General features: G+C 63.3%; 103 protein-coding genes, 3 tRNA genes and 1 pseudogene (2 of these 107 only partly in view). 47 read left to right on the forward strand and 60 right to left on the reverse strand.

The features are described 5' to 3' along the window. From M2334_RS08280 to M2334_RS08295, 4 genes are all read left to right on the forward strand, one after another. Positions 1-1,412 carry the 3' portion of a hypothetical protein gene (locus M2334_RS08280; protein WP_264606057.1) on the forward strand. The gene continues 394 nt to the left of window position 1, outside the view, so the window shows 1,412 of its 1,806 coding nt (coding positions 395-1,806); its start codon lies beyond the left edge, outside the window; its stop codon occupies positions 1,410-1,412. Continuing rightward, complete coding sequence (locus M2334_RS08285; RefSeq protein WP_264594444.1) at positions 1,412-2,341, forward strand: tyrosine recombinase; 930 nt, start codon at positions 1,412-1,414, stop codon at positions 2,339-2,341. The genes M2334_RS08280 and M2334_RS08285 overlap by 1 nt, the downstream gene beginning before the upstream one ends. 9 nt (positions 2,342-2,350) lie before the next feature. Further along, positions 2,351-3,295 (forward strand): acetyl-CoA carboxylase carboxyltransferase subunit alpha, encoded by a 945-nt coding sequence (locus M2334_RS08290; protein ID WP_181559711.1) that lies wholly within the window; start codon positions 2,351-2,353, stop codon positions 3,293-3,295. Positions 3,296-3,386: 91 nt separating this feature from the next. Then, positions 3,387-4,868, forward strand: a complete 1,482-nt coding sequence (locus M2334_RS08295; protein WP_264594445.1) for a M48 family metalloprotease — start codon at positions 3,387-3,389, stop codon at positions 4,866-4,868. Between the two features lie 98 nt (positions 4,869-4,966). Here the strand turns inward: M2334_RS08295 and M2334_RS08300 are convergent, their stop codons facing one another. Together M2334_RS08300 and M2334_RS08305 are read right to left on the reverse strand one after the other, a co-directional pair. Further along, positions 4,967-5,143, reverse strand: coding sequence for a Flp family type IVb pilin (locus tag M2334_RS08300; RefSeq protein WP_181559709.1), 177 nt, complete (start codon positions 5,141-5,143; stop codon positions 4,967-4,969). 128 nt (positions 5,144-5,271) lie between these two features. Continuing rightward, complete coding sequence (locus tag M2334_RS08305) at positions 5,272-5,472, reverse strand: Flp family type IVb pilin (protein WP_264605192.1); 201 nt, start codon at positions 5,470-5,472, stop codon at positions 5,272-5,274. A 59-nt stretch (positions 5,473-5,531) separates the two neighbouring features. Here M2334_RS08305 and M2334_RS08310 point away from each other — a divergent pair, with 59 nt between their 5' ends. After that, a complete protein-coding gene (locus M2334_RS08310) occupies positions 5,532-5,942 on the forward strand; it encodes a (deoxy)nucleoside triphosphate pyrophosphohydrolase (RefSeq protein WP_264575742.1) in 411 nt (136 codons plus the stop codon). A gap of 3 nt (positions 5,943-5,945) precedes the next feature. Here M2334_RS08310 and M2334_RS08315 read toward each other — a convergent pair whose 3' ends face one another. Then, positions 5,946-6,806, reverse strand: coding sequence for a class I SAM-dependent methyltransferase (locus tag M2334_RS08315; protein WP_264594446.1), 861 nt, complete (start codon positions 6,804-6,806; stop codon positions 5,946-5,948). 43 nt (positions 6,807-6,849) lie between these two features. Here M2334_RS08315 and M2334_RS08320 point away from each other — a divergent pair, with 43 nt between their 5' ends. The 4 genes from M2334_RS08320 to M2334_RS08335 all read left to right on the forward strand — a co-directional run bounded on the left by M2334_RS08320 (position 6,850) and on the right by M2334_RS08335 (position 9,248). Further along, positions 6,850-7,608, forward strand: coding sequence for a ComF family protein (locus tag M2334_RS08320; RefSeq protein WP_264594447.1), 759 nt, complete (start codon positions 6,850-6,852; stop codon positions 7,606-7,608). 61 nt (positions 7,609-7,669) lie between these two features. Further along, complete coding sequence (gene grxC, locus M2334_RS08325) at positions 7,670-7,927, forward strand: glutaredoxin 3 (RefSeq protein ID WP_264575745.1); 258 nt, start codon at positions 7,670-7,672, stop codon at positions 7,925-7,927. 14 nt (positions 7,928-7,941) lie between these two features. Beyond that, a complete protein-coding gene (locus M2334_RS08330; RefSeq protein ID WP_264605193.1) occupies positions 7,942-8,766 on the forward strand; it encodes a carbon-nitrogen hydrolase family protein in 825 nt (274 codons plus the stop codon). Further along, on the forward strand, positions 8,763-9,248 hold the full coding sequence (locus tag M2334_RS08335) for a DUF1178 family protein (protein WP_264594449.1): 486 nt from the start codon (positions 8,763-8,765) through the stop codon (positions 9,246-9,248). The genes M2334_RS08330 and M2334_RS08335 overlap by 4 nt, the downstream gene beginning before the upstream one ends. A gap of 14 nt (positions 9,249-9,262) precedes the next feature. On the opposite strand, the gene M2334_RS08340 is transcribed toward M2334_RS08335, so the two are convergent. Then, positions 9,263-9,339 (reverse strand) — tRNA-Arg (locus M2334_RS08340). 317 nt (positions 9,340-9,656) lie between these two features. Between M2334_RS08340 and M2334_RS08345 the strand changes: the two genes are divergently transcribed. Genes M2334_RS08345 through M2334_RS08355 form a run of 3 tightly spaced genes read left to right on the forward strand, consistent with a single transcriptional unit; the run spans position 9,657 to position 12,505 of the window. Continuing rightward, complete coding sequence (locus M2334_RS08345) at positions 9,657-10,751, forward strand: Gfo/Idh/MocA family protein (protein ID WP_264605194.1); 1,095 nt, start codon at positions 9,657-9,659, stop codon at positions 10,749-10,751. Beyond that, a complete protein-coding gene (locus tag M2334_RS08350; RefSeq protein ID WP_264605195.1) occupies positions 10,748-11,602 on the forward strand; it encodes a WecB/TagA/CpsF family glycosyltransferase in 855 nt (284 codons plus the stop codon). The genes M2334_RS08345 and M2334_RS08350 overlap by 4 nt, the downstream gene beginning before the upstream one ends. Positions 11,603-11,629: 27 nt before the next feature. Continuing rightward, a complete protein-coding gene (locus M2334_RS08355) occupies positions 11,630-12,505 on the forward strand; it encodes a hypothetical protein (protein ID WP_264605196.1) in 876 nt (291 codons plus the stop codon). A gap of 225 nt (positions 12,506-12,730) precedes the next feature. On the opposite strand, the gene M2334_RS08360 is transcribed toward M2334_RS08355, so the two are convergent. The 4 genes from M2334_RS08360 to M2334_RS08375 form a co-directional block, all read right to left on the reverse strand. Beyond that, a complete protein-coding gene (locus M2334_RS08360; RefSeq protein WP_264605197.1) occupies positions 12,731-14,311 on the reverse strand; it encodes a sulfatase in 1,581 nt (526 codons plus the stop codon). A 69-nt stretch (positions 14,312-14,380) separates the two neighbouring features. Continuing rightward, the gene (locus M2334_RS08365) at positions 14,381-16,681 is read right to left on the reverse strand and encodes an arylsulfatase (RefSeq protein WP_264605198.1); all 2,301 of its coding nucleotides are present in this window, start codon (positions 16,679-16,681) and stop codon (positions 14,381-14,383) included. Positions 16,682-16,697: 16 nt separating this feature from the next. Beyond that, entirely contained in the window at positions 16,698-18,983 is a 2,286-nt protein-coding gene (locus M2334_RS08370) for an arylsulfatase (protein WP_264605199.1), read from the reverse strand. A gap of 184 nt (positions 18,984-19,167) precedes the next feature. Continuing rightward, positions 19,168-21,528 (reverse strand): TonB-dependent receptor, encoded by a 2,361-nt coding sequence (locus M2334_RS08375; RefSeq protein ID WP_264605200.1) that lies wholly within the window; start codon positions 21,526-21,528, stop codon positions 19,168-19,170. 138 nt (positions 21,529-21,666) lie between these two features. Here M2334_RS08375 and M2334_RS08380 point away from each other — a divergent pair, with 138 nt between their 5' ends. Beyond that, on the forward strand, positions 21,667-22,554 hold the full coding sequence (locus tag M2334_RS08380; RefSeq protein WP_264587240.1) for a LysR family transcriptional regulator: 888 nt from the start codon (positions 21,667-21,669) through the stop codon (positions 22,552-22,554). Between the two features lie 21 nt (positions 22,555-22,575). Here M2334_RS08380 and M2334_RS08385 read toward each other — a convergent pair whose 3' ends face one another. From M2334_RS08385 to M2334_RS08405, 5 genes are all read right to left on the reverse strand, one after another. Next, positions 22,576-23,490: a cation diffusion facilitator family transporter gene (locus M2334_RS08385; RefSeq protein WP_264605201.1), complete on the reverse strand. Its 915-nt coding sequence runs from the start codon at positions 23,488-23,490 to the stop codon at positions 22,576-22,578. A 205-nt stretch (positions 23,491-23,695) separates the two neighbouring features. After that, positions 23,696-24,775, reverse strand: a complete 1,080-nt coding sequence (locus tag M2334_RS08390; protein ID WP_264575756.1) for an amidohydrolase family protein — start codon at positions 24,773-24,775, stop codon at positions 23,696-23,698. A 14-nt stretch (positions 24,776-24,789) separates the two neighbouring features. Further along, on the reverse strand, positions 24,790-27,915 hold the full coding sequence (locus M2334_RS08395) for a TonB-dependent receptor domain-containing protein (RefSeq protein ID WP_264605202.1): 3,126 nt from the start codon (positions 27,913-27,915) through the stop codon (positions 24,790-24,792). A gap of 56 nt (positions 27,916-27,971) precedes the next feature. Next, complete coding sequence (locus tag M2334_RS08400) at positions 27,972-29,015, reverse strand: FecR family protein (RefSeq protein ID WP_264605203.1); 1,044 nt, start codon at positions 29,013-29,015, stop codon at positions 27,972-27,974. Then, positions 29,012-29,497: an RNA polymerase sigma factor gene (locus M2334_RS08405; RefSeq protein ID WP_264572854.1), complete on the reverse strand. Its 486-nt coding sequence runs from the start codon at positions 29,495-29,497 to the stop codon at positions 29,012-29,014. Before M2334_RS08405 ends, M2334_RS08400 begins: the two co-directional genes overlap by 4 nt. A gap of 223 nt (positions 29,498-29,720) precedes the next feature. Here M2334_RS08405 and mazG point away from each other — a divergent pair, with 223 nt between their 5' ends. Beyond that, entirely contained in the window at positions 29,721-30,485 is a 765-nt protein-coding gene (gene mazG, locus M2334_RS08410; protein WP_264594461.1) for a nucleoside triphosphate pyrophosphohydrolase, read from the forward strand. Between the two features lie 9 nt (positions 30,486-30,494). Here the strand turns inward: mazG and hflX are convergent, their stop codons facing one another. The 7 genes from hflX to dusB form a co-directional block, all read right to left on the reverse strand. After that, positions 30,495-31,823: a GTPase HflX gene (hflX, locus tag M2334_RS08415; RefSeq protein WP_264594462.1), complete on the reverse strand. Its 1,329-nt coding sequence runs from the start codon at positions 31,821-31,823 to the stop codon at positions 30,495-30,497. Between the two features lie 44 nt (positions 31,824-31,867). Continuing rightward, complete coding sequence (hfq, locus tag M2334_RS08420; RefSeq protein ID WP_264570320.1) at positions 31,868-32,356, reverse strand: RNA chaperone Hfq; 489 nt, start codon at positions 32,354-32,356, stop codon at positions 31,868-31,870. A gap of 150 nt (positions 32,357-32,506) precedes the next feature. Then, the gene (locus M2334_RS08425) at positions 32,507-33,877 is read right to left on the reverse strand and encodes a sigma-54-dependent transcriptional regulator (protein WP_264585063.1); all 1,371 of its coding nucleotides are present in this window, start codon (positions 33,875-33,877) and stop codon (positions 32,507-32,509) included. A 12-nt stretch (positions 33,878-33,889) separates the two neighbouring features. Further along, complete coding sequence (locus M2334_RS08430; protein WP_264594463.1) at positions 33,890-36,142, reverse strand: ATP-binding protein; 2,253 nt, start codon at positions 36,140-36,142, stop codon at positions 33,890-33,892. A gap of 98 nt (positions 36,143-36,240) precedes the next feature. After that, positions 36,241-37,695, reverse strand: coding sequence for a nitrogen regulation protein NR(I) (gene ntrC, locus M2334_RS08435; RefSeq protein ID WP_264585061.1), 1,455 nt, complete (start codon positions 37,693-37,695; stop codon positions 36,241-36,243). Continuing rightward, a complete protein-coding gene (locus tag M2334_RS08440; RefSeq protein WP_264578904.1) occupies positions 37,692-38,813 on the reverse strand; it encodes a two-component system sensor histidine kinase NtrB in 1,122 nt (373 codons plus the stop codon). The genes ntrC and M2334_RS08440 overlap by 4 nt, the downstream gene beginning before the upstream one ends. Continuing rightward, positions 38,803-39,837 (reverse strand): tRNA dihydrouridine synthase DusB, encoded by a 1,035-nt coding sequence (dusB, locus tag M2334_RS08445; RefSeq protein WP_264594464.1) that lies wholly within the window; start codon positions 39,835-39,837, stop codon positions 38,803-38,805. Before dusB ends, M2334_RS08440 begins: the two co-directional genes overlap by 11 nt. A gap of 84 nt (positions 39,838-39,921) precedes the next feature. Between dusB and M2334_RS08450 the strand changes: the two genes are divergently transcribed. Both M2334_RS08450 and M2334_RS08455 read left to right on the forward strand, forming a co-directional pair. Continuing rightward, on the forward strand, positions 39,922-41,130 hold the full coding sequence (locus M2334_RS08450) for a bifunctional 2-C-methyl-D-erythritol 4-phosphate cytidylyltransferase/2-C-methyl-D-erythritol 2,4-cyclodiphosphate synthase (protein ID WP_264605204.1): 1,209 nt from the start codon (positions 39,922-39,924) through the stop codon (positions 41,128-41,130). Between the two features lie 105 nt (positions 41,131-41,235). Continuing rightward, on the forward strand, positions 41,236-41,775 hold the full coding sequence (locus M2334_RS08455) for a CinA family protein (RefSeq protein WP_181559681.1): 540 nt from the start codon (positions 41,236-41,238) through the stop codon (positions 41,773-41,775). Here M2334_RS08455 and M2334_RS08460 read toward each other — a convergent pair. Then, positions 41,721-42,197 carry a type II toxin-antitoxin system RatA family toxin gene (locus tag M2334_RS08460; protein WP_264605205.1) on the reverse strand — a complete coding sequence of 159 codons (477 nt, stop codon included), beginning with the start codon at positions 42,195-42,197 and terminating at the stop codon, positions 41,721-41,723. The two genes, M2334_RS08455 and M2334_RS08460, sit on opposite strands and share 55 nt — an antisense overlap. A 6-nt stretch (positions 42,198-42,203) precedes the next feature. Next, complete coding sequence (gene lipA / locus M2334_RS08465; protein ID WP_264572844.1) at positions 42,204-43,142, reverse strand: lipoyl synthase; 939 nt, start codon at positions 43,140-43,142, stop codon at positions 42,204-42,206. 65 nt (positions 43,143-43,207) lie between these two features. Here lipA and M2334_RS08470 point away from each other — a divergent pair, with 65 nt between their 5' ends. Together M2334_RS08470 and M2334_RS08475 are read left to right on the forward strand one after the other, a co-directional pair. Beyond that, a complete protein-coding gene (locus M2334_RS08470) occupies positions 43,208-43,849 on the forward strand; it encodes a carbonic anhydrase (RefSeq protein WP_181559678.1) in 642 nt (213 codons plus the stop codon). A 3-nt stretch (positions 43,850-43,852) separates the two neighbouring features. Continuing rightward, a complete protein-coding gene (locus M2334_RS08475) occupies positions 43,853-44,236 on the forward strand; it encodes a gamma-glutamylcyclotransferase (RefSeq protein ID WP_264605206.1) in 384 nt (127 codons plus the stop codon). Positions 44,237-44,478: 242 nt separating this feature from the next. Here the strand turns inward: M2334_RS08475 and ettA are convergent, their stop codons facing one another. After that, positions 44,479-46,158, reverse strand: a complete 1,680-nt coding sequence (gene ettA, locus M2334_RS08480; RefSeq protein ID WP_264572842.1) for an energy-dependent translational throttle protein EttA — start codon at positions 46,156-46,158, stop codon at positions 44,479-44,481. 262 nt (positions 46,159-46,420) lie between these two features. Between ettA and M2334_RS08485 the strand changes: the two genes are divergently transcribed. Together M2334_RS08485 and M2334_RS08490 are read left to right on the forward strand one after the other, a co-directional pair. Next, positions 46,421-46,627, forward strand: a complete 207-nt coding sequence (locus M2334_RS08485; protein ID WP_181559675.1) for a hypothetical protein — start codon at positions 46,421-46,423, stop codon at positions 46,625-46,627. A 228-nt stretch (positions 46,628-46,855) separates the two neighbouring features. Next, positions 46,856-46,932 (forward strand) — tRNA-Pro (locus M2334_RS08490). A gap of 110 nt (positions 46,933-47,042) precedes the next feature. On the opposite strand, the gene M2334_RS08495 is transcribed toward M2334_RS08490, so the two are convergent. Both M2334_RS08495 and M2334_RS08500 read right to left on the reverse strand, forming a co-directional pair. Beyond that, positions 47,043-47,118, reverse strand: a tRNA-Ile gene (locus tag M2334_RS08495). 107 nt (positions 47,119-47,225) lie between these two features. After that, positions 47,226-48,950 carry a histidine kinase dimerization/phospho-acceptor domain-containing protein gene (locus tag M2334_RS08500; RefSeq protein WP_264605207.1) on the reverse strand — a complete coding sequence of 575 codons (1,725 nt, stop codon included), beginning with the start codon at positions 48,948-48,950 and terminating at the stop codon, positions 47,226-47,228. A gap of 148 nt (positions 48,951-49,098) precedes the next feature. On the opposite strand from M2334_RS08500, the gene M2334_RS08505 reads away from it, so the two are divergent. After that, the gene (locus M2334_RS08505) at positions 49,099-49,572 is read left to right on the forward strand and encodes an Lrp/AsnC family transcriptional regulator (protein ID WP_181559673.1); all 474 of its coding nucleotides are present in this window, start codon (positions 49,099-49,101) and stop codon (positions 49,570-49,572) included. Between the two features lie 104 nt (positions 49,573-49,676). On the opposite strand, the gene M2334_RS08510 is transcribed toward M2334_RS08505, so the two are convergent. After that, a complete protein-coding gene (locus M2334_RS08510; protein ID WP_264605208.1) occupies positions 49,677-50,981 on the reverse strand; it encodes a hypothetical protein in 1,305 nt (434 codons plus the stop codon). 306 nt (positions 50,982-51,287) lie between these two features. Between M2334_RS08510 and gyrA the strand changes: the two genes are divergently transcribed. Next, entirely contained in the window at positions 51,288-53,999 is a 2,712-nt protein-coding gene (gyrA, locus tag M2334_RS08515; protein WP_264605209.1) for a DNA gyrase subunit A, read from the forward strand. Positions 54,000-54,049: 50 nt separating this feature from the next. Here gyrA and alr read toward each other — a convergent pair whose 3' ends face one another. The 14 genes from alr to M2334_RS08585 form a co-directional block, all read right to left on the reverse strand. Further along, positions 54,050-55,096 carry an alanine racemase gene (alr, locus tag M2334_RS08520; RefSeq protein ID WP_264605210.1) on the reverse strand — a complete coding sequence of 349 codons (1,047 nt, stop codon included), beginning with the start codon at positions 55,094-55,096 and terminating at the stop codon, positions 54,050-54,052. An 84-nt stretch (positions 55,097-55,180) separates the two neighbouring features. Further along, a complete protein-coding gene (locus M2334_RS08525; RefSeq protein ID WP_264605211.1) occupies positions 55,181-57,868 on the reverse strand; it encodes a TonB-dependent receptor plug domain-containing protein in 2,688 nt (895 codons plus the stop codon). A 309-nt stretch (positions 57,869-58,177) separates the two neighbouring features. Continuing rightward, positions 58,178-59,854: a formate--tetrahydrofolate ligase gene (locus M2334_RS08530; protein ID WP_181559667.1), complete on the reverse strand. Its 1,677-nt coding sequence runs from the start codon at positions 59,852-59,854 to the stop codon at positions 58,178-58,180. Between the two features lie 87 nt (positions 59,855-59,941). Next, positions 59,942-60,808, reverse strand: coding sequence for a methylenetetrahydrofolate reductase (locus M2334_RS08535; protein WP_264570305.1), 867 nt, complete (start codon positions 60,806-60,808; stop codon positions 59,942-59,944). 92 nt (positions 60,809-60,900) lie between these two features. Continuing rightward, a complete protein-coding gene (ligM, locus tag M2334_RS08540) occupies positions 60,901-62,316 on the reverse strand; it encodes a vanillate/3-O-methylgallate O-demethylase (RefSeq protein WP_181559665.1) in 1,416 nt (471 codons plus the stop codon). Positions 62,317-62,661: 345 nt separating this feature from the next. After that, entirely contained in the window at positions 62,662-63,204 is a 543-nt protein-coding gene (locus tag M2334_RS08545; RefSeq protein WP_264570304.1) for a VOC family protein, read from the reverse strand. Positions 63,205-63,217: 13 nt separating this feature from the next. After that, on the reverse strand, positions 63,218-63,934 hold the full coding sequence (locus M2334_RS08550; protein WP_264605212.1) for an alpha/beta fold hydrolase: 717 nt from the start codon (positions 63,932-63,934) through the stop codon (positions 63,218-63,220). Between the two features lie 18 nt (positions 63,935-63,952). After that, positions 63,953-64,966, reverse strand: a complete 1,014-nt coding sequence (locus M2334_RS08555; protein WP_264605213.1) for a zinc-dependent alcohol dehydrogenase family protein — start codon at positions 64,964-64,966, stop codon at positions 63,953-63,955. Between the two features lie 50 nt (positions 64,967-65,016). Beyond that, the gene (locus tag M2334_RS08560; protein WP_264605214.1) at positions 65,017-65,775 is read right to left on the reverse strand and encodes a glutathione S-transferase family protein; all 759 of its coding nucleotides are present in this window, start codon (positions 65,773-65,775) and stop codon (positions 65,017-65,019) included. Between the two features lie 12 nt (positions 65,776-65,787). After that, on the reverse strand, positions 65,788-66,537 hold the full coding sequence (locus M2334_RS08565; RefSeq protein ID WP_264605215.1) for an SDR family NAD(P)-dependent oxidoreductase: 750 nt from the start codon (positions 66,535-66,537) through the stop codon (positions 65,788-65,790). 27 nt (positions 66,538-66,564) lie between these two features. Then, on the reverse strand, positions 66,565-67,032 hold the full coding sequence (locus M2334_RS08570) for a protein tyrosine phosphatase family protein (RefSeq protein WP_264605216.1): 468 nt from the start codon (positions 67,030-67,032) through the stop codon (positions 66,565-66,567). Positions 67,033-67,088: 56 nt separating this feature from the next. Beyond that, positions 67,089-68,603, reverse strand: a complete 1,515-nt coding sequence (locus M2334_RS08575; protein ID WP_181559658.1) for an aldehyde dehydrogenase family protein — start codon at positions 68,601-68,603, stop codon at positions 67,089-67,091. A gap of 268 nt (positions 68,604-68,871) precedes the next feature. After that, positions 68,872-70,518, reverse strand: a complete 1,647-nt coding sequence (locus tag M2334_RS08580; protein WP_264570298.1) for a GMC family oxidoreductase — start codon at positions 70,516-70,518, stop codon at positions 68,872-68,874. A gap of 12 nt (positions 70,519-70,530) precedes the next feature. Next, positions 70,531-71,160 carry a gluconate 2-dehydrogenase subunit 3 family protein gene (locus tag M2334_RS08585; protein WP_264570297.1) on the reverse strand — a complete coding sequence of 210 codons (630 nt, stop codon included), beginning with the start codon at positions 71,158-71,160 and terminating at the stop codon, positions 70,531-70,533. 178 nt (positions 71,161-71,338) lie between these two features. Between M2334_RS08585 and M2334_RS08590 the strand changes: the two genes are divergently transcribed. Continuing rightward, positions 71,339-71,680, forward strand: coding sequence for a YdeI/OmpD-associated family protein (locus M2334_RS08590; RefSeq protein ID WP_264570296.1), 342 nt, complete (start codon positions 71,339-71,341; stop codon positions 71,678-71,680). A gap of 51 nt (positions 71,681-71,731) precedes the next feature. On the opposite strand, the gene M2334_RS08595 is transcribed toward M2334_RS08590, so the two are convergent. The 8 genes from M2334_RS08595 to M2334_RS08630 all read right to left on the reverse strand — a co-directional run bounded on the left by M2334_RS08595 (position 71,732) and on the right by M2334_RS08630 (position 79,531). Continuing rightward, entirely contained in the window at positions 71,732-72,208 is a 477-nt protein-coding gene (locus M2334_RS08595; protein WP_264570295.1) for a DUF892 family protein, read from the reverse strand. A gap of 78 nt (positions 72,209-72,286) precedes the next feature. Beyond that, the gene (locus M2334_RS08600) at positions 72,287-73,066 is read right to left on the reverse strand and encodes a glutathione S-transferase family protein (RefSeq protein WP_264605217.1); all 780 of its coding nucleotides are present in this window, start codon (positions 73,064-73,066) and stop codon (positions 72,287-72,289) included. Next, complete coding sequence (locus M2334_RS08605; protein ID WP_264605218.1) at positions 73,066-73,845, reverse strand: glutathione S-transferase family protein; 780 nt, start codon at positions 73,843-73,845, stop codon at positions 73,066-73,068. The genes M2334_RS08600 and M2334_RS08605 overlap by 1 nt, the downstream gene beginning before the upstream one ends. Positions 73,846-73,882: 37 nt before the next feature. Further along, positions 73,883-74,260 carry a twin-arginine translocation signal domain-containing protein gene (locus tag M2334_RS08610; RefSeq protein WP_264605219.1) on the reverse strand — a complete coding sequence of 126 codons (378 nt, stop codon included), beginning with the start codon at positions 74,258-74,260 and terminating at the stop codon, positions 73,883-73,885. Further along, positions 74,257-74,709, reverse strand: coding sequence for a c-type cytochrome (locus M2334_RS08615; protein ID WP_264570291.1), 453 nt, complete (start codon positions 74,707-74,709; stop codon positions 74,257-74,259). The genes M2334_RS08610 and M2334_RS08615 overlap by 4 nt, the downstream gene beginning before the upstream one ends. Then, complete coding sequence (locus tag M2334_RS08620) at positions 74,706-76,283, reverse strand: FAD-binding oxidoreductase (RefSeq protein ID WP_264605220.1); 1,578 nt, start codon at positions 76,281-76,283, stop codon at positions 74,706-74,708. Before M2334_RS08620 ends, M2334_RS08615 begins: the two co-directional genes overlap by 4 nt. A gap of 134 nt (positions 76,284-76,417) precedes the next feature. Further along, the gene (locus tag M2334_RS08625) at positions 76,418-78,742 is read right to left on the reverse strand and encodes a TonB-dependent receptor (RefSeq protein ID WP_181559648.1); all 2,325 of its coding nucleotides are present in this window, start codon (positions 78,740-78,742) and stop codon (positions 76,418-76,420) included. 375 nt (positions 78,743-79,117) lie between these two features. Continuing rightward, a complete protein-coding gene (locus M2334_RS08630) occupies positions 79,118-79,531 on the reverse strand; it encodes a winged helix-turn-helix transcriptional regulator (RefSeq protein ID WP_264605221.1) in 414 nt (137 codons plus the stop codon). Positions 79,532-79,638: 107 nt separating this feature from the next. Here M2334_RS08630 and M2334_RS08635 point away from each other — a divergent pair, with 107 nt between their 5' ends. Beyond that, complete coding sequence (locus M2334_RS08635; protein WP_264605222.1) at positions 79,639-80,382, forward strand: SDR family oxidoreductase; 744 nt, start codon at positions 79,639-79,641, stop codon at positions 80,380-80,382. Between the two features lie 81 nt (positions 80,383-80,463). On the opposite strand, the gene M2334_RS08640 is transcribed toward M2334_RS08635, so the two are convergent. The 4 genes from M2334_RS08640 to ligK form a co-directional block, all read right to left on the reverse strand. Next, positions 80,464-81,939: a carotenoid oxygenase family protein gene (locus tag M2334_RS08640; RefSeq protein ID WP_264605223.1), complete on the reverse strand. Its 1,476-nt coding sequence runs from the start codon at positions 81,937-81,939 to the stop codon at positions 80,464-80,466. A gap of 58 nt (positions 81,940-81,997) precedes the next feature. Then, a complete protein-coding gene (locus M2334_RS08645) occupies positions 81,998-82,885 on the reverse strand; it encodes an amidohydrolase family protein (protein WP_264605224.1) in 888 nt (295 codons plus the stop codon). A gap of 146 nt (positions 82,886-83,031) precedes the next feature. Further along, a complete protein-coding gene (locus M2334_RS08650) occupies positions 83,032-84,084 on the reverse strand; it encodes a 4-oxalomesaconate tautomerase (RefSeq protein ID WP_264594487.1) in 1,053 nt (350 codons plus the stop codon). 99 nt (positions 84,085-84,183) lie between these two features. Next, positions 84,184-84,858, reverse strand: coding sequence for a 4-carboxy-4-hydroxy-2-oxoadipate aldolase/oxaloacetate decarboxylase (ligK, locus tag M2334_RS08655; protein WP_319799422.1), 675 nt, complete (start codon positions 84,856-84,858; stop codon positions 84,184-84,186). A gap of 122 nt (positions 84,859-84,980) precedes the next feature. Here ligK and M2334_RS08660 point away from each other — a divergent pair, with 122 nt between their 5' ends. The 11 genes from M2334_RS08660 (at position 84,981) to M2334_RS08710 (ending at position 94,523) form a co-directional block, all read left to right on the forward strand. Continuing rightward, positions 84,981-86,198: a LysR family transcriptional regulator gene (locus M2334_RS08660; RefSeq protein ID WP_264605225.1), complete on the forward strand. Its 1,218-nt coding sequence runs from the start codon at positions 84,981-84,983 to the stop codon at positions 86,196-86,198. Between the two features lie 17 nt (positions 86,199-86,215). Then, entirely contained in the window at positions 86,216-87,139 is a 924-nt protein-coding gene (locus tag M2334_RS08665) for an NAD(P)-dependent oxidoreductase (RefSeq protein WP_264594489.1), read from the forward strand. 4 nt (positions 87,140-87,143) lie between these two features. Then, on the forward strand, positions 87,144-88,169 hold the full coding sequence (locus M2334_RS08670; RefSeq protein WP_181559641.1) for an amidohydrolase family protein: 1,026 nt from the start codon (positions 87,144-87,146) through the stop codon (positions 88,167-88,169). 11 nt (positions 88,170-88,180) lie between these two features. After that, positions 88,181-88,600 (forward strand): protocatechuate 4,5-dioxygenase subunit alpha, encoded by a 420-nt coding sequence (gene ligA / locus M2334_RS08675; protein WP_181559640.1) that lies wholly within the window; start codon positions 88,181-88,183, stop codon positions 88,598-88,600. Positions 88,601-88,602: 2 nt separating this feature from the next. Beyond that, positions 88,603-89,511 carry a class III extradiol dioxygenase subunit beta gene (locus M2334_RS08680; RefSeq protein ID WP_264594490.1) on the forward strand — a complete coding sequence of 303 codons (909 nt, stop codon included), beginning with the start codon at positions 88,603-88,605 and terminating at the stop codon, positions 89,509-89,511. Positions 89,512-89,683: 172 nt separating this feature from the next. Further along, positions 89,684-90,631 carry a Gfo/Idh/MocA family oxidoreductase gene (locus M2334_RS08685; protein ID WP_264594491.1) on the forward strand — a complete coding sequence of 316 codons (948 nt, stop codon included), beginning with the start codon at positions 89,684-89,686 and terminating at the stop codon, positions 90,629-90,631. Positions 90,632-90,782: 151 nt separating this feature from the next. Further along, positions 90,783-91,175, forward strand: coding sequence for a hypothetical protein (locus tag M2334_RS08690; protein ID WP_264594492.1), 393 nt, complete (start codon positions 90,783-90,785; stop codon positions 91,173-91,175). Between the two features lie 68 nt (positions 91,176-91,243). Further along, positions 91,244-92,269, forward strand: coding sequence for an aldo/keto reductase (locus M2334_RS08695; RefSeq protein ID WP_264594493.1), 1,026 nt, complete (start codon positions 91,244-91,246; stop codon positions 92,267-92,269). Beyond that, complete coding sequence (locus M2334_RS08700; RefSeq protein WP_264594494.1) at positions 92,266-92,709, forward strand: nuclear transport factor 2 family protein; 444 nt, start codon at positions 92,266-92,268, stop codon at positions 92,707-92,709. Before M2334_RS08695 ends, M2334_RS08700 begins: the two co-directional genes overlap by 4 nt. After that, a complete protein-coding gene (locus M2334_RS08705) occupies positions 92,706-93,170 on the forward strand; it encodes an acyl-CoA thioesterase (protein ID WP_264594495.1) in 465 nt (154 codons plus the stop codon). The genes M2334_RS08700 and M2334_RS08705 overlap by 4 nt, the downstream gene beginning before the upstream one ends. Before the next feature lie 105 nt (positions 93,171-93,275). Next, the gene (locus M2334_RS08710; protein ID WP_264605226.1) at positions 93,276-94,523 is read left to right on the forward strand and encodes an MFS transporter; all 1,248 of its coding nucleotides are present in this window, start codon (positions 93,276-93,278) and stop codon (positions 94,521-94,523) included. A gap of 60 nt (positions 94,524-94,583) precedes the next feature. On the opposite strand, the gene M2334_RS08715 is transcribed toward M2334_RS08710, so the two are convergent. Beyond that, positions 94,584-95,723 carry a cobalamin-independent methionine synthase II family protein gene (locus M2334_RS08715; RefSeq protein ID WP_264587197.1) on the reverse strand — a complete coding sequence of 380 codons (1,140 nt, stop codon included), beginning with the start codon at positions 95,721-95,723 and terminating at the stop codon, positions 94,584-94,586. 303 nt (positions 95,724-96,026) lie between these two features. Here M2334_RS08715 and M2334_RS08720 point away from each other — a divergent pair, with 303 nt between their 5' ends. The 8 genes from M2334_RS08720 (at position 96,027) to M2334_RS08755 (ending at position 105,148) form a co-directional block, all read left to right on the forward strand. Further along, positions 96,027-98,603: a TonB-dependent receptor gene (locus M2334_RS08720; protein ID WP_264587196.1), complete on the forward strand. Its 2,577-nt coding sequence runs from the start codon at positions 96,027-96,029 to the stop codon at positions 98,601-98,603. A 163-nt stretch (positions 98,604-98,766) separates the two neighbouring features. Then, positions 98,767-99,177: a VOC family protein gene (locus tag M2334_RS08725; RefSeq protein WP_264570272.1), complete on the forward strand. Its 411-nt coding sequence runs from the start codon at positions 98,767-98,769 to the stop codon at positions 99,175-99,177. Positions 99,178-99,206: 29 nt separating this feature from the next. Further along, positions 99,207-100,055 (forward strand): SDR family NAD(P)-dependent oxidoreductase, encoded by an 849-nt coding sequence (locus tag M2334_RS08730; protein WP_264594496.1) that lies wholly within the window; start codon positions 99,207-99,209, stop codon positions 100,053-100,055. A gap of 47 nt (positions 100,056-100,102) precedes the next feature. Continuing rightward, positions 100,103-101,221, forward strand: a complete 1,119-nt coding sequence (locus tag M2334_RS08735; protein WP_264587194.1) for an NAD(P)-dependent alcohol dehydrogenase — start codon at positions 100,103-100,105, stop codon at positions 101,219-101,221. A gap of 230 nt (positions 101,222-101,451) precedes the next feature. Then, a complete protein-coding gene (mdlC, locus tag M2334_RS08740) occupies positions 101,452-103,065 on the forward strand; it encodes a benzoylformate decarboxylase (RefSeq protein ID WP_264594497.1) in 1,614 nt (537 codons plus the stop codon). Between the two features lie 56 nt (positions 103,066-103,121). Beyond that, positions 103,122-104,000, forward strand: coding sequence for a 3-keto-5-aminohexanoate cleavage protein (locus M2334_RS08745; RefSeq protein ID WP_264594498.1), 879 nt, complete (start codon positions 103,122-103,124; stop codon positions 103,998-104,000). Between the two features lie 49 nt (positions 104,001-104,049). Further along, positions 104,050-104,799: an IclR family transcriptional regulator gene (locus M2334_RS08750; protein ID WP_264605227.1), complete on the forward strand. Its 750-nt coding sequence runs from the start codon at positions 104,050-104,052 to the stop codon at positions 104,797-104,799. Further along, complete coding sequence (locus M2334_RS08755; RefSeq protein WP_264594500.1) at positions 104,786-105,148, forward strand: cupin domain-containing protein; 363 nt, start codon at positions 104,786-104,788, stop codon at positions 105,146-105,148. The genes M2334_RS08750 and M2334_RS08755 overlap by 14 nt, the downstream gene beginning before the upstream one ends. 23 nt (positions 105,149-105,171) lie before the next feature. Here the strand turns inward: M2334_RS08755 and M2334_RS08760 are convergent, their stop codons facing one another. Further along, positions 105,172-105,900 carry a nuclear transport factor 2 family protein gene (locus M2334_RS08760; protein ID WP_264605228.1) on the reverse strand — a complete coding sequence of 243 codons (729 nt, stop codon included), beginning with the start codon at positions 105,898-105,900 and terminating at the stop codon, positions 105,172-105,174. A gap of 73 nt (positions 105,901-105,973) precedes the next feature. On the opposite strand from M2334_RS08760, the gene M2334_RS08765 reads away from it, so the two are divergent. The 4 genes and pseudogenes from M2334_RS08765 (at position 105,974) to M2334_RS08775 (ending at position 109,060) form a co-directional block, all read left to right on the forward strand. Then, the gene (locus M2334_RS08765) at positions 105,974-106,897 is read left to right on the forward strand and encodes an SDR family oxidoreductase (protein ID WP_264605229.1); all 924 of its coding nucleotides are present in this window, start codon (positions 105,974-105,976) and stop codon (positions 106,895-106,897) included. A gap of 214 nt (positions 106,898-107,111) precedes the next feature. Next, a pseudogene (locus tag M2334_RS16730) lies at positions 107,112-108,020 on the forward strand (tannase/feruloyl esterase family alpha/beta hydrolase); the annotation flags it as partial. A gap of 90 nt (positions 108,021-108,110) precedes the next feature. Next, positions 108,111-108,551: a tannase/feruloyl esterase family alpha/beta hydrolase gene (locus tag M2334_RS16735; protein WP_413714893.1), complete on the forward strand. Its 441-nt coding sequence runs from the start codon at positions 108,111-108,113 to the stop codon at positions 108,549-108,551. Next, complete coding sequence (locus M2334_RS08775; RefSeq protein WP_264587188.1) at positions 108,548-109,060, forward strand: DUF3237 domain-containing protein; 513 nt, start codon at positions 108,548-108,550, stop codon at positions 109,058-109,060. The genes M2334_RS16735 and M2334_RS08775 overlap by 4 nt, the downstream gene beginning before the upstream one ends. Before the next feature lie 19 nt (positions 109,061-109,079). On the opposite strand, the gene M2334_RS08780 is transcribed toward M2334_RS08775, so the two are convergent. The 6 genes from M2334_RS08780 to M2334_RS08805 all read right to left on the reverse strand — a co-directional run. Next, positions 109,080-109,577 (reverse strand): aromatic-ring-hydroxylating dioxygenase subunit beta, encoded by a 498-nt coding sequence (locus M2334_RS08780; RefSeq protein WP_264587187.1) that lies wholly within the window; start codon positions 109,575-109,577, stop codon positions 109,080-109,082. Then, positions 109,574-110,917: an aromatic ring-hydroxylating oxygenase subunit alpha gene (locus M2334_RS08785; RefSeq protein ID WP_264572791.1), complete on the reverse strand. Its 1,344-nt coding sequence runs from the start codon at positions 110,915-110,917 to the stop codon at positions 109,574-109,576. The genes M2334_RS08780 and M2334_RS08785 overlap by 4 nt, the downstream gene beginning before the upstream one ends. A gap of 129 nt (positions 110,918-111,046) precedes the next feature. Then, the gene (locus tag M2334_RS08790; protein WP_264594505.1) at positions 111,047-111,493 is read right to left on the reverse strand and encodes a MarR family winged helix-turn-helix transcriptional regulator; all 447 of its coding nucleotides are present in this window, start codon (positions 111,491-111,493) and stop codon (positions 111,047-111,049) included. Between the two features lie 151 nt (positions 111,494-111,644). Continuing rightward, complete coding sequence (gene desA / locus M2334_RS08795) at positions 111,645-113,033, reverse strand: syringate O-demethylase (RefSeq protein ID WP_264570260.1); 1,389 nt, start codon at positions 113,031-113,033, stop codon at positions 111,645-111,647. Positions 113,034-113,077: 44 nt separating this feature from the next. Further along, positions 113,078-113,830, reverse strand: coding sequence for an alpha/beta fold hydrolase (locus M2334_RS08800; RefSeq protein ID WP_264594506.1), 753 nt, complete (start codon positions 113,828-113,830; stop codon positions 113,078-113,080). 201 nt (positions 113,831-114,031) lie between these two features. Continuing rightward, positions 114,032-115,343, reverse strand: the 3' portion of a protein-coding gene (locus tag M2334_RS08805) for an acetate--CoA ligase family protein (RefSeq protein WP_264594507.1). 818 nt of this gene lie beyond the right edge of the window; only the last 1,312 of its 2,130 coding nucleotides appear in the window; its start codon lies off the right edge, out of view; the stop codon is at positions 114,032-114,034.

Consider the following 115,343-nt stretch of genomic DNA (forward strand, 5'->3'; position numbering starts at 1 on the left):
CGGTCATGTCTCGCTGGGCGAGCATTTTGATGCGCCGGGCGTTGCTTTCTCAGGTCTCCACGCCGTCAGACATCGGTGGTGCGGACTGGGCAGCCGAGCGCGCATGGCTGCTGCTGCGCATGGGTGAGGCGGATAATGCGCGCCTGCTGATCCAGCAGGTCGATGCCGATCAGTATAGCCGCCGGCTCTATTCCGTGGCGATGCAGGTGCAACTTGCTACCGCTGATCCCGCCGGCTTCTGCCCGCTGCTACCGCGCGCGCGGGATATGAGCGACGAGCCGGGCTGGTTCATGGCGCAGGCCATCTGCGCGTCGTTCTCGGCAGATCAGGGCACGGCGAGCGCGTTGCTCAGCCAGGCGCAGCGGCGCGGCATCGCCCGGGGCATCGATTACCGGCTTGCCGAAAAGGTGGTCGGCGCCGGGCCGAACAGCCGCCGCTCGGTGAAGATCGAGTGGGATGGCGTGAGCCAGCTTACGACATGGCGCTATGGTCTGGCCACGGCAACCAATGTCGCCATTCCGCCAGCGCTGTTCCAGACAGCCGGGCCGCAGGTGCTCGCCTGGCAGGCTCGCGCGGCCAATCTGTCGCCGATGGATCGTTTGGCCGGCGTAGGAGTCGCCTCACAGCTGGGCGTTTTCTCAGGCGCCGCAACATTGGGCTTCTTCGCTGCCTTGGCAGAGGACGAGTCCGCCGAGGCTACCGCGAATGATCGCGTCGACTGGTTGCGGACGGCCTATGGCTCGGGCGATACTGGCACGCGAATTTCCGCGATGCGCGATTTCTGGCAGGCCCAGCCGTCAGGTGGCTGGAGTGCCGGGCCGGGTGGCGTTTACTATGGCGCGTTGCCCGCTGTCGCGCGCGCGGCGGCGGCGCTGCCGGTCTACGCCGAAGCAGGCGAGGATACGCCCTGGCTGATCGCTGCCATGCTCGCAGGCGGCTATGATCGGAGTGCCGCGCGCTGGCGCAGCGTGATCGAGGGGCTGGATGGCGATGCGCAGCAGCGCAGCTGGGCCCTGTTGGCGACCGGCCTGCCCAATGCGGCGGTAGACCTGTCCGCAAATCGTATCGCCGCTTTTGTCGACGCCGATGAGGCAGAAGACAAGTTGCGTGGTCATAGTCTCGTCGCCGTGCTGGGCGGGCTCAATCGTCTGCCTGCTGGCGAGCGGGCGCAGCTTTTGCAGGATGCCGGGGTCAACCTGTCTTCGCGGCGTCCATGGGTCCGGGCAATCGTTGCGGCGGCGGCACGCCGGGAGCAGGGCACGGTAGCGCTGCTGGCGGGCGTCGGGATGCAGAGCCTCAACTGGCGCAACATGACGCCCGAGCAACTCTATTACATCATATCGAGCCTGAACGCTGTCGGTCTTGAGGCTTATGCGCGGATGATCGGCGCCGAGGCGATGGCCCGGCTCTGATGACCGGTGCGGACGAGCGCGAGTCGATCGTCGGTTCGCGCGATGCCACGCTGATCAGCCGCTATCTCACCATGATGGCGGCCGAGCGTGGCGCCTCGCGCAACACATTGCTTGCCTATCGAACCGATCTCGAAGACGCTGCGGTGCGCTGCCAGGGGTTGGCACATGCGGACGCTACCCGGCTCACCTCGCTGGCTGCATCATGGCGAGATCTCGCGACATCGACGGTCGCGCGCAAACTTTCGGCGCTACGAGGTTTCTTCGCTTTTCTGGAGGCAGAGGCGGTCCGGGCTGACAATCCCGCCGCGAGTCTGGCAAGGCCCAGCCTGCAGCGTCCGCTCCCCAAAATACTGTCTCATCAGGATGTCGATGCGATTTTTGCGGTCATCGCCGAACGGATTGCGCGCGTGCCGGTCAATCCGCTCGACCTACGGCTCGCGGCGCTGATCGAGTTGCTCTACGGTTCCGGGCTGCGTGCGACCGAACTGGTTTCGTTGCCCGCCAAGGCCATGGCGACCGATCGCCCCTTTCTCATCCTGCGGGGTAAGGGCGGGCGCGAGCGGCTCGTGCCGATCTCCGACCGGGCGCGCGCGGCCGTGGCCGCTTGGCGGGCGCATGTGCCGGAGGACAGTGCCTGGCTCTTCCCATCAGGCAAATCCTATTTGAGCCGGGTGCGCCTCTTCCAGCTGGTGCGCGCTTTGGCCGCCGAGGCGGGCATCGATCCGGGGCGAGTCAGCCCGCATGTCCTGCGTCATGCCTTCGCGACCCATCTGCTGGAAGGAGGCGCGGACCTGCGCGCATTGCAGGCGATGCTGGGCCATGCCGACATCGCCACGACGCAGATTTACACCCATGTCGACGCGGCTCGACTGGTCGCCCTCGTTAACGCACGCCATCCGCTCGTTGACCTCAAGCGACGCGGCGTATAGCGCGCGAGCATGATCAGTTATCTCGACTTTGAGAAGCCGGTAGCGGCACTCCAGGCCCGGATCGACGAATTGCGCGAGACGGCGGACAATGATTCCATCGATATCGATGCGGAGGTCGAAAAGCTGCAGCAGCGCTCGACGGCGATGCTCGGGGACCTCTACGCGCGGTTGACGCCCTGGCAGAAGACGCAGGTCGCGCGCCATGCCCAGCGGCCGCACTTCCGCGATTTCGTCGAGGGCATGTGCAGCGACTTTATGCCGCTGGCTGGCGACCGCGCCTTTGCCGACGATCAGGCCATTCAGGGCGGCTTTGCGACCATCGAGGGCCGCAAGGTGATGCTGATCGGCCATGAGAAGGGCAATGATACCGCTAGCCGGGTAAAGCATAATTTCGGCATGGGCATGCCGGATGGTTATCGCAAGGCGATCCGGCTGATGCAGCTGGCCGATCGTTTTGGCCTGCCCGTGGTAACGCTGGTCGACACCTCAGGCGCCTTCCCCGGCGTGCAGGCCGAAGAGCGGGGCCAGGCGGAGGCGATCGCGCGTGCGACCGAGGCTTGCCTCACCCTCGGCGTGCCGCTGGTCGCGGCCGTGGTGGGCGAAGGCGGATCGGGCGGCGCCGTGGCGCTGGCGTCTGCCAATCGCGTGCTGATGTTCGAACATGCGATCTATTCTGTGATCTCGCCTGAGGGTTGTGCCTCCATCCTCTGGCGGACTGCCGACAAGGCGGCGGACGCGGCGCAAGCCATGCAGGTCACCGCGCAGCAGCTCGCCAGCCTGGGGGTGATCGACCGGATCGTTCCGGAGCCGGTGGGCGGTGCTCATCGGGCGCCCGACTCGGCCATCGGGAGCCTCAAGGGCGCAATTCTGGAAGAGCTTGGTGCCCTCGCCAGCGAAGATTCGAATGCGCTGCGCACGCAGCGAGCGCAGAAGTTTCTGGCCATGGGTGCCTGACAACGGGAACAGCCCAAGGCGATTTGCATTCCCTCAACGTCTGTCTATTTTCGGTTCGTCGCAAAATAGACCTGAATGAGAAGGGGAGGCCATGGGCCGCAAATATCTGATGCTGTGGTTGAGCGGCGCCCTCGTGGCAGGCTGCGCAACCACGCAATCGAGCGAGGCACAGCAGGGGGGTATCCGCACGGCGACCTCGATGAGCCAGTCCGAGCGCCAGCAGGGCGCCAAGGCACACCCGGAGCTTCTGGCGGAATTCGGCGGCGTCTATAATGGTCCGCAGGCCACCTATGTGACCAGCGTCGGCAAACGCATCGCAGTGCAGTCGAGCCTGTCGAACCAGCAGAATGATTTCACGATTAGCCTGCTCAATTCATCAGTGAACAACGCGTTCGCGATCCCCGGCGGCTATGTCTATGTAACTCGCCAGTTGCTGGCACTCATGAATGACGAAGCCGAGCTGGCGGGCGTCCTTGGCCACGAAGTCGGCCACGTCGCAGCCCAGCACGGCCAGCGCCGCCAAAGCGCAGCCACCCGCAACTCGATCCTCGGCGTGCTGGGGCAGGTGCTGGTTGGCGCTGTCGCGGGCGACTCCGGGCTGGGCCAGCTCCTGCAACGCGGCATCGGTACGGGCACGCAATTGCTGACCCTCAAATTCTCCCGCTCGCAGGAATATGAAGCGGACGATCTGGGAATCCGATATCTCGCGAGCGCGGGCTACGACCCCAAGGCGCTGTCCTCCATGCTCGCCTCGCTGGCCGCGCAGAACACGCTCGATGGGCAGGTGCGCGGTCAGGGCACGGCGGTGCCCGAATGGGCCAGCACACACCCCGATCCCGCCTCCCGCGTTCGCCGCGCGCTCACCAATGCGCAGGCGACCCGCTCCACCAACACGCTGCGCAACCGCGACGTATTCCTCAATCAGCTGGGCGGCATGATCTACGGCGACGATCCCAAGGATGGGATTGTGCAGGGCAATCAGTTCCTGCATCCGGTGATGAAGCTCAAGTTCACGGCGCCGCAGGGCTTCTCGATCCAGAACGGCGCCAGCGCCGTGGCCGTAGTCGGCCAATCCGGTCAGGCGCAATTCTCGATGGTGCAGTTCAATGGCAATCTCGACGGCTACGTCCAGTCGGTCTTCAATCAGCTGGCAGGGCAGGGACAGGCGCCGGACATCCGCGTCCAGCGCACCACCATCAACGGCCTGCCGGTCGCGTCGGGCTCGGCCAGCATGGCCAACAGCCAGGGGACACGGCTCGACGTGACGGTGGTTGCCTATCAGTTCGGCCCGTCCACGGCCTATCATTTCATCACGGTCACGCCGGCCGGCCGCGGCCTTGGATCGCTCTCCACGCTGATCAACTCCGTGACGCGCATGACGGACAAGGAGGCGGCGGCGATCAAACCGCGTCGCTTGCAACTGGTGACGGTGCGTCAGGGCGATACCGTCCAGGCACTCTCCAGCCGCATGGAGTTCGACGATTACAGGGTCGAGCGGTTCCTGGTGCTGAACGGATTGTCGTCCAACACCGCTTTGGCCGCAGGCAGTCGGGTCAAGATCGTGACCTACTGAGCGCTCGTTTGAATAAACAAAAACGGGTGGCAACCGCGAGGTCGCCACCCGTTCTTATGAGGGAGTCGTCGAAACAGCCTCAGTAAACTGATAACTCGTCAGGATGCGGCTGGCGTCTCAAGCTCGTCCGACACGTTGTTGAACGTGTTGCCGAGGCTTCCGCCAATGGCGCTCATGCCGGCGATGGCGGCGACGGCGATCAGGGCTGCGATCAGGCCATATTCGATGGCGGTCGCGCCCTTGTCGTTCTTGAACAACTTGCGAAGGGTCTTCATAGGATGTCTCCTCAATTCCTTGGTATCAATCACACCCGGCCACTGAATGGGGTCAGCAAGCAGGCTATCGATACGGCCGATTGATTTCCAAATTCCTAATCTGGGGCCGAGTTGTAAAAAAATGGTGGTTAATGGCTGGTCACTTCGTTCGACACTTCATTCCAGGTGCGGGTCGTCGATGAACCAAGGTGCGATACCCCTGTGACGAGCGCCAGCACGATCAGGGAGAGGATCAAACCATATTCGACGGCGGTGGCGCCTTTTTGGGATGCGAGAAGGCTGTGGATGAAGGCCCGCACGAGGGTTTCCTGAAGCAGATGTCGGTCCAACGCGGTGTAAAGCGCAAGCCGTTAACAATTTGCAGGATGATCGCCCGAGCATGACCGGAATGAACCAAAGCAAACCGCCGCTGGTCGTCGTCGCCGCGGCGCTGGTGGATGCGCAAGGCCGGGTGTTCGTGCAGCAGCGTCCGCACGACAAGGCGATGGGCGGCTTGTGGGAGTTTCCCGGCGGCAAGGTCGAGCCCGATGAAACCCCCGAAGCAGCGCTGATCCGCGAGCTGCGCGAAGAACTCACGATCGAGACCGAAACCGCTTGCCTCGCGCCGGCGAGCTTCGCGACAGGCATGATCGGGGAGCGACCGCTACTGCTTCTGCTGTACGTCTGCCGCAAATGGCAGGGCGTCGTTCAGCCGACAGAAGCGCCGGACAGCCGCTGGCTCCACACCCACCAGTTGTTCGCGCTCGACATGCCCCCCGCCGACGCCCCGCTCGTAGCGATGCTGGACGCGCTGCTCTAGCGCCTAAGTCTCGGTGGCGCGGGAGGGGCGCAAAGCCTCCGCCAGCGACACCGTGGCGCTGCCACGCCTTGCAGGGCGAGGCTGGTCGGGATCGGGCGCCCATCCGCTGCCATGCAGGACTACGAAGCGTTCCCGCGTCCGCCCATCCGGGTCAGCGGCCTGCGCGAAGTGCGCCGCTGCCAGCGATAGCCCTGCGCGCGTCAGCGGCGGCGGCGGCGAGGCGAGGCACTGCGCCGCGCCCATGCCGCGCAGATCTGCCATAAGGCTGAAGATCGAGCCATAGCGCACGTCCAGACTGTCGCCATCCGCCACCGGCATGGTGAAGCCGGCACGGGCGAGCAGATCGCCGAGCGCGCGGACGTCGATCTGCGGATGAATGCGCTGGGCGGGCCGCTCCCCGTCGGCCGCCAGCAGGGCCGCCTTGAGCCGCGCCAGCGATCCCGCGCCGATCATCGTCAGGAGGAGCAAACCGTCGGGCCGCAACGCGCGGCGCAGGGCAATCAGGGCGCCCGGCAGGTCGTTGATCGTATCGAGCGTGCCGCAGCACAGGATGAGGTCGAAGCTTTCCGGCGGGTAGGGGAGGGCATCCTCTCGAATAATGTCGCCGCCGCAGGCCTGCGCGAACCGCGCGCCGGGATCGGCCGCCGTTACCGAGCAACCCCGGGCGGCGAGGGCATCGATCAGGCGGCGATCCGGGCATCCGATGACGAGTGCGTCCCCAAAGGCACGCGTCACGTCATCCAGTCGTTCCAGCATGGCGTCGGCCATCGCGGCGTACAAAAAGTCATGCGCTGCGAAATTGCCAGCGGCGCGGTCGCGGCGCTGGGCCCGCAAAGCCTCGTTGAAGATCACCGGGACAGTCATGGCCGGGCTTGTGCCGACTCCCGCTGCGTGGAACAAGCCGCTTATGGCCGTTCGGACGATTTTGCAGGCCGCACTCGCGCCTCTGCTCGATTATGCGCTGCCGCCGCGATGCCCCGGCTGCGGCGTCGTGGTCGGCGCGGTGGGGACGTTCTGCACGGACTGTTGGCTGTCCATCGATTTTATCGGCGAGCCGATCTGCGCGACATGCGGCGTCGACCTACCAAGCCCGCTCGGCGGGGATATGACGTGCGGGGCCTGCCTATCCGAGCCGCCGCCCTATGATCGCGCGCGCGCCGTCATGACCTATGGCGAGATTGCACGAACCGTGGCCCATCGCCTGAAATACGGGCGGCGGCTCAGCCTCGCGCGGGTCATGGCAGAGCATATGACGCGACTGGTCGTGCTGGAAGAAGCCGCAGGATCAGCCGATCCCCCTCTTTTCCTGCCGGTCCCGCTGCATCGCTGGCGACTCTGGTCCCGTGGGTTCAATCAGTCCGCGCTGATTGGCCGCCATATTGCCCGCCGGACTGGCGGCGTGCTGGAGCCGGAGCTTTTGCGCCGCGTGAAGGCGACGCCGCCACTCCATATGCTGAGCCGGCGGGAGCGACAAAAGATCGTGAAGGGCGCCTTCGCGCTCGCCCCCGGAGCGGCCGCGCGTTTGGCGGGCCGCCATGTGATCCTGATCGACGATATCTGGACGACCGGCGCCACCGCGAGCGCCTGCGCGCGCGTGCTGCGGTCTGCGGGCGCGCGGCGGATTGAGGTGCTGTGCTGGACCCGGGTGGGCATGGGCGAACATTGACATTCGTTTCCATGCGCACGACATCCGGTCTTGAGACTTATCACAAGGGAAACAGCCACGCATGGCGCATGTCGAGATCTACACGCGGGCCTTTTGCGGATATTGCGCACGAGCCACGGCGCTGCTGCGAGAGAAAGGCGTCGACTTCGAGGAATATGATCTGACCATGGGCGGCGAGAAGCGCGCCGAGATGATCGAGCGCGCCAATGGCCGCGCCACTTTTCCGCAAATCTTCATCGACGGCCAGCATATTGGCGGCAGCGACGATCTGATGGCGCTCGAACGGAGCGGCAAGCTCGACTCGTTGCTGAACGCCTGACCCAGGCTATCGCCGTGCGCGTTGCCATTTTGCAGATGAATGCCGGCATCGATCCGGTCCGCAATCGGGAGACGCTGGTCACGGCGGTGCAGGACGCTGCGGCTGATGGCGCTGCGATGCTTTTCACACCTGAAATGAGTGGCCTGCTTGATCAGGATCGCGCCCGATCAGAAGCCGCGCTGGCGACTGAGGATGAGGATGAGACGCTCCGCGCCGTCCGTGAGGCCGCGCAGGCTTCGGGCTTGTGGGTGCATCTCGGATCGCTGGCTCTGCGCGATCCGGAAACCGGCAAACGTTTCAACCGCGGCTTTGTCATCGACGCCGCCGGCGAGATCCGCGCGCGCTATGACAAGATCCACCTGTTCGACGTTGATCTGCCGAGCGGCGAGCGCTGGCGCGAGTCCAGAGTGTACCAGAGCGGCCACGAGGCGGTTCTGGTGCAAACGCCGTGGGGCGGGATCGGCCTCACGATCTGTTACGACCTGCGCTTTCCTGACCTTTTCCGTGCGCTGAGCAATGCCGGGGCGGACATCATCTCCGTGCCCGCCGCCTTCACCGTGCCGACGGGCGAGGCGCACTGGCATGTGCTGCTGCGTGCCCGCGCTATAGAATCCGCCGCCTTCGTAATTGCGAGCGCCCAATGCGGGCTGCATGAGGATGGTCGGCGGACCTACGGGCACAGTCTGGTCATCGACCCTTGGGGCACAGTACTGCTCGATGCGGGGGAGGCGCCGGGGCTGTATTTCGCGGACCTTGACCTTGATCGCATTGCCGAGGTCCGCTCGAAAATCCCGGTACTGGCTCATAGAAAGTCTATTCAGGACGTTGTTTTGTCGTGATTTCCTTCGATCTCAAATGCGGCCACCATCATGTCTTCGAAGTGTGGTTCCGGTCATCCGCAGACTACGAAACCCAGCGGGGAGGGGGGCTGTTGCTGTGTCCCACCTGCGGGGATGACAGGATCGAAAAAGCGGTGATGGCTCCCGCCGTGGCGGCCAAGGGTAACCAGAGAACATCGAGTCGCACCGATCTCGCCATGCCGGGGGGCGCGGGTGCCATTCCAGTTATGTCCAAGGCGGATGCCGAGCGGATCGGTGCGTTGATGACAGAGCTGGCTCAAGCTCAATCAGAAATGATCGGCCAATCTGAATGGGTTGGCGAACGTTTTGCGGACAAGGCCCGCGCGATGCATTATGGCGAAACGGAGAGCCGCTTGATCCATGGGACGGCCAACGTCAGGGAAACCCGCGAGATGCTGGAAGAGGGGCTGCCCGTCGCCCCCTTGCTGATTCCGATCGCCCCGCCCGATCAGGTCAACTGATCGGCGCTGGAGGGTGGTGCGCCCGACAGGATTCGAACCTGTGGCCCCCAGATTAGGAATCTGATGCTCTATCCTGCTGAGCTACGGGCGCGCAGGCATGGCTTTATTGCGCGGAAGCATATGGGTCAATCACGGCAGGCAGACGCGCACGCCCAGCACAAAACTTCTTGTCGTGGTGGGCACCGTTATCTTTATCGCGCGTTCACGAGCGAAATGCAGCGGCTTTAACTGGATGTAAGCACGCATCGACTAATCGGAGAGGACAAGCAGCGCTCCATTTGTGTCGCCAAAGCGGCGCAAAACGGGGCGTTTATAGCCTTCGGCTGCAGTTTTCTCCTGCCGGGCTGTTGAATTGACTAGCGTTATGCCCGGATGCCATAGGCCCGGCGCACAGTTCGGAGGTAGGTCTTGGCAATTCGTGTTGCGGTCGTTGGTTTGGGCAAGATGGGCATATCGCATCTTGGCATCGTCAATGCGTTGGAGGATTTCGAGGTCGCCGCAATCTGCGATTCCACCGCTCTGGTTGGGCAGGTTATCGAGAAGTACGGCAAGCTCTCCTATGTGGCCAGTTATGACGACGTGATTTCGCAACCCGGCTTGGACGCGGTGATCATTGCCACTCCCACGACCACGCATGCCCCCATGGTCCGGGCCGCCTTGGAGAAGGGGCTGCATGTCTTTTGCGAGAAGCCTTTGACGCTTTCTGCGGTAGAGAGCGAAGCTCTCGCCCAGCTTGCTCAATCTCGCGGGCTCGTCGCGCAGGTCGGCTATCACAATCGCTTCATCGGCACTTTCAATCAGATCAAATCACTGCTTGAAGCCGGGGCCTTGGGCCGCGTGAGCCATGTCCAAGCGGAGGCCTATGGCCCGGTAGTGCTCAAGCCGTCAAAGCCGACTTGGCGTGGCAAGGCCGGGCAGGGCGGCGGCTGCCTCTATGATTATGCTGCGCATCCGCTCAATTTGGTCAACTGGTACTTTGGGCGTCCAACCGGCTGCACGGGGGCCATGCTGAAGAGTGGCTTTTCGGCGGAAGTCGATGATGAAGTCTATGCAGGCCTGACCTTTGGCGACGGCCCTACCGCCCAGCTCTCCGTCAATTGGTCCGATCCCTCGGTGCGCAAGATGACGACGCGCATCTCGATCTGGGGCGAGGGTGGGAAGATCTATGCCGACCGACAGGAACTCCAGGTGTTCCTCACGGGTGGCGCGCCCATTCCGGACGGCTATCAGGAAGGATGGACCGTCAAATATATCACCGATTTGCAGGCGCCGGTCAGCTTCTACCTGCGCGGCGAGGAGTATAGCGCGCAACTTGAAGCGTTCGGCAAGGCGATCAAGGCTGGCGGCGTCGACGTCCAGAACGATCTCGCTGCCGCCGCTGAAACGGATGCCACGATCGAGATGATCCGCACCGCCGCGCTCGGCGGGATCAGCAGTGGCGTATCGATGTCGGCACGTCCGCAACGCTCCAGCGGGGTGTTCGGCAGGTTACTCGGCCGATGAGCGATAAGATTCGGCTGGCCTCGCGCCCTGGCTTTGGGACGTGGCAACAATCACGCCTTCTCAACGCCTGGGTGGATTCCCTGACGATCCCCGAGATCATCGATCGACTGGATGAGGGCATGCTTTTCACCCTCAATCCCGATCATCTCTATCACCTTCAGCGCAATCCGGCATTTGCCGCGGCATATTCTGATGCTGTGATGGTCTCGTCTGACAGCAAATATGTCTACTGGGCGCTTGGTCTTATTGGCCGGAAAATCAAATGTAAGACCTCAGGCTCCGATATCGTTCCGGCTTACTACAAGCACCACGCCAATAATCCTGATGTTCGCATCTTCTTTCTCGGCGCGCGGCCGGGGGTTGCACAGCAAGCACTTACACGGGTCAATGGAATCGTGGGACGAGATATTGTTGTCGGCGCTCACGGCCCCTCGTTCAATTTCGTCAATGACGAGGCGGAGAGCGCTGCGGTGATCGATATGATCAACGCTTCCGGCGCGACCTGTCTGATTGTGGGGCTCGGCGCTCCCAAGCAAGAGGTATGGATGCATCGGCACCGTCACCTCATGCCCGGCGTGAAGGTCTATATGGGGGTCGGCGCGGTCATCGATTATGAAGCGGACGCAGTAAAGCGGGCGCCAGCTTGGATGAACCGCAATGGACTGGAATGGGTCTATCGCATGGTCACCGAACCCAGGCGCTACTGGCGGCGTTATGCACGAACGATGGAGTTCTTCTGGCTGGTTCTGGCCGATTGGCTGGGCCTGTATCGCCCTCCTGGATTCCCCTCGCCAATGACGGCGACCCCGCGCTCCGGTCCCCAAACAGATTCTACCCCTGAGCGGGCCTGACGAAGATTATCGAGGTTTTACAAAACTATGGAACGTATCCTTTTCGGCGATAATCAGTTCTTCGGCATCAATCATATGTCGGAGGAGAAAGCGCGTCAGCAGGCCATGCGGTTTCAGAGTATCGACGCTATCGTAGATGTTCTGCAGATTGCGCTGCATGCCGGGGCGGGGGGCTTCATGTGCACCACCCATGACAAGATCGAGAAGATCGCCGATGACGTCCGGGCCAATCCGGAGAAATGGAGCGGGTTCACTTTCTACCCAGGCATGCCTTATGCTCACAAATATGCCAATGCGGTCACCGAGCTTGGTTATTTCGATGCCGTGCGCAAATTTCTTCCCAAGGAAGGCCTGGTCGACACGATCATGCGCGGCTCCAAGGCCGTGTTGAATAAGGACATCGAGAGCATGATGACATTGCTCGTCGATGCCGAGATGAAGATGTTCCGTGGTCTGCACACGCCGGTCGTTTTCCTCCAGAACGTTGTCACGGATCTCGTCCAGGGCTTGGGCTTCGCCGATGCGTTCCGTGTTTTCTCGGATCACATCAAAAGCCGCTACAATGCAGAGGCCGGCTTCATCACCATGAACGTGCCGAAGCTTTTGCCGATGCTGAAAAGCGTGGGCATTGAGAATCCGATTGTCTGCGCGAACTATAACAAGATCGGATTCCGCATGTCCGGCGGAATTGATGGCTATCGTGAGGTGCTGGAGAAGCATCCGGCCCGAATGATTGCGATGTCCGTGTTGGGATCAGGCGCCATTCGTCCGCGAGAGGCCATAGAGTGGATTTGTGCCGAGCCGCATGTGGAATCGATTTTGTTCGGGGCATCCAGTCGCGCCAACATCGAGCAGACTGTTGGGCTTATCAAGGAATTCGATAGCGCACGCGTCCCTGTCTGAGGGCCTAATTTAACATAATATATATTATCGAACTTGTGTCAGGGCGGCGGGGTTCGCTTCACGAGCTGGTACGCTCTGCCCCCACACGCGCCGGGATGATTTGAACCGATCCGCTCCATTCCGGCATGCCCGCGTGTCGGGCGTCCGCTCGCTCAAAGCGGTTTCGGACAAGTGCGGTAACGTGCAGGACAAAAACTCTGTCATCCTGCACGCCTGCCAAAATTATCAAGATCCGCCCTCACAGGATATGTTCAGTCCCTTCATGCTCCCGTCGAACAGGCTGCCGACCTCGGCTTTGGATATCGGAAACTCTTCCAGCGGGTCTTTCGCGAGGTCGTAATAAGCGCAGGAGGGATTGCCCGTTTCTGACTTGATATACAGCAGCTTATAGCGCTTGTTGCGGATGGCGACCTGCCGCTCCCTGTCTTTCAGAGGGATTACGGTTTCGGATATGATGAAGTCTTTCTCCTCGTCACGGACGCTGTCCTTTCCGTCAAAGAGGACAGGCGCGAGAGACACCGAATCCAGCGGGATCATGTTTCCGGCGCGATTGGGAACCTGCTGAGGCGTGGCCACATGCGCCAGATCGAGGACGGTCGAGTAGATATCGACAACGTGCGTCAGCGCATCGCTATAGCCCGGCTTGATGTCCGGCCCCAGCATCACCAGCGGAACCCGCATGCCACTTTCATAGCCGGTGCCCTTGGCCCTACCCTTCGCCGTCAGATACATATTGTCGATGAAATCGACCGCCGGGCGGCCATACATGGGCGTGCCATTGTCGCCCAGAATGATCACATAGGTGTCCGGGCTGAGCTTCTTGAGCTCCTTGAGGAATATCCCGAGGACCGTATCGGTCGAATTGACCCAGGATCGGTTCAGGGCCGGCGGGGAGCAGTTGCCGAGCTCGGTGGTGCCGAACTTTCCGCCACAAGCCTCGATCTCGGCGCGGGACTTCGCATCGAGCGTATCTGCGTTCGGCACGAAGGACGGCTGCGGTCCTGCCGTGATATGGACCATGTTGAAGGCGAGCCAGGCGAACCACGGCTTGTCGGGCGCTTCAGCCTGGTTGCGCCTGATCCAGTTGAGCGTATCGGCGGCCCGCACGACCGGCTCGAAACTGGTCGGCGCGATGCCTGGCAGTGAGCGGACCGGCGCCGGCTCGGTTCGCCATTCCGAGTCAGGGCTGGCAGAATCCTGCACTTGATAATCATGATGCCAGTAATCGGTGATCGCCCCGTTCAAATTGCCTTCGAACAGCGCGAAACCGGCTTCCTTGGGCTTCATGCCGGGATATTGGTTAAGGCCAGCCATGTGCCATTTGCCGAACACCGCGGACGTGTAGCCGGCGGCCTGCAGATCCTCCACGAAGGAATGCTGCTTTTGCGACAGCCAATCCTCATAATCGCGCAGTCCCGTATTATGGGCGTACAGGCCGGTGAGCATGGATGCGCGGGTCGGTGAGCAGAAGGGCTGTGCCCAGGCGTTGGTGAAGGTGCGCCCCTCCCCCGCCAGACGATCCATTACGGGGGTGGAGGCCGGACGCCCCTTGATCGCGCGGTAATTCGGATGATTGAGCCCCAAGGGTCCGTACTGCTCCACGAGACGATCGATCATGCCAGGATACATGTCGGACACCGCGTCAACGCCCACATCGTCCAGGATGACGAGGACGATGTTCGGCCGAGCCTTAGGCGCATCTTCGGTTCGCGCGACGCCGGGTTGTGCCCACAGCATCAGCGAGAGGCCCAGCGCGCTTGTGGTGGCCCTGAAAGCGGCTGCCGAGACTTTGACGAATTTTTTCATGCGCTTGTTACCCTAAGTTCGGCCCGGACGAAGGACGCAGCAGTTGGCTGCGCGCCCCTCCCTCTCAGTTCAGTTGGCTGATTTCTCGAAGGTGACTCGGTCGATCGCGAGTTCGGACATAGCCGGCTCGGCCATGTTCTCCAGCAGGGTGCGGACATTGTACCGGCCGATCACACCGCTGCCCCGTAGCGGATAATAGACTGCGACATCCTGCGACTGCACCACCTTGCCATCCACGATCATGGCGATCGTCGCAGCGCGCGGGCCGACCTTGGGCGCGGCCGTGACGGAGATGCTGACATCATGCCGCCCGACGGAGACTGGCTCGCCCTCTAGCCGCACGCGTTCGGCTTCCCGCCCGCTCGGGTTGTAGAGATAGGTGGGGCGACCATCCTGCATGATCAGGCCCCCGCCCCCGGCCTCATCGCCAATGATCACGATCGGCCCTTTCGCGTTCGTGCTCGCGGTGGTGATCGCGGCGCGCATGGTCCAGTCCATGGCGAGGGCCGGGAACGTCCCCTGCGGATAACGGGTTGGCCCAGGATAATAAGTGAACTGGTTGCGACCATCGACGAGCGAGGGCCGCTTCCCCGCCCCCACACGCCCGATCAGGTCAGCCTGGATCGGATTGACCTGATAGCGCCGTGCTGCCTCCTCAAAATCCTTCTGCAATTCGGCCAGCTTCTGGGGATGCTGAGCGGCCAAATCGCGCGACTGCGAGTAATCCTGCGTGAGGTTGTAGAGCTCCCACTTGAACGTCGACGGGTCCAGCGGGGTGGTAGACCGGTCGAAGGGCGCGCGGGGCGGCGTGGTCGAGGCCAGCCAGCCATCCTTGTAATAGGAGCGATTGCCCAGCATCTCGAAATATTGCGCGCGGCGGGTGGAGGGCGCGGTCGCATTGCCAAAGCTATAGACCATGCTGACGCCGTCGATCGGCTGCTGCTGCACGCCATCAACCTCCGCCGGCGGCACGACGCCGGCTGCCTCATAGATCGTCGGCGCGATATCGATCACATGGTGGAACTGGCTACGGACCTGCCCGGTCGCCTTGATGCGCTGGGGCCAGCTGATGACCAGCCCATCGCGCAAGCCGCCGAGATGCGAGGCGATCTGCTTGCCCCAGGGAAAGGGGGCGTTCTGCGCCCATGCCCAGCCGGCATTGTAGTTCGAGTAGCTATGCGGGGTTCCGTTCTGGTCCGATGTTTCGATCAGTTCCGCTTCGGTCGGCTCGATCCCGATCAGGCTCTGCAACTCCTGCACCGCGCCACGCCGGCTATCCATGCTGGCGCCATTGTCGCCCTGCAGATAGATGATCATGGTGTTGTCGAGCTGGCCATTAGCCTCGATCTCGCGGATCACCCGGCCAAGCTGGTCATCGAAATATGCGAGCTGCGCGGCCGCCACCTCCATCTGATGGGCATAGGTCCGCTTGGCTTCCGGACTGAGGCTGTCCCAGGCCGGCACCGCATCGGGCCGAGGCGTCAGAACCGCATTGGCCGGGATCGTGCCTGACTGCTTCTGCCGGTCGAAGATCTGCTGGCGCATGACATCCCAGCCCATGTCGAACCGCCCCTTGAAACGCGCGATCCATTCTGCCGGCGCCTGATGCGGCGAGTGCATGGTGCCGGGGGAAAGATAGACGAAGAAAGGATTGTCGGGCTTCTGGCTCCACTTCACCCGCAACCAGTCCACCAGATGGTTGGTCATGTCCTTGTCGAAAATGTAATCGCCATCCTTGGGAGGTTCGATGGCGTTGCGGTTCTCGATCAGCTCAGGGCGAAACTGGTCGCTGGCGGCGGCATTGAAGCCGTAGAAATAGTCGAAGCCCATCCCATTGGGCCAGCGATCGAAGGGGCCCATGGGCCCGGTTTCCCAGACCGGCGTATTGTGGTTCTTGCCGAAGAACGCCGTGTCATAGCCGTTGTCACGCAGCACCCGTGCGATCGTCGCCGCACTTTTGGGCATGACAGAGGTATAGCCCGGCTCATCGATGGCGACATTGGTGATCGAGCCCGACGCGACGGCATGGGCATTGCGGCCGGTGAGGAGAGCCGCGCGGGTGGGCGAGCACATCGCGGTCGTGTGGAACTCATTGTACCGCAGGCCCCGCTTGGCAAGGGCGTCGAAGGTCGGCGTCGGGATCAGGCCGCCGAAGGTGCTCGCCGACCCGAAGCCTACATCGTCGGTCATGATCAGCAGCACATTCGGCGCGCCCTTGGGGGCGCTCGGTGCCTTGGGATAATAGCGCCATTCCGGCGCTTGCGTGCGATCTGCCGGCTCTTTAGCCATCGCTGCGCCGGCCTGGGCCAGGACCAGGAGCGAGAGCGCCGTCGATCCAACGATGCGGGCGATACGGGATTTCATGGGCATGATCGGTCTTTCCTGGTTACCGGGCGTTCTTGCTGATCGTGACGGATGCGATGTCGCAGGTGCAGCGGCTTGCGACTGGCGCCACGGACGGGGTGTAGGAGAGCGGCGCCGTACCGGCGCGCCCGATGTAGGCGTCGCCGCGGCCGCGGAGAGCTTGGCTTACCGCCGTGGACGCGACCTCGGCGCCGTCGACCCTAAGCCGTACGGTGGTCCCGCCCGCAGGAACGGGTTCGAAATCTACCGCAATCTTGTAACGCCCCGCTGGCAGCGCATCTCGCGGAGAAATCTTCACCGGCGTCCCGGCACTGCCGGGATTCACGATGAAGGTGGGGCGCCCTGCGTTCAGCACCAGCGCCATACCGCCAAAATGGTCCCCCTGCACGTAGATCGGCCCACTGGAGCTTGGGCCCGCAGTCGATACGTCGGCAGTCACGGTCCACCCGGCCGCGATCGTCGGGAAGGCGTAGTTCGTATACCGCGTATCGCCGGGGTAGTAAGTGAAGCTGGTCCGCTGCCCGAGCAAGGATGGCCGGAACTGCGGCGCCATCCGCGTATGAAGATCGGCGTTCAGGGGGTAGACCGCGTATCGACGCGCGGCGGCGTCGAAATCCGCTTTGAGCTCTTCCAGTTTAGCGGGATGTTGGGAGGAGACATCCTCCGTCTGAGACCAGTCCCTCCGAAGGTTGTAGAGCGCCCATTTGAAATCGGCCGGCTGCGTCTTGGCTGCCCCATCCCACGGGGCCCGGCCCGGCAGGGTCGATGCCATCCAGCCATCCTTGTAATAGGCCCGGTTGCCCAGCATCTCGAAATATTGCTCGCGATGCCGTTCTGGCGCCGCCGCATCCTGGAACGTGTAGAGAAAGCTCGTCCCATCGATCGGCTGCTGCTGCACGCCGTTCACGACGTCGGGCGCGGAAACGCCTGCGGCCTCGAAAATGGTCGGCGCGACATCGATGACATGGGTGAATTGCTGGCGGATCGCGCCGCCCTTCTTGATCCCCGCCGGCCAGCTGACCACCATCCCATCGCGCAGGCCGCCCAGATGCGATGCGACGCGCTTGCCCCACTGGAACGGCGCGTTGGTCGCCCAGGCCCAGCCGGCCGGATAAGTGCCGAAGGATTTGGGGCCGCCATAGTCGCCCATCGCGGCAATCAGGTCTTGGTCCGTTGTCGGATTGCCGGCGATGACCCGGAGCAGGTCCGCGCTGCCGCGCAGGTCTTCCTCGCTCGCGCCGTTATCGCCCTGAATGTAGACGATCATGGTATTGTCGAGCTGGCCGTTCCGTCGCAGCGTATCGAGCACGCGCCCGATCTGGAAATCGAAGAAAGCGAGCTGCGCGGCCGCTACTTCCATCTGCTTCGCGTAAGCGCGCTGAACCTCGGGGCTGACCTGATCCCACGCCGGAATCTGCTCCGGGCGCGGCGAGAGCTGGGCGTTGGCCGGAATGATGCCTTGCCGTTTCTGCCGCTCGAAGGTCTGCTGGCGCAGCACGTCCCATCCCTGATCGAACTGGCCTCTGAAGCGCGCGATCCACTCGGGCGGCGCCTGATGCGGCGCATGCGTCGAGCCAGAGGCGAAATAGGCGAAGAAGGGATGCTCCGGCCGCAGGTTGTGCTGCACGTCAATCCAGTGGATCAGCTTGTCGGCAAGATCCCGATCCAGAATGTAATCGGGGTCCTCTGGCGCCCGCACGGTGTTGCGATTCTCGATCAGCGCGGGATTAAACTGATCAGCATAGGGCGCGTTAAACCCGTAGAAATAATCGAAGCCCATGCCGTTCGGCCAGTTGTCGAACGGTCCGACTGGTGTGTTTTCCCACACGGGCGTATTGTGATTTTTGCCGACGAAGCTGGTGTCATACCCGTTCATCTTGAGCACCTGGGCGATGGTCGCCGCGCTCTTCGGAATGACGGACGTATAACCGGGCGCATCGAGCGACACATCGGCAATCGATCCGCTCCCCACCGCATGATGATTGCGCCCGGTCAGCAGTGCGGCGCGGGTCGGGGAACACATCGCCGTCGTGTGGAAGGCATTGTAGCGCAGTCCGCTCTGCGCCAGGGCATCGAAGGCCGGCGTGGGGACAGGTCCGCCAAAGGTCGAGGCTGCGCCGAAGCCGACATCGTCGGTCATGATTAGCAGCACATTGGGTGCGTCCTTGGGAGCGACCGGCTCCTTGGGATAGGCCTGCCATGTTTGCGCCGGCTCATCGGCCGCGACGGCCGGCACCGGTTGCATGGTCAGGACCGGCAATGAGGCGACAAGGAGAGAGAGGCGGAGCTTGGCAGAGCGGGGTGACATTGGGGCAGTCCTCTTATTCTGGCTCACACATCCCGCGCGCAGCGAACTCTCACTTTCCGGGCCGGCGCTTCTTCCGGATCGTGATCGTCAGACCCCATTGTGAATGTTCCGCCTGCGATCAGTTGCATCAGAGAAAACCTCACATGCCCTGCCGCCCGGCGCGTGTCCGGGCGGCAGGAACGGATCAGAACGCCCGCCTGACAATGAGCGACCATTCACGCGGCGCGCCGGGCGTCCCGATGACGAGGCCGATCGGCAGGCGTGTCTTGTTCTGGTAGTAGAACTTGTCGGTGAGATTGGTCACGGCGAGCGAGACCTTCCAATCCTCATCGGCGGACTGCCAGGTCAGTCGACCATTCAGCATCGTATAGGCCGGCACCAGGGACGCCGGGTTATTGTCCGAGTTGGTGTAGAAGGACGACTGATAGGCGAGATCGAGGCGCGGGGTCAGCGTGCCCGCGTTCCCGACGAGGATCTCATATTGCGCACCGGCGCTGACTTTCCACTCGGTTACGAAAGGCGCGATCGAATTGAGGGTAATGCCAGCAATCGTGGCGCCCGCCGCGCCCAGCTTCGTGAGCTGGAAATCGAGGTAGCTGACACTGCCGTCGAACGACAGGCCACGGAGCGGATTGACGGTCAGTTCCGCCTCGAACCCCTTGAACCGGGCGTCGCCGGCATTGGTGGGGGTCGCGTTTTGCGGTGTCAGGACAACCCCGTTCACAACGGTTGGCGCCGTGTTCGAGAAGATGATGTCCTTGTAATTGTTGATGAAGGCAGACGCATTCAACCGGACAGCGCGATTGAGCAGATCGCTCTTGAAGCCGATTTCATAGGCTTCCAGCGATTCGGGATTGAACGGCACAACTTGCTCGATGACGAACGGCCGCGGATTGACGCCACCACCGCGGAAGCCCGTGGAATATTGCGCGAACACCATCAGATCGTCGGTCAGGCGATAATCAATATTGGCGCGATAATCCCAGCGCTTCCCGCTGTAATTGCCCACCGCACCGTCAATGAGGCGCTGTGCGGTATAGCTCACCTGGCTCGTGTTGAACGGGTTGAAGCGGCGGAAGTTGTAGTCCTTCTTGTCGTCGGTATAGCGAATGCCGCCGGTCAGATTGAGGCGATCCGTGAGGTGCGCCGTGACATGGGCAAATCCGGAAACGCTGCGGGCCGGAATGGTGTCATCCGAATAGAAAACGGAAGAGGTCGCAGCCCCCGGCGCGATGATGCTGCCGCCTTCAATATAGCTGGTCGCCTTGTAATAATAGCCGCCCAGCGTCCAATCCAGCAGCCCGGAAATGCTCGTGCCATTGAGGCGCAGTTCCTGGGTGAACTGGTGGTGGGTATTGGTGATGTTGTTGGTGTTGATGCCATAGGGCGTCGTGTCAAAATCCGTGCCATAGCGGCCGGATATGCTTTGATACGAGGTGATCGACTTCAGAGCCAGATCAGGGCCTAGCTTCCAGTCAATCGAGCCAGAGACTTCCCAAGTGCGAAGACGCGTATTGGGCTGCCACACGATCGTATTGTGGCTACCGCCAGCATCGGTGAACGCGGGCGTCGTGTAATTGGCGTAGTTTGTGTACGATTCCGGCCCGGTGATGAAGACGTTGCGGTTGGTGATGCCGGGCGTCAGCGTCGGCGCAACCGTAATCGCGAGCAGCTTGGTTGCGCTCGGCTCTGAATCGTCCACCAAACGGCTGGCCGCCACATTGACCTCGATGTCGTCACTGGCGATCCAGCGCATAGCGACACGCCCGGCGGTGTACTTCGTGCCGCCTTCCTGTCCGATCACGCAATCTTTGCCAACCGCGGCAGAGGCCGTGAATACCCCGTTATTCGGGTAGACGCAGCCGAAATCCAGCCGGTCGAGATAACCCTTCTTGCTGCGCGTGGCGCCCGATACACGCACGAAGAGCCGGTCCGGCACGAGCGCGAAATCGCCTGCACCGCGCAAGTCGAGGCGGTCGAAGCTCCCCGTCGTGGCCTCGATGAAGCCGCCTTCGCCCGAGGGCTTCTTGGTGAAGAGCTTGACCGCGCCGCCGATGGAGTTCTTGCCCGCCAGCGTTCCCTGCGGCCCGCGCAGGATCTCCACGCGCTCGAGATCGAGCAGGTCCAGCTGAGAACCAAAGACCGTGCCATGATAGACATCGTCGACATACAGGCCGACGCCGGGCTCATAAGCGAAGTTGGTATCCGCCTGTCCGACACCGCGCACATAGATCGCCGCGCCAGGGCCGAAGGCCGAGGTGGTCGGCTTCAAGACGACGTTGGGTGCGCTGTTCGTGAGGTCGGTGACGGTATTGTAGCTGCGCGACTCCATCATCGCGCTATCCATCGCGGTAATAGCGATCGGCGTGTCCTGAAGACGCTGCGAGCGGAATTGGGCGGTCACCACGATGTCGCCGACGCCCCCATCGGCCTCCTGCGCGCTATTGTCGGTTGTGGCTTGTCCTTGTGCCATGACAGGCGTGACGGCAGATAATGCGACGGCCACGACGCTGGCCCGTACGAGTAAAGTGCGAATCTTGGACACGATTCCTCCCCCTTATAAACATTGATCCGTCCCCTCTCGCGGGCCGGTTGATCGTCAGTTCGGAGGAAAGCGCTTGAGAAGCAATGTACCGGCGGGCTATCACCGTGATAACCAATTGGTTATCGGTATGGTGTGGGTATGGCGACGACGAGGCAACTCGAGATTTTTCTGGCGGTGGTGGAAGCAGGCGGATTCCGCCGGGCTGCGGATAAGCTCGACATCAGTGAAGCCTCTGTCAGCAAGCAGATAAAAGCTCTGGAACGCGCGTGCGGCACCGCCCTCTTCGACCGCGCGGCTGGAAAATCGCCGGAACTAACCAGCGGCGGTCAGCGCACGCTGAAACTCGCGAACGAAACCCTTCAGCTTAAAAAGCAAATACAATCGCCAAAATTGAACGCAGGTATCGAAGAGGATTTGGAGTTTATAACGAGGCCATATTTCTTCGAAACATTCGTGAAGCCTAAAATAAAAATTATAAATGAAGCCGTTTATCCGAGTAAATTGCGGTTGACGATCCTTGAATCAACATCGGAGATCGTGAGCCGTCTTTCCACAAATCACAGTGCATTCTGCATCGCGAGATTATATGTGCAGCAGAATGATCAAGTGAATTTTCATTATCTCAAAAAGTCTCTGGCCTCGGTCTATGTTCCTACGAACGTTTATAAAATGTGCGTAGATGGAAAAATAAACATCGACGATTTGCCTTATGTGACTCCGAGCTCCAATCATGGGGTCAACGAGATTTGCATCAAGGAAATTCAATCCCGTGAATTTAATCACAACATAATCCAGTCTCAGGTTTTTTCAGATCAGATTATTGCGGAAGCCATTGAGAGGGGCGCCAAGACGTTCCTGCTCGATCATCACGCCCGCTCTGCCGTTGAGAGTGGTGACATCGTGAAATTATCTCATGACGAAACGACCTTCTGGATTACGTTCGTCTGCAGCAAGAAAAGCTCAGATGATATTCAAAAGAGAGTTTTGAGCTCGATCAGGAAAGTCTTTGATCAGGAGATGTTCTAAGTCGGTCGGGGCTTCGCCTTCTCATCCGTGCCGATGCTCTTCCGCACAGGCGAGATCGGCCGCTTCGGTCTGCACCGTCACATGGTGAATGGCGAAGCGCGATGCTATGGCGTTTGTCACCGCCATGCGGACGGCATCTGCCCGCCCCTCCCCGCTCAGGGTGACATGACAGGTACAGCTGATGTCATCGTTCGACATCGACCAGACATGGAGATCATGGACACCGGCAACCCCGGGCACATCAGCGATAACGCGGCGGACCTCGCCCAGATCGAGCCCTTGGGGCGTGCCTTCCAGTAGGATGTTGGTCGTATCGCGCAGGAGGACCCAGGTCCGCGGCAGGACCCACAGGCCGATCGCGATCGCCACGGCGGGGTCAATCCATGTCGCCCCGGTGAGGCGAATGGCAATGGCACCCGCGATCACGCCGATCGAGCCGATCATGTCGGCCCAGACCTCCAGATAAGCCCCTTTCACGTTGAGGCTCTTGTCCTTGCCGGCCGAGAGCAGCCGCATCGAGACGAGGTTCACCACCAGCCCGATCGCCGCCACGATCATCATGCCCAGGGACTGCGTCTCCTGCGGCGCGTTGAAGCGCGAGATCGCTTCGGCGAAGACGTAGATCGCGATCATGAAGAGCAGAACCGCGTTGAAGGCGGCCGCCAGAATCTCGAACCTTCGATAGCCGAACGTCCGCCTGTCATCGGCGGGCCTGCGGCCGATGCGGATGGCTAACAGCGCGATCCCCAGCGCTGCCACGTCCGTCAACATGTGCGCTGCGTCGGACAGCAGGGCGAGGCTGTTGAAGACGAACGCGCCCACCACCTCCGCGACGAGATAGATCGAGGTGAGGATGAGTGCCAGGACCAGCATCCGGGCGCTGGCCCCTGCGGTATGATCATGGGCGTGCCCACCACCGTGATGATCATGCGCCATGTCGGACTCCTTCCATCGCCAGCTTGTGGGCATTCTCTGCCTACGCCATCCGTGCGCCGTAGCGCGCGTATAATGTCGACAGAACGAACAAGCTCAGCAAGGTTGCCGATATGGCGCCGCCAGGCCGGCCCGCCTCAACCCAAAAGAAACAGGCCGCACCAACCCAATGGTGCGGCCTGCGCTGTTTTGCTTTCGCCGCGGTGGCTCAGATCTTGAAAAGCTGCTGCGCGTTGGTGCCCAGGATCTTGTCCCGCTGCACCGGCGGCAGCGCGCTGACCCTTGCCTTCACGCCGACCATGTCCTGGATGGAGAAGGGATAGTCCGAGCCGTAGAGCACCCGGTCCTCGCCCACTTGCTTCACAAGAAATTCGAGCGTGGGCTGGTCGTAGACGATCGCGTCATACCAGAACTTGCGGAAATAGGCGCTCGGTGGCTTGTTGACGAGCCGGCGGCTGGTGGTGTTCTCCCACATCTTGTCCATCCGCGCGATGAGATAGGGCAGCGTGCCGCCGCCGTGGCAGGCGATCAGCTTCAACCCTTCGAACTTGTCCATGAAGCCTGTGAGGATGAAGCGGGCATACACCAGCGCGGTGTCGCTGGTGAAGCCGATGGTGTTGGCGAGGCCGAAGGACTCGACGCCCCACTTCTTGATGTCGACCATCGGCACAGTCGGGTGGATGAACGCCGGCAGGCCGGATTCCTCCACCGCCTTCCAGACCGGATGGAAATGCTCATTGTCCGGCAACATGCCGACCATGTTGGTGATCAGGCAGAGGCCAGCGGCTCCCATGCCGCGCACGCGCGCGAGTTCCTCGATGGCGGCATCGGGATATTGCCAGGGCAGCGAGGCCATCCATTTGATGCGGCCGGGATATTTCTTCTCCGCCGCCGCGAAGTCGTCATTCACCTCGCGCGCGGTCTGGATCGCAACCTCGCGCGTGCTCCAGAACACATTCGGCGCCGTAAGGCTGATGATCGCGATATCGACCCCTGCCTTGTCCATGGCGGCAATGCGCATGTCGAGATCGGTCATATCCGGCGCCAGCCGCACGATCGGCGCGCCACGATAGGAGATCGTTTCGTCCGGCTTGGTCGGGAGGAGGCTCGTGTCCGCATCCGGGTGCTTGCGCAGCATTTCCACCCAGCGCGGGGTGAAATTGTGGGTGTGAACGTCGATGACAGGCACTTTCGCGCCGCCGCGTCGCTGCGCGCCGGCACTGCCGGCCATAGCAGCAAGGCCGAGGCCCGCCGCGCCGGTCAGAATATCTCTGCGTTCCAGGGTCATCTCTTTCTCTCCTCTTAAAATTTCAGACGCACGCCGGCGCGGTAGCTGCGGCCGGTCTGGTCAAAGAAAACAGGGTTGGTCACCGAGTTGCCCGGCGCGATGGGCGGGTCCGTATCGAACAGATTATTGATCGCGGCATAGATCTGCATCGTGGAATCCCCTGCCCCACCGATGGTGTAGCGCAGCGAGAGATTGAAGGTCAGCATGTCGTCCACGACATTATTGTCGATGCTGTTGGCCAGGGTGTTGCTGTAATTGGGATCGTCCGGACCGATCAGGCTCGCGTCGTAGCTGCCCTTGGGAATGTAGTGCCCCTGCACCGTGGCACCGAACGGTCCCTTCTCGAAGGTGAAGGTCCCATCCAGCGTGTATTTCGGCACGCCGATCGGGCCGCCGACCTGACGGCCGGTCTGCCCGGCGCGGTCCAAAGAGCCGGTGGCATCCACCTGGATCAGATCGAACACGCGGGTCGCCAGCAGGTTGATGGCGATGCGATTGTCGGCCCCGAAGCGCTTCGAGAAATCCAGCTCGAAGTCGATTCCGCGCGTCTTGATCTGGTTGACGTTGAGATACTGGTCCACCACGTCCGTGATCAGGCCGCTGGGGCCGGTGTCGCGCGTGATCAGCGCGCAATAGCTGGCCCCGCCCGCGTTACAGCGATCCGTGATGACCTGCGCGCCGACGAGATCGATCGCGTCGCGGATCTTGATGTCGTAATAATCCGCAGAGAAGCGCAGGCCCGGGATCATCCGCGGCTGAAGCACGACGCCGGCGGTGGTGGTATCCGCAATTTCCGGTCGCAGTGCCTGGTTGCCGCCGCGAAACACGCGGGCAAGCACCTGACTGCTGTTGGATATGTCGAAGATGGAGCCTTGGGAGGCGACCAGCGGCGTATAGAGTTCGGCGGCGTTGGGCGCCCGGATGTCACGCGACCGCGTGCCACGAAAGCGCACGCCCTCGACCGGCTCATATATGCCGCCTAGCTTCCACGTCGTCACAGAACCGCTGGTGCTGTAATTCGTGCGGCGGATCGCGCCGTTGAACTCGAGCAGTTCTATGCCGGACATGTCGCGGAGCAGCGGAACGACGGTTTCCGCATAGCCTTCCACGATGTTGATCGTTTCCGGCCCGAAGGACGAGGCATTGGCGATGTAGAAGCCGTTGGTCAGCGAGATCGGGTCTGCCGTGCCGCTCACACGCTCGCTGCGATACTCGCCGCCCACCGCGATGGAGACGGGGCCGGAGCCGAAGTCGAACAGATCGCCCCGCAGGTTGGCGGCGACCACATGCTGCTGAAAGCGCGTGCGCTGTTCGGAGGTGCCGAAGCTGTAGGCGCGCGCCGCCTCCGAGAAGCGATACTGGCCGAACAGGTTGAGGGGCTGACAGCCCGTCGCGGCCGCCCGGACCGCAGCATTGGGGCTGAGGGTCGCACGGCACACGATATTGCCATTGTCCACCCCGGTGCGGAACCGGCCTTCGTCCACGGCATCCAGCGCCCGCGTGAAGTTGGCGGTGATGCGGTTGTTCTCGACGATCTGGCTCGCGTCGGTCTGGCCGAATTGATAATAAGCATCCGCCTTCCAGCCATTGCCCAGATCGGCATCGAAACCGCCGACGATGCGGAAGGTCTTGGTGACATTGTCGCCGACGGCCACGCCAAGGTCCTGCCCGACGCGCCCGAAAGTGAGCGTCTGCGCGCCAAGCGTTGTCATCTGATTGACGATCGACCGCGGCAGATAGGGGTTGTCGCGATTGATGGTCAGATTGGTGTCGCGGGTCTGCGCGCCCGGCGTGATGACTCGCACCCGGCCGTAGGACACATCGATGAAGGGCGTCACCGCGCCCAGCTCATATTCGGTGCGTCCGTAGAGGGCATAGCGCTCCACAGGCACTTTGAGCACGCCGGCGGACCGGAAGGCGTTTTGCCCCTGCCCGCTCCCGCCCTGCATGAACAGCGTCGCATATTGGCCCCGCACGAACGGAACCGGGTTGCCTGCATCGTCGAACTGGATCGTCGCGAGCGCGGTCGGGGCGTTGATCTTGCCGGCGTAGGTCTGTGTCGCCGTGCGCACGTTCGGGCTGATGATCCGCGCCGCCTGGCCGTTGGTGCGGTAGGCGGTGTTGGTCAGAACCTGCCATTCCTGCGCACACAGATCATAGCTGTAGCAGCCGCCCATGCCGCGATTATTGTTATACTCGCCGCCGATGATGATGTGGCCGCGTCCACCGGCAAAGCTGGTGCCCGCTGCGGCGGCGATCAGTTGATCGCTATCCTCGCCTCGCTCGGAGATGCCAGCCTGCACATTGACCCGGAAGCCCTGCAGCTTCTTGTCGAGGATGAAGTTCACGACGCCGGCGACGGCATCCGAGCCATAGGCCGCCGAGGCACCGCCCGTCACGAGCTCGACGCGATTGATGAGGATGCCGGGAATGAGATTGGTGTCGACAGCGCCGGCAATCGTGCTGGGCACGAACCGGCGCCCGTCGACCAGAACCAGCGAGCGCTGCGCGCCCAGACCGCGAAGATCGACCGTGCGGGCACCACCGGCGCCGATGGTCACGCCGGACGTGGTTGGCGAAGTGGTGGCGCGAAAGGCGGGAAGCTGGGCAAGCGCCTCACCCACGCTGGCCGCCGAGGTATTCGCCAGACGCTCGCTGCCGAGCTGCGTGACAGGCGTCGGCGCGGTGAAGCCGGAACGGGCGATCCGTGAGCCCGTGACGACAATCGCATCGCCCTCCTCGGCCTCCGGCGCCGGCTCTGCCTGAGCCATGGCTTGCGGCGCAGGCGCAGCGGGCGCTGGTGCGGCCATGGCGGCGGCAGGCCGCGGCTCCATGCGCACGACGGTGAAGCCGCTGCCGCGCTCCAGCGGCTGCAGTGGCGCGCTTCCTAGCAGCCGGGCCAGCGCTTCCTTGGGCTCATACTGCCCCTTGATCGGCACCGACGGCCCATAGCCGGTGGACGAGGCGGAAAAGACGATCGACGTGCCGCTCTGCAGCCCGAACGTCCGCAGGGCTGATGGCAGAGGCTGCGATGGAATATCGAAATCGACCGGCTTGGCCTGCGCCGCCGAAGCGACCAGCGCGGTCGCCGCCGCGCCGAGCATCAAGGCGCCGCGCGTGTTGAAACCAGACATGAACATGAAAATCCCCTCACCTGTTTTTAGACTTCTCTACCTGATGAGGCGGTTCGCGCGATTTACCTCAGTCGTGCGTTCAGATTTCTTTCACGGGCGATATCCAGCAACCGATATTCCCCGTCGGAAACCCGCGTCCACCGGGCCACGCCCATGGCATCGATGGCCGAAAGAAATGTGGAGACGTCGCCGGCGCGGAGCACGGCACTCATCCGCCGCTCGGCAATGGCGGGCGTGCCAATGAGGATCTTGGCCGGGAGATAGCGATTCATCTCGGCCACGATGTCGCCGAGCCGGGCCTCGTCGAAAATCAGGACACCCTCCCGCCAGCGCGAGACGTTGCGCAGATCGACCGGGGCGAGTGTCCAATTGCCGTCCCCCGCGACGAGGCGGTAGCCCGGGCGCATAAAGACGGTCGACGCCGTGTCCGACTTTGTCTTGAGGCCCTGCACGACGACATGGCCCTCCATGAGCGTCAGCTCGACACTGCGCTCGACGAGATTGACGTCGAACTGGGTGCCGAGCGCCTTGATCCGCTCACCACCGGCCATCACGACGAAGGGCCGCTCGCGATCTTTCGCCACCGCGAAATTGGCGCGGCCGCTGAGCAGTTCGATGCGCCGGGTCGTTTCGCCCATGCTCGCCTTGAGCGCGCTGCTCGCATCGAGGAAGACCTTGCTGCCATCGGGCAGGACGATCGCCGACGTCTTGCCCTCCGGCGTTTCGTAATAGGCTGTGACGACGGACGCTCGCTGTTCGCTGCTGGTGGGGAGCAGATCGAGCGCAACGACTGCTGTCACGGCACCAGTGAGCAGCAGGCCAAGAGCCGCGGCAATGGCGAGCCGGCGCTTGCCGCGCTGTGCCTGGCGCGCCTCTTCGCGCAAGGCCATAATTTCCGGATGGGAGCGGAGGCGGTCGAGTTCCAGAAACTGGGCGACCAGCGCGTCATAGTCGCGTCGGTTCTCGTCGCGTTCGGCCAGCCAGCGCTCGAACTGGCGAACCTCTTGCGGAGGCAATGTCCCTGAGCGCACACGGGCGACCCATCCGGGGGCATCCACCGGCGTCGGCCGGTCGGCGGGTCGCACGAGGCGAGGCAGAAACTTCATTCCGTCCCCCTGGCATTGTCGTGCAATGCTTTCAAAGCCTGCATGATGTGCTTTTCGACCGCGCTCGCCGAGATGCCCAGATGCGCTGCGATCCGGGCGTAGGTCATCTCCTCGAAGCGATGAAGGACGAACACCTGCTGGGTGCGCGGAGGCAGTGTGCGGATCACCTCCAGAGCGGCGGTGAGGCTTTGCTGCCCGATCAGGATGCGTTCTGGCGAGAAGGGATCGATCTGATCCGGCACCTCTTCGTCGGCATAGCGCAACTGGGCATTTTTGTGGTGCCGCCGCGCCAGCACATGGGAGGCGATGGTGAAGAGATAGCCCTGCACATTCTCGATTTCCGCGCTTTTCTGGCGGCTGTGCAGATTGGCCAGCACTTCCTGCACGAGATCCTCAACCTCGCCGATGGGCACCCGTTTGCTGAAATAGCGATGCAAAGCGCGCCGGTGCAGCGACACGCGTTCGTCATCCAAAACGGGCACGGATTTATCCTGCACCTATGCCATCTCCGTGAGAGGTCCATTTGTTCTGTTTTCTATGAGCGTCGTTACCCGGAATTCCTCAGCGCATTCATAAAAAAAGAAAAATCGGGTCCACTTTTAAGGTGGCTCCCTGCCCGATGGGGGCTCTTTCCGGTCCACTCTGGAGTTTGGACATCGACCTGTCTACCGTCTGGCGAGCTATCCTATCGTGACGGAACCTTCATTGAGCAAGACACCCGCAGACATCGCACCGCTTCAGGACATCATGGCTCGGCTTCGCAATCCGGATGATGGCTGTCCGTGGGATGTCGCCCAGACCTTCGCCACCATCGCGCCTTACACGATCGAGGAGGCCTATGAGGTCGCCGACGCCATCGAGTCCGGCGATATGGCGGCGCTCAAGGATGAGCTGGGCGATCTGCTGTTTCAGGTCGTGTTTCACAGCCAGATGGCTTCGGAGCAAAAGGCCTTCGATCTTTCCGATGTCATCTCCGCGATTTGCGAGAAGATGTTGCGGCGCCATCCGCATGTTTTTGCGGCGCCGGGGTCGGTCTCGCCCGGTTGGGATGAGATCAAGGCTGCAGAGCGCGCCGGCAAGCCCTCGGAGGACCGCTCGGCCTTGTCAGGGGTTGCCCTCTCCCTGCCCGCGCTCTCGCGGGCGGAGAAAATCCAGAACCGTGCCGCGCGCGTCGGGTTCGATTGGGATGACATCGCAGATGTGCGCGCCAAGGTGCTGGAAGAGCTGGAGGAGGTCGAACAGGCCACCGATCAGGCAGAGTTAGATGACGAGATCGGCGACCTGTTGTTCGCCGCCGTCAATCTCGCGCGGCATCATCATGTCGATCCCGAGACGGCGCTCCGCCGGGCGAGCGGGAAGTTCGAGCGGCGGTTCCGCGCCATGGAAGCCGATGCGGGCAAGGCATTTCCCGGCTTGTCTCTGGATGAAAAGGAAGCGCTCTGGCAGAAGATCAAGCGCGCCGAGCGTTGAAAGCGACCCTCAGGCGATCAGCCCGGCCTGGTCGCCATGCACGCGCACGAAGCGATCATAATCGGCCGGCTCCATTCGCACAGAAACGTGGATGGTGACCTCGGCCCCGTCGGCCTCCGCCGCTTCCGACAGCACTTCGCCATGGGCATGAAGCCAGGCAAGCGCCGCGCCTTCACGTCCGCTCAGATCGAACTCGTAGCGCCGGTGACTCTTGCCGAGGATATCGGAAAGGCGTCGGCGTAGCGCCTCGATCCCCTCGCCCGTCAGCGCGGAAACAAGGGCGACATCGGGCTCATGCTCAGCCCGGTTGCGGATCGCGGCCTGATGGTCGGGATCGTCGATCAGATCGACCTTGTTCCAGACTTCCAGCACCGGCACGGCGCTATCCACGGGCGCATCGTCGTCCTCACCGGCGACCGCGCCCAGATCGGCCAGCACGTCCAGCACATCGGCTTTCTGCGCGTCGCTGTCGGGATGCGCGATATCACGCACATGGAGGATGAGATCGGCGGACAGCACCTCTTCCAGCGTTGCGCGGAACGCTGCGACGAGCTGGTGCGGCAGATCCGACACGAAGCCCACCGTATCCGACAGAATAGCCTTGTCGATGCCCGGCAGGCTAATCTGCCGCATCGTGGGGTCGAGCGTGGCGAAAAGCATGTCCTGCGCGACCACCGCCGATCCGGTCAGGCGATTGAACAAGGTCGATTTGCCCGCATTGGTATAGCCGGCGAGCGCGATCACCGGCCAAGGCGCGCGCTGGCGCCGGGCACGATGGAGCCCACGGGTTCGCGTGACCTGCTCAAGCTCGCGCCGGATGCGGGCCATGCGATCGCGGATCATCCGCCGGTCGGCCTCGATCTGCGTTTCGCCGGGGCCGCCAAGAAAGCCAAAGCCGCCCCGCTGCCGTTCAAGGTGCGTCCAGCTGCGCACCAGCCGGCCGGCCTGATAATCGAGATGCGCCAGCTCGACCTGCAACCGTCCCTCGGCCGTGGCGGCGCGCTCGCCGAAAATCTCGAGGATAAGGCCGGTGCGGTCGATGACCTTGGCGGCGCAATTCTTCTCTAGATTGCTCTGCTGGACCGGCGTCAGATTATTATCGACGACGATGAGCTCGGCCTGCTCGCGCGCGGCCAGTGCGGCGATTTCTTCCACCTGCCCGGAGCCGAACAGCGTGGCAGGGCGGGACTGTCGCACGCGGAACGCCGCGGTCCCGCACACGTCCAGTCCGATGGCGAGCGCGAGGCCTTTGGCTTCTTCCAGCCGGGCCGACACATCCCGCCGCTGGCGTCGCCCGAGATCGGCGTGGACCACGATGGCCCGCGTTCCACGCGTCACTTCTTCCTGATCGAGATGAAAACTAATGGGTCATCCCCATCTGTTCAGTCCTCATCTTCATCATTTTCGCCCGAGAGATCGAGCGGATGGGTGGGCTGAACGGTCGAGATGGCATGCTTGTAGACGAGCTGCACGAGGCCATCGCGCTGGAGCAACATGCAGAACAGGTCATAAGCCGCGATCTCACCCTGAAGCATCACGCCGTTGACCAGGAACATGGTCACCGGGTCACCGGACTTATGGACCGCCGACAGGAAAATTTCCTGCAGAAGCTTCGGCTTGCGCTCATTTGATGAGAAAGCGGATTCAATCTTGGCGAGATCCATCGGATGCGCTGGCATGACCGTGGAAATGGCGTGCTTGTAGACCAGTTGGGTTTGACCGTCGCGCCGAAGCAGGACCGAGAAATTATCAAACCAGGTGACGATGCCCTGAAGCTTGACGCCCTTGACCAGAAACATGGTCACCGGGGTCTTGCTCTTGCGAAGGCTGTTGAGAAATATGTCCTGTAAGTTATTGAGTTTTTCGGCCATTTTCTACTCCATTATTGGCGGCTCGCTGTCCGCGTCGCGCTCTGTCAGAGCGTCGATATGCCCCATGAGTGGGGTGACTGGTGCACGCTATGTGATTCCCAGGGAGAAATCCAGCCCCGGTTTGTTGCGCTGCACAAAGGTTCTGAGTGCTCAACTATCGCGTTCATCTCCCAAGCCAAGCGACTTCAGCTTGCGGTGCAAGGCCGACCGCTCCATGCCAATAAACGCAGCGGTCCGCGAAATGTTGCCGGAAAAGCGCTTGATTTGGATGCGCAGATACTCCCGCTCGAAATTCTCGCGCGCTTCCCGCAGCGGCGCCCCCATGATCGCGGTGGACATGCCGCTGTCGTCGCCGCCGCCAGTGGCCTCCGCCGGCAGCATCTCCAGCTCGATGACGCCGCCCGAATTCATCGGCGCCAGAATGACGGTGCGCTCCACGACATTGCGGAGCTGGCGGACATTGCCCGGCCAATCAGCCGATTGCAGGGCGGCCATCGCATTGGGCGCCATGTTCGGCGAGGCCATGCCGCGCTCGGCGGCAAAGCGCGCCAGATAATGCTCGACCAGCCCAGGAATGTCGTCCCGCCGTTCTGCCAGCGGTGGCAGGGTGAGCGGCACGACGTTGAGCCGGTAATAGAGATCTTCCCGGAACCGCCGCTCGGCAATCTCTTCCTTGAGATCACGGGCCGTGGATGAGATGACCCGGATGTCGACCTTCACCTGCCGCTGGCCGCCGATGCGCGTAAAGCTTTGGTCGGTCAGCACCCGCAGGATCTTGCCCTGCGTGGTGAGGGGCATGTCCGCGATTTCGTCGAGGAACAATGTGCCGCCATGGGCCTGCTCCAGCAGGCCGGGCCGGATCACCCCGTCCGAACCCTCAACGCCGAACAGCGCTTCTTCGGCGCGCTCCGGCTCGATCCGCGCCGCCGTGACGATCACGAACGGACCGCTCGCCCGGGTCGACCAATTGTGGAGCATCCGCGCCGCCACTTCCTTGCCGACGCCGGCCGGTCCGGTAATCAGCACCCGGCTGCCGGTGCCGGCGACCTTCTTGATCGTGGCACGCACCGTGTTGATCGCATTGCTGGTGCCGGTCAGTTCCTCTTCCTGTCCGAAGCGCGCGCGCAGCACCTGATTTTCCCGGCGCAGGCGCTCGGTTTCCGTCGCCCGGTTGACGATGTGAAGAAGCTGGTCGGATTCAAACGGCTTCTCGATGAAATCGACCGCCCCGCGGCGGATCGCCGCGACGGCCGTATCGATATTGCCATGGCCCGAGATCATCAGCACCGGAATGCTGGGGTCTCGCTCCTTGATGATGTCGAGCAGTTCGAGGCCATCCAGCTTTGACCCCTGCAGCCACACGTCCAGCAACACCAGCGATGGGCGCCGCGCGGCAAGCGCTTCCAACGTCTCGTCACTATTGGCGGCTAGGCGCGTCTCGAACCCCTCATCCTCGAGGACACCCGCGACCAGTTCCCGGATATCGGCTTCGTCATCGACGATCAGAACATCAAGCGCCATTCAACGTCTCTTTCATATTGTCTCGGCCCTCTCGTCGCCCTCTGCGAGGCGCGACAGCCGTTCCACGTCGAAGCGGAGAGTCACGACCGTGCCTCCGCTTTCGGCATCGCCGAAGGTGATGGAGCCGAAATGCTCCTCGACGATCTTCTTCACGATCGCGAGCCCGAGGCCGGTGCCCTTGGCGCGCGTCGTCATATAGGGTTCGATGATCCGCTCGCGCTGCTCGGGCAGGCCGATGCCGTCGTCGGTCACGGAGATGGCGAGCTGCCCTTCCTCACGCAGCACGAGCATCGTCACATGGCCATGCGGGGCATTGGCGGGCGGTTGATCGCCTTCCCCCTTCGGCGTGTCGGCAAGATGCCGCTGCTCGATGGCCTCGACCGCGTTCTTGACGATATTGGTCAGCGCCTGGCCGATCTGCCGGCGGTCGCAGACCAAGGCCGGATCGGCTTCCTCGCTAGCGAAGGTGAAAGTAATCTCGGGGTGCGCGACCTCATGCAGGAACATCGCATGGCGAGCGATGTCGATCACCGCTTCCTCGCGGAAGACGGGCTTGGGCATGCGTGCGAAGGAGGTAAACTCATCGACAATACGGCGCAGATCGCCGACCTGCCGCACGATCGTCTCGGTCAGGCGGCGGAAGGTGCTGGGGTCGGACTCGATCTCCTTGCCATAGCGCCGCTGTAGCCGCTCGGCGGCGAGCTGGATCGGGGTCAGCGGATTCTTGATTTCGTGGGCGATGCGGCGGGCGACATCCGACCAGGCGGCGCGGCGCTGGTCGAGCAGTTGCTCGGTGATATCATCGAAGGTCAGTACCTGATTGCCGTCCTCGACGACCACCCGAACCGCGAGGGTCCGCACTTCGCCCCGGGCGCGGATTTGGATAATGTCGGCGCCGGTGCCAGCCTCCATCAGCGCTGCTAGCTCTTCGGACACATCAGCAAGCCTTTGGCCGACCGCCTGTTCGCCGGGGCGCACGAGCAGACCCGCTGCCGAGCTGTTCAGGATCTGGATGGTGCCATCGCGGTCGACAGACACCACGCCCGCGCTGACACCGGATAGCACGGCCTCGATCAGCGCCCGCCGATCGGCGAGCTGATTATTGGCCGAAACGAGCGCGCCGGTCTGCGCCTCCAACCGCTGGGTCATCCGGTTGAATGCGCTTGCCAGCGTGCCCAGCTCATCGCGGGAGTGGGAATCGGTGACCCGCGCGGAGAGATCGCCTGCCGTCACGCGCCGGGCAGCATCCACCAGCTCTCCCACCGGTCTAACGAGTCGATCCGCCACGGCCAGCGCAATCCAAACTGCTGTGCCCACCAGCATCAAGGTGCCGATGAACAACGCGATGTTGAAGCGCAGCTGCAACTGCCGGGACCGCGCGGCAAACTCATCATAATCGGCGAGCACGGCCTGTGCGCGCTCCATCTCGCTGAAAGCGGAAACGGCCGAATCGCGGGTGGCGTAGAGGAAGGTGTTGGACTCTGGATAGAGCAGCACAAAGGCTTCGATCTGGTTGGGCTTGGCCTGCACCACGACGGGCTGGCCATTGCGCAGATCGCGGATGATCTCCGGCGTCAGCATATCCGTGGCCGTCTGCCGTTCCGGATCGACCGTCGCTGCCGTCCGCGCGACGCCGTCCTTGCCGATCTCGATGATCGCTGAGCGGTTCAGTTTCCGCGTGACCACCTGATAGATATAACCCTCCGCGAAGGACGGGCTGGAAATGCTTGATTGGGAGAGATAATTGCGCAGGTCTCCCGCCATCGTCACGGTCTCGTCGCTCAACTCCTTGAGGTTGGACTGATAATAGCCGCGCGCGAGATCAGAGGCGTTCTGGAGCATGCCGCGCGCGTCGGCCGAGAACCAGAACTGCACACCATATTGGAAGAGCAGCGAGGCAAAGATCACCACCAGCAGGAGCGGAAGGCTCGCGATCACCGAGAACAGGGCGACGAGGCGGACGTGCAGACGCCCGTTGCCGCCCACGAGACTGCGATTGGCGCGCCGACGGGCGATCCTTTGCCCAAGCAGAACGAGCAGCAGAATAGCGGGGAGAAGATTGAGGACCAGCAGCAGCGCCACCACGGCGGCGCTGAGCAATGTATCATCATCCTGCGGACGCGTGAGCAACCACCAGGTGAACCCCGCCGTGGCGACAAAGACCCCCGCTGTGAGCGGAACAGCCAGACGACTGAGCCGCTGCCAGATGCGCAACGGCCGCGACGGATCGCTTACATTGTCCAGCACGGTCGATCTTTGATCCATCGTGGCACCGATACAACATCAGCGTGGCGGAGCAAACACGCTTAACGCGCCACGGTGGAAGTTACGGCGCTGGCCGGCCCCGGTCTATCGCACCGCAATCAGCGATGGCGCAGCGGCATGGTGGGGTCGATATCATAGTGGTTAAGCTTCTTGCGCAAGGTGTTGCGATTGAGCCCCAGTGTGGCCGCCGCCCTGATTTGATTGCCATCCATTGCGGCGAGAACTTCACTCAGGAGCACAGGTTCGATGACGTCGAGCAGCCGGTCGTAAAGCTCGCAAGGACTCGCATTGCCGCCGACCGCGAGGTGATCCCGCGCCCAGCGCCGCGCCGCTTCCGCCAGATCGGCGGCGCTGCTGTCGGCCGGGTCGCCCACGCTGTCCTGCACGCGCAGCACTTGGCGGACATGCTGGACCTGAATTTCCTGATCGCGCGTGAGCACGGTCAGACGCTTCATCAGGTTCTGGAGTTCGCGCACATTGCCCGGCCAGTCATAGCGCTCGAGCAGCGCGGCGGCTTGCTCGGAGAGCAGCTTGCTCGGCAACCCCTCGAAGACCGCCTGATCGAGGAAATGCCGCGCGAGGATTGCGACATCACCCGTTCGCTCGCGCAGCGCCGGCAGGCGAATCGGCACGACGTTGAGCCGGTAGAACAGGTCTTCGCGGAACCGGCCTTCGCTAATCAGGGTTGGCAGATCCTGATTGGTGGCGGCAATGATGCGCACGTTCACCCGCACCGGCCTCGTGCCGCCCACCGTCGTGATTTCGCCGGACTGGAGCACCCGCAGCAGCCGCGTTTGCGCATCCATCGGCATGTCGCCGATTTCGTCGAGAAACAGCGTGCCGCGCTCGGCCTGCTCGAACCGGCCCGCCGTTCGGGCGAAGGCACCCGTAAACGCGCCCTTTTCGTATCCGAACAGTTCGGCCTCGATCAGCTCACGGGGAATGGCAGCCATGTTGATGGCCACAAAGGGTTCATTGCGGCGCGGCCCCAGGCTGTGGATCGCCTCGGCCACCAGTTCTTTGCCGGTGCCGGATTCGCCTAAAACCAGAATGTTGAGATCATTGCCCACCACCCGCGCGATCGTGCGATAGACCTCCTGCATCTGCGGCGAGCGCCCGATGAGGGGCAGGCCGTCGTCCGTGCCCTCACCAGCCGCGGGTTCCGCCAGCTTGCCCTTGGCCCGAACACTGAGGGCTTCGGCTACCGCGCGGCTAAGCTCATTCAGATCGAACGGCTTGGGCAGATATTCAAATGCCCCCTGCCCCGTGGCGCGTACGGCCGTGTTGAGCGTGTTCTGCGCCGAGAGGATGATGACCTTGAGGTCAGGCTCGGAAGCCAGAATATTGCCGACATCATCGAGACCATCGCCGTCCGGCAGGATCACGTCGGTAATCAGCACATCGGGCGTGAAGCTCGCCAGCGCCTCATGGCGCTCGGCTATCGAGCCGGCGGTGCGGATGATGTGGCCTTGCCGCTTGAGCGCCTCGCTGACGACCATGCAGATCGCCGGATCGTCATCGACCACCAGAACCTTGCCGGTCAGGCGCGTCATAGGCTCCCTCCCATGGGCAGGAGAACCCGGAAGATCGACCGCCCGGCCACCTTGTCGCGCTCATATTGCACAAGGCCGTTCATATCGCGCACCAGCTTGTCGACCAGCGCTAGGCCAAGGCCCTGTCCGCTGCGCTTGTTGGAAATGAAGGGGTTAAACAGCACATCGCGAATATTGTCCGGCACGCCGGGGCCATTGTCGATCACCTGAATCTCGATCTGCAGCGGTGCGGCGCCCTTGCCGCGCGCGCCCATCACCGACAGGCCATGGCGATAAGCGGTCGCGACCTGAACCGCGCCATCCGCCATGCCATCCACGGCCTCCACCGCATTCTTGACCAGATTGAGCATGATCTGCACCAGCGCGTCGCCATTCACCTGTGCGAATGGGAGAGACGGGTCATAGGTGCGGGTGATCGTGCAATTGCGGGCGAACCCGGCGCACGCCAGTTCCACGGCCCGGTCGAGCAGCGGATAGATATTCTCCGGTCGGCATTCGAGCGGCTGATTGCTGGTGAAATGCTGCATCCGGTCGATCAGGGCGGCGATCCTGTCCACCTCGTCGCAGATCAGCTTGGTGAGCGGCCGGGTTGCCTCCCCGGCATCGCCCTCCAGCAATTGCGCCGCGCCGCGAATGCCCGAAAGCGGGTTCTTGATCTCATGAGCGAGCATCGCTGCCGCGCCGGTCGCCGAGCGCACGCCCATCGACGTGCGGCGGGTGCCGAGCGCCTGCGATTGGCCATGGACATGCAGGGCGACGATCCGCCAGCGATCGTCCTCCAGCAGCGGATGAATGAGAATATCCATCTCCAGCGCTTCATTCCGCCCGGCATGGACCTGAATATCATAGGCAGACAGCGGCTTGTCCGTCATCCAGATCGCCGCATCGACGCGTGGATCGGCAATGCGCAGCACACGCCCGATGGCGCTGCCGACCAGTGCCGAGCGGGCCATATTGAGCAGATTCTCTGCGCGGGCATTAGCCAGGACGATCCGGCCGTCCGGATCGATCATCAATGTCGCGACGGGATGCGCGGAGACGATTTCGGCAGCGGCAGGCAGGGATCGGGTCGGTGCATTCGCATCCGCCCCAGCCCTGAAATCGGCCTCAGGCTGCATTCCTGGCCTGTTCCGGTTCCTGATCGAGCCGTTCAGGGTGCGTCACGAACGGGGCGTAGAAGCGCTCCAGCATATCGAGCACGGTCGCCGCATCCGGCACCTGATTGACCATGTTGCGGAACTCGGCCGAGCCGGGCAGGCCCTTGGTGTACCAGCCGAGATGCTTGCGGGCCATATTGACGCCGGTCGTCTCACCATAGTGATCCAGCATCGCGCGATAATGCTCGACGATCACGGCATATTGCTCGGCAATGTCGGGGTTCTCAACGGTCCGGCCGCTCACCAGCCCCTGCATAACCTGCCCCAGTAGCCAGGGCCTGCCATAGGCGCCGCGCCCGATCATCACGCCATCGGCACCGCTCTGCGCCAGCGCGGTGCGCGCGTCGTCGAGCGAGCAGATGTCGCCATTCACGATGACGGGCAACCTCACCGCATCCTTGACGCGGCGCACGAACGCCCAGTCCGCGCTGCCCTTGTACATCTGGTTGCGGGTCCGCCCGTGAACCGTGATCAGCTTGGCCCCGAGATCCTCGGCGATGTGCGCAAGCTCCGGCGCGTTCAGGCTGTCATGGCACCAGCCCATCCGCATCTTGACGGTCACCGGCACATCGACCGCCTTCACGGTCGCTTCGATCAGTCGGGCAGCGAGCGGCAGGTCGCGCATCAGCGCTGAGCCGGCATCGCCATTCACCACTTTCTTGACCGGGCAACCCATGTTGATGTCGATGATGGCCGCGCCTCGATCGGCATTGAGCTTGGCTGCCTCAGCCATTTCAGCGGGCTGGCAGCCGGCGAGCTGAAGCGACACCGGTTCCTCGACCGGGTGCCAGGCGGCCTTCTGCAGCGATTGCCGCGTCTCGCGGATCATCGCGGGCGAGGCGATCATTTCGGTGACGTTAAGGCCCGATCCATAGCGCCGCACGAGCGTGCGGAACGGCATGTCAGTCACGCCCGTCATGGGCGCAAGAACGACCGGTGTCTCGATCCGCACGGGACCGATCTGGATGGGTTTGAGCAGCGTCATGACCGGAATGTTGCCTAAAAAACAGGCAGCCCTTACCGCGAATGACGCTGGCGGGCAAGCAAGCCGTGCGCTAAGCGCGCCTCCATGCCCGATCAAGCCCCTCGCGCAGGCCTGTCAGCCGCGATTTTGCTCGCTGCCGGTGCCGGCTTGCGCACCGGTCACGAGACACCCAAGCAGGTGCGAACGCTCGCCGGCAAGCCGGTTGTGGCCCATGCGCTGGATGCGTTGCGCGCCCATCCCGGCGTTGGCCCTATGGCGCTCGTCGTGCCGCCAGGCAGCGAGGATGCGATGCGCAGCCTGCTCGGTCCCCGCGCGGAAGGTCTGACGATCGTCGCAGGGGGCAGCAGCCGGCGCCTATCGGTTCGCGCAGGTCTTGAGGCGTTGGCCGGCAGCGAGCCCGGTGCAGCCCATGTGCTCGTTCATGACAGCGCCCGACCGCTGCTTCCGGTTGCCGTCATCGACCGCGTGCTCGGCGCACTCGCCGATGGCGCGCGATGCGTGGTTCCGGTACTCCCGGTGGTCGACACGCTGGTGCGCTCCGGTGGCGACGAGGCCGGCCAGGTGGTCGATCGGTTGACCCTCGCGCGCGTGCAGACTCCGCAGGGCTTCGATTTTGCTGCGCTCATGGCCGCCCATCAGCAGTGGACGGGCCCCGAAGAACCGACCGACGACGCGCAGATGTTGCGGCGCGCGGGCATCGACGTGGCATTGGTGCCAGGCGACAGCGCGCTTGAGAAGATCACGGGACCGGGCGATCACGAACGGATGGAGCGAATATTGACGGCCGGCATGAGCACGCGCGTGGGCATGGGTTTCGATGTGCATCGCCTTGTGGAAGGCGAAGATCTCTGGCTGTGCGGCGTGCAGATCCCCCACAGTCATGGCCTCTCCGGCCATAGCGATGCCGACGTGGCGATCCATGCGCTGGTCGATGCGATACTTGGCGCGCTGGCGGAGGGGGATATCGGGAGCCATTTTCCACCCAGCGACCCGCAATGGAAGGGCGCGGCTTCGGATCGGTTCCTGGCCTTCGCCTGCGATCGCGTGTCGGCGCGCGGCGGTCGGATCGATCATGTCGACGTGACGATCATTTGCGAGGCACCCAAGATCGGGCCGCGTCGCGGGACGATGCGCGCCCGCTTGGCGGAGATCATGATGTTGCAGGAAGCGCGGATCAGCGTGAAGGCCACCACGACCGAGCGACTGGGGCTGACCGGCCGCGGCGAGGGCATCGCGGCGCAGGCGGTGGTCACCCTGCGCCTGCCGGACGACGATGCTGAAGCGGCATCGTGACGCGGCCCCAAGGCAACCAACTGCGGCCCGCCACCGTTCCCGCTCATCGAGGCCATCATTATTGGCGTTGGCTTTTCCACTCGATGCGATCATGCGTGGACGATCATGAGTGAGTCGACCCTGAACAAAGCCGATGGCGTGCTGCCGCCCGAACTCGTTGCTCTGGCCCGCCGCGTTATCGCGGAAAATCGCGCCATTGGCCGCACTGTGGCGGTAGCGGAGAGCTGCACCGGGGGACTCGTCGCGGCTGCATTGACCGAAATTCCGGGCTCGTCCGCCGTGTTCGAGGCAGGCTTCGTGACCTACTCCAACGCGCAGAAGGTCAAGCTGCTCGGTGTGAGCGAAGATGTGATCGATGCCTTCGGGGCGGTCTCCATCGCCACCGCTTGGGCGATGGCGCATGGTGCCCTCAACCGGACGGGCGCCGATGTCGCCGTCTCGATCACCGGCGTGGCCGGTCCCGATGGGGGAACGGAGCTGAAGCCGGTGGGGACGGTCGTGTTCGCCCGCGCGGAAAAAGGCATGCAGGATGCCGATGCCGTCGCTGACTTGCGGAAATTTGAGGATGAAGGCCGCGCGAAAGTGCGGCTTCAGGCGGCGCTATGTGCGCTCGAACTGCTGCTGCCCGAGGCATCGGCGCCGTAAAGGGCCACCGCCCGCTCTTCAAAAGCGCCGATCATCTTGCGCAGCGCCCGGTCGAACACCTGGCCGGCCAGCATTTCGAACATGCGGCTCTTGAACGCGAAATCGACTTCGAAGTCGATCAGCACCCCGCCCTCCCCGTCCGGCCGGAAACGCCAGTCGTTGGAGAGATGGCGCAACGGCCCGTCGACATAATCGACATGCACATGGTGCGGCCGCTCCTTCACGACGCGCGAGGTGAAGGTCTCCCGCAGCCCCTTGAAGCCCACGACCATGTCCGCCAGCATCTCCGTGTCGCTGTTCGAGCGGACCCGCATGGCGCTGACCCAGGGCAGGAACTCCGGATAAGACGCGACGTCAGCCACCAGATCGAACATCTGTTCGGGCGAGTAAGGCAGATGGCGGGTTTCGTTATGCTTGGGCATGGGGGTTCACAGGCTGCTTTTCATCGCGGCTTTGGCGAGCGCGGTTTCGCGCGCGGCGCGCATCTGGGCAAAGTCGTCGCCGGCATGATAGCTTGAGCGGGTCAGCGGGCTGGAAGCGACCTGCAGGAAGCCCTTCGCACGCGCGATGGCGGCATAAGCCTTGAACGCCTGCGGGGTCACGAACTCCGCGACGGCAGCGTGCTTTGGCGTCGGGCGCAGATACTGGCCCATGGTCAGGAAATCGATATCCGCCGAACGCATGTCGTCCATCACCTGATGGACCTCAAGCCGCTGCTCGCCAAGGCCGAGCATGATGCCGGACTTTGTGAAGATCGAGGGATCGAGGCGCTTCACCGTCTCCAGCAGCCGAAGCGAGGCATAGTAGCGCGCGCCGGGGCGGATCGTGGGATACAGCCGGGGCACCGTCTCGAGATTGTGATTATACACATCCGGCCGCGCCGCGACGATGGCCTCCACGGCGGCCTCATGCTTGTTGCGGAAATCCGGCGTCAGAATTTCGATCGTCGTTTCCGGCGTGGTGCGGCGCAACGCCTCGATCACCTTCACGAACTGCCCTGCCCCGCCATCGGCCAGATCATCGCGGTCCACCGACGTCACGACGATGTGCTCAAGGCCCATTTCGGCGCAGGCATCGGCCAGATTCTGCGGCTCGCGCGGATCGACGGGCCGGGGCATCCCGGTCTTCACATTGCAGAAGGCGCAGGCCCGCGTGCAGGTGTCGCCCAGGATCATCACCGTGGCATGCTTCTTGGTCCAGCACTCACCGATGTTCGGGCAGGCCGCTTCTTCACAGACCGTCGCCAGCCCCTTGTCGCGCATCAGCTTGCGTGTGGCTTCGTAACCGGCGCTCACCGGCGCCTTGACGCGGATCCAGTCGGGCTTGCGCGGGCGGAAGCCTGCGGGATCGGACGAGAGATCGTTCATGCCGCCCAGATAGCGACCGCAAAGCCCGCTTGCCAGCCCCCACGATCATCGGCAAAGAAATTGCCATGGTACAGTTTTCAGACATGCTCGAAGGATATCGCCGGTTTCGCGGTCAGGACTGGTCTGAACAGCGCACGCGCTGGGCGGAACTGAGCGAGGGCCAGAGCCCGCGCGTTATGGTGATCGCCTGTTCGGATAGCCGCGTCGATCCGACCCAGATTTTCGACACCAGTCCCGGGGAAATCTTCGTCGTCCGCAACGTGGCGGCGCTAGTCCCGCCGTTCGAGACCAATCCCGGGCGGCACGGCGTCTCCGCTGCCGTCGAGTTCGCCGTGCAGTTCCTCGGCGTGGGGGAAATTCTTGTGATGGGCCACGGCATGTGCGGCGGCTGCAACGCGGCGCTCACCCGGGCCATGCACGATGCGGCGCCCGGCGAGGGCGGGTTCATCGCGAACTGGATATCCCTGCTCGATGATGCGCGGGCAGAGGTCGTCGCGACGCATGGCAGCGACCATGGCGGCGCGGCGGGCCGGGCGATGGAACTGGCGGCCGTCAAGGTCAGCCTCGCTAATCTGCGCACGTTCCCGTGGATCGCGGAAAAGGAAGCCAGCGGTGCGCTGGCCCTGCGAGGCGCATTCTTCGCCATATCCGATGGCGTCCTGCATGTGCTCGATGAGCAGAGCGGCGACTTCGCTCCGTTCGAATAGGCAATGGACACAGAATTCGCCTTCTTCGTCTACGGACTATTGATGACAGGCGGACCGGGCTTCGCGGCGCTCGGCATGGAGGGCGGCGTTCGCCGCCTCGGGCCGGACCGGGTGGTCGGCCGGCTCTATCATCTGGGTGATTATCCCGGGTTGGTAACGGGCGAGTCCGGCGTGGTGCATGGCGAATTGATCGGCATCCGCGATCCGCTGCTGCTCGAGAAAATGGATGTCTACGAGTTGTACGATCCCGATAAGCCCGGCGCGTCAGAGTATCGCCGCATCGAGGTCGACCTCCTGGACAGCGGGCGTCGGGTCTGGACCTATGAGTATAATCGCAGTGTCGAGGGTCTGCCGGTGATTGCCACCGGCCAGTGGCGCAACGCGTAGCCCGGCGTCGCGCTGACATCCCGCGCCCTCGCCACATTGGGTCGATCCGCGCCGAGTCGGCGGACGCTGGTGGAGCTGTTGGTCTAAATTGCCAGCATGGTGGCGACCCCTTGTCCGTCAAAAGCAATCCGCCGGAGCACCAGACCGGGTCCGATTCTGCAGTGAGGGGCAGCCGAGCGGCCTGACGGGAGCGGCGATGAGTCTTTGACCCACCGAGCCCCTGCCCTCCCTGCAAGCCTCCGTTAGCGGGTCAGCTTCTTGTAAGCGAGGCGCGTCGGCCGATCCGCCGCGTCGCCCATGCGGCGGCGCTTGTCTTCCTCATAGGCCTCGAAATTGCCTTCGAACCATTCGACATGGCTGTTGCCCTCGAAAGCGAGGATGTGAGTCGCCAGGCGGTCGAGGAAGAAGCGGTCGTGGCTGATGACCACGGCGCAGCCGGCGAAGTTCTCAAGCGCGTCTTCCAGAGCGCGCAGCGTCTCGACGTCGAGATCGTTGGTCGGTTCGTCGAGCAGGAGGACGTTGCCACCCTCCTTGAGCATCTTGGCCATGTGGACGCGGTTGCGCTCACCGCCTGAGAGCTGGCCGACCTTCTTCTGCTGGTCGGGGCCCTTGAAGTTGAAGGCCCCGACATAGGCGCGCGTCTGCAACTCATGCTTGCCGATGGTCATCAGATCATGGCCACCGGAGATTTCTTCCCAGACGTTATGATTCGGATCGAGCGCATCGCGGCTCTGGTCGACATAGCCCAGGCGCACGGTCGGCCCGACTTCGATGCTGCCCGAATCGGGCTGTTCCTGCCCGGTGATGAGCCGGAACAGCGTAGATTTACCCGCGCCGTTCGGGCCGATCACGCCCACAATGCCGCCCGGCGGCAGCGTGAAGGAGAGATCATCGAACAGCAGCTTGTCGCCATAGGATTTGGTGAGGTTCTTGGCCTCGATCACCTTGCCGCCAAGGCGCTCGGGCGTCTGGATGACGATCTGGGCCTTGCCGGGTGCGCGATTCTCCTGCTTCTCGACCAGCTCGTCGAACGCCCGGATACGCGCCTTGCTCTTGGTCTGGCGCGCCTTGGGCGACTGCCGGATCCACTCCAGCTCCTCCTTGATCGCCTTCTGCCGACCGGCATCCTCGCGCTCTTCCTGCGCCATGCGCTTTGCCTTGGCGTCCAGCCAGCTCGAATAATTGCCCTCGAACGGGATGCCCCGACCGCGGTCCAGCTCCAGCACCCAGCCGACGACGTTGTCCAGGAAGTAGCGGTCGTGGGTAACGAGAATCACGTTGCCGGTGTAATTGATCAGGTGCTGCTCCAGCCACTGGACGCTCTCGGCATCGAGGTGGTTGGTCGGTTCGTCGAGCAGCAGGATGTCCGGCTTTTCCAGCAGCAGACGGCACAGAGCGATACGGCGCTTTTCACCGCCCGAGAGATTGTCGACGCTCCAGTCGCCCGGCGGGCAGCGCAACGCCTCCATGGCGATCTCCAGCTGATTGTCGAGCGTCCAGCCGTCGACCGCGTCGATCTTTTCCTGAAGCTCGCCCATCTCCGTCATCAGCGCGTCGAAATCGCAGTCTTCCGGCGGATCGCCCATGATCGCGCTGATCTCGTTGAACCGGTCGACTAGATCGGCGACAGGCCGCACGCCGTCCTTCACATTTTCGATCACCGTCTTGTCGGGATCGAGCTGCGGCTCCTGCGGCAGATAGCCGACGCGAATCCCCTCGGCGGCCCACGCCTCGCCCGTGTAATCATTGTCGATGCCGGCCATCACCTTCATCAGCGTCGATTTACCGGCGCCGTTGACGCCGATGATCGCGATCTTCGTTCCCGGCAGGAACTGAAGGTGGATGTTATTGAAAAGCGGCTTGTTTGCGCCGGGGAAGGTCTTGGTCAGACCCTTCATGACAAAGCTGTACTGGACGGCCATCGGGAAACGGTCCTCTTGAGCGGAATGGAGTGTCTTTGAATTGGCGCCCGGTTAGCTTACGGCGGGTCCATTGGCAAATCCCGGGTTGTCCCGCTCCGCCGCTCTTCGCGCCATCATTATCAAAGCGCTGTCCCACACGAAAAACCGTCCCTTATTGCCAAGCACTTTGGTTGATAAGGCTATTGATTTCCCTGCGGCATGCGTTAATTGGGCCGCTCGTGCCCTTTGCTGTGCACGACCTTTGCTATGGGAGCCTAATAATATGAAGAAGTTTGCTGTGGCCGGCGCCGCGATCGCGCTCATGAGCCTTGCAGCGTGCGGCGAGAAGCCGGCTGCTGAGACCAACAACGTCTCCAACGAGCTGGTTGTGAACGAGCTGGACGCCGCTGCCAACGCTGCTGACAATGCTGCGAACGCGATGGACAACCTCGCCAACGTCTCGAACAACGCGGCGAACGCAGCAGAGTAATCTGCGACTGCGCTTCTGCGCATTGTTCAAGGGCGGCGTCGATCATCGGCGCCGCCTTTACATTTGGTGGTACGGTCGCCGGCTCTGCCGTTTGGATCGTGCCTGCCAGTTACAGGCACCGGTGATCTTCGTTCGATCATCCTTGCGCCTCCACCCGGCACATCCGGGATCGGCGCGGCCTTTGTGCTTGCATCAAGGGCAAAGCGAAAGCTAAGGCCCGCCCTGGATCGGGGAGTAGCGCAGCCTGGTAGCGCATCTGCTTTGGGAGCAGAGGGTCGCAGGTTCGAATCCTGTCTCCCCGACCACTTTTCCCTTATTTTCTGAATAGTGTGATCGGCATTGCCACGGCCGAGCCGGGCGGTCGCTCTGCCTTTGCGGCAAGCGCAAGGCGCAGCAACGTCCGCTCTTCGATGGATGGTGGGCCCGGCAGGACTCGAACCCGCAACCTAGCCGTTATGAGCGGCCAGCTCTAACCATTGAGCTACAGGCCCCATTCTCCACCGCAGCGCATGGCGCCGGCTCTGGGCGCGTTAGCTTGCGGCGCTCCCGCTTGGCAAGTCTTGATGCATGGTGGCGAGCGGAGCGAACAGGAGTCGGATCAACCGTTATGGCCCTGCTCGCGATAGGCCTCGGGCGCGGTCGGCAGCACGATGCCGAACGCCTGTGCCGTGATGGCGAACTCCCCGCCGAGATGGCGGACGATTCCCCGCACCAGTTTGAGGGCGAACGCAAGCCCGAGTGGCGGCGTGTCGCCATAGAGGCGCTGCTCCACCACATAACCCTGTTCGAGAAAGGCGCGCGCCTCGATGCCGCGCAAAGCGGTCGGGCGACTCATCGTCAGGCTCACGGAGGCCCGCTCTGGCGCCGGGCAGACGCACAGGACAAGCTGTTCGCCCGCAGCCAGTCCGGCATGGCCGATGCGGATCAGGTGATTCAACATGCGTTCGATCTGGTTGCGGTCGCCATGCACAAGGCTGGAACCGCTCTCGACCGAGAGATTGACGGCCTGGCCAAAGCCGGCCGCGTCCACCACCCTGTGAAGGGCAGCGGTCAGATCGACATCATCCTGCTGGGCAGAGAGGTCTCCCCGCTCCAGTCGGCTCGCCGCGTCGAGATCGTCGAAGGTCGTCAACAATGCGCGCGCATCCGCCAGGATGGCGCGGGCGATGTCGCGATAGACCTCGGGGACCGGACCGAGGATCTGCGCCTCGATCATTTCGCCATAGCCCTGCACGGCGTTCAACGGCGTGCGCAACTCATGGATCAGTTGCCGCGTGCTGGTGGCGGAGAGCGTGGTGCCCTCGTCGCTCGACTGCGTCTCGAGGGGGCGCACCGGCGCCTCGAACCGCCGCTCACGCCGGGCAATGCCGGTATAGCCTCGGAAGCGACCGCTCTGCCGGTCAAAATGCGGTTCGCCGGAGATGCGCCATTCGCCCGCCAGCGCACCGTCCTGCAAGGTCAGGCGGCTATTCTCGAATGCGGCGCGGTGCCGAAATGCCCCAAGCGTGGCGCCATCCACTCCATGGCTGACATCCACGCCCGGCGTCGCAATGCTCAGGCCAATGATCGCCTCGGGAAATGCGCCGTCGGTCAGGCGGACGAGGCCCGAAGCATCGGTCTCGAACTGAAAGCTGTCGACATCGGCGTCCGGCGTATTCTGGACCCGAGACTCTGCCTGGACCGCATCCGGCACCGGGTCAGCGGCGCCGGCCGCCTTGAACGGGTTCGCCTTCTTAAACCGCTCGATCTGCGCAACGAGACGGCCGATCTGGCTTGCCTCGTCTGTGCTGCCCGATCGATCAAGCTCGTCGGTCCCAGCGACCCGGTCCGCACTCAACGTCTCTGCTTCCGCCTGCCGAACCTCGGCCGCCGGCAGCGACAGATCGACTTCGCCGAAGCGTCGTAACGCGGCCATTGCGGCATCCGGCAGATCCGGACGGCGACGCAGAACGCTGCGCGCCAACGGACCCAGATGGGGTATGATCGCGGCCCAGTCTTCGCCGGTTAGCCGGACCGACTTCATCATTGCCACGACAACCGAAGGATGGTCGCCCGCCAGCCATTGCACCAGCGTGGGCGAGCGGAGTCTGGACCCAAGCTCCACGACGGACGCGATGCGGCCTTCCAGGCTCACCTTCGGCCGGGCCTCCTGCAGGATGGTCAGGATGGTGTGCGCCTCGTCCGGTGAAAGCTTCTGGGTTTCCGCGCCGGAGACATCATATTGGGCAAGCAGATCCATGCACTGGCGCCAGCGCGTCACGGCGGCACCTGTGCCCTCGCCGCCATTGGCCAGCACCGTCCGCAGAAGATCGTTGAAACGCATTCAGTTGGCCCCTGTAACGGAACCGCGTGTACTGATGGTAAACCGACCCGCCTAGCGTTAAAAAATGGGACGTTGCATTGTGGGACAATTACGTTGCAGCGACATTATATGTCTGCAAGAACATCTACCGTGAAAGGAAATGTCCTCTATGCCCGGTAGTTCGCTGGATGAGACCGACGTCAAATTGCTCGACCTGCTTCAGGAGGATGGCCGCCTGACCAATGTCGAGCTGGCACGGCGCGTCGGTCTGACCGCCCCGCCCTGTCTGCGCCGGGTGAAAAGCCTGGAGGATCGCGGCTTCATCGCCTCCTACCACGCCCATCTCGATCCGGTCGCCTTGGGCTACACGACGACAGTGTTCGCCATGGTCAGCCTGAAAAGTCAGGCGGAAGAGGATTTGCAGGCATTCGAGGCCCATGTCGCGGCGCTGCCGGAGGTCCGCGAATGCCACATGCTGAACGGCGAGATCGATTTCATCCTCAAGGTGGTGGCGCAGGACCTGCGCAGCTTTCAGCAGTTCCTCACCTCGCAGCTGACGCAAGCGCCCAATGTGGCCAGCGTGAAGACGTCGTTGACGATCCGCACGTCCAAGAACCTGCCAGGGGTGCCGGTCGGCCGCTGAGCCCGGGCGTGGCTGAGGGCTGAGGCAGTCCGTCCAACGCCCAATAAAAATGCCGGCGACAGAGCCGCCGGCATTCTAACTTTTTTCAATCGAACCGCAGGGGTTCAGGCGTTGGAGCTGTTCAGCCAAACCGTCCAGAGGTCGGCGGTCCGCTTGCGCACGCCGGTGCCGCTGACCTTGCCGAATGCCTCCAGAGCACCGGCCTTGTCGCCCGACCGAGCGAGCGCGATGCCGAGGCGTGTGTTCACCTCGTCCGCGTCCACGCCGCCCTTCTGCAGCGCGAGGCGATACAGGGTCACGGCCTTGGCATTGTCGCCATAGCTCATGAAGGCGCTGGCGGTGTTGGCGGCGGGCTTGCCAGTAGCGGCGGACGCGGCGCTCTTCTCAGAGGTTGCAAGCGACGCGCGATCCTGCGTGATCCCGCTGGTCGCGACCTGATAGAGGTCGGACAGCGTGGTGCCGCTCAGAACGCCGCTGGAGCGACCCTGATCGATCACTGCCTTGACCTCGCCGGGCAGGCCGAGGCGATTGGCCGCCTCTGCATATTCATTGTAGTTATAGGCGCTCTTGAGCGACTTGGTGGCCGCCATCAGACGCATGATGTCGATGCTCTCGTCGCGGGTCGCATTGGGATATTCGTCCTGCAACATCCGCAGCACCAGCGCCCAGTTGTCCGGGGTGCCGCTGACCGGCAGTGCCAGCTTGGTCCAGTCGGAGAGGGTCGGCGACTTGGCGAACACCGCCATGCTCAGGCCCTTGTTGTACCAGCTTGCATCGACAGGCTGGCCGGATGCCTTCTGCAGTTCGATCGCGCGCTTGAGGTGCGGCAGGCCCTGCTCCACCTTCGCCTTGCCGGCATCGGTGAACTGGTTGTTGACGATCTGGTCCTGCGCCTCGTTGAAATAGGTGTTGGCGATCAGCACGTCGGGCGTGGGGCCGCCGTAACCGCCGTCGATGGCCGACTGGAAGTGAGTGCGGGCCTGATCATATTGCTTGGCGTTGAAGGCGAACTGGCCGACGAAATAGTGGAACTTCGCCACTTCGGTCGCCGGCGTCATGCCGGAGTCGATCATCGTCTCCAGAGCCTGGCGCTGGATGGCCTCATCCTTCTGGTTGATGCCGACCTGTAGCAGCAGGCTGCCGAAGAAGTAGCGATCGTCGGGCTTGGTCGCCGTGGACTGGATCTCGTCCAGTTTCGCCTTTGCGCCCGCAAAATCCTGCTTCTTGACCAGCTCCTGGGCTTCGACCGCTCCCTTCTGGAAGCCGCGGCTCAGCGAAATCTTGGGTGCCGAACTCTGTTCGGCCTGCTTGCCATCCCGGTTCTGCGCCGATGCGGGAGCCGTTGCAAAGGCGCCCGCCGCAAACGCGGCCAGGGTGATCGTAAGAGCAGTGGTATTGAACAGACGCATCAAATATTCCTCCAGAACTAAGATCTCGGCCCCCAAGTCGCGGATCCCGCTGACTTCATGGCCCTGCACTGCAGGATCACGCGTGAACGGGAATTGAATGTCGCTATAACCACCGTTCCCGGGCTTGTCATGAGGGCGCGACGCCGGTTGGCACGGGAAATCCGCAAGCCGTCGCGCTCCCGCCCCCATTCGGCTTCGACCGGTTCGAGACAGCGTGCAATTTTGCCCTTTTCTCTGGCCTTTTCTGCAGTCGCGGGCTAGTCACACCGCTTCGAGTTCCCACCACGTAATCATAAGAGAAAACGCTTGAGCGACGAGACAATCCTCGCCGAACCCTCGGATATCAGCCCGATCAACATCGTCGATGAGATGAAGTCGAGCTATCTCGACTACGCCATGTCGGTGATCGTGTCCCGCGCGCTGCCGGATGTGCGCGACGGGCTGAAGCCCGTGCATCGCCGCATCCTGTTCGGCGCCCACGAAATGGGCTTCACTTATAACAAGCCCTACCGCAAATCGGCCCGCATCGTCGGCGACGTGATGGGTAAATATCACCCGCACGGTGACAGCTCGATCTACGACGCATTGGCGCGCATGACGCAGGACTGGTCGATGCGCGTGCCGCTCATCGACGGTCAGGGCAACTTCGGCTCGATGGACCCGGATTCGCCGGCGGCCATGCGCTACACCGAGGCGCGCCTCGCCAAGGTCGCCAACGCACTGCTCGACGATCTCGACAAGAATACGGTCGATTTCCTGCCGAACTATGATGGCAGCGAGAGCGAGCCGCAGGTGCTTCCTGCCCGCTTCCCGAACCTGCTGGTCAACGGTGCCGGCGGCATCGCGGTCGGCATGGCCACCAATATTCCGCCGCACAATCTCGGCGAAGTGCTGCGCGCCTGCAAGGCGTACATGGATAACGGGGCGATCTCTGCCGAGGAGCTGATGGAAATCGTGCCGGGCCCGGACTTCCCGACCGGCGCGCTCATCCTGGGCCAGTCTGGCGCCCGCTCGGCCTATACGACCGGGCGCGGATCGATCATCATGCGCTCGCGCCATATCATCGAGACTCTGCGCGGGGACCGCCAACAGATCGTCCTCACCGAAATTCCGTTCCAGGTCGGCAAGGCCGGTCTCGTCGAAAAGATCGCCGAGGCGGCCAAGGACAAGCGGATTGAGGGCATCTCGGACATTCGCGATGAATCCAACCGCGAGGGCGTTCGCGTCGTCATCGAGCTGAAGCGCGATGCCACGGCGGATGTGGTGCTCAATCAGCTGTGGCGGCACACGCCCGCCCAGTCGAGCTTCCCCGCCAATATGCTCGCCATCCGTGGCGGGCGGCCCGAGTTGCTGACGCTGCGCGACATCATCGAGGCCTTCGTGCGCTTCCGTGAGGAAGTGATCACCCGCCGGACCAAGTTCGAGCTGGCGAAGGCACGGGACCGCGCGCACATCTTGCTCGGCCTCGTCATTGCAGTCAGCAATCTCGATGAAGTCGTGCGCATGATCCGCGGGGCGAGCAGCCCGGCGGCGGCCCGCGAGGCGCTGCTGGCGCGCGCTTGGCCGATCGGGGACATCGCGCCCTATCTCAAGCTGGTCGAGGCCGCGGATGATGAGCCCTCGGGCAGCGTCTATCATCTGTCGGACGCGCAGGTTCGCGCCATTCTCGATCTGCGCCTGCACCGGCTGACGGCGCTTGGCCGCGACGAGATCGGCAACGAGCTCAAGGGGCTGGCCGATGCGATTGCTGGCTATCTCGAGATCCTCGCCAGCCGCGTTCGCCTGTTCGAGGTGATGCGCGCAGAGTTCGACGCGATCGAAGCTGAATTCGCCACGCCGCGCCGCTCCACCCTCGCCCCCGCTGCCGACGGCATCGAGGATGAGGATTTGATCGAGCGCGAAGACATGGTCGTGACCGTGACCATGTCCGGTTACATCAAGCGCACGCCGCTCGATACCTTCCGCGCCCAGAACCGCGGCGGCAAGGGCCGCGCCGGCATGGCGACGAAGGAAGAGGATGTCGTCACCGAGCTGTTCGTGACCTCCACGCACACGCCGGTGCTGTTCTTCTCGACGCTGGGCAAGGTCTATCGCCTCAAGGTCTGGCGCTTGCCGGAAGGCGGGCCGGCCACACGCGGACGTCCGATGGTCAACCTCCTGCCGCTGGCCGAGGGCGAGACCATCCAGACGGTGCTGCCGCTGCCGGAAGACGAGAATGAATGGGCGCAGCTCCATGTCATGTTCGCCACCGCCAAGGGTAGTGTGCGCCGCAACAGCATGGATGCGTTCGCGAATATCCCCTCGAACGGCAAGATCGCGATGAAGTTTGAGGGTGAGGACGCCGACGACCGCCTGATCGGCGTCGCGCTCCTCAGCGAAGAAGATGACGTGCTACTGGCCTCCCGCCAGGGCAAGGCGATCCGCTTCCGCGGCGATGATGTGCGCGAGTTCCAGAGCCGCAACTCCACCGGTGTGCGCGGCATGACGCTGAAGGAAGGCGACGAGGTCATCTCGCTCTCCGTGCTCCAGCGTGCCGGTATTCAGGACATGGAAGAGCGCGAGGAGTATCTGCGCTTCGCTCCATGGAAGGGCGAGAAGGAGGGCGAGCCGAAGATGGCCGCCGACCGTTTCGAGGCCCTGCGCGCCCGCGAGCAGTTCATCCTGACCGTCTGCGCCAATGGCTATGGCAAGCTCTCCTCAGCCTTCGAGTATCGCCGCACCGGGCGTGGTGGCCAGGGCATCACCAACATCGACAATATCGAGCGTAACGGCCCGGTCGTGGCGAGCTTCCCGGCGACCCGCGAGCATCAGCTCATGCTGGTGACCGATCAGGCCAAGCTCATCCGCATGGGGCTCAGCAGCTTGCGCGTGATCGGCCGTGGTTCTGCGGGCGTGCGCCTGTTCGACGTGGCGCAGAACGAGCATGTCGTGAGTGCCGCGCGGATTGAGGAAAGCACGGACGAGGTCGAGGCGGACATGCCGACGGCCGAGGGCGAGGCCTCCGACACCGCGGAATGAGGAACAGGCCCGTCAGCGTTGCCTTGAGCGCGCTGGCGGGCGGTTCATGATCAGACCCAGCGCCGCTCGAACCGCTGGCCCAGTCCGGTCAACAACTCATATTGAGACAGACCGGTGTGCGCTGAGGCGGTGGGCAGATCATAGTCCACCTCCAGCCAGTCCCCTTCCTCCAGATCCGGTGCCGCGCTGACATCGACGGCGATCAGATCCATGGAGACGCGCCCCAGCAGCGGCAGCCGCTCTCCGCCATGGAGCATCGCCCCTCCCCCGGCAAAAGCGCGCAGATAGCCGTCTGCATAGCCAAGATTGACGATCGCCGCCTCAACGGGCGCCTTCGCGGTGAAGGTCGCGCCATAGCCCACTGTTTCGCCAGCTTCGACCCGGCGACGCTGGAGGATCTGCGCATGGGGACGCACGACCGGGCGGATATGGCCGGTCGCAGTTGGCGTCGGCAGGCCGCCATAGAGCGCGAGCCCGGGCCTGGTCAGATCGAAAGCGTAATCGCTCCCAAGCAAAATGCCTGCGCTGTTGGCCAGACTGTAGCGCCGTGCCGGCACCTGCTGCCGCACGGCCTCGAAGCGCGCGCACTGCACCGCGTTCAGATCGGACATTTCATCGGCGCAGGCAAGGTGGCTGCAGAGTGTCTCGATCTCCAGCCCATCCAGCACGCCAGCGCCAAGTTCATCGGGGCGTAGGCCCAGCCTGTTCATGCCGGTATCGATCATGACATCGCACGGGCCGCCGCCTGCAGCTTTCCATCGGGCGACTTGCGCGGCGCTGTTCAGCACCGGTCTTGCCGGTGCTGTCAGCGCAAAAGCCAAATCTTCCGCGCGCACCCCGTGCAACACACTGAGCGATGCGCCTTCCAGCAATGGCAGCAGAGCCGCCGCTTCCTGCCATGTCGCGACGAAAAAATCCCGGCACCCGGCGGCCAGCAGATGCTGCAGAACCTCGGTCGCGCCCAAGCCGTAGCCATTGGCCTTAAGGGCTGCCCCGCAGGCTGCCGCCCCACTCTGCCCTGCCAGCCAGCGCCAATTGGCGATCAGCGCGTCACGATCCAGATGCAGGGCCAGCGGCGATGAGGGACAGTCGATCATGTGGGCGGGGTAGCGCGCTCGCCCCTGCCCGTCGAGAGCAATCCGGCCACCCGCGCCCTGCTGGAGGGCGCGAGTGACATCGGGTCAGAACGCCTTGCGGACCGTCAGCGAGACAAACCGGCCGAGCGGGTTTGCCACAGTCGAGTCATAGACCTGGTTGTTGGCGATCGCCGCAAAGGGCGGTGCGGCGTCGAACAGGTTCAGCGCACTCAGCGAGAAGGACAGGCCGCTCAGCACGCCATCCGCCTTGGGCACGTCGTAGGTCAGCGTCAGATCGACCGTCGTGTAGGAGTCGACCGACTGCGATGGCGCGATGGTGCCCACCGTGTTGGTGTAGGCATTGGTATAGTTCACGAACATCGTGGCGCCGAAATTCTCGCCCCGCCACCCGAGATTGGCGCGGCCCCGGAACCGCAGCGGGAAGTTGGCCAGGTTCAGTCGGTCGACCGTCGGTGAGGTCGGGCCGGTCGCTCGCCCATAGCTGAGCAGATAGGTGCCCGAGACCCCGATATTGGCCGATCCGCCACCCAAATCGAACGCATAGTTGGCCAGGAAATCCAGCCCGTCCATCTTGATGCGCCCGACATTGTTGCGGCGCGCGTCGACAATGGCATCGACATCCGAGGCTGCAATGATCGCCGGCGGCGCCCAGGGCAGATCGTAAATCGCGTTCACCTGCGCGACGGTCGGGTTGAAGGTCACGAACGGCGCATAGGCTGGGTCAGTGAAGACCTGCACGCTGAACACCGGCGCCGTTTCGATGACGTCCTTATAATCGATGTTGAAGTAGTCCAGTGACGCGGTGAAGCCGCTGCTTGGCGGGGTGAACTTCACGCCAACCGACCAGGTCGTGGCCTTCTCAGGCTTGAGATCGGCATTGCCGCCGACATATTCGATCACATTGCCGAACGGCCCGAAATTGGGGATCGAAAACACCGTCGCCGTACTGGCGGGGTTGGTATCGGACAGCGTCGGCGCCCGGAATGAGGTGCCGTAGCTGGCATGAGCCGAGACGCCCGGCACCGGATCGTAGCGAATGCCGAACTTCGGATTGGTCGTACCGCCGACATCACTATAGTGATCGTAGCGGCCGGCAATGTTGAGTTCGAGCCGATCAATGCCCGGCATGGGATTGGCCGCACCGACCAGCGGCACGTTCACCTCCGCAAAGGCCGACCAGACGTCGCGAGAGCTGGCCGTATCGCCAAAGAGGTTGATCTGCGAGAGCGACGGCCCGTTGATATTCTCGGCGGCGGTGTTGCGGTAATAATCATGGTGGAACTCGCCGCCCACCGCCATGCGCACCGCGCCGCCGCCGATGTTGAACAGCGCACCGTCCGTCTTCACGTTGACGAGGTCGACGGTGTAGAGGCCGGTCACGTCGAAGAAGGCGACAAGGCGGTCGATCTGATCACGACTGTTTTGACCCGTCCCGTAGACGTTCAAGGCCGTCGCGGGGTTGGAATCGGCCAGCGCGGCGGAGAGCAAAGCCGTGTTCAGGAAACCGTCCGTCTTGGCGCCGCCTTCCGTGGCGCCATGGGAGCCGTAAATGGAAAGCTGCCAGTTGCCATCCAGCGAATAATCGAACCCGGTCGCCAGCTGGTAGGAGCTTTCGTAGATGTTGCCCTGGATCGGCCCATATTCGTTAAAGGCATATTCGACGATCTGCGAGGTCTGCCCCGGCGCGAACTCGATGAAATAGGGATTGCTGCTCGGTACGGGCGTCGCGGCGCCCAGCGTCAGAGACCCCGCGCGCTGGTTCAGGGTCCGCTTGGAGTAAAAGCCGCTGGCCCACATCTTGAGCGCAGGCGTCAGTTCCTGATCGAGGCGGCCAATGACGCTCCAGCGCTTGAGCTGCGGCAGAAGATCATTGTTCACATAGCTTTGCTGGAAGTTGGGCGTGGTCGAGAGGTTGGCAGGCGTCAGATTCTCACCGCTGCCACCCGGAAGTCCGTAGCGGGTGAGGGTCGCGGGATCGATCACATTGCCCGGCGAGCTGGTGAAGGCGCAGTTGTTCAACCCGCCAAAAGCACGCTGATCGCACTGGAACAGCTCCGCGCGATCTTCCTGGCGCAGGCGGCTGTGGTAATAATAGTCGCCGGCAATCATCACCGAGCCGGTGTCCCACTTCTTACCGAGAATGGCATTGCCCTGCCATTCGTCATAGCCATCAGCGAAGCCGTAACGCGCGCTGGCCTCTAGCCCGTCAAAGTTGCGGCGCAGGATCAGGTTGGCGACGCCCGCGACAGCATCCGAGCCGTAAGTGGCCGAAGCGCCGTCCGCCACGATGTCGATCCGTTCGAGCGCAATGGCCGGGATCACCGAGGCATCGAAGAGCTGGCCGGCAACACCGCCCGGAGGTGCGCGGCGCCCATCGAGCAAGGTGAGCGTCGCCTGCGTGCCGAGGCCGCGCAGGTTAACGCCATTGGCGCGGGTGCTATTGAGCGTCGCGCTGTTGACGTTGGTGCCCAGCGTGGCTTCGCCTGGCCCCAAGGCGGAGACCTGCGGAATGGTCTTGAGGATATCCGATGTCGTGGCCAGCCCCGTGTCGCGGATTTCTTGCTGGCCGACCGCAATCACCGAGGAACCCACCGGCGCAACGCCGCGCAACTGGGTGCCGGTCACCACAATGTCGGCGGTATTCGCGGCATCATCCTCGGACTGACTGGTCTGCGCGGTGCCCGTCTGAGCGCTGACACTCTGCGACGCAACAAGCGCGGCAAACGACACGAAGCCAAGCGCAGATGCGCGCCGGAAGCCATTTTTGGCCATGATCCTCCCCAATATGACAGCGCGATCGGCCCTACTGTCGATCGTCAATATCGGCTTACGAAAATGAATACACTTTGTCTAAACATTTTTGCAATCGATTGCTCAGACAAATGCAACTGCTTTAGATTAGGTCGGATTCTGCTGGTCGATCACCATCGTTCGCTTGCCCCCCACAGACAAGTCTCATTTAACCGATGGTTAATGCGTGGCAAACATTTGTTAACCGGAAAAGAAAATGGCCCGCCAGCAACGCCGACGGGCCAATCTCTCAAAATAGGAGGCCGTGCGCCTCCCCTCTGTCTTAATTGATCAGAACAGACCTTCGATCTGACCCTTGTCGTCCAGACGGATGAAGTCCGCCGACGGTGTCTTGGGCAGGCCGGGCATGCGCATGATGTCGCCGCACACCGCGACGATGAACTCGGCGCCTGCCGACAGGATCACGTCGCGCACCGGCACGACATGGTTGGTCGGCGCACCACGCAGGCTCGGGTCGGTCGAGAAGCTGTACTGCGTCTTGGCCATGCAGACCGGCAGATGGCCATAGCCATCGGCTTCCCAGCCCTTGAGCTTGTTGCGCACGCTGCTGTCGGCCGTCACTTCGCTGGCGCGGTAGATGCGCTTAGCGATCGTGTCGATCTTGTCGAACAGCGAGAGGCCGTCCTCGTAGATCGGTGCGAAGTTGGACGAACCGCCCTCGGCCAGGGCGACAACCTTGCGGGCCAACTCTTCGGTGCCCTTGGAGCCATTGGCCCAGTGGCTGCACTCCACCGCCTCGGCGCCAGCGGCTTCCGCGATCTCCTGAACGACAGCCATTTCCTCGGCCGTGTCGGTGACGAACTGGTTGATCGCCACGACCACGGGCACGCCGAACTGACGGACGTTCTCGATGTGACGGGCAAGATTGACGCCGCCCTTGCGCACCGCGTCCGGGTTCGCCGTGCCAAGATCGGCCTTGTCGACGCCGCCGTGCATCTTGAGCGCGCGGATAGTGGCCACGATGACGGCCGCGGAGGGCTTCAGGCCGGCCTTGCGGCACTTGATGTCGAAGAATTTCTCGGCGCCAAGGTCAGCACCAAAGCCGGCTTCGGTCACCACATAGTCGGCGATCTTGAGCGCCGTCTTGGTGGCGAGCACCGAGTTGCAGCCATGCGCGATGTTCGCGAACGGACCGCCGTGGATCAGCACGGGGTTGTTCTCGAGCGTCTGCACGATGTTGGGCTGCAGCGCGTCCTTGAGAAGAACGGTCATCGCGCCCGAGGCGTTAAGCTCGCGGGCCAACACGGCCTTGCGGTCGCGCGTGTAGCCGGCGTGGATGTTGCCGAGGCGACGCTCCAGATCCTTGAGGTCCGAAGCAAGGCAGAGGATCGCCATAACTTCCGACGCCACGGTGATGTCGAAGCCGTCCTCGCGGGGGTAGCCATTGGACACGCCACCGAGCGAGTTGACGATCGAACGCAGCGCGCGGTCGTTCATGTCCAGCACGCGACGCCATGCGATACGACGCGGATCGAGGCCGAGCTTGTTGCCCCAGTAGATGTGGTTGTCGATCAGCGCGGCGAGCAGGTTGTTCGCCGAGGTAATGGCATGGAAGTCGCCGGTGAAGTGGAGGTTGATGTCCTCCATCGGCACGACCTGCGCATAACCGCCGCCGGCGGCTCCGCCCTTGACGCCGAAGCACGGGCCGAGCGACGGCTCACGCAGCGCCGCAACCGTCTTCTTGCCGATGGCGTTCAGGCCGTCAGCAAGGCCGACCGTCGTCGTGGTCTTGCCCTCGCCTGCTGGCGTCGGGTTGATCGCGGTGACGAGGATGAGCTTGCCATCCTGATTGCCCTGGACGCTGTTGATGAAGTCCCAGGACAGCTTCGCCTTGTAAGGGCCGTAGTTCAGCAGCGCGTCCTGCGGGATGCCGACCTTTGCGCCGACCTCGGCGATGTTCTGCATCTTCGCTTCGCGTGCGATTTCGATGTCGGAGCCTTGAGCCATGATTCTCCTAGCCTTTCCATGATACGGCCCGGAACGGGCCGACCGTCTTTGTCTGGAATTAATTGAGCGGCAGCGGACGCCGGAGCGTCAGATGCCCTGCTTGCCCTTGAAGTTCACGATCCACTCATTGGTCTTCACCAGACCGCCGAACGGATAGAAATGCAGGTGGACCTTGCCATGCTCCTCGCCCAGCGCGGGGACGAGATCGGCGATCACCGGATCGGGACCGGCGCTGCCGATCAGGCTGGTGATCGAAAGGCCATATTTCTTGACGACCTTGGCGGAAGTGCCAACGCCGCAGCGCGCGGCAAAGCGGAGCAGCGTCTTGATCGAGGCCGGGCCGGCAAGGCCGATGCGCACGGGGCCGTCAATGCCCTCGGCGCGGATCTGCTTGAGCCAGTCGAGCACCGGATCGGCATCGAAACCGAACTGGGTCATGATCGAATAGTCGATCCCCTGCTCCTTGAGCGAGGCGACCTTGTCATGCATCGCCTTGACGAGCTTTTCGTTGGTGATGTCCGGGTGACCTTCGGGATAGCCGGAAATGCCGACATGCTGGATGCCATATTCCTTGAGCGTGCCCGAGGAGATCACGGCCAGCGCGTCGTCATAGGGCCCGAGCGGCTCGGAAGGATCGCCGGCGATCACGAACACATGCTTGAGGTCGATCTGCGCGGCGAGCATGTCGAGGAAGCGGTTGAGGTCTTCCTTCACCAGCAGGCGCCGTGCGGAAATGTGCGGAACCGGCTTGAAACCGAGATCCTGAATGGCCCGAGCCGCGCGGACGCGATCCTCGAACTCGGCACCCGGCAAGAAGGTGCAGGAAATGAGCGTACCCTGCGGGATCATGTGCGCGGCATTCTGCAGCGCTTCCACGTCCTTGGGCGTGATTTCGAGCGAGTAGTCTTCAAACAGCCGCGCCAGTGCGGTCTTGTCCAGGGTTGCCGTAGCCATGAAAAGTCCTCGCCTCGATTGGGGCTTATAGTGTCTTCGGAAGGTCGTCGGGGCGACCACCCCGGAGGATGGCCGCCCGCAACGGATCAGGATCAGGCGTCGACGCGAGCGCTGCGCCAGCCGCCTTCGTACGTCTCGCGCGCGGTCACCGAATAGGGAACCGGGCTCACGACGGCACGAACAGCGATCTGCTTGTGCGGCTCGACGGTGGACTTGCGCGTGCCGCCATTTTCCTCGCCCCACAGGACCGTCAGCTCGGTGCCGACGGGGATCTCGTGGTCGATCGTCGCGAGCGAAAGCGCGCGCTTCTCGTTGTACGAGTAGCCGGTGAACATCGAGATGCCGACCGTGTTGCCAGCGGCGTCGAGGACGGCGTCGGCATTGGTGTTGGCATAGTTGGCCAGCGGCAGGTCGAAGAACTTGTAGTGCGAGTCGGCGTCGGCATCGAACAGCGAACCATAGATCTTCGCCATGTCGTCGCCGTTCCAGGCCAGCGTGACCTTCTTGCGCTGCGTTGAAGCGTCGAGGGCTTCGAGCGCTTCGCGGCCGATGAAGTCGTGGTCGAACTTCACGAACGGACCGTAACCGATCTCATAAGGATTGGTGTAGTAATCCTCGATGTTGTTCGAGACGAACGAACCGCCGATCGCGCCGGTGGCTTCGTAGCTCTTGGCCGGCAGCCACTCACGATAGGCCTTCAGCTTCTCGCCGGTGTAGATGGCCGGCAGCGGGCTCGGGATCCAGCCGGATTCCAGCGTGTTCGAGGGATAAGCGCGCGAACCGACCTGCACCAGGCCGAGATCCTTGCCAGCCTCGACGATGGCGCCGCGGATGTCTTCCATCTCTTCGTACGGACCCCAGATTTCGAGACCCGGCGCACCGGCCATGCCGTGACGGAGCGTGCGCACCGAGCGGCCAGCGATGTTCATCGTGGACATGTTGAAGAAGCGGAGCTGCTCGAGCTTGCCGCCGTGCAGCTTCTCGATCACGTCCCAGGCGTTCGGACCCTGGATCTGGAAGCGCCAGTAGCTGCGGTTGACGGGCTTGCCCATCGGACGCGAAGGTGACCGGTCGTCATAGACGATCTCGACGTCGTAGCCGCCGGTCTCGGCATGGTACTGCAGCCAGTTGGCAGCCGGCGCGCGGCCGACATAGCAGAACACTTCGGGCTCTTCCCAGAAGATGATGCCGTCGCCGATGACGTGGCCATAAGGCGTCACGGGCACATACTGCTTGGCCTTGTTGACTTCCCAGCCCTTGGGCGAGTTGATCATCGTGTCGGTCAGGAGCTTGAGCGCGTCCTTACCCTTGATGAACAGGTTGACCATGTGGTGCGACTGATCGAACAGCACGGCAGCGTTGCGCCAGGCCCACTGCTCGGAGCGCCAGTTGGAGAATTCCGGAGCAACGACCGGATACACATAGGCGCCGATCTGGCTGTTGCGCAGCATTTCCACCGGATTGCCGGCGGCGTTGAGCACTTGCTCAAGATTGGTAGGGTTGGACATCAGAGAGCCTCTCCATTTGGATCGCGAGAAACAAGGGTCTGCGTTCGACGAGAACGTCGAATCGATGGACGGGCGGAACATACGAAATTTTGTATGTTACACAAACGAAAAATTGGAAGGCCGCCCAGACCCTCCGGCGCAGAAATTAGCGAATTGATAGGGATTTATCACCTCGCAATGGCGTCAAAAAAATGCACGTTCATGCTGCACCAGCGAACCAGTTTCCGGCCCCATCGTAGCGGGTTCCCACGGATCGCCGGTTCATGCCATTTCCACGGCGTGGGGTATCATGTCTAGCCATGTTGCTGCGCAATATGATTGAGGTCGCGCGGGGCCTAAACCGGCTCACAGGAAGGGCCGGATGGGGTCGCGGCCATCCCAATCCTGCGTCTGCTCCCAAAAGGTGGTGAAGCCGGCATCCATGCCCCCCGTTGCCGGAATCAGCTCGACGAAGCCCGGCGCGCCCGGCCCGCCCTCGAAGAACGCGACAGAGCCACCAGTCGGAACCGGCGCCCGCTGGACCAATGTTTCCCCACGCGCGATCCGGCGCGCCACCTCGTCCTCGATGTCCTCGCGCGCGACGCCAAAGTGATGGAAGCCATAGCCCACGCGATCGATCGTCTCCTTGTAGACCGACGGATGGTCGTCCAAAGGCTGGATCAGCTCGATATTGGTCGAGCCGGCAAAGCTCATCGCGATGGCGCTGCTGCTCTTGCACGTCTCGCCGCGATAGACATGATCCGGCCCCCCGAAGCTCGGCAGGACGAACCAGGGACCGACGCCCGTGCGCTCGATCCACCAGTCGATCGCCTGATGGATGTCGCGGACCACATAGGCCATCTGGCAGATGGTGCCGATGTCGCCGCCGAAGCCAAATTTCCTGGTCATCCGTCTCTCCTCTTCATTCTTGTTCTGCGATGGTCGCCAGAGCACCCGCGAGGGTTTCCGGCATGGAAATGAACGGGCTGTGGTCGCTCTCGAGCGTGGTGACGCTGCGGCAAGGCAGCACCGCCTGCATCGCGCGTTGCACGTCCAATGGAAAGGTCTGGTCCTCCGCGCACTCGATGTAATGGCGCGGTACGCGGCCAAAGCGAGCCGCAGTGAGGCGCAGCGCTGTCCCGAATGGCCTGACCGGCTCATCGATAAGCCGCGCGACCGATTGCCGCTGGTCCTCAGGACTGCAAAGCTGATAGAAGAATTCCGCCGCCTCCGCTGGGTCGAACCGCAAGCCAAGACCCCCATGGACCGGGCTGAGCGCGGCGCCGAAGCGGCCCGTCTCCATCGAGCGCCCGATCATGTCATAAAGGCTTTGCCCGTCTGGGATGAGCGCGCCGCTGATATAGACCAGCGCCGCGAACGCCTCCGGCGCCAGCTCGGCGGCCTGGCTTGCGATGATGCCGCCGCGGCTATGGGCGCACAGGATCACCGGCTCAGCCTGGCGGCGGGCCTCCCCAACGATAAACTGCGCCCAGCCCTCCAACGAGACCTGCGCCATGGCGCGCGCATCGCCACCGGCACCCGGTAGGTCGGGCGTAAGCATGCTGTGTCCGGCCCGCTCCAGCGGCGCACGCAGCCGTTCGAAGCACGACCCGCCATGCCAGGCGCCGGGTATGAACATGAAGCGGGCCACGCGATCTCAGCGAACGTCGATCACCACCTTGCTGAAATGTTCCGAACCGCTGCCATGCGCAAAGGCCGCCTTGGCATCCTCGAACGTATAACGGGCGCCGATGACCGGCTTGATGCCGTTGACGTCAATTGCCGCAGCCAGTCGTCGCGCCATGCCGCGCGAGCCGACGAAAATACCCCGCAGCGTGCCGCCGACGAACATCAGGCCTGATGGGTTAGGCCCGCCAACGGGATTGAGCACGCCGATCAGTGCAACTTCGCCATTGTGGCGCAGTGCGGCCATGCTTTGCTGCACCGTGCCGGCACCGCCGACCTCGACCACCTTGTCGACGCCGCCCATCGTGGTGGAGACATGCTGACCCCAGTCCTCGATCTCGCGATAGTTGATGAGATGATCGGCCCCCAGCGCCTTGGCGCGCTCCAGCTTGGCGTCGCTGGAGGAGGTAATGATGACCTCGCAGCCCGCTGCCTTGGCGAGTTGCAAGGCGAGGATCGAAACCCCGCCGGTGCCAAGCAGCAGCACGCGTTCGCCGGGTTTGACCGGCCGTGGGCCTTCGAACAGCGCGTTCCAGGCCGTCACACCGGCGCAGGGCAGGCAAGCCGCCTCGGCATAGCTAAGCGACTTGGCAACGGGAACCACGCCCTGCTCCGGCAGAACGACCACTTCGGCGAGCATCCCGTCGGCGCCCGCGGCACCGAGCGCAAGGCCAGCAGCCGGATTGGGCGGGCCATCGTCCCAGCTCTGGAAGAAGGTGCCGGCCACCCGGTCGCCAGGCTTGAACTGCGTCACGCCCGCACCCACGGCAATGACTTCGCCCGCCCCGTCAGACAAGGGAATGGTGGGGTTGGGCACCGGACCGCCGAGATAGCGCCCGAGCACCACCGCCTGATCGCGATAGTTGAGCGAACAGGCATGAACCCGGATCGCCACCTGGCCGGGGCCGGGCGCGGGCTGATCGCGCTCGACCAGATGAAGATCGTCGATCGAGGTGGCCCCCGCCGCCAGTTGCCATGCACGCATCGTCAAACTCCTTCACTCATCTCAATTCACTGTGTCGCCGGCTACAGCGCCTAGCGGTCGCCAGACCAGGTCCGCAGGCCCGGCGCGGTGCGGTCTTCGCTGGCCAGCGCCTCGGCGACGGCCGGGCGCGCCTTCACCCGCTCGCGCCAATCGACGATCCGCGGATAGTTGGTCGCAACATCCAGCTCCGGGAACATCCGCTCCACCATCGCGCCACAATGGCTGAAGAAATTGATGTCCGCCGTCGTGTACATCTCGCCGGCCAGCCAGGGCGTCTCACCAAGCTGCGCCTCGATCTTGCGCAGCGCATAGATGATCTTGTCGGTCGCATTGGCGAGGTCCGCCTCGGAAAAGCCAGAACGCGCGGTCGCCCATTTCTTGCGTTGATCGGGCAGCGGAATATGTTCGAGCAACTTCTCGAACTCGCCATTCTCGATGTTGCGGGCAATCACGCCGACGAGCCGGTGCCAGCCATGCATGGAGACATAGTTCATGACATGCTCGTCGACAAACTTGTTCCAGTAGCGCACCTTGGTCTTGCCGAGCGGATCGTAGGGCATCAGCGGGACTTCGGGAAAGACGTCTTCCAGATACTCGTTGATGACGGTCGTGTGGGTGATCACGGCGCCATTATGGAGCAGCACCGGCACCTGCCCTTCCGGGTTGATCGCCTTGAACCAGTCCGAATGCTGCTCGAACTTGTGGAGATCGACGTAGATCGACTCATAAGCCAGCCCCTTCTCCTTCAAGGGGATCATCGACTTGAGGGAATTGGCCAGTGGCTCGGCGTGGTAATATTTGAGCGTCATCCTGAGGGTTCCTTAAACTTCGAGCGTATCGAGCACGCCGCCATCGACTGCCCAGTTCTGCGCCGTCACATGACTGGCAGCCGGTGAAAGGAGGAAGCAGGCGACCTCCGCCAGTTCATCGGCGCTGCCCATCCGGCGCTGGGGCACGCGCTGATTGATGCGCGCGGCTTGCTCGGGCGGGATCAGGTCAAAGGCCGGCGTTTCGATGAAGCCGGGGACGATGCAGTTGCACCGCACACCCTGCGGCGCCAGTTCGACGGCGATGGCGCGCGAGAGCCCAAGTACGCCATGTTTGGACGCGACATAAGCCGGGTTCATCGCCATGCCGCGCTTGCTGGCCATCGATCCGGTGACGAGGATGCTGCCCTCGCCCGCTTCCACCATTCCCGGCGCGAGCGCCTGGATCGCCCAGAAGACGCTGGTGAGGTTGACACGGATCACCTCGTCGAACAGCTCGGGCGAATAGGCCAGCGCCGGCGCGAAGTTGCCCGCGAGCCCGGCATTGGCGAACAACCCATAAGCCGGCCCGAAATGCCCCACGGCCTCTGCCAGCGCGGCTTCAAGCGCGGCTTTGTCACCGACATCGGCGGCGAAGGCAGCGGCATGATCGCCAATGGCCCGGGCCTGATCGGCCAGCGCGTCCTTGCGCCGCGCGAGCATGGAAACCCTCGCGCCACGGGCGGCGAGCATCCGCGCCGTCGCCAGTCCTATGCCGCTGGATGCGCCCGTGACGATCACATGCCGCCCCGCAAAGTCTGTCATGGCCTCTCTCCTCTCCCTGCGCACCGTCTAGCGCGGCGCGATGATCTCGATCCACGGCCCCAGGCCCGGGCTGCTCCCGGCCTTCGCCGCGTCGGCAGGATCCCATATCTGCGTCATCAGCGCCCGCGCTTGTTCCTCGGCGACGCCCAGCACATCCCGGCGGTAGCGATAGACGAAGGCCGAAACGCGCCAGTTCATGATGCAGTGGATATGCACCGGCGCGTCATCGGCCTCCAGCGCCGCGACGAACGCCTGATAGTGATCTTCGGTCGGTGCATCGAAGGGGATGGGGATATGCGTGTAACGCAGCCCTGCCCCGGCCATCTCCGCGGCTTCATTCGGCAGGGCCTCCGGGTGACTATCCAGCGCGAGATTGATGACATGGCGCACGCCAATCTCGGCAAGGCGCGCAGGATCGCCCGACTGAAGTCGCCCGGACGTCGTGATCCGCGCATCGACGCGCAGAAAGTTCCGGATGTCGTCCGGGTCCGCCATGTCCCTCGACCGATCTCGCCCCCTCCCCGGCTGAGAAGGGGGCGCTCATTTGTGAGTTAGAGGGCGATGATGACCGACTTCAGCTCGGTATAGGCCTCGACGCCCTGACGGCCCTGCTCGCGGCCAAGGCCGCTTTCCTTATAACCACCGAACGGCAGCGCGGGGTCGATCATCGAGTGGCAATTGCCCCAGATCGTGCCGGCCTTCAGCTTCGCGGCCAGCTTGTGCATGGCTGAGAGATCCTTGGTCCAGATGCCCGCCGCAAGGCCGAAGCTCGTATCGTTCGCCTGCCGCGCGACTTCATCCAGATCATCGAAGCGCTGGGCCACGACGACGGGGCCGAATATCTCCTCGCGCACCACCCGCATGTCCGGCTTCACGTCGACGAGCACGGTCGGGTTGACATAATAGCCACCCTCGCTGGCCGGCGCATCGCCGCCGACGGCGACAGAGGCGCCCGCCTTCTTGCCGTCCTCGATATAGCCCATCACCCGTTGCATCTGCTCGTCGCTGACCAGCGGCCCCATATGCGCATCGGGATCGAGGCTGGCGCGCGGCTGCCAGAATGCGGAGGCTTCCACGAAGTTCTCCAGCACGCTGTCAAACACGCTCTTGTGCGCATAAAGCCGTGAGCCGGCCACGCAGACCTGGCCGGAATTGAAAAAGATCGCCTGCGCCGTGCCGGGGCCGACAACCTTGGGGTCGACGTCCGGCAGCACGATCACCGGCGACTTGCCGCCCAGCTCCAGCGTGACGCGTTTGAGGCTGTCCGTCGCGGTGCGGTTGATGATCTTGCCCACTTCCGTCGAGCCGGTGAACGCGACCTTGTCGACATCGGGGTGCCGCACGAGCCGATCGCCAGCGGTGTGGCCATTGCCGGTGATGATGTTCACCACGCCGGCCGGAATGCCGGCCTCGGCAATGAAGTCCGCAAGGCGCAGCGCGGTGAGCGACGTCTGCTCGGCGGGCTTGAGCACCACGGTGCAGCCGGCGGCCAGCGCCGGGCTGATCTTCAGCACAGCCATCAGCAGCGGGAAGTTCCACGGCACGATCTGCGCAGCGACGCCGATCGGCTCGCGGCGGACATAGCTGTGGAAGGCACCCCGCGGTGCCGACATGGGCTCGATCATCTCGCCGCCCAGCTTGGTTGCCCAGCCTGCCATATAATGCATCATGCCGATGGCGCCGGGCACGTCGATGGCACCGGCCATGCCCTTTGGCTTGCCATTGTCGATGGCTTCCAGCTCGGCCAGTTCATCGGCATGGGCGCCCAGGATATCGGCGAGCTTACGCATCATCGTCTCGCGAACGATGGGCGGCAGGTCGGACCAGCGGCCATCGTCGAAAGCGCGGCGCGCGGCTGCCACGGCGCGATCGACGTCGGCATCACTCGCATCGACAAACCGGCTGATTTCCTTGCCGGAGCTGGGATCGATCACGCCCAGCGTCTCGCCGCCGGTGGAATCCACCCACTGCCCGTCAATAAACAGCTGCGGCTTGCGGGCGAGCGCCTTCTTGGCCGCTTCCGAATAGGGGAATTGCTCGAGCTTCACGTTGCTCATCTGGTTCATTCATCCAGCTCCTCTGTGAACCCGGCTCAGCGTGCCGGGCATATCATCTGCCCAAAGCGCTCCGACGCTTCTTGGCGGCGAAGGAACGCGCATGACCCAAATCATCGATCTCGACGACAGGTTTAGGACAAAGTCATGATGAGAGTCGATGGGGTGATTGCGGGAGGCTGGCGAAAACCGTAATCGCCGCCATTCATGCCGGGCGAACGCATCTAATAGGTCAGCTCACGGCCGTCTGATTGGTGTCAGACGGCCCCTGTGGCTGCGATCAGATCTGATTGGTCCGCGCGAACCGGGCGATATGTTCAGCCGCGCGGAAGGCCAGGGCCTCGATCGTCTGCGTGGGCTGACCGCGCCCGGACGTCACCATGCTCGACCCATCGCACAGGAACAGGTTCCGCACGTCATGGGTCCGGTGATATTTGTCGATGACCGACGTCTCCGGGTTATTCCCCATGCGGCAGGTGCCGAGCAGGTGGACGCCGCCGCGCCCTTCGCCCACTTCACTGCGGACGACCTGCGTCGCGCCGGCGGCATCCATGATCTCCACTGCCCGATCGGCCTGCCAGTTCGCATGCTTGGTGTCGTCAGGGTGATCCTTGTACGTCACCCGGATCGCCGGAATGCCCCACTCGTCCTTGAGTTCGGGGTCGATATCGACGCGGTTGGTCTCCTGCGCCAGCGACGTGCCGTGGCCCGAGCAGTTCATCCAATAGGTATAGGATTCCAGATATTCCTTGAATCCCGGCCCCCATGTCGGCGTGCCCTTGGGAACGCTCTGCCCCCAGGTGAGCGGGCCGCCCGAGCGCGCGTCGAACCCGCCGCCACCGTAGAAACCGCGCTTCTCGTCGGCGTCATAGAAATCGTGCAAGATGCGGGTGACGTTCGCGCCCTTATATTCGTTGAGCGGCTGATCGAACCGGGCCATCGCCCCGCCGCCCTTGTTGCACATTAGATAGCGTCCGACCTTGCCGCTGGAGTTGGCCAGCCCATCCGGGAAGGCATTGGTCGCGGAGTTGAGCAGCAGCCGCGGCGTCTCCGCACCATTGGCGCACACCACCACGGCGCGGGCATTCTGGAACTGCTCCTTACGATCCTTGTCGAAATAATGGACGCCGGTGGCGCGCCCGGCATCGTTCATGCCGATGCGGAACACGTAGCTCTCCGAGCGGATCTCGCAATTGCCGGTTGCCTCGGCCTCGGGGATCACCGTCCAGACCGAGGAGGACTTGGCCATCACCTCGCAGCCAAAGCCGCCGCACAGACCGCATTGCGCGCAAGGCGGCCGATCCTTGTAGATCACGGAATTGATCGCCAGCGGCGCCGGGAACGGATGCAGGCCGAGCTTGCGCGCCCCGCGCTCGAACAGCACGCCGGAAGATTTCACCGGCAGCGGCGGCATGGGATAAGGCTTGCTGCGCGGCGGGTCGAACGGGCTGGCACCGGCGAGACCGGACACCCCGACTTCCCATTCCACCATCGTGTAATAGGGTTCGAGTTCGGCATAGGTGATCGGCCAGTCGACCAGATCGGCGCCGGGAATGGAGCCCCACCGGCTGCCTTCGATAAAATCGATCTCGTGCAGTCGCCAGAAATTGGCGTTGAAATGCGCGCTGCTGCCGCCGACCACGCGGGCATAGGTCAGCGCATTCCGCTCCATGCGCTGCGCCGCCTTGCTCGGGTCGCTACGGAAGGTTTGCGGATTGGCCGTCGGGCTGTTGGTGATGCCGGACAGGTGCCGGTACTTCAGTTCGTCATGCTCGAACTCGTAGGCCTCCAGCCGAGGCCCCTGCTCCATCACCACGACGCTGTTGCCGGCGCGCGCCAGTTCCCGCGCCATGATGCCGCCCGAAGCGCCCGAGCCGACGACAATGAAATCGACTGTTTCGCTGGTCTTGTATGTCTTGCGATCCATGGGGCGCCTCCGTCAGGCCATGTAGGGCTTGGTGCCGGGATAGGGCTCGAACCCCGGATAATCCTTGTCGTAATAGCCGAAGGGCGGCTCCCAATAATGGCTGTCGACCACGCCGATCAGCTTGGTACCAACCCCCTCAAAATTGCCGCCATATTTGGGCATGGCGATGAGGCCGAGGACCGTGAGCCGACGCACCGCCAGGAAGAAGGGCGTCTTGTCGACCTCCTTGAGCCAGGCGATCTGCTGGGCGTCCGGCGCGGCGGAGAATGGCGCCTGCGTTCCATATTTCGCGGCATAGCCAGCGTTGAACTCGGTCAGGCCGGCCTTGAAGGACGGCCATTGCTCAGCAAAGAAACTGCCCATCGCATTGTCGATGAAGTAGACGATATGCGCATCCCGCGCGCCCGGCATGGCGCCGCCCGGCACGATCTGGTTGGCGATCGCATCGACATTGGCCGCTTCCGCAGGGTTCAGCGTCGTAAAGCTCGTATGCCCCTCGCCCGCTCCTGCGCCGCCATGACCATGCCCGACATGCTCTGCGGCGGACGCGATCTGTGGCCAGTTCAAGGTCACCCAGGCCGCGCTGGCCAGATTGCCGACGGCAGCGAGAAACTGGCGGCGTGAGGGGGAAGTCTGGGTCATAAGGCACTCCGACACCGGCCGGAAAGTGCCATGATTGAGCGCTGCCAGGGGCTCGGAGGGAATACGTCAAACTACGCATTGCGAGGTCGCGCCGGGGCAGCGCAAATGCGGGTCCGCCCTACGCAGTCAGCGCTTCCTTCCCATTGAATTGGCCGGTCATCGCGGGCACCATGCGGCCATGGGTAATTTGGTAGGCAAGACGGCAGACGCATTTCCGCATGGCACCGTCCATCGGGCCGCAGACGATCTTCGGCACGCGCTAACCGCAGATGCCGATTTGCCCGCTCTCTGGGAAAAGCTGACCCCACTCGGCCGGAACGAGTTCATCTGCTGGGTGGAGGACGCCAAACAGGCGAAGACCCGCGAAAGGCGGATCCAGCGAACTTGCGAAGAACTGCGCGAAGGCAAGAAGCGGCCCTGCTGTTGGGCCGGGTGCATTCACCGGACGGACAAGGCCCCCGGGCGATGGCAGCAGGCGGTGCTCATCGATGGTAAGACCGGCAAAACGCCTCCCGCCTAGGCTCGCGCCATCGCCGCCTTCCAGACTCTTCTAGCCCGCAGAAGGGAGCCTTCAACCGGCGGCTTGCGTCACATCGAGCAGCAGCGTGCGGAACTGCTCGTCGGTGGCGTGGGCATGCGTGCGCATCGCGGTCAGAGCGTCCTGCGCACGATCATTGGATAGCCTGTTCGCAAGAGCGATGGCGGTCTCCAGGGAGACGGCATCGGCCGCCACGGCTTTTCGCACGGCGCCAATGATGGCGATGTCGCGTAACGACCCCTGCGGGATCGTCTCGGTATCGCGGTGGGCATCCTTGACGATGCCGCCCATCCAGAGGTTTTCAGCGGGATCGTCGATCGGCTCGAGCGCGTTGATCGCACGGGCCTGATCCCCCCAGCTGCGCGCCAGGGCATCGACAATCTGGGAGACCGGCAGGCCGACGGCAGCAGCGATCGAGGGCAAAGCCTCGGCGGCAAGAACCCGTCCTGCATAGAGGTCTTCCAGACAGACGGTCAGCAAGCTGGTCAGGTCGCGGGCTTGGGTGCTCATGCTGCTCCTCTCCGATGATGCAGCGGCGCGAGAGGCGCCGCCGATCATCCAACGAGAGAGCGCGGTGGACGTTCCGTCCTAGCCCCAGCGATTGATTTCCGGGCCGGGGGCAAAGGCGTGAGCCGGCTGCGGGCTGCCCGCCTGCGCGAGCACCTGCTGCACGCTGGGCCGCGCCTCAACCCGCGCCAGCCACGCCGCCAGGCGCGGCTTGTCGGTGAAGGCATCAGGGACCAGATCACGCATCGGCGCCACCCAGGCGTAGCTTTCCAGATCGGCGATGGAGAAGCTGCCCATGAGCCAGTCGCGCGCCTCAAGGCGGGCCTCGATCTTCTGCGTGGCCTCACGGACCCGTGCCTCGCTGGCAGCACGATGCTCGGCCGAGAGCTGGCCGCTACGCGTCTCGCGCCAGCGCTCGGCCAGATCCTGCGAGGCAATGGGGGCAATCAGCGCATCGAAGCGCCCGTCATCGAGCGCAGCCAAGCGCGGCGTCGTCCACGCCAGGTTGGCCAGGGCCGCCGCGCCGGGCGCGACGCGCTCGATCATCCAGCGACACCAGGCCATCATTTCCCACCGGGCATAGGGATCAGTGGGGCGCAGGCCACAACCGGGCGCGGCGTCATCCAGATAGCAGGCGATGAACACGCTATCGCACAGCGCCTGCCCGTCGACGACGAGCACCGGGCCTTCCCCTTCGACGCTGTAATCCACCTCGAATGCGCGCGGCACGGTCCCGCCATGGCGCTCTGCCATGCCAAGATCGATGGGGCGCAGCTCCGCGTCCAGACCGCTCTCGAACAGCGCGGCGAGCACTGTGAGCGACGGGCCGGTCGGCTCGCCATGATACAGGGTCATCGCCATCACGCTGCCTCCTCGATCAAGGGAATGATGCGCTCGGCAAAGCGGGGCACGCGGCTATAGGCCCAGGTTTCGCGCACGGCCGGGCGCCGCGCAATGGCGCGCAGCCAGCGCATGATGTTGGGGGTTTTTGCGTCGTTCACGTCGTCGGGCTGCATGGAGGGGAGCCCGTAAGCCGAATTGAAGCAATTGATATCCGCCAGCGAGTATTGATCCGAGCCGAGATACTCGCGCTGCCCCAGCGCCCCCTCCAGCTTGGTGATGCCCAGCTTCACCCGCCGCGTCGACTCTGCCAGCTCGGCTTCGCTGAACAAGCCGTAGATCGCCTTGCGCCAGGCAGTGCGGCGCTCCGGCAAGGGAATGCGGTCGATCGCCGCTTTGAGTTCTTCAGGGTCGCGCGACCGGACCTGCGGGCCGATGAAGATGCTCCAGCCGATCATGCTGAACGACGGGCAGAGCCACTGGTCGAGATATTTCATCCACCAGCGCACGCGCCAGCGATCGACCGGGTCTTCAGGCATCATCGAGGGGCCGGGAAAGGCCTCCTCCACATATTCCATCATGGCGGTCGATTCATTGAGCAGCCGGCCGCTATGGGTCATCGCCGGGATCGTCCCCATCGGGTTGATCGCCAGATAGTCCGGCTTGTGCTGATCGAACGAGAGCAGGTCGAGATAATGGCTGTTGAAGGCCACGCCTTTCTCGATGAGAGTAAGCATGGGCTTGCCCGAATTGGCGTTGGGCTCCCAATGGTACAAAGTGACGTCGTTGCTGCTGCTCATCGTAACGCGGGCCGCTGCCCTCTCCTCTCGATCAATTTCAGGCCATCGTCCAGGCGATAAGGTCATGCGTCGCGTCGCGCCGTTCAGAGCGCAGACGCAAGCCGCGGTCCTCAAGCCAGGTCCGGGCGGCGACATAGTCATTCCAGCCGGTCAGACCGGCCACCGGACCAGACATCGCACCGCTGCGACGGATCGCGCGGACGCCGGCCCAGTTGCGGCTGTGCTCTCCGGCAAGGTCGATCTGCTGCACGCCGACGAACTGCCCGGCGAAAGACCGGCTTGCGGCTCTGCGGCTGTCATAGACGACGATGCGGGCTGCCTTCTCCGGGCCAGCGACGGCCCGGGCGCCGAATAAGCCGACAGCCCCTGCCACCGCCGCGCCGCCCAGCAATTGCCGCCGGGAGACGCCGCTCATTTGCCCTTCCCCAGATAGGCCGCCACGGCTTCCAGTTCGGAATCGGTGATGTCCACGCGCGTCTGGCGCGGCATCGCGCCCTTGCCCATGCGCACGACCGCTTTGACATAGTCAGCGGTCAAATCGTCCCGGTTGGCGATCAGCCCCATGGCGGGCGGGTTGCCCATCATCACCTGCTGCTTGGTGATCAGATTGGTGCCCATCCCCCAGTCGAAATGGCAGGCGCCGCACCGATTGGAGAACAGGGCTTCACCGCTATTGGCATTATGCTGCCGGTCACCTGGCGCCATCTGCGCCCGCATGCCGTAAGCGGAGGGTGGCGGCGGGCCGCCTGCCGGAGCACCGCCGGGCTGGGCAGCCCGCGCATCCCTTGTCCCCAGATCATAGGTCGTCATCAGCACGCCGACCGCCATCAGCGTCATGAGGCTCGTTACCTGCCCTATCCTCATGCCAGTGCCTTTCCACGCTGGTCGGCATAGGCGCTGGGCCAGATGCCGTTCTTGCCGGGGGAGAGAATGCCGTTCGGGTCGAGCGTGTTCTTCACCTGCTCGGTCATCCGCCGCATGGCGTGGTTGTTGAACCCGAAGGTATCGGAGATCGCGTCCATCCAGCCGAGATGGGTGCGATATTCGGCATAGCCGTGGGCGGCAGCGTCGGCGATCAGGGCGTTGAACAGCGTCTTGATCGTCTCGACCTGCTTGTCGTTGTCGCGGTCGTACATCAGCATGTTCACATTGTTGCAGAACCGCCCGCCGATGGTGAAGCTGGCGTAGAAATCCACATCATGGTCGTTGATGATCTTGCGGCTGCGGCGCATCTGGTCGAGCACATGTTTGCCGGTGGCCGGGACGACCGGCGAGAAACCCATATGGGCACTGCGCCCGCCAACCCAATCGCCCATCTGCAGCGGAACGGCCGATGGTACGCCGAGCGTCAGGTCCATCACATTGGTCGCATCGCCCTTGCGCCACCAGCGCTCGCCGATCGGCGTCTTGAGGTGCGGCGCGAAGGCGGCCTTCACGACAGCCGCCTTGGCCTTGGTCACCGATTCCTCGCCATAGAGGCGCAACTGCATGTTCCAGTAGCTGAGCTTGTGCTCCTTGAGCAGCTCCTGCACGCGCCAGTCAGGAATGGCACCGGGCTTGTCCCAGAAGTCCTTGCGTTGCCCCAGGATCGTCATCTTGCCAAGCCAACTCGGAATGAAGATCGACTGATCGATGATCCGATTGAGCCGCAGGGGCGTGAGCGTGTCGATCACCCAGGCGATGTCTTCCGCCTGTGGGATTTCAAGGTTCAGCTCTACGGAGGTTTCCGGCTCGGGCATCAGCCACATGCCGGCCTTGGTCACGACGCCCAGGTTGGACTGGGTGAACATCTGGTCCCAGCTCGGGCCATAGCTGAACGGGAAAAGATGCGCGGCCTTGTTGTTCTCCATGGCACCAAGGCCCGTGCGCACCACATCGCCACTGGCGAGCACGACTTCCATGCCGCACAGGTTGCTGGCGTGGACGCCATAAGGCGTGTAGCCGATGCCATGATCGAGCGCGTTGCCAAGCACCGAGCCCCAGCCATTGCCGGGCACGGACATCATCAGCGGCAGCTTCTCGCGCTGGATATGCTCATAAAGATCGATGAAGCCGACGCCCGGCTCGATGACGCAATAGCCCAGTTCCGGATCGACCTCGAGAATGCGGTTCATCCGCCCGAGATCCAGCACCATACAGCCCGGCATCCGCGGCGCTGCCGTGCCATAACCAAGGTTCTTGCCGCGCGCGACCGTCCAGAGGGGCAGCTTGTGCTCATTGGCGATGCGCACGACCGCCTGCACTTCCTCGACCGTGCTCGGGGCTACCGCGCCCGATGCGGTCCAGAGTGTCTCAGGACCCGGCGCATAGATATCCGCATAGGCATCGCGATCTTCATCGCTGGTCATCACCCAGCCCGCACCGACCGCAGCCTGCAACGCCTTGACGGCGGCATCGAAGCGTTGGGGTGACATTCCAGGCGGCAAAACTAGCTTCATGCGCTCACCTCTCCTTGCGGGCCTGTGCGGCCTCTCGCTCTTGCGACTATTGCTATTGTGGGATCATGGGGCGGTCAAAGGAAATGAGGGCGACCACGCGGCCGCCCTCCTCAAGTTTATCTCGCCCTAGGGCCTCAGAAGTCCTTCTTGATCGACACGCGCCATTCGCGCGGCGCGCCGACATTGGCATAGGCCGTGCCAGCGAAACCGTAGACAGCGTCAAACCGCGACGTGTAGTAATATTCGTCGAAGAGGTTGGTCACTTCGAACGACACGGCGAGGTCGCGATCCTGATTGCGCCAGGTCAGCCGGGTGCTGCCGAGCACGTAGGACGGAAAATATTCGAAGTCCGGATTGACCGCGTTCAGCGTTCTGCTGGCCAGCTGCCGGCCGCGATAGGCGACGTCCAGCCTTGGCGTAATCGAGCCGGACCCGCCCATGTCGATCTCATACTGAATGCCTGCGCTCCACTGCGTTTCGGGCGAAACGATGGGGCTGCCGGCGGTGATGGTGCTGCCTACGGCGGGCGAGATCGACTTGTATTCCGAACCGATCAGGCTCAGCGACGCGTCGATCATCAGATTGTCGACCGGAGTTGCCGAAACCTCGGCTTCGAAGCCCCACATCTTGCCGTCGCCGGCATTGGCGATGACCGCGCAGGGCCCGCCGCCATAAGCCGAACAGTCGGAGAGCGGCAGCTGGATCGCCTTATAGTCGTTGTAGAAGCCCGCGAGGTTCACGCGCAGGCGACGGTCGAGCAGATCCGTCTTCAGGCCGATCTCGTAGGCTGTGACGGTCTCCGGCCCGAACGTGCCTTGGGTCGCGTGCGTCGGCAGGAACGGGCGGGCGGTGACGCCGCCGCCCTTGAAGCCCGTGCCCACGGTTCCATAGAGCAACACTTCCGGCGAGAAGCGGTAATCGACGGACAAGCGCCAGTCGACCCGGCTGCCGTCGTACACGGCCTTCAGGTTATTGAGAGCCGAGAGACCGAACGGATCGGGGAAGAGCGGCGCGGTATTGTCGAGGTTCCGCCGGATGAACGTGTAGTCCTTATGCTCCTCAGTGTAGCGGATACCGCCCGTGATCGTCATGCCATCAACCGGACGGACGATCGCGGTGCCGAACACGGCCTTGCTATCCGCATTGATCGGATCGTTGCCGAGGAACTGGAGCGGCACGCCGGGGATGATGTAGCGAATATCCTGAATGGTGAAGTAGGTGCTACGCTGGTCGGAATAGTATCCGCCCACGGTCAAATCGGCCATGTCGCCAAGCTTGGCGTTGACCCGCAGTTCCTGGCTCACGAACCAGAAATCAAGATCGTTGAAGCCGCCGGCGGCCCGCGTCAGCGTCGGCGTGAAATCATCGTCCGTGCCCCAGCGGTTGTTGTAGGAGCGATAGGCCGTGATCGACTGGACCTGGAGATTGTCGGTCACGTCCCAATCGATATGACCAGACACGCCCCAGCCACGGAACTTGTTGCGATTGCCCGTATTCCAGTTGCCGGCTTGACCGCCGGCCGGTAGCCCCCAGCTTGCATAGGTGCACCACGGTCCGCACAGGAAGTTCGAGGCATCGCCCTGCGCGACGATCGGCACTTCCGCAGCGCTCGGGCGGTCGGAATACTGATAGTCGCCGATGATCTGGATATCGAGCTTCTCGCCGGCATAACGCAGCGCGCCGCGTACGCCTGAATAATTGATGCCGCCCAGATCCTCGACCACGCAGTCGGTGTTGGTCGGCACGGCCGGCAGGATGCCCTCGGGATTGCCGGGGTTGGCGCAGCCATAGTCGATCTGCTGGACATAACCGCGCTGGCTCTTGTGGACGCCGGACACGCGAGCAAAGAGCATGTCCGTAATGGGGAAATTCGCCCCGGCCCGTACTTCCACGCGGTTGCGCGAGCCGTAGCTCACTTCGGCAAAACCGCTCGGATCGGCCTCAGGCTTCTTCGAGAACAGTTTGATCGCGCCGCCAATCGAATTGCGACCCGTGAGCGTTCCCTGCGGGCCGCGCAGCACTTCCACGCGCTCCAGGTCGAGCAGGTCGAAATTGGCACCGGTGAGGGTCGGATAATAGACATCATCAACATAAAGCCCGACGCCCGGCTCATAAGCCGGGTTGAAATCGAACTGCCCAATGCCGCGGATGGAGGCGCCCATGGAATCGCCGAACGCGCCGCCCATGGGGGTGAGGGTCACGCTGGGCGCCTGCCGGGCGACCGCGGCGATGTCATCCTGATTGCGCGCTTCAAGTAGCGCCGCATCCACCGCCGTGATCGCCAGTGGCGTATCCTGCAGGCGCTGAGACCGAAATTGTGCAGTAACAATGATATCGGGGGTGCTGTCGGCCTGCGGGGCGGCATCTTGCTGGGCGATAGCGGGCGTCGCCGCCGCGATGGCCATCACCGTAACCGAACCGGCGCACAGCAATGGGCGGATTCTGGACTTCCTGTTCATCACATCTTCTCCTCACCTGTGCGGCTCGATGCAGCCTCACATTGCGCGGGTCTTTGCGACCTCTCGCAGAGCATACAGGAGCCGTTTTTTAGGCTCGTTGATATAGGCAGGAATTCCGGACAGGATCAACTTAAAGGAGACGGCGGCGGCGCGACGGCCGAACTTTTGGTCCCGGCGTGGGACTTATGCATCAGGGCGCTTGTTCAAGAGCGCAGAAACATGTCTGGTTGTGCATCTTTGAAGCACGGCAAAGGCGAACAGCCGCCGCGATGGAGGCGGAGGCCGGCTAACGTCCCAACTTGGCTGCGCGAATCGTTGCCGCTGCGTTCGGGAAAACAGAATGCGGCGAGTTAGCGGTCGCCCTGCCCGGCTCACTTAGCGAGCGCGTGCCTCATCAAATCTCAGGCGAGCGGCGTCGATGTCTTGCAGATGATCTTCCGCCCAGGTCCACACGCCACAAAATGCTTCGCCCAGACTGGCCCCCAGCTCCGTCAGCCGGTAATCCACATGGGGAGGCACGACCGGATGCACCGTGCGGTGGACGAGACCGTTGCGCTCCATCTGCCGCAGGGTCTGCGTCAGCATCTTCTGGCTGATGCCGGGCATCTTCTCGAAGATCCGTGTGAAGCGCTGCTCGCCATGGTCGTGCAGCACCTCGATCAGCAGCATGGTCCATTTGTCTGCGACCTGGCCGATAAGGTCATTGACCAGCGCTTCCACGCGCGGATCGATCTGGTCGTAGCGGTCCGGGCTGGCTGGGACGCTGGGGCGCTTCGCTTGGGCTGTCATTTACACTCTCTTTCCGGTGAGTATCAAACTTTCCGGTGCCTTCTTTCGTTCTGAAAGCTAGGACTTAAATGAGCAGTCGTCCACCAGCAGAATTTGGAGCAGACGGCATGAAGACCACGGGCAACACCATTCTTATCACCGGCGGCGGCTCCGGTATTGGCCGCGCATTGGCGCGCCATTTCCACGAGCTCGGCAACACGGTGATCGTCGCGGGGCGGACAGCAGCGACATTGGCTGAGACCATCCAGGGTCGCGTGGGCATGCACATGCTCACAGTTGATGCGAGCGATCCGGCAAGCATTGAGGCATTCGCGGCCGAAGCGGTGACGCGCTTTCCGGCCATCAACATCCTATTCAACAATGCCGGCATCATGCAGCGCGAGGATCTGACGCGCCGCGGCGACACGACTGTGGCGGAGCAGACCTTCATCACCAATGTGCTGGGGCCGATCCGTCTCACCAATGCCTTGATCGAGCATCTGACGGCGCAGGAAGACGCCGCGATCGTCAACACGACCTCCGGCCTCGCCTTCGTGCCGCTGATCGGCACGCCGAGCTACAGCGCGAGCAAGGCGGCCCTGCACAGCTGGACGGTCTCCCTGCGGGAACAGCTGCGCGGCAAGGTCGAGGTGATCGAATTGGCTCCACCAGCCGTGCGCACCGAGCTAACCCCGGGCCAGTCCACCCGGGAAAACTATATGCCGCTCGAGGATTATGCCTCGGAAGTGATAGCGCTCTTTCAGCAAGTGCCCACGCCCGAGGAAATCCTCGTCGAGAATGTCCGCTTCCTTCGCTCGGCGGAGCGCGAGGGACGGTTTGACGAGACTGTGCGGATGATCAGCACGCTTTGATCGCCAAGGTGGTATGACGAAACATCACCTCCGTCCAAGGGGGCAGGCTCTAACACCTGCGCCCTTGGGCGTGCGAAAGGATCAGGCCGCTTTGGCCGCCTGATAGGCCGCCATCGGCACCCACCAGCCATGAACCTGCGGCCGCATGCGGGTGGGCACGGGCACCTTGGCGACCGGCCCCGCCGGCAGGTCGCCCGCATTCCAGATCCACACCGCGTGCTCGAACTGGTCCGGCGCGGTCTCATGGTCGACGACGCCGACCAGCCAGCCTTCATGACCGGGCTCGCTCGACGGCACATGCACGGTCTCGCTCATTCCATGCGCCGGCGGCAGATTATAGCCGATGATTGCGCCGGTCTCGAAATCCTTCCGCAGGAGCGCGGTGAACATGGCGCCGACGACGCCGCCCATCAGCGGCGGCCCCATGGGCTGCGGGTTCATGCTGCAATACCAGCCCCGCTTGTACGGGCGCCCCTGATCGGCATCGGCAATGCGCGGCATGTCTCCCGGAGGCCCGAGCGGCGTGACCTCCACGCCATCGCCGTCGCCTTTCATATCGACCGTCCAGCGCTGAAAGCCGCCGCCCAGCTCCCAAGGCTGTACATCGATACCGCTGTCCGCGCGGATGTGCGGGAAGGCGATGGTGTCGGTGATGTGATGATCGATATGGACCTTGCCGTCCGGCGTCTCGAACGCATTCATCATATGGAAGCTGGAGGCGCCCTTCGGTCCCTTGAACCAACGGATCTCGGACACATCGCCATAACGCGGCATCACCCCGATGTGATATTCCAGATCTTGCTGGTGAACCCAGTGCGCGCCCTTCGCCTTCACGCGTTCAAGATCGGCGGTGGTGGGCTGCAGCGGGAAGATCGCGTAGTTCTCGGTGATCACGAAGTCATGGACAAGGCTGCAGAACGGAGCCTCGAACGACTGTTCCTTGACAAGTTTGCCGTCCTTGTCGGTCCACCAATAAGCGATGGTCTTAGAGCAGAGGCCATCCGCCTCATAGCCATAGACGAACATCTCCTTGGTCTCGGGATCGATGCGGACATGGGCCGTCATCGTCTGCGACTTGAGCGCGCCACCGAAATCATAGGCGCCGATGGTCTCCAGCGTGTGCGGATCGACCTGATGACCCGGCCCATCCTCCTTGGTCATGATGAGCTTGCCCGCATGCCAGACCGGCGTGGTGTTGGAGACGGTCCCCTCCACGCCCTCGGCCGACGCGTCATTGGTGAAGGGGTTGCGATAGCGGCCGAACAGACGCTTGCCGGCGGCGTTCTCGGCCTTCCAGCGCGGGGTCTGGACATATTTGATGTCATAATCGACCGTGCCGTCCTCATTGAAGAGGATGCGGCTGATCATGCCGTCGTCGGAGAGCGCGGTATCGGGCTGGAAGAACGGCTCGAACTGCGGATCGGGCACTGCCCGGAAGAAAGCGCCGCGCACATCCGCCGGAATGGTGCCCTCGGATGCCGTGAGGCCCTTGAGCGAAACTTCCTGACGGACTGGCGTGTTGAGGCCCATATAGTCCGGCGTTGCGGGAAACGGCATTCTTCTCTCCAGTCAGCTTGCGGTTTCGGGCCTGTTTGGTCTCTCGTTATCGAACTGGCTATGACCCAGCGCGAAGTTCTTCAGGCCAGTATAGACGCATCGGGTTGGTCACCAGCATCTTGCGCTGCAACGCTTCCGTCGGCGCGATGCGTGGGATCATGTCCACAAGCAAGCCATCGTCCGGGATGGCATCCTGCATGTTGGGGTGCGGCCAGTCGGTGCCCCAGATGACCCGATCCTGATAATCGGCGACAAGCGGCGCGACGGCATTGGCAAAATCATTCCAAGGCGCACCGGCGGGATCGAGCCGGTCCGGGCAGGTCGCCTTGAACCAGATGTCATCGCGACTATCGAGCAGGTTGCGGAAGGCCTTCATGTCAGCACCGTCCGGTCCCTGGCGTACATCGGGCCGGCCCATATGGTCGATCACCAGCGGCACCGGGATCGCATCCATGAACGGGCGCAGTTCTTCGAGAATGTCCGCCTCGAAATAGATGACCACATGCCAGCCCTCCGGCAGTCGGCTCGCGACCTCGAGGAACTTGTCCTTGGGAGCATCGTCTACCAGGCGCTTGAGGAAGTTGAAGCGGATGCCGCGCATGCCGCCGGCGTGCAGCGCCTCAAGCTCGGCCTCGCTGATCGCGGGATCGACCACGGCGACACCGCGCGCCTTCCCGTCAGAAACGGCAATGCCGTTCAGGGTCGCGGCATTGTCGGTGCCATGGCAACTCGCCTGGACGATCACGTTGCGGGAAAAGCCCAGATGATCGCGCAGGGCAAAGAGCATGTCCGGGCCTGCATCCTTCGGCAGATATTTGGCCTTCGCGCTGAACGGGAACTGCGCCATCGGCCCGAACACGTGGCAATGCGCATCCACGGCGCCCGGCGGCGGCGTGTAGGCGGGCTTGCTCGGGTTGCTATGCCAGGAAAGGATGCGTTCGGTCATCTCATTGGTTCCGTTCGGGCTGGGCCTGTCGAAGCCCGGTTCTCACTTTCCGCTCGGTTGTTCCAGATGAAACAGCCCTTTGACAAGTATAGGGCGAACGGACTTGCTCCGAGGTGCAGGGAGCCTGCCATGGACGCATGGGATGTTCAGCCGAACACCACCCCGTCCATCAGCTTGCGGGCGGTGCGCAACATGCCGGCTTCCACCGGTTGTCCATCGGCGTCCACGGTCACGACGCATTCGGTGACGCCGGTCGGATGCTCCACCCCCAGCGTCTTCGTCGCGCCCCCGGGCACCTTGGCGACGGAGGCGGCGGGCGAGCCTTCGATGAGGCACGCGGTCGCCACGCTCACCGCGCCCAGCACGCCGATGGAGGCGTGAACACGATGCGGGATGAGCGAACGCACCGTGACCGCCCCGCCCTCGCGCGGGGGCGCCACCAGCATCATCTTGGGGACGGACTTTTCGGTCACGTCGCCAAGGTTCATCATCTCGCCGACCTTGAGGCGGATGGCCTCGACCTTCGCCTTCATTTCCGCATTGGCGTCGAGCGTGTCGCGATCCTCATAGCCGGTCACGCCGACGTCACTGGCAAGCATGACCACGCAGGGCATGCCATTGTCGATCATCGTGACCTTGATGCCATTGATCTCGTCGACGCCATTGCCGGTCGGCAGCAGAGCCCCGCAGGATGAGCCAGCGGTATCGCGGAACAACAGCGGAATGGGCGCCGATGTACCAGGCACGCCACTGATCGAGGCGTCACCATCATAGCGAACCTGGCCGCCGGGCGTCTGCACGGTGGCGACGGCGACCTGGCCGGTATTCTCCATGAAGATGGCGACGCGGGTTTCATCGCCGGTTGGCTGCACGAGACCGCGCTCAATGGCGAACGGGCCGATGCCCGCAAGGATGTTGCCGCAATTCTGCGCGTCGGTGACGATCGCCTGATCGACGAACACCTGCAGGAAGAGATAATCGACATCGACGCCTTCGCGGCTCGATTTCCTGACAACGCCAACCTTGCTGGTCAGCGGATCGGCACCGCCCATGCCATCGATCTGGCGCGGGTCTGGCGAGCCCATGACGCGCAGCAGGAAGGCATCGCGGGCGGCGGTATCCGTGGGCAGATCGTCCGCCAGGAAATAGCCGCCCTTGGACGTGCCGCCGCGCATCCACATGCAGGGTGCGGACTTCATTTCACGATCCCGTTCGTGTCGAGCGAAGTCGAGACACGGAGAGCACGCTTCTCGACTTCGCTCGAAGCGAACGGAAGGATGGTTTCGGACTGAAAATCCTCACACATATTTCAGGCCTTCCTTCTCCAGACGCTCACGCATCTTGTACATGTCGAGGCCGAGCACGCCGGAGGCCAGCTTCTCGCGCTTCTCGCCTTCATTCGCTTCCCGCGCACGGGCCGCTTCCAGCACCTTGGCGGCATTGGCGCGGGGGACGACGCACACGCCGTCATCATCAGCGACAATCACATCGCCCGGATTGACCAGCGCATTGGCGCAGACGACTGGGATGTTCACGCTGCCCAGCGTGTTCTTGACCGTGCCTTGCGCATAAACCGCCTTGGACCAAACCGGGAAGTTCATCTCGGTGAGATCGCGCACATCGCGCACGCCGGCATCGATGATCAGGCCGCGACAGCCGCGCGCCTGCGCCGAGGTGGCCAGCAGATCGCCGAAATAGCCATCCTCGCACGGGCTGGTCGGGGCCAGTAGCAGGATGTCGCCCGCCTTCAACTGCTCGATGGCGACATGCACCATCCAGTTGTCGCCCGGAGGCGCGCTGATGGTCACCGCGCTGCCCGCGATCCGCGCACCGGCATAGATCGGCCGCATATAGCTCGCCAGCAGGCCCGTGCGTCCCTGCGCCTCATGAACCGTCGCAACACCGCACGCCGCCAGACCGTCAATCACCTCAGGATCAGCACGCTCGATATTCTGTACGACCACACCCATGATTGCTCCTCTCGATCAACATTAATTGGCAACAGCCTTGCTCCCGTATAGAATAGGGGAACGGCGTCCGGTCAATCCACCCCGAACTTTGCGCAGATCATAAGCATCTGCTAAGTCTGGCCCTCATGGCATCGGGCCTCTCACCCTTTTCGTTCAATCTGCGCCACCTCGCCGCCGTGGCGGCGGTGACGCACAAGGGAAGTGTGTCCGCCGCCGCGAGCACGCTCCACCTGACGCAGCCTGCTGTGACCCAAGCCATTGCCCGCGTGGAAAGCATCATGGACGTGCAACTGTTCGAGCGGCGCACGGACGGCATGACGCCCCTCCCTCCCGCGATGGCGCTGGCGGAGCGCGTCGAGCAAGCGGCCGAACTGATCGGCTCGCGACGGGTGACCATGGCGCAATTGCGGGCCTTCCTCGAAGTCGCGGATAGCGGAAGTTATGCGGCGGCAGCAGCACAGAGCGGCCTTTCGCAGCCGACCCTGCATCGCGCCATTGGCGATCTGTCGCTGATCCTCCGGCGCTCGCTCGTCGAACGGCGCGGACGGGGGATTGCGCTGACCGACGCGGGCCGGCGCACCGCCCGTAACTTTCGTCTTGCCCGAACAGAGCTTGAAGCAGGCCTCGACGAAGCCTTAGGCCAATCCGGCGGCGTGCCCGCGCGGATCACCATCGGGGCGATGCCGCTCTCCCGCGCTCGGGTGCTGCCGCGCGCGCTGGCAAGGTTCAACACCGCATTTCCGGCCATCGAAATCGTGATCGTGGAAGGATCGCATGGCGAACTGGCGGAATCCCTGCGCGACGGCAGCATCGACATGATGGTCGGCGCCATGCGCGATCCGCCGCCCGGCCCGGACCTCATGCAGCGCCCCCTGTTCGAGGATGAGGTGATTATCATCGCGCGGGCGGGCCATCCCGAGGCAGGGCCAGCACGGGATCGCCCGTTGAGCGATCTCGCGGGCTATGCCTGGATCTTGCCGTCGCCCGGCGCGCCCCTGCGGACGCGCTTCGACGAGATGTTCCGCACGGCCGGACTTGCCCCGCCGCCCGTTCCGATCGAATGCGGTTCGGTGATGATGATCCGCGAGATCCTGATGCAAACCGACTTTCTGACCCTGCTCTCGCCCGATCAGGTCTCGGTCGAGCAGGAGGCGGGCTGGCTCGTCTCGCTTGGCGCCCCGCCCGGGGGCTTCTCCCGCGCGGTCGCGCTCACCACCCGGGCGCAGTGGCGACCGGCCCCGGCACAAGCCGCCTTCATCGCCGAGCTGGACCGGGCCGCGACGGAACCATTCGCTTCTGCTTATGGCACGGAGCGGGAACAAATTTGCGATTCTGCTCGATAGGCGGCACAGCGTCGATCATGAGCGGGAGAATTGCCCTTATCGGCTTCGGGGAAGCGGGCCGAACCTTCGCCGGTGCCGCCGGATGGCGCAGCGACGCGCGCGCATTCGACCTCAAGGCAATCGAACCGCAGACGGCCGCCCCAATCCGCGCCGCTTACACCGAAACGGGCGTCACGGGCTGCGAGTCTCTGGCGGACGCGCTAGCCGGCGCGGAAATGATCCTGAGCCTCGTCACCGCCGATCAGACCGAGGCGGCAGCGTCCGCAGCCGCGCGGCACCTGTCCCCCGGCGCGCTGTTCTTCGACATGAATTCCGTGTCGCCGGGCGCCAAGATGCGCAATGCCGCAGCGATCGAGCAGGCTGGCGGTCGTTACGTCGATGTAGCGGTCATGTCGCCCGTGCAGCCCGCCGCGATGACTGTGCCGCTGCTGATCGGCGGCCCGCACGCTGCGCAGGGCGAAGCGGCGCTGCGCGCGATCGGCTTCAGCAAGGTTACGATTGCGGGCGATCAGGTCGGCGCCGCCAGCGCGACGAAGATGGTCCGTTCTGTCATGATCAAGGGCATCGAGGCGCTGACGGCGGAGATGATCCTCGCGGCCCGTCGTGCGGGCGTGACCGAGAACGTGCTGGCCTCACTCGGCGGAGACTGGCCCGAAAAGATCGATTATAATCTCGACCGCATGCTCGCCCATGGCACGCGCCGCGCTGCCGAGATGGACGAGGTGGTCGTGACGCTTACCGAGCTGGGCATCGAACCGGCCATGACACGCGGGACAGTGGCACGCCAGCGGGCGATGGGCGCCTTGCTCGGTTCGATCGAGATGCCGCAGGGGCTTGAGGCAAAGCTGGCCTTTCTGGATGCCATGCATCCCGAAATGATCGCGAAGCCCGTGTCCGCTGCGCAGCCCAAAATTACAGAAACAGAAAAGTCTGGAAGGTGACGGAATGACGATGATCATCGACTGCCATGGCCACTATACCGTGCTGCCCAAGGCGCATGATGAGTGGCGCGAGCAGCAGAAGGCGGCGTTCAAGAATGGCACGCCCTGCCCGCCCTATCCCGAGATTTCTGACGACGACATTCGCGAGACCATCGAGCAGAACCAGTTGCGCCTCATCAAGGAGCGCGGCGCGGACATGACGATCTTCTCGCCCCGCGCCTCGGCCATGGCGCCGCATGTCGGCGATCAGTCGGTGGCGGTCCCGTGGGCGCAGGCTTGCAACAACCTGATTGCCCGCGTGGTTGACCTCTATCCCGAGACCTTCGCTGGCGTGTGCATGTTGCCGCAGTCGCCAGAGGCGGACATGACCAGCTCGATCGCCGAGCTGGATCGCTGCGTTAACGAGCTGGGCTTCATCGGCTGCAACCTGAACCCGGATGCGAGCGGTGGCCACTTCAAGCAGCCGCCGTTGACCGACAAATTCTGGTATCCCTTCTACGAGAAGATGGTCGAACTGGACGTCCCGGCGATGATCCACGTCTCGGGCAGCTGCAATCCCGCGATGCACGCGACGGGTGCTTATTATCTGGCGGCCGATACGATCGCCTTCATGCAGCTGCTGCAGGGCAATCTGTTCGCCGATTTCCCGACGCTGCGCTTCATCATCCCGCATGGCGGCGGCGCGGTGCCCTATCACTGGGGCCGGTTCCGAGGCCTCGCGGACATGCTCAAGCAGCCCAGCCTTGATACGCTGCTGATGAACAACGTGTTCTTCGACACCTGCGTGTATCACCAGCCCGGCATCAACCTGCTGGCGGACGTGATCGACAACAAGAACATCCTGTTCGGTAGCGAGATGGTCGGTGCCGTGCGTGGGATCGACCCGACCACAGGTCATTATTTCGACGATACGAAGCGCTATATCGATGCGCTCGACATTTCTGACGAGGAGCGTCACGCGATTTTTGAGGGCAATACCCGCCGCGTCTTCCCGCGTCTCGACGCCAAGCTGAACGCCCGCGGGCTCTAAGAGAGGATATCATGACCGAGAAGAAAGAGAGAATCGACGTTCACGCCTATCTTGCCGAGTTTGACGACATTCCCGGCACCCGCGTGTTCACGGCCCAGCGCGCGCGCCGGGGCTATAACCTCAACCAGTTCGCGATGAGCCTGATGAAGGCCGAGAATCGCGAGCGGTTCAAGGCGGACGAGAGCGCCTATCTCGACGAGTGGAACCTGACGCCCGCCGCCAAAGCGGCCGTGCTGGCCCGCGACTACAATGCCATGATCGACGAGGGCGGGAATGTTTACTTCCTCTCCAAACTTTTCTCGACCGATGGCAAGAGCTTCCAGTTCGCAGCCGGATCGATGACCGGCATGACGCAGGAAGAATATGCACAGATGATGATCGACGGTGGTCGTTCGCCCGAGGGCGTGCGCTCGATCAAGGGAGGATTTTGATCATGGCACGCGTTACCACGGGCATTACGTCCAGCCACATTCCCGCGCTCGGCGCGGCGATGCAAACCAAGACCAGCGACAACGATTATTGGGGTCCGGTGTTCAAGGGCTATGAGCCGATCCGGGAGTGGATCAAGCAGCCGGGCAACACCCCCGACGTTGTGATCCTGGTCTATAACGACCACGCCTCGGCGTTCGACATGAACATCATCCCGACCTTTGCGATCGGCTGCGCCGAGAGCTTCAAGCCGGCTGACGAAGGCTGGGGCCCGCGTCCCGTGCCCGACGTGAAGGGCCATCCGGACCTTGCCTGGCACATCGCCCAGAGCCTGATCCTGGACGAGTTCGACATGACCATCATGAATCAGATGGACGTCGACCATGGCTGCACCGTGCCGCTCTCGATGATCTTCGGCGAGCCGGAAGAGTGGCCGTGCAAGGTCATTCCCTTCCCGGTCAACGTGGTCACCTATCCGCCGCCGTCGGGCAAGCGCTGCTTCAGCCTGGGCGACAGCATCCGCGCCGCGGTCGAGAGCTTCCCGGAAGACCTCAACGTCCACGTCTGGGGCACAGGCGGCATGAGCCACCAGCTTCAGGGGCCGCGCGCTGGCCTGATCAACAAGGAGTTCGACCTGAACTTCATCGACAAGCTGATCAGCGACCCCGCAGAGCTGAGCAAGATGCCGCACATCCAGTATCTGCGCGAAAGCGGATCGGAAGGCATTGAGCTGGTCATGTGGCTGATCATGCGCGGCGCGCTGCCGGAGAAGGTGCGTGACCTCTACACCTTCTACCACATCCCGGCCTCCAACACCGCGCTCGGCGCGATGATCCTGCAGCCGGAAGAAACGGCCGGAGCGCCGCTGGAACCGCGCAAGGTCATGAGCGGCCACAGCATGGCGAAGCCCTGACACGCGCAAAGACCCCTCCTCTTCAGAGGAGGGGTTGGGGTGGTGCTGGCCATCACCCCATTTGAAGTGACTTCGGGGGCATTGAGCCCCCGCCGTTCGTTTAGATACCTCTCACCCACCCCTTGCCCCTCCCTTGAAAGGGAGGGGTTAGCTGGAGAAAGGACTCCCCCTCATGAGAATAGCACTCGCAGGCGCCGGCGCATTCGGCGAAAAGCATCTCGACGGCCTCAAGAACATCGACGGCGTGGAGATCGTCTCGATCATCAGCCGTCGTGCCGAGCAGGCCGCCGAAGTCGCCGCCAAATATCGCGCGAAGCACAGCGGCACCGAACTGGACGAAGCGCTTGCACGTGATGACGTGGACGCGGTGATCCTCTGCACGCCCACGCAGATGCACGCCCAGCAGGCCATTGCCTGCATGAAGGCCGGCAAGCATGTGCAGGTGGAAATCCCGCTGTCGGACAGCTGGGCCGACGCCCAGGCGGTCATCGACACGCAGAAGGAAACCGGCCTCGTCTGCATGGTCGGCCACACCCGCCGCTTCAACCCGAGCCACCAGTATATCCATAACAAGATTACGGCGGGCGAACTCGCAATCCAGCAGATGGATGTGCAGACCTATTTCTTCCGCCGCAAGAACATGAATGCCAAGGGCGAAGCGCGCTCCTGGACGGACCATCTGCTGTGGCACCACGCCGCGCACACGGTCGACCTGTTCGCCTATCAGGCCGGCAAGATCGTGCAGGCCAATGCCGTGCAAGGTCCGATGCACCCGGAACTGGGCATCGCGATGGACATGTCCATCCAGCTCAAGAGCGAGAGCGGCGCGATCTGCACCCTCTCCCTCTCGTTCAACAATGATGGGCCGCTCGGCACCTTCTTCCGCTACATCTGCGACAATGGCACCTGGATCGCGCGCTATGACGATCTCGTCACCGGCAAGGAAGAGCCTGTGGACCTGAGCGGCGTCGCCGTCTCCAGCAACGGCATCGAGTTGCAGGACCGCGAGTTCATCGCCGCGATCCGCGAGGGCCGCGAGCCCAACAGCTCGGTCGCACAGGTGCTCGATTGCTATCGCGTGCTCGGCGAGCTGGAAGTTCAGCTCAACAAGGCCGGCTGATAAAGACTGGCGGTGTGCGGCCTGTTCGCGGCTGCACACCGCTTCATTTCCGGCGACGCTCAATCATCGGCGTCATGCCCGTAGGCATTTCTCAAGCTTTGCCGTTTAAGGCGCCGCTCTACCGTCAGACCATAGGCGGCGGGAGAGATGCATGTCAGTGGCGACCGGGCTAAGTTCAGATCTCGCGGACCTGCTGCGCGCGTTTTCTGCCACCGAAACTGAAATCGTGCAGTTAGGCACGATCGCGCAAGCGGCGCGGATGCATGAATTGCTCCAGCTCCGTCGGCAGTTCGTCGAGCAATTCGGGCTGGTAAGCGCCGCGCTCCAGCGCGAACCCCTCTTGCTCGCCTCGCCAGCTCTGATGACGCAGGCCATGCGTCTGCTCGCGGCTTTCCGCTCACGCAATGCCATCAATCAGGCGGACTGGCCGGTCATCCGTGTTCGGGACGATCCCATCGCTTATCGCGACGCATCCCAGCATGTGAAGGATGCGTCCTGGGACTTCTGGGACTGGACCGAAACCACCCTCGGCTTTGGGCGATAGGCACGCAATCCTCGCCAAAAGCGCCGCGAGGATTGATTTTTGATGCCCGGGGCGACACAAGCCGGGCCATGACTTCGCCATCGACACCCCTCCCCACCCGCCGCATCGCGGACATGGCCGTCTCCGCCATCAGTCTGGGCTGCATGAACCTCTCTCACGCTTATGATGCCCCGCCGAGCGAGGAGGAAGGCGGGCGCCTGCTCAATCATGCGCTCGCCATCGGCGTGACGCATCTCGACAGCGCAGCGCTGTATGGCGGTGGCAAGAATGAGGGCCTGATTGCCCGCGCTGTCGGCCATCGCCGCAAGGACTTCGTACTGTCGAGCAAGTGCGTGCTCGATCTGATCGACGGCGAGCGTGTGCTCGACGGGCGACCGGAGACGATCACTGGATCGCTGGAACGCTCGCTCAAGCGGCTCGATACCGATTTTATCGATCTCTATTATATGCACCGGCTCGATCGGAACGTGCCCATCGAAGACTCGATGGGCGCTTTGGTGCGGGCGAAGGAAGCCGGGAAGATCGGCGCCATCGGCCTTTCCGAAATGTCCGCAGCGAGCATCCGCCGCGCCCATGCCGTGCATCCCGTCGCGGCCATTCAGTCCGAATATTCGCCCTGGGTGCGCAATCCGGAAGTCGCTGTGCTGGATGCCTGCCGGGAACTCGGCATCGCCTTCGTCGCCTTCTCGCCGGTCGCGCGCGGGATGCTCGCCGGCGCCATCAGCAGCATCGATTTCAAGGCCGGCGACATCCGCATCCCGATGCCGCGCTTTCAGGAACCCAATTTCAGCCACAATCTCAAGCTCGCCGAGCGTTTCAATGTAGTTGCGGCCGATCTCGGCATCACGCCTGCCCAGCTCAGCCTGGCCTGGGTGCTGGCGCGCGCACCCGAGATCATCGCCATTCCCGGCACGCGCTCCATCGCGCATCTCGAGGAGAATGTGAAAGCGGCCTCCATGACCCTCGCACCGGAATCCATCGCAGCCGTGGACGAGATCTTCGCGCCTGGCGCGGTTGCCGGCGCGCGTTATCCCGCACCGGTGCAGAAGCAGATCGATACCGAATTGCTGCCCGAAGAGGCGGACGCGGCATGAGCGTGACACTGGACGACGCGACGCGGCGGGCGATCGAGTGGGACTGCACCACGCTCATCAATCGCTACACGCTGCTCAACGATGCGGCCGACTGGGACGCCGTCGCGGCCCTCTATACCGAGGATGGTCAGATGGCCCGGCCAAGCGCGCCGGATCAGCCCATCAAGGGACGTGACGCCATTCTTGCGACCTTCAAAAGCAGGCCGGCCCGTGCGGCGCGCCATGTGGTTTCCAACGTGGTCGTGGACGTCGTAAGCGAGACCGAAGCGACGGCGCTGTCCGTCATCGTCCTGTATCAGGGCGTCGCGAGCGACACTGGTGGGCTGCCCGTGCGCGATCCCAAGGGGCCGCTGATCGGTACCTATGCGGACCGCCTGCGCAAGACACCGGAGGGTTGGCGCTTTGCAGAACGGCGCGGCGGTCTGGATTTCGCGGCATGACCGGCGCCCCTGCATCACAGCCGGATGACTTCCAGGCGTTCCTCTCCCGACCCTATCGCATCGAATGGGGACATTGCGACCCCGCGGGCATCGTCTATGCGCCGCGCTTCCTCGAGATGTTCGGCGAGAGCACGATCATGCTGTTCGAGAAGGCGCTGGGCGTGCGCAAGCGGGACATGCTGAAAACCCAGAGCGTGGTCGGCTTTCCGATGGTCGATGTGTCGGCCAAGTTCCAGCGCCCCGCCGCCTATGGCGATGATGTGGTGCTGGAGGTGGAAGCGCCCGATTTCGGCAATTCCAGCTTCACCATTCGGCATCGCCTGCTCAAGGACGGGCATGTCTGCGTGAGCGGCACGGAAAAGAGGGTGTGGACCGTGCGGGATAGCGAGCGCCCGGGCGGGATGCGCGCGGAGCGCGTGCCCGATGACATTCGGGCCCGGTTCGCTCTGCCCGGAGCGTAAGGCTGCCCAACTATCGAGGGCGCACCGCCATTCGATAGAGGGCTATTCATTTCCCAAAGCCTGCGCCATGATACCCTCATAACAAGAGGACTCATGGAGGGGCTTATGGTGATGGGGGATGCGGGCACGCCGCGTCTGCGTAGCGGCGGCTATCAGGCGTGGCTGGTCGGACTGCTCAGCCTGAATTTCGGCATCGTCTTTTTCGATCGGCAGGCACTTAACGTGCTGATGCCATTCGTCCAGCCCGAGCTGGGATTGTCCAACGCTCAGATCGGCCTGCTCGCGGGCGGCCTCTCCTTTACCTGGGCCATTGCCGCCTTCGCCATCGGGCGCCTGTCGGACACGATCGGCAATCGCAAGCTGCTGCTCGTCGGCGCGACGCTCGGCTTCTCGCTCTGTTGCTTTCTGAGCGGCATGGCGACAAGCTTCCTCTTCATGCTGTGCGCACGGATGCTGATGGGCGCGGCGGAGGGCGGCGTGATGCCCATCAGCCATGCCATGGTCGCCAGCGAAGTCGATCCGCGCCGTCGCGGCCTTGCGCAGGGCATCGCCCAGAATTTCGGGTCCAACCTGCTTGGGTCTTTTCTCGCGCCGGTCTTGCTGGTGTGGTTCGGCCTGGAATTCGGATGGCGCAACGCCTTTTTCCTCGCGTCCATTCCCGGCATCATCTGTGCCCTGCTGATCTGGTTCACGCTGGAGGAGCCCGCAGCGCCGGCACGGCCACAGGTACAGGATGGCCAAGCCCAAGGTGTCCTCAGTGTGTTGCGCACCCGCAATGTGCTGGTCTGCGTGCTGCTGGGCGTGCTGATGGTCAGCTATTTCGTCATCTGCCTAACCTTCCTGCCGATCTACCTGACCAGCGTCAGAAGCTACACGCCGACGGAAATGAGTTGGCTGATTGCAACGCTCGGCATTTCCGCCACCATCGGCAGCTTCGCGATCTCCGGCCTTTCGGACTGGATCGGGCGGCGGCCCGTCATGATCGCCATGCCTCTGCTCGGCATCATCCTGCCGCTGGGCGCTCTCTACTGGAGCGGGTCGATCTGGGGGCTGGTCCCGATCTTCTTCTTTGGTTGGGGCCTGAACGGGATCTTCCCATTGTTTATGGCCACCGTCCCATCCGAAAGCGTCGATCCGCGCCAAGCCGCGACCGCGCTCGGGCTCACCATGGGATCGGCGGAAATCCTGGGCGGGGTCTTCGCGCCTTCGCTGGCCGGTGTAGCGGCGGACGCGACCAGCCTTGCCGCGCCCTTGTGGATCATGGTGGTGCTGGCGATCCTCGGCGGGATCGTGGCGATGTTCCTCACCGAAACCGCCCCCTCGCAACGCGCAAGGACGGCAGTCGCGGCCTGACAGAATCCGATGCCGGGCCACGCATCTGGAAAGCGCGGCCCGGCATCGTAGTTCTTGCGATTAGGCCGGCACGCTCGCGAGGCGTTTGGCTGCAATATCGGCGCCTTCCCGCAGGGCCTGCAGCTTCTTCCACGTGACGGCGGGATCGATCTTGCCATAGCCGGCAAAGGTGCCGAAGCCGCAATCCGTGCTGCCGATCACGCGCTCAGCGCCGACGATGCCCGCAAAGCGCTCGATCCGCTGGGCGACCAGTTCCGGATGCTCGACATAGTTCGAGCAGCTGTCGATGAGGCCGGGCGCCAAGACGAGATCGTCGGGCAACTTCGCATCCCGCCACACGGTCCACTCATGCTCGTGGCGCGGATTGGCCGATTCAAACAGCACCACGCCGGGGCGGGCCCGCAGGATCGTCGGCAGCACCTTAGCAAGATCGATGTCGCAATCATGCGGGCCTTCATAATTGCCCCAGCAGATGTGCATCCGCAGCCGGTCGCGCGGGAGGCCTTCGGTGGCCGCGTTCAGTGCCTCGACATTGGCCTCGGCAATCTTCACGAACTCTGCGTCGCTCACATCCTGATAGCCGGTGTGGCGGGACATGGCGAGGTCGGGGCAATCAAGCTGCAGGTCGAAGCCCGCATCGATGATCGCCTGATATTCAGGGCGCATGGCCGTCACCAGATCCGCGAGATAGGCCTCGTGGCTGGGATAGTAGGCGTTGGGCTGGAAGGCCGTGATCAGACCCGGTGACGCGGCATTCATAAAGCCCCGCGCACCCCTACCCTGCGCCTTGAGCGCCTGATCGAACCGGCGAATGTCGTCATGGCAGGGCTGCAGGTTCTTGAGCTTCACCGGTGCGATGCATGAGGCGCGGGTGAACTCCTGATCGCCCATGATCGCGGCCAACTTCTTGCGCAGCTCCGGCAAGGGCGCGAGGTCGAGCGCCGGCTTGCGATCGGTGTGGCCACCAAAGCCCTCCAGACGCTCGATGATATAGGTTGAGTAACCGACCTTGCCGAGTTCGCCATCGGACACGACGCTGACTCCGGCCTCGACCTGCTTGGCGACGGCATCGTCGATGGCTTGCTGCACAACCGTCTCGAACTGCGCGGCGTCATAAGGCTCGCCATGATCCTTCGCGAGCAGCAAGGGAACAAGTTCCGGCCCGCGCGGCAGACTTCCGACATGTGTCGTTGCGATCACAGTACTCAACCCTTTCTTCAATTCAACGCTATGCCGCCGCCCCTCGCACGACCGATGCAATCAGGCAAGCCCGAGAGAGGCCGGGCCAAAAACGCAAGGGTTACCGCCATTTGCGGAGACGGCCATTGTTGACAATATCCAATGATGTCTCAGCATCACCCGGGCAGCCGCCCGGCCCGCCGCTGTTCACACTATTGCACATATTGCTGGCCCCAAACCCTCATGTTATGCCGCCGCCACGCCGTTGCATGTCCGCTACGAGACATGAAAATCAGCAACGGCAACATGGAGAGGAGATTGCCCATGCGCAGATTTTGCGCGCGATCCGTTGCGTCCTATGCCCTGGCCTGTGCGCTAGCCGCGCCGGTTTATGCCCAGAGCGGCGAACAGCCCCAAAGTGCCCAGAATACGGATGTTACCGGCGATATCATCGTCACTGCCCAGTTTCGCGAGACACGGCTTCAGGATACGCCGATCGCCATCACGGCGGTCAACGCCGCCCTGCTGGAACAGCGCGGGCAGACCAGCATTGCCGACATCGCCAACCAGTCACCCAACGTGACCTTGCGGCCACAACCGCAAAATGGCGGCGCCGGCCTCATCGCCTTCATCCGCGGCGTGGGGCAGACCGACTTCAACTATGCCCTCGACCCCGGCGTGGGCGTTTATATTGATGATGTCTACATTCCGACCCTCTCCAGCTCGCTGCTGGACCTCATGGATCTGGACCGGGTGGAGATCCTTCGCGGCCCGCAGGGGACGCTGGCGGGCAAGAACTCGATCGGCGGCGCCATCAAGCTGTTCAGTGCCAAGCCCGATGGTTCTGGCGGCGGCACGCTCGAGGCCACCTACGGCTCCTACAACCGTCTCGATCTGCGCGGCGTGGCCGACTTCGCTGTGACGGACAATCTGTTCGTCCGCCTGTCTGGCGCCGCGAAGAGCCGCGATGGCTACCTCAAACTTCTGGATTATGGCGCGACCCACCCCGGCTCCAACGTGCCGGCCAGCAACAACCGGGGCGCCGACCCCGTCGTCGGGACGCAGGGCGGCCAATCCTATGTCGCCGGGCGGATCGCGCTGCGCTGGCTGCCGTCCGATGCGCTCGAAGTGAACCTGTCCGGGGACTATACGTCGGATAAGTCAGAGCCGGCGCCAACCGTGCTGATCGCGGCCGGTCTGCCGGGGCCGACCTCGACCAACCCCAATCCGTTCAACCCGGCCATCCCCAACCCCGGCACGAATGCCAATGGCGGTGCCTGGCTGCCCGGCAAGAATGGCAGCCCCGTGCCGGTAGGCTGCGCCTTCGTGCCTTATGGGGCCTATGGCTGCGATTCCCTGGCCAGCTCGGCCTATGGCGGTGACCGCCGCTTCATCAGCTACGCCAATTTCGTGGATGGAATGCTGCCCACGTCCCAATCCCCCTACAAGCCCTACACGGCCTTGCAGAACCAGGACTTCAAGGGCTGGGGCATTCACGGGAATGTGACGTGGACGTTGAGCGACAGCCTCAATGTCGTGTGGATTTCCTCCTATCGAGAATATCAGTCGAACTTCGGGCAGGATCAGGACGCGACTCCGGTTCCGGTGGCGCAACTGGATAACCAGCTCAACCATCATGCCTGGAGCCAGGAACTCCGCCTGAATGGCAAGGTCGGCACGTTCGCCGACTTCACCCTCGGCGGCTTCTACTTCGATCAGAAAGGCACCTACTCCGCCCGTGTCGACCTCAACTATGCCGGCATCGATTTCCTGCATGGTCCTGACACCACGCCGTCCACCTCGAAAGCGCTGTTTGCCAATGGCGTGATCAGGCCGATGGAAGGATGGAGCATCTCTGGCGGTCTGCGCTACACACGGGATGAAAAGACCTACACCTACTTCCGCCGCAACCCGGACGGCACGGTTCCGTTCGGCAACTGGACGCCGGCGCAATTGCCGTCCCTGCCGATCTGCGAGTTCTTCCAGGGCGCGCCGACCGCAGGACCGACCGGCATCGGCAATACGCCCAACTGCCTGCTTTCCGGCCTCTACAATGTCAGCGACAGCTTCAAGGGCGATCGCTGGGACTGGCGGATTTCAACCGACTTCCGTTTCTCACCGGAATTGCTGGTCTATGGCTCAGTCGCTACTGGCTTCAAAGGTGGCGGCGTCAACCCTCGGCCGTTCTTCGGGCCGTCGGCGGGTTCGTGCACGGCACCGGGCTATGTCGCTCCGGCGCCTTGCAACCAGCTCGGCAGTTTCAACCCGGAAACGCTCACCACCTATGAACTGGGGTTCAAGTCCGACCTGTTCGACCGGCGCGTGCGGCTGAACGGCGCGGTGTTCCTGAACAAATATAATGACATGATCCTCACGCTCTCGGCCTGCCCATCCGTGCCGTGCCTCAAGCCGACCAATGTCGGCAAGGCGGACGTCAAGGGCTTCGAGCTGGAAACGACCATTCATCCGTTCGCGGGATTCACCGTCGATGGGAGCCTTAGCTACATCAACTTCCAGTATAAGGAAGTCGGCACGTCCGGCATCTCACTGGATGCGGTGACGCCTTACACGCCGGAATGGACCTACAGCTTCGGCCTGCAATATGATCATGAGATCACGCCCGGCACGGTGAGCGTGCGGTTCGATGGCTCCTATCAGTCCGATGTCTTCACCGAGACATCCAACTCTGAGTGGAGCCGGGTCGAGGGCAACTTCCTCGCCAACGGCCGCCTGTCCTTCACCACGACGGACAAGGACTGGCGCGTCTCGCTGGAAGTGCAGAACATGTTCAACAAATATTACTTCCTGACCAAGAGCGATGTCAGCGCGTCGCTTGGCGTCGTGACGGGCGTACCTGCGCCATTGCGGACCTGGGCGGTCTCCGTGCGCCGCAGTTTCTGACCGCCTCGTCAAGCCAATGTATCGGGAGTGGCGCGCCGTCGCCTCTCCCGATCTTATTGTGCGCACAATCGCCGCACAAAAAGGTCGGAAGCGGTTGCGCCGCAGATACTTTGGACACTATCAATAAGCCGACCGCCTGCCTTCCCACGAACAGGACTCGTACATGCTCATCAAACGGCTCGACCACGTCAACATCCGCACCCGTGACCTGCCGCCGGTGGTGGCGTTTTACCGCGACATTCTGCTGCTTGAGGAGCGCGATCCGCCGTCCAATCTGGACCGGACGATGGTGCGATGGATGTACGATCACAAGGACGATCCGATCGTCCACATCAGCACGCCGGGCGCGCTGTCCGAACATGGGGTTTACGACAATATCACCGGGACGACGGGCGGCCTCGATCATGTCGCCTTCCAGTGCGTCGGCCTCGGTCCGCTGATCGAGCGGCTCGAGGCGCATGGCGTGCCCTGGCGGGAGAATCGGGTCGAGGTGATCAAGATGACGCAGGTCTTCCTGCACGACCCAACAGGTGTGCAGATCGAGCTGAATGTGTTCGACGAAGACCCGGCCTGAACGCGCCTAACCGGAGAGGACCGCACAGAATGACCGAAGCCGGCACGGGACAGCCGCCCAAGGCACTTGAGCAGTTCGACATCGCGGGGCGCAGCGCGCTCGTGACAGGCGCCGCCTCCGGCATCGGCCTCGCTTATGCCGAGGCGATGGCGGAAGCCGGAGCACGGGTCACGCTGACGGATGTCGATGGTGCCGCCGCCGAGCGGGAAGCAGCACGCCTGCGGGCGCAAGGCTATGAGGTGCGCGCCGACCAGCTCGATGTTTCCGACCGCGCCCGCACCACCCAGGTGTTCGATGCGCACGAGGCTGCTTATGGCGGACTGGACATCGCCTTTGCCAATGCCGGGCTTGGGATCGGCCCCGGCTTCTGGAAGCCGGAAGGCGGCCGCGACCCGCAGGGCCAGATCGACACCTACGATCCGGCCATCTGGGACCGGATCATCGCGATCAACCTGACCGGCGCCTACAATACGATGCGCGATGCTGCGCGGCTGATGAAGAAGGGCGGCAAAGGCGGCTCGATCATCGCCACCTCGTCCAACGCCGCCGTGATCTGCGAGCCGATTGTGCCGATGCCCTATATGCCGTCCAAGGCCGGGGTGAGCCATATGGTCCGCCACCTCGCGCTGGAGCTGGGGGCCTATCAGATCCGCGTCAACGCCATCTTGCCCGGGCCGTTCGTCACAAACATCGCGGATGGATCGCTCAAGGACCCCGTGGTTCGCAAGGCCTGGGACGATGCGACCTTGATGGGGCGGATTGCCGAGACATATCAGATCAAGCCGCTGGCGTTGTTCCTTGCCTCCGACGCATCGAGCTATGTAACCGGGGCGCAGATGATGATCGATGGCGGCATGTCGCTCGGCCGGCTCGGCTGAGCAACATCGCGCCGCCTCAAGCCAAGACCAGAACAGGAGTGACACGCATGACCACATCCGCACAGGCCGCCATCTGCAAGGGCGGCGAAGCGCCTTTCGCAATCGAAGCCGTGACGCTGGACGAGCCCCGCGCTGACGAGGTGTTGGTGCGCATCCACGCCTGCGGCATCTGCCACACCGATATGGCCGCACGCGATGGGCAGCTCCCGACCCCGCTCCCCATGGTGCTGGGCCATGAAGGGGCCGGCGTGGTCGAGAAGGTCGGGTCCGAGGTGACGCATGTGAAGCCGGGCGACCGGGTGCTGATGAGCTTCAACAGCTGCGGCACCTGCCCGAGCTGCGAGGTCGACAAGCCCACTTATTGCTACAATTTCGTGCCCGAGAACTGGATCGGCACCAGGCCGGACGGCAGCCACACGCTGCATCGCGATGGCGAGGGCGTGAATGCGAATTTCTTTGGCCAGTCTTCCTTCGCCACCCACGCCATCGGCCATGCTCGCAACGTCGTGAAGGTGCCCGAAAGCGCCGCGCATATACCGCTCTCGACCCTCGCGCCGCTCGGCTGCGGTTTCATGACCGGCGCCGGTGCCGTGCTGCGCAGCATGAAGGTGCGCGCCGGCATGCCCATCGCCGTCTTCGGGACGGGTGCTGTCGGTCTCGGCGCGATCATGGCCGCCAAGATCGCTGGCGCGAATCCGATCATTGCCGTCGACATCCACGACAACCGCCTGGCGCTGGCCCGCGAACTGGGCGCGACCCACACGATCAACGGCAAGACCAGCAATGCCGAGGAGGAAATCCGCAAACTCTGCCCGCAGGGGCTGGGCTACGCGTTCGATACGACGGGCCTGAAGGCGATTATCGAGAGCGCCGCCGGACTGATTGCACCGCTGGGTATCGTCGGCATCGTCGGTGCATCCGACCCCGCCGCCAATCTGACGCTTAATGAGTCGGCATTCATGGGCGGCGGCAAGCGGCTGATGGGCATCCTGGGTGGCGATTCCGATCTGTTCGGCTTTCTGCCCGAATTGATCGACCATCATCTTGCGGGTCGTTTCCCGCACGATCGGTTGATCAAGACGTTCCCCTTCGCGCAGATCGATGAAGCCTTCCATGCCGGCGAGAGCGGCGCGGTGGTGAAGCCCGTCCTTGTGATGGACGCCTGACCGGTAGCCTGATCTCCGACAAGCCGCGCCCGTTCTCCTTCGGGTGCGGCTTGGCTCGCTCGCTGATGATCAGCGAGCGTTGCCGCTTCCATCTTTTGCTGAACATGTTAATTACTTTGCGTGGGCTGACGGCCCGGCCGCGGGAGCGATTATGCGTTCGCGTATGTGATAATTTCATATATAGAGAGAATGACGATGACGGCAGCAACAAACATGATGGGAGCGGCGGCATGACGGCGCGGGGTCTGGCAGTCGAGAAGCCCAAGGCAGTCGAAGGACCGACGGTGCGTGATGCCGTGATGAGCCTGCTGCGCGATCTAGGCATGACGACATTGTTCGGCAATCCCGGCTCGACTGAGCTGCCGTTGTTCCGCGACATGCCGCAGGACTTCCAATATGTCCTGGGCCTGCAGGAAAGCGTCGTCGTCGGCATGGCGGACGGCTTCGCGCAAATGAGCGGCAATGCCGCCTTTGTGAACCTGCATTCCTCTGCCGGCACGGGCCATGCGCTTGGCAACATCTTCACCGCGTTCCGCAACCAGACGCCGCTGGTGATCACCGCAGGGCAGCAGGCCCGCAGCATCTTCCCCTACGACCCGTTCCTCTATGCCGAGCGCGCCACGGAGTTTCCGCAACCCTTCGTCAAATGGACGTGCGAGCCGGCGCGCGCAGAGGATGTGCCACTGGCGATCCTGCGCGCTTATCATATGGCGATGCAGGCGCCGCGCGGTCCGGTGTTCGTCTCGGTGCCCATCGACGATTGGGATCGCGCCTGTCAGCCGATCAGCGTATCGACTGTCTCTCAGGAATCGATGGCGTCCCCTGCCCTCATCGGTGCCGCCGCGGATGCATTGAACGCCGCGAAATCCCCGGTGATCGTTGCCGGCGCAGGCGTGGGTCGCGAAAATGCGCGCGCCGCGCTCCATGCCTTGGCGACTGCGCACCAGGCACCCGTCTGGGTCGCGCCAATGGCTGCTCGCGCCGTGTTCCCGGAAGACAATGCCCTGTTCGCAGGCTTCCTTCCGGCTTCGCGTGAAGCCATTGTGGGCGCGCTGGACGGTCATGATCTCGTGCTGGTGCTCGGTGCACCGGTCTTCACTTATCATGTCGAGGGCTTCGGCCCATATGTGCCCGAGGGCGCGCAGATCATACAGATTGTCGATGATCCCGCCACGGCCGCTCGCACGCCGGTCGGCACCGCTATCGTCGGCAATGTCGCGGATGCGATTGCGCGCCTCAATGCTGCATCCAATGCTGCACCCCGGACGCCGCCCGCACCGGCCGCGAGCCATGCAGCTGAAAGCCCCGATGGCGCCGCCATCTTCGAGCCCTATCTGATGCAGCGCCTTGATGCCCTGCGTCCCAAGGGCATCATCATCAGCGAGGAAGCGCCGAGCACGCGCGGACCGCTACACGATCATTTCCCGATCCGGCTCGAGGATGAGTTCATGGCCACCGCCAGCGGCGGGCTGGGCTTTGCGCTGCCTGCGGCAGTCGGTGCAGCGCTCGCGCAGCCAAACCGCACGGTGCTTTGCCTGCTAGGCGATGGGTCGTCCATGTATTCGATCCAGGGCCTTTGGACGGCGGGCGACCTCAAGCTCGACGTGCGTTTCCTCATCGTCAACAACGGTGGCTATGCAGCGCTCGATCAATTCGGCGCGCTGTTCGACATCGAGGTGGTTGGCAGCAAGCTCCCGGGCATCGATTTCGTGAAGCTCGGTGAGAGCATGGGCGTGCCCGGCGCGCGCGTTTCCGATCCTGCGGCGCTGGACGATGCGATCCGGGATCTGTTTGCCGGCAGCGGCCCCCGCTTGCTGGAAGTCATGGTGGAACGGGCGCGCTGAGGCTTATGCTGCACGCAGCATGAGCGGCGAGCGCCGGTGTCCGATAGGAGAAAAAGATGAGCAAGACATTCATTACCTGCGCGATCACCGGCGCATCGCCGATGCCCAAGCATCCCAACTTTCCCTTCCGCCCCGAGCATGTGGCGCAGGAAGCGCTCGACGCGGCCGAGGCCGGCGCGTCGATCATCCATGTCCATGTCCGCAATGGCGAAGATGGCACGCCGAGCCAGGAGATGGACGACTATCGCAAGGTGGTGAGCCTCATCCGGGAAAGGAACACCGACGTGATCCTCAACGTCACGACCGGCCCGGGCTGCATGTGGTTCCCCAAGAGCGCCGAGGAGCCGGCGATGCCGGACCTCGAAAAGACCCTGATGTTCACCGCGGAGCGGCGCATCGAGCACATTCTCGACCTCAAGCCCGACATGTGCACGCTCGACATCTGCACCATGAACCTGTGGGGCGGCATCGCCATGAATCTGGAGATGATCGTCGGTAAGATGGGCACCATGCTGCAGGATGCCGGCGTGCTGACCGAGATCGAATGCTTCGAGGCCGGCGATTTCGTCTTCGCGGACGATCTGATGGCCAAGGGCCTCATTCCAAAGAACGCACCGTTCACCTTCGTCCTCGGCACCAAATATGGTCTGCCCGCGACGCCGGAGGCGATGATGTATTCCAAGAACCAGATTCCGCGCGGTGCGCCTTTCACCGGCTTTGGCATTTCCCGCCACAGCTTCCCCATGGCGGCGCAGTCCGTGTTGCTGGGCGGGCATATGCGGGTCGGGTTCGAGGATACCATCTACCTGCGCAAGGGCGTGCTGGCGCAGAGCAATGCCGATCTGGTGCGGCAGGGCGTCGAGATTCTTGAGAAGATCGGCGGTGAGCTTGCCACGCCGGGTGAGACCCGGCAGATGCTCGGGCTTAAGCAGTGAGGCGGGCACAATAGGGCAGGCCCGCCGACGGCTATTGGGGGATCGCGGCATGGAAGCGAAGGCGGAGTCCTCGTCGGTCAAATCGGCCACGCGGACGCTCGACATTCTGGAATATGTCGTCAGCAGTGGCCGTCCGGTCAGTGCTGCCGAGATTGCGCTCTCCCTGGCGATTCCCGTCAGCAGCCTCTCCTATCTGCTCGGGACGCTGGTCGAGCGCGGCTATCTGTTACGCAGCGGCCGGCTCCATTCGCCCGGGCCAGCGCTCGCCCGTCTAAACCCAGCGCCCGAGGCCATCCCGCTCAAGGACCGGGTCTATCCGGTGCTGAGATCAGTCTCGCGGCAACTCAACGAGACCGTCTCCTTCTTCGTCCGCCATGGTGAGAATATGGAGGCGATTGCGGGGGAAGTGGCGCCGCAAGCCCTGCGCTATACCATCGAGGTTGGCCGCCTAGTCCCGCTCCATGCCTTTGCCGCCGGCAAGGCCATTCTGGCCGCGCTCGATCCGCAGGAGTTGGACGCCTATTTCGCGGCGGCGAGTCGCGCGGCGTTCACCCCGCAGACACGCACTGCCGAGGCAGAGCTGCGCCGCGAACTGGCACAGATCGCGCAAACCGGTATTGCGCGCACTGCCGAAGAGTTTACCCCCGGCATCATCGGTATCGGCCATGCCGTGCATGTAGGCGGGAGCCTGGTCGGTGCGATCAGCGCCGCCATCCCGGTCGCGCGGGCTACGCCGGAGCTTGAGCAGCGCGCGGCCGTCCTGCTCACCCAGGCGGCCCAGGCGCTTGGCGGAGAATGAAGGCAAGGCGCAGGGGGTCATCAACCTCCTCGCACCGCTTCCCGATGCCAGCGTCGAGGAAGTCTTCGACCTGATCCTCGAAAAGGCAGGCGCCCGGATCGAGCGGATCGTGTCGCAGGGTCAGACCACGCCCGAGGTCGCGCCATACGATCAACCCCATGACGAGTGGGTAATGCTGATGGCCGGCGCGGCCCGGCTCTGGCTGGAGGACCGTGGCGAGTGCCCGCTGTCACCCGGGGATGCGCTGCTCATTCCGGCTCATGTCCGTCATCGGGTCGTCTGGACGCAGGCGGCACCGCCGACCGTCTGGCTGGCTGTGCATTTCCCGCAGGATGGCCCGGCAGACTGAACTGCCGGGCGGAGCGTAGCCGATCAGTTGCCGCGCGGATGCTTGGTCATCATCGGTGTGAAATTCTCGATGATGAAGGCGCGGCCCAGCACCGGATGCGCGAAGCTCATCGGCACTTCGTAGCGGTGCGGCCAGGTCTGCCGCACTTCCTTCTCGGGCAGGATGCGGTCAGGGCCGTTGGGATCTTCTGGATAAGGCTTCTGCGCCGGCTGCAGGTGCGCGGTGGTGTGCGCCCAGCCCTTCTCATAGTCGCCCTGCCACTGCATCATATAGTCGAGGCGCTTGATCTTCCAGACGCCGTCTTCCTTGACATAGTCATTCTCGTAGATGCCGGACTCCCAGAATTGCTGCGGCACGCCTTCGGGCTTTTCGTGCAGCGCGTCGTCATGCCAGCCACCCGCAAGAATGCCGCGGAAGCGCCCCTTGGCGGTCTGGCCGTCCTCGCCAATCGTGATCACATCCTGCAGCTGGAAATGGTCGAGCAACAGGCCATGGACCGGGCCGCGCCGCCCGCCGGTGAAGAGGTTCTGGAACCATGTTCCATAAAGGCGCATCACACCCTCATATCCGACATATTCGCCGGAGAGGAACACAACCACACCCTCCTTGGCAAAGAGACCGGCAACCTCCTCGGGGCGGTTATAGTCGATATAGTAGCCATAGGCCCATTGGAGCCGACGGATCGCGTTGATATCTTCGAGTTCCTGGACCTTCTTTTCCAGCTTGGCCAGGCGCGATTCCACCTCAGACATTATCGACTCCTCTCTCTTTGACTGTATGTTTTGCTAACAAAGCACAAATAGCCGGCGAGAGGAAAGAGTCATCATGAGCAGCACGGATTGGTCCGGAAAAGTCGCGTTCATAACGGGCGCGGGCACCGGAATCGGCTTCGGGATTGCGCGGGCTTTCAGCAACGCCGGCATGCGCCTCGCCCTCTCCTACCGCAATGAAGAGCAGCGGGCGCGCTGCACCCAATGGTTCGAGGAGCGCGGGCGGGAAGCGCCGCTCTGGATCAAGCTGGACGTGACCGATCGGGCGGCGTTCCAACAGGCTGCAGAGCAAGTCGTCGATCATTTCGGCGCCTGCCATGTGCTGGTGAACAATGCCGGCGTTTCCGTTTTCGGCTCCACCGATGAAGCCAGCTTCGCCGATTATGACTGGATCATGGGCGTCAACTTTGGCGGGGTGGTGAACGGCATCACGTCCTTCCTGCCCAAGATCAAGGCGAGCGGCGAAGGCGGCCATGTGGTTAACGTCGCAAGCATGGCGGCCTATCTCTCCGGGCCGCAAGCCGGGATCTATACCGCCAGCAAATTCGCGGTGCGCGGCCTGACGGAGTGCCTGCGCTATAATCTGGTGCCCTATGGCATTGGCGTCTCGCTGGTCTGCCCGGCGCTGGTCGCGACGGATGCGGCGCTCTCCGCGCTCAAGCGCCCGGCCGAATTTTCGGGCAGCGGTTTCGCACCGGTGGACGAGGCGGAAATCCGCCAGTTCGCGACCGCTTTCGAGAATGGCATGGACCCGCTGGAGGCCGGTGAGAAGATTTTTGCGGGAATGGTCGAGAACCGGGGCCTGATCTTCACCCACCCCGAATTTGCGGAAGACTTCAAGGACATCTACGAAACCAGCCTCGCCGCCCTGCCGGATGAAGTCGCGCCGCCGGAGCGCCTTGAGGTCGAGCGGATGCGCCGGGCCGCTAACAAGGCCGCGCTGGAAGGCGCGAAGATCGGTTTGAGCGACCTCACCTAACTAGGGCGGAGCGCCTTGCGTGCGCGACGGCGACGATCCAATAAGATGCAAAGACAGGGGAGAATATATGAACGGCAAATCCATCGCCTCTCTGGCCGCCTTGCTGGCCGGCGCCGCCCTTGCGCCGACGCCCGCAGCCGCACAGGACGCAGCCCAGCGCTGTGCGGCCCTCACCAGCCAGAATTTCGGCGCCGAGGTGAAGATCACCAGCGCCATGCTGGTACCGGCCGGCCCCTCCAAGGCGCCACCGCCACCGGGCGAGCCACCCGCCACGCTGGTACTTCCTGAACATTGCCGCGTGGATGGCGTCATCAACCAGCGCACGGGCGCCGGTGGCAAGACCTATGGCATCGGCTTCGCCCTTGCGCTGCCGAAGGATTGGAGCGGTCGCTTCCTTCTGATGGGCGGCGGCGGACTGAATGGCAGCATTCGCGAACCGATCGGTCCGGTCGCGGCCGGCAACCGCCCTGCCCTCTCCCGCGGCTTTGCGGTGCTCAGCCATGACAGCGGCCACAAAGGCGCGGTGTTCGACAACGCCTTCATGGTCGATCAGCGCGCGACGCTCGATTTTGCGGAGAGTTCGGTGCGCACCGTCACGCTCGCCGGCAAGGCGATCGCACAGGGCTTCTACGGCAAATCGGCCACGCGCAGCTACATGACCGGATGCTCGACCGGCGGTCGGGAGGGCATGCTCGCCGCACAGCGTTATCCGGAGCTTTTCGATGGAATCGTGGTCGGCGCGCCGGCCATGCGGACCGGCAACTCAAATCTCGGCATGAGCTATGCGCAGGTGATGTTCAACCAGGCCGCGCCCAAGGATGACAAGGGCACGCCCCTGATCGACCGGACCTTCTCGCCGACGGATCGCCAACTCATCCTCAAGGGCCTGCTCAACCAGTGCGACGGCCTCGATGGCCTCAAGGACGGGATGATCGAGAATGTCGGCCAATGCCGCTTCCAGCCTGCCCGGCTGCAATGCACCGGCGCGAAGGCGGATTCGTGCCTGAGCAAGGCGCAGGTCGAGGCCCTTGAGCGCGCCTTTGCCGGGCCGCGCGACAGGTCCGGTTATCCGCTCTATGCACCGGTGCCCTTTGATACCGGCATCGTCGATACCTCCGGCCCGGTATCCGGCTACATCACCACCGGCGCGCCAGGCGTGTTCGGCCCGCCACTGCGCGACCTCACGATCGATCTCGATGCGCGCATCAACGAGGTGCGCAACAACGCCCAGCAGCGGCTCACCGACACATCCTACTGGACCAACCTCAACACCTTCCTCGACAAGGGCAGCAAGATCCTCTTCTTCCACGGCGTGAGCGACCCCTGGTTCTCGGCCTGGGATACGTGGGATTACTGGCTGCGCGCGTCCGAAACCAATGGCGAGGCGTGGGACGCGGCAAGCCGCTTCTACATGGTCCCGGGCATGGCGCATTGCAGTGGCGGCAATGCCTTCGATCAGTTCGATCTGCTCGGCGCCGTGGTGGACTGGGTCGAGCAAGGCAAGGTGCCGGAAGGCGTGACCGCGAGCCGGCGCGATGGATCGGCCAGTCGCCCGCTCTGCCCCTTCCCCAGCTACGCGCGCTACACCGGCGGCGATGCCGCCAAGGCCAGCAGCTTCACCTGCACCCAACCTGACGTGGAGGAAAAGCCATGAGCCGCAGCCTCGGCGCAGTCGCGCTGATATCCGTGTTGGCGCTCCCGGCTCAAGCCGCCGACGCTGACCCCAGCAAGCCCATCCTGGAGTTCGCCTTTGAAGAGATGGTCACGCTCTCGCCGGCCATGCCGGCCGGGAAGACGCCCTATGGCGAGCGGCTGATCATTCCGATCACCGGCGGGACGTTTGAGGGACCGGGCATCAAAGGCACGATCATCCCCGGCGGATGGGACTGGCAGTTGCGTCGCAGCGATGGCTGCACGGACATCAAGGCCGATTATATGATCCGCACCGATGATGGCGTGATCATCAACGTGGTCAACAAGGGCACGTTGTGCGGGCCCGACAAGGACGGCAAGCCCCGGCCCGGGCGCACCCACCCGGTGTTCGAGGCACCGCTCGGCAAATATGAGTGGCTGGGGCAGAGCGCGTTTCTCGGCACGCTGGAGCCGGTGATGGCGGACGGCAAGGTGAGCGCCGTCCGCATCCGCTTCTACCGGGCGATGTAAGCGGGCGTCTGCAGGACGATCAGATGCCGTAGACGTCCAGCATGGTCGGCACCCGGTCGTTCAGCAGGCGGATGACCTTGCGGGCAATCTTCCAACTGCCGTCCTCGTTGCGCAGTTCATGCTCGTATCGGCCGAAGTAGGCGTGCGAGCGGTTGCTGCGCACGTCGTGCACATTCACGATGAAGGTCGAATTCACGCGCGACAGCCCCTCGCCCGCTGCCTCGGCGATGACATTGCCGATCATGTGCGACACGCGCGGCATGACAGCAGACGCCACCGAAAAGCCGGAGCGGATGCGCTGGATCCGGTCCGCCAGGTTGCGGCGACCGCGATAATAGATCAGCGAGAGTTCAGCCTCAGGGTCTTCGGTCTGCGTGCCGTCGTCGCGCCAGGTGGGCATCCAGAACACGCAATCCTTGGTGAACAGCTCAAGCCAGGCCTCGAGATCGAGACTGTCGAGCAGCAGCGCCTCGCGATAAAGCAGTTGCGCGGCGTCGGCGTGGTTCAGCTGGCTCATGCGATCACCTCCGCCATGCGCTGCGCCCAGGCGCGATAGTAGCTCGCGAAAAGGCTCTCGTCGCACAGCTGCGCATCGGCGACGACGTTGCGCGCGGGCTTGAGGTCGATCATGTCGGCATACATGTTCCCGCCCTCTTTCGAGGCGGTCAGGCCGCGGGCGTGGCCTTGCAGCCAGGGACGGTCCTGCTCGGCCATGCCCAGCTGGGCCTCCTCATAGCAGACGGTGTCGTCCGGTGTCGCCATGCCGGTCGGATTGAAGAAATCCTCATATTGCCGGATGCGGAATGTCCGCGCCTGCGCACTCTCCCCGCGCGGCGCGATGCACCAGGTCTGCATCTCGGTGAGGCCGGCAGCCAATGGGCGGATGACGCGCATCTGGCTCGACGCATTTTCGGCGATCTGCAGGTTGGGGAAAATGGTCAGGTTGCGCATGTTGAACATCCAGTTGCGCTTGGCCTCGCCGTGATCGCGGGCGAGCTGTTCGGCTCGCTCAAACTCTGGAATGGCCGAGGAGACGGGCATGATGCCCCAGTTGAGCACATGGCCATGATCGAAGCTCATCGTGCCGCCGCTGGTGCCGCTGGCTTCCTCCTGCCAGAAGTCGGAGGCCCCCAGCGAGGACTGCACGACATCTTCGGCCTGCTCCTTGGCGCGCTGATCGAGAATGCGGATGTAGCTCGGGTGGGTGGAGGTGAAGTGATACTGGTCCGAGCAGTTTTCGAGCTGCATCTTCCAGTTCGCAGCATAAGTGAAGGTGACGCGGCCGGGGACCAGCTCCACGCCTTCCGGGCTCTTGTCGACCACCAGATCCAGCAACTTGCGGGCCTCGCCAAGATGCTCGTCTAGGCTGGGCACTTCGGCATTCAGGCTGGCGAACAGGAAGCCGCGATACTCGCCGAACTTTGCAACGGGTGCCAGATCGTGGTTCTCATCGTCGAACCCGGCGCCATAGCAGCCGCTCTTCTGCCACTTGATGTTCTTGTTCGCGCCGGCGCTGTCGAACGTCCAGCTGTGATAGGGGCAAACGTGCCGGCGCGCATTGCCACACAGCTTCTGGATGAGGCGCACGCCCTTGTGTGGACACGCATTGACGAAACAGTGCAGCACCCCTTCGCCATCACGACTGACAATGATCGGTACTCGCCCGATGAAGCCGGTGAAATAATCATGGGGATTCTCGGCTTGCGTGGCGAGCCCGATGAACACCCACCCGCCTTCGAAGATGTGCTTCATCTCCAGATCGAACAGATCGGGGTCGCGGAACAGGGCGCGGTTGACGCGGAACACGCCGTCTTCCGGACGGTCGTCGATCAGGTCGCGAAGCGCAAAGCCGGTCATCGTTCACTCATCTCCCAAGGGTCATGTTGGTCGCGCGACAAGATGCTGGAAGACCATCGCGCGCATCATGCGAAATCACTTAACATGATAAGCATATCGTCGCAACTGCCGCAAGAGGGACGCGTGGGCTCACTCCTCATCGATTGCTGCGCACAATGCGCGCAACTCAGCGGCCAGCCCCTCAAGGCGGGTCGCGCCGAAACGGGCTGAATAGACCCGCATCATGGCCGCGACATGGGCGGAAATCGCTGTCACGATCTGCGCGCCGGCCGGCGAGAGCGCGATGGTGGAGCGCCTGCGATCGTCGGGATCCGCCGTGCGAACGATCAGCGCGCGCCCTTCCAGCTCGCGCAAGATGCGGGTGACGCTTGGCGCATGGAGCAGCGCGACTTCGGCCAGGTCGGTTGCATCGGTGGTGCCCCGGTCGTTGATCACCCGCAGCACGCGCCACTGCGGCTCGGTGATGTCGAAGTCGCGCAACTTGGTGCGCATCGGGGCGATCACCGCTTCCTTGGCGCTCAACAGGATCGCAGCCAGCGATTGCTCGAATGGCGGGAGTTTCTCGTCTTCGACCATCTTTGCCCCCTGCGCGCTGCCTGCCCAGTCCGCCGCGTCATTCCGCGGTCGGCACTGGCACAAAACTCATCGCTATTCACTGAGCTGTCGTCCAGCCCATAAAAAACGGGGCCGCCTTTCGGCAGCCCCGCTCTTGAACTCTTGAGACCGATCAGGCCTTCTTGGTGCGCCAGCTGTCGGCATAGCCGGTGCGGGCCACGGCCGAGTAAGGCACCGGTGCGACGATCGCCTTGATCTCGGTCTGCTCGTGCGGCTCGACGGTCGGCTTGGAGGTGCCGCCATTGGGCTCGCCCCACAGCAGGGAGACTTCCGTGCCGGGCTTGGCGTACTTCGGGTCGATCATGGCGAGCGTGAGCATCTTGCCCTCGTTCGACGAGTAACCCACCCAGGTGGAGACGCCGATGTGCTTGCCGTCGACCATCACCGAGTCGTAGGGGTGCATCGAGTAGACTGCGCTCGGGAACTCGAAATACTTCGCGCGGCCGGACTCGGCGAAGTAGCTGCTCATCACGCGCAGCATGTCCTCGTCGTCGAGCGCCAGCGTCACCTTTTCCAGGTGCGGCTCGTTCGCCATCTTCTCAAGGGCTTCCTTGCCGATGAAGTCATGGTCGAACTTGACGATGATGCCATAGCCGACATCCCACGGCGTCAGGCCGTAGCCTTCGAGCGTCTCGGGCACGAACGAACCGCCCGCGGAGCACTTGGCGCCATAGCTGTTCTCGCCGGCCCACTTGCGGAAGTCCGCAGAGCCTTCGCCGAACAGATAGCCCGGGAACGGGGATGGGATCCAGCCCGACTCCAGCGTGTTCGACGAGTAAGCGCGACCGCCGACGAGGGCGAGGTCGTGCTTCTTGCCGGCGGCGACGAGCGCGCTGTGCACCGCTTCGTAATCGGCCCAGGGACCATAAAGCTCATAGCCCGGCTGACCGGCCATGCCGTGACGCAGGGCGCCAACAGTCTTGCCGGCGATCTGGACGTCCGCCATGTTGAAGAACTTGAGGTCCGGCGCGGCCTGGCCCATCGCGTCCGTCAGGATCGCCATGGCGTTGGGGCCCTGCAGCTGGAAGCGATAGTGGCGACGCTTGCCGTCCGTGCGCAGCGCGGTGCGCTCGTCGCGGGTCAGCGTGACGTTCCACTTGCCGGTGGAGGCGTGGAACTCGGCCCACTCGATGGCCGGCGCGCGGCCGACGAGATTGAACTGGTTCTCGGCGAGATAGAACAGGATCACGTCGCCAATGACATAACCCTCAGGCGTCACCGGGACCCACTGCTTGGCCTTGCCGGGCTTGAAGTTCTTGAAGCTGTTGATGCCGAGATAGTTGAGGAACTCGAAAGCGTCGGGGCCTTCGACCATCAGCTCGACCATGTGGTAGCTCTGGTTGAACAGCACGGCCGTCTTGGCCCATGCGCGCTGCTCGTTGCGCCAGTTCGAATATTCCGCCGGCACACCCGGATAGACGTTCGGACCGGTCTGCTGGTTGCGCAGGAAGTCGACGGCATTGCCGGCGCCATCCAGCACGTCTTGAAGATTCTTCGCCATGATACTCTCCTTCGGACTGAAGTTAGAAACGCAGTTATAATTGGTTAGGGGTTCGCGGTGGCCGCAGCCTCTTGCTGCGCGACCCGGTCGAGCCAGGTGCGCAACAGGGCGGACATCGCATCGGGCTGTTCGACCGGGAGCATATGCCCTGAATCCGGGATCACAGCATAAGTCGCGCCCGCAATTGCTGCAGCAATTCGCTCATGCTGCACCGGCGGCGCCCAGGCATCATGCGCGCCGGTCGCGACAAGCGCGGGGCAATGGATTTGCGGCAACAGGCTCTCGACTTCGGGGCGTGCCAGCAGGGCGCGGATCTGCCGCTCGAACATGTCGATACCGGCATCGCTGCACATCTGCCAGAGCATGTCCATCAGCTGCGGCTTGAGCCGGTTGCGCTCCCACACCATCGGCGGCAGCCAGGAATCGATCAGGGCGTCCATGCCCTCTTCCACGCCGCGGTTAAGCAGCGCGAAGCGCCCGTCCGCCTCATTGGGTTTGGGCAGATGAACACCGGTGCTGATAAGGCCGATGCCGGCAAGCCGCTCGGGCACTTTGCGGAAGATTTCGAGCGCGACCCGGCCGCCCATCGAATGGCCGATGACTGCAAAGCGCGCAGGGGCGGATTCGATCACCTGATCGGCCATGGCGGTGAGGCTGTCCGCCTCGCCATATCCATCCACGGCTGTGATCGGCATGATCGGCCCCAAGGCGGCGACCTGGGGCGCCCAGATGCGCGCATCGCAGATGAGGCCCGGCAACAATAAGACCGGCACAGCCAGAGAGGGCGAGTCGTTCATCGCTTCCAATCGTTCGTATATACGAAAACTTCATCTACCCGAAAACGCCGCGCAAGGCCAGACCAATTCGAAGTTCAGACTGCAATTTTGCTGCACGTCAGGAATGCACAGGCACCCAATGCAAGCAACCCTCCCACGCCGGGCGCGGGAGGGTCTACTATATAAGGCGGTGTCCTTGCGGGACGAATTGACCTGCTGGTATCAGTCGACGAGCATCAGCGCGTCGAGAGCGACCACGCCCTGGCCCTTGGGATAGACGACCACCGGGTTGAGATCGAGCTCCTGAATGCGCGGCTCACCGCGCAGCAGACGACCGATGCCGCCGATAAGATCGGCCACCGCCTCGACGTCCAGCGCGGGCGCACCGCGATAGCCGTTGAGCAACGCGGCCTGCTTGAGCTTGCCGAGTTCACCCACGATGGCCGCCTTGGTCATGTCCGGCGAGAGCAGGCGCACGTCCTGCAGGATTTCCGCCGTCACGCCGCCAAAGCCGGCGAGGATCACCGGACCCCATTGCGGATCGTTCTTGGCGCCGACGATCAGCTCCATGCCGCGCGCGCCCATCGCCTCGATCAGCACGCCATCGAGAATGATGGATGCGTCATAGCGCTTCACGTCCGCGAACATCTTGTCCCACGCCGCGCGGATCGCGTCGGCGCCGACCAGATTGAGCGCCACGCCGCCGGCATCGCTCTTGTGACTAAGCGCGGCAGCCTGCGCCTTCATCACCACTGGGCCACCAATAGCGTCGGCCGCGGCAATCGCCTCTTCGACGGTCGCGGCAAACTGACCCTTGGGGAAGGGAATGCCGAGCGGCGCGAGCAAGGCCTTGGCCTTATATTCCGGCACGACGCCCTTCTCGCTGGCGAGCGCAGGCACGCTTGCCGGCGCTGCGTCCGTCTTGGTCGCATCGCGCTGACCGGCGGCCGAGAGCCGCTTGATGGCGCGCAACGCCCGCTCGGTGGTCGGGAAATAGGGAATACCCTCGGCGCGAAGCTGCTCGATCCAGTCGGCCGGCACGTGCGCGCCCTCATCCACGCCACCGAAGATCACCGGCTTGGTCGCCTTGAGCTCACGAACGGCCTTGAGGAACGGCGGCAGCTTGATGCCGATCGTCGCCGGGTTGGTCTGGATGATCCCGGCGAAGATGGTGCCGACGCGATCATCCTCGAACAGCGCCGCGAGTGTGCGGTAATACATGTCCGGATCGACAAGGCCCTGTGCGGTCAGATCGAGCGGATTGCTGACCGGGACGAACTCGGGGAGCGCCGCGCGCAAGGCAGGTGCATTGCTGTCATCGAGGGTCGGGAGCGCCAGGTCCAGCTCTTCAGCCAGATCCAGCGTCAGTGCCTTGAGCGCGCCGGATTCGCCGAGCACGGCGGTGCCGCCGCTCGGCAGCGCCGGGCAACGCGCCGCGATCTCGGTGATGTCGCCCAGCTCTTCTAGTGTCTCGGCGACGACGATCCCTGCCCGCTCCACCTTGGCGCGCATCAGCTTGTAGTCGCCAGCCATG

The sequence above is a fragment of the Sphingobium sp. B11D3D genome (assembly GCF_025961755.1).
In the GTDB taxonomy this organism is placed as follows: Bacteria; Pseudomonadota; Alphaproteobacteria; order Sphingomonadales; family Sphingomonadaceae; genus Sphingobium.

Bases quoted from the DNA above. Each gene is read 5' to 3' on its own strand.
- M2334_RS08645 (WP_264605224.1), bottom strand. From the start codon at position 82,885: ATGACCGAACGCATCCTTTCCTGGCATAGCAACCCGAGCAAGCCCGCC.
- M2334_RS08370 (WP_264605199.1), bottom strand. From the start codon at position 18,983: ATGTCACCCCGCTCTGCCAAGCTCCGCCTCTCTCTCCTTGTCGCCTCA.
- M2334_RS08530 (WP_181559667.1), bottom strand. From the start codon at position 59,854: ATGGCTCAAGGCTCCGACATCGAAATCGCACGCGAAGCGAAGATGCAG.
- M2334_RS08615 (WP_264570291.1), bottom strand. From the start codon at position 74,709: ATGAGGATAGGGCAGGTAACGAGCCTCATGACGCTGATGGCGGTCGGC.
- M2334_RS08385 (WP_264605201.1), bottom strand. From the start codon at position 23,490: ATGGCGCATGATCATCACGGTGGTGGGCACGCCCATGATCATACCGCA.
- desA (WP_264570260.1), bottom strand. From the start codon at position 113,033: ATGGCGAAGAATCTTCAAGACGTGCTGGATGGCGCCGGCAATGCCGTC.
- M2334_RS08660 (WP_264605225.1), top strand. From the start codon at position 84,981: ATGGCATCGGGCCTCTCACCCTTTTCGTTCAATCTGCGCCACCTCGCC.
- M2334_RS08400 (WP_264605203.1), bottom strand. From the start codon at position 29,015: ATGAAGTTTCTGCCTCGCCTCGTGCGACCCGCCGACCGGCCGACGCCG.
- M2334_RS08575 (WP_181559658.1), bottom strand. From the start codon at position 68,603: ATGAACCAGATGAGCAACGTGAAGCTCGAGCAATTCCCCTATTCGGAA.
- M2334_RS08545 (WP_264570304.1), bottom strand. From the start codon at position 63,204: ATGACCAGGAAATTTGGCTTCGGCGGCGACATCGGCACCATCTGCCAG.
- dusB (WP_264594464.1), bottom strand. From the start codon at position 39,837: ATGACGCTGCTCAAACCCATCCAGATCGGTCCCGTGCGGATCGAGACA.
- M2334_RS08535 (WP_264570305.1), bottom strand. From the start codon at position 60,808: ATGGCTACGGCAACCCTGGACAAGACCGCACTGGCGCGGCTGTTTGAA.
- M2334_RS08425 (WP_264585063.1), bottom strand. From the start codon at position 33,877: ATGGCGCTTGATGTTCTGATCGTCGATGACGAAGCCGATATCCGGGAA.
- M2334_RS08295 (WP_264594445.1), top strand. From the start codon at position 3,387: ATGGGCCGCAAATATCTGATGCTGTGGTTGAGCGGCGCCCTCGTGGCA.
- M2334_RS08620 (WP_264605220.1), bottom strand. From the start codon at position 76,283: ATGAAGCTAGTTTTGCCGCCTGGAATGTCACCCCAACGCTTCGATGCC.
- M2334_RS08315 (WP_264594446.1), bottom strand. From the start codon at position 6,806: ATGACTGTCCCGGTGATCTTCAACGAGGCTTTGCGGGCCCAGCGCCGC.
- M2334_RS08555 (WP_264605213.1), bottom strand. From the start codon at position 64,966: ATGCGTGCATGGCAACTGGCGGCGGGGGCCACCTCGATCGACGATCTT.
- ettA (WP_264572842.1), bottom strand. From the start codon at position 46,158: ATGGCCGTCCAGTACAGCTTTGTCATGAAGGGTCTGACCAAGACCTTC.
- M2334_RS08785 (WP_264572791.1), bottom strand. From the start codon at position 110,917: ATGACCGGCTTTGCGCTTCGCGACCTGATCGACGACCGTCCGGAAGAC.
- M2334_RS08320 (WP_264594447.1), top strand. From the start codon at position 6,850: ATGGCCGTTCGGACGATTTTGCAGGCCGCACTCGCGCCTCTGCTCGAT.
- ligM (WP_181559665.1), bottom strand. From the start codon at position 62,316: ATGTCCAACCCTACCAATCTTGAGCAAGTGCTCAACGCCGCCGGCAAT.
- M2334_RS08745 (WP_264594498.1), top strand. From the start codon at position 103,122: ATGAGCAAGACATTCATTACCTGCGCGATCACCGGCGCATCGCCGATG.
- M2334_RS08380 (WP_264587240.1), top strand. From the start codon at position 21,667: ATGGCGACGACGAGGCAACTCGAGATTTTTCTGGCGGTGGTGGAAGCA.
- M2334_RS08390 (WP_264575756.1), bottom strand. From the start codon at position 24,775: ATGACCCTGGAACGCAGAGATATTCTGACCGGCGCGGCGGGCCTCGGC.
- M2334_RS08720 (WP_264587196.1), top strand. From the start codon at position 96,027: ATGCGCAGATTTTGCGCGCGATCCGTTGCGTCCTATGCCCTGGCCTGT.
- M2334_RS08670 (WP_181559641.1), top strand. From the start codon at position 87,144: ATGACGATGATCATCGACTGCCATGGCCACTATACCGTGCTGCCCAAG.
- M2334_RS08705 (WP_264594495.1), top strand. From the start codon at position 92,706: ATGACCGGCGCCCCTGCATCACAGCCGGATGACTTCCAGGCGTTCCTC.
- M2334_RS08285 (WP_264594444.1), top strand. From the start codon at position 1,412: ATGACCGGTGCGGACGAGCGCGAGTCGATCGTCGGTTCGCGCGATGCC.
- M2334_RS08395 (WP_264605202.1), bottom strand. From the start codon at position 27,915: ATGTTCATGTCTGGTTTCAACACGCGCGGCGCCTTGATGCTCGGCGCG.
- M2334_RS08730 (WP_264594496.1), top strand. From the start codon at position 99,207: ATGACCGAAGCCGGCACGGGACAGCCGCCCAAGGCACTTGAGCAGTTC.
- M2334_RS08790 (WP_264594505.1), bottom strand. From the start codon at position 111,493: ATGGTCGAAGACGAGAAACTCCCGCCATTCGAGCAATCGCTGGCTGCG.
- M2334_RS08440 (WP_264578904.1), bottom strand. From the start codon at position 38,813: ATGCAGCCTGAGGCCGATTTCAGGGCTGGGGCGGATGCGAATGCACCG.
- M2334_RS08760 (WP_264605228.1), bottom strand. From the start codon at position 105,900: ATGTCTGAGGTGGAATCGCGCCTGGCCAAGCTGGAAAAGAAGGTCCAG.
- M2334_RS08695 (WP_264594493.1), top strand. From the start codon at position 91,244: ATGACTTCGCCATCGACACCCCTCCCCACCCGCCGCATCGCGGACATG.
- grxC (WP_264575745.1), top strand. From the start codon at position 7,670: ATGGCGCATGTCGAGATCTACACGCGGGCCTTTTGCGGATATTGCGCA.
- M2334_RS08450 (WP_264605204.1), top strand. From the start codon at position 39,922: ATGCCCGATCAAGCCCCTCGCGCAGGCCTGTCAGCCGCGATTTTGCTC.
- M2334_RS08630 (WP_264605221.1), bottom strand. From the start codon at position 79,531: ATGACAGCCCAAGCGAAGCGCCCCAGCGTCCCAGCCAGCCCGGACCGC.
- lipA (WP_264572844.1), bottom strand. From the start codon at position 43,142: ATGAACGATCTCTCGTCCGATCCCGCAGGCTTCCGCCCGCGCAAGCCC.
- M2334_RS08650 (WP_264594487.1), bottom strand. From the start codon at position 84,084: ATGAAGTCCGCACCCTGCATGTGGATGCGCGGCGGCACGTCCAAGGGC.
- M2334_RS08685 (WP_264594491.1), top strand. From the start codon at position 89,684: ATGAGAATAGCACTCGCAGGCGCCGGCGCATTCGGCGAAAAGCATCTC.
- M2334_RS08640 (WP_264605223.1), bottom strand. From the start codon at position 81,939: ATGCCGTTTCCCGCAACGCCGGACTATATGGGCCTCAACACGCCAGTC.
- ntrC (WP_264585061.1), bottom strand. From the start codon at position 37,695: ATGACGCGCCTGACCGGCAAGGTTCTGGTGGTCGATGACGATCCGGCG.
- M2334_RS08765 (WP_264605229.1), top strand. From the start codon at position 105,974: ATGAGCAGCACGGATTGGTCCGGAAAAGTCGCGTTCATAACGGGCGCG.
- M2334_RS08455 (WP_181559681.1), top strand. From the start codon at position 41,236: ATGAGTGAGTCGACCCTGAACAAAGCCGATGGCGTGCTGCCGCCCGAA.
- M2334_RS08710 (WP_264605226.1), top strand. From the start codon at position 93,276: ATGGTGATGGGGGATGCGGGCACGCCGCGTCTGCGTAGCGGCGGCTAT.
- M2334_RS08310 (WP_264575742.1), top strand. From the start codon at position 5,532: ATGAACCAAAGCAAACCGCCGCTGGTCGTCGTCGCCGCGGCGCTGGTG.
- M2334_RS08360 (WP_264605197.1), bottom strand. From the start codon at position 14,311: ATGAAAAAATTCGTCAAAGTCTCGGCAGCCGCTTTCAGGGCCACCACA.
- hfq (WP_264570320.1), bottom strand. From the start codon at position 32,356: ATGGCCGAAAAACTCAATAACTTACAGGACATATTTCTCAACAGCCTT.
- M2334_RS08580 (WP_264570298.1), bottom strand. From the start codon at position 70,518: ATGGATCGCAAGACATACAAGACCAGCGAAACAGTCGATTTCATTGTC.
- M2334_RS08585 (WP_264570297.1), bottom strand. From the start codon at position 71,160: ATGACCCAGACTTCCCCCTCACGCCGCCAGTTTCTCGCTGCCGTCGGC.
- M2334_RS08605 (WP_264605218.1), bottom strand. From the start codon at position 73,845: ATGAGCAGCAGCAACGACGTCACTTTGTACCATTGGGAGCCCAACGCC.
- M2334_RS08780 (WP_264587187.1), bottom strand. From the start codon at position 109,577: ATGAGCCAGCTGAACCACGCCGACGCCGCGCAACTGCTTTATCGCGAG.
- M2334_RS08570 (WP_264605216.1), bottom strand. From the start codon at position 67,032: ATGGCGGACCCGGACGACATCCGGAACTTTCTGCGCGTCGATGCGCGG.
- M2334_RS08485 (WP_181559675.1), top strand. From the start codon at position 46,421: ATGAAGAAGTTTGCTGTGGCCGGCGCCGCGATCGCGCTCATGAGCCTT.
- M2334_RS08800 (WP_264594506.1), bottom strand. From the start codon at position 113,830: ATGAACGACTCGCCCTCTCTGGCTGTGCCGGTCTTATTGTTGCCGGGC.
- M2334_RS08680 (WP_264594490.1), top strand. From the start codon at position 88,603: ATGGCACGCGTTACCACGGGCATTACGTCCAGCCACATTCCCGCGCTC.
- M2334_RS08430 (WP_264594463.1), bottom strand. From the start codon at position 36,142: ATGGATCAAAGATCGACCGTGCTGGACAATGTAAGCGATCCGTCGCGG.
- M2334_RS08735 (WP_264587194.1), top strand. From the start codon at position 100,103: ATGACCACATCCGCACAGGCCGCCATCTGCAAGGGCGGCGAAGCGCCT.
- M2334_RS08560 (WP_264605214.1), bottom strand. From the start codon at position 65,775: ATGACGCTCAAATATTACCACGCCGAGCCACTGGCCAATTCCCTCAAG.
- M2334_RS08525 (WP_264605211.1), bottom strand. From the start codon at position 57,868: ATGGCCAAAAATGGCTTCCGGCGCGCATCTGCGCTTGGCTTCGTGTCG.
- M2334_RS08475 (WP_264605206.1), top strand. From the start codon at position 43,853: ATGGACACAGAATTCGCCTTCTTCGTCTACGGACTATTGATGACAGGC.
- M2334_RS08565 (WP_264605215.1), bottom strand. From the start codon at position 66,537: ATGACAGACTTTGCGGGGCGGCATGTGATCGTCACGGGCGCATCCAGC.
- alr (WP_264605210.1), bottom strand. From the start codon at position 55,096: ATGATCGACTGTCCCTCATCGCCGCTGGCCCTGCATCTGGATCGTGAC.
- M2334_RS08355 (WP_264605196.1), top strand. From the start codon at position 11,630: ATGGAACGTATCCTTTTCGGCGATAATCAGTTCTTCGGCATCAATCAT.
- M2334_RS08610 (WP_264605219.1), bottom strand. From the start codon at position 74,260: ATGAGCGGCGTCTCCCGGCGGCAATTGCTGGGCGGCGCGGCGGTGGCA.
- M2334_RS08775 (WP_264587188.1), top strand. From the start codon at position 108,548: ATGAGCCGCAGCCTCGGCGCAGTCGCGCTGATATCCGTGTTGGCGCTC.
- M2334_RS08590 (WP_264570296.1), top strand. From the start codon at position 71,339: ATGGGTAATTTGGTAGGCAAGACGGCAGACGCATTTCCGCATGGCACC.
- M2334_RS08600 (WP_264605217.1), bottom strand. From the start codon at position 73,066: ATGGCGATGACCCTGTATCATGGCGAGCCGACCGGCCCGTCGCTCACA.
- M2334_RS08635 (WP_264605222.1), top strand. From the start codon at position 79,639: ATGAAGACCACGGGCAACACCATTCTTATCACCGGCGGCGGCTCCGGT.
- M2334_RS08665 (WP_264594489.1), top strand. From the start codon at position 86,216: ATGAGCGGGAGAATTGCCCTTATCGGCTTCGGGGAAGCGGGCCGAACC.
- M2334_RS08725 (WP_264570272.1), top strand. From the start codon at position 98,767: ATGCTCATCAAACGGCTCGACCACGTCAACATCCGCACCCGTGACCTG.
- M2334_RS08300 (WP_181559709.1), bottom strand. From the start codon at position 5,143: ATGAAGACCCTTCGCAAGTTGTTCAAGAACGACAAGGGCGCGACCGCC.
- M2334_RS08700 (WP_264594494.1), top strand. From the start codon at position 92,266: ATGAGCGTGACACTGGACGACGCGACGCGGCGGGCGATCGAGTGGGAC.
- M2334_RS08350 (WP_264605195.1), top strand. From the start codon at position 10,748: ATGAGCGATAAGATTCGGCTGGCCTCGCGCCCTGGCTTTGGGACGTGG.
- M2334_RS08690 (WP_264594492.1), top strand. From the start codon at position 90,783: ATGTCAGTGGCGACCGGGCTAAGTTCAGATCTCGCGGACCTGCTGCGC.
- M2334_RS08290 (WP_181559711.1), top strand. From the start codon at position 2,351: ATGATCAGTTATCTCGACTTTGAGAAGCCGGTAGCGGCACTCCAGGCC.
- M2334_RS08750 (WP_264605227.1), top strand. From the start codon at position 104,050: ATGGAAGCGAAGGCGGAGTCCTCGTCGGTCAAATCGGCCACGCGGACG.
- M2334_RS08460 (WP_264605205.1), bottom strand. From the start codon at position 42,197: ATGCCCAAGCATAACGAAACCCGCCATCTGCCTTACTCGCCCGAACAG.
- M2334_RS08505 (WP_181559673.1), top strand. From the start codon at position 49,099: ATGCCCGGTAGTTCGCTGGATGAGACCGACGTCAAATTGCTCGACCTG.
- M2334_RS08500 (WP_264605207.1), bottom strand. From the start codon at position 48,950: ATGCGTTTCAACGATCTTCTGCGGACGGTGCTGGCCAATGGCGGCGAG.
- mdlC (WP_264594497.1), top strand. From the start codon at position 101,452: ATGACGGCGCGGGGTCTGGCAGTCGAGAAGCCCAAGGCAGTCGAAGGA.
- M2334_RS08510 (WP_264605208.1), bottom strand. From the start codon at position 50,981: ATGCGTCTGTTCAATACCACTGCTCTTACGATCACCCTGGCCGCGTTT.
- M2334_RS08595 (WP_264570295.1), bottom strand. From the start codon at position 72,208: ATGAGCACCCAAGCCCGCGACCTGACCAGCTTGCTGACCGTCTGTCTG.
- M2334_RS08550 (WP_264605212.1), bottom strand. From the start codon at position 63,934: ATGTTCATACCCGGCGCCTGGCATGGCGGGTCGTGCTTCGAACGGCTG.
- M2334_RS08625 (WP_181559648.1), bottom strand. From the start codon at position 78,742: ATGAACAGGAAGTCCAGAATCCGCCCATTGCTGTGCGCCGGTTCGGTT.
- ligA (WP_181559640.1), top strand. From the start codon at position 88,181: ATGACCGAGAAGAAAGAGAGAATCGACGTTCACGCCTATCTTGCCGAG.
- M2334_RS08365 (WP_264605198.1), bottom strand. From the start codon at position 16,681: ATGCCCATGAAATCCCGTATCGCCCGCATCGTTGGATCGACGGCGCTC.
- M2334_RS08470 (WP_181559678.1), top strand. From the start codon at position 43,208: ATGGTACAGTTTTCAGACATGCTCGAAGGATATCGCCGGTTTCGCGGT.